Source organism: uncultured Dubosiella sp., assembly GCF_964018005.1.
GTDB classification, from domain to species: domain Bacteria; phylum Bacillota_I; class Bacilli_A; order Erysipelotrichales; family Erysipelotrichaceae; genus Dubosiella; species Dubosiella muris.
Map to the genome: position 1 here is coordinate 1 of NZ_CAXHOA010000006.1, position 103526 is coordinate 103526.

The 103526-nt window shown below is 51.3% G+C and carries 121 protein-coding genes, 4 tRNA genes and 1 other annotated feature; of the genes, 19 read left to right on the forward strand and 106 right to left on the reverse strand.

Translation table 11 applies throughout. From position 1 onward, the window contains the following. Window positions 1-58: 58 nt before the first annotated feature. The gene (locus ABNS49_RS05315; protein WP_135981367.1) at window positions 59-967 is read right to left on the reverse strand and encodes a transcriptional regulator; all 909 of its coding nucleotides are present in this window, start codon (window positions 965-967) and stop codon (window positions 59-61) included. A gap of 744 nt (window positions 968-1711) precedes the next feature. On the opposite strand from ABNS49_RS05315, the gene ABNS49_RS05320 reads away from it, so the two are divergent. The 3 genes from ABNS49_RS05320 (at window position 1712) to ABNS49_RS05330 (ending at window position 3084) form a co-directional block, all read left to right on the forward strand. Then, on the forward strand, window positions 1712-1891 hold the full coding sequence (locus ABNS49_RS05320; RefSeq protein WP_168353671.1) for a hypothetical protein: 180 nt from the start codon (window positions 1712-1714) through the stop codon (window positions 1889-1891). A 395-nt stretch (window positions 1892-2286) separates the two neighbouring features. Then, on the forward strand, window positions 2287-2763 hold the full coding sequence (locus tag ABNS49_RS05325; protein WP_289108309.1) for a hypothetical protein: 477 nt from the start codon (window positions 2287-2289) through the stop codon (window positions 2761-2763). Between the two features lie 72 nt (window positions 2764-2835). Beyond that, a complete protein-coding gene (locus tag ABNS49_RS05330; protein ID WP_135980734.1) occupies window positions 2836-3084 on the forward strand; it encodes a hypothetical protein in 249 nt (82 codons plus the stop codon). A gap of 134 nt (window positions 3085-3218) precedes the next feature. On the opposite strand, the gene ABNS49_RS05335 is transcribed toward ABNS49_RS05330, so the two are convergent. The 12 genes from ABNS49_RS05335 to ABNS49_RS05390 form a co-directional block, all read right to left on the reverse strand. After that, window positions 3219-4241 (reverse strand): Gfo/Idh/MocA family oxidoreductase, encoded by a 1023-nt coding sequence (locus tag ABNS49_RS05335; RefSeq protein WP_135980733.1) that lies wholly within the window; start codon window positions 4239-4241, stop codon window positions 3219-3221. Beyond that, on the reverse strand, window positions 4238-5644 hold the full coding sequence (locus ABNS49_RS05340) for a HAMP domain-containing sensor histidine kinase (protein WP_289197274.1): 1407 nt from the start codon (window positions 5642-5644) through the stop codon (window positions 4238-4240). Before ABNS49_RS05340 ends, ABNS49_RS05335 begins: the two co-directional genes overlap by 4 nt. A 3-nt stretch (window positions 5645-5647) precedes the next feature. Beyond that, window positions 5648-6307 carry a response regulator transcription factor gene (locus ABNS49_RS05345; RefSeq protein WP_135980731.1) on the reverse strand — a complete coding sequence of 220 codons (660 nt, stop codon included), beginning with the start codon at window positions 6305-6307 and terminating at the stop codon, window positions 5648-5650. Between the two features lie 14 nt (window positions 6308-6321). Next, a complete protein-coding gene (gene glmM, locus ABNS49_RS05350) occupies window positions 6322-7656 on the reverse strand; it encodes a phosphoglucosamine mutase (RefSeq protein WP_135980730.1) in 1335 nt (444 codons plus the stop codon). Window positions 7657-7660: 4 nt separating this feature from the next. Next, entirely contained in the window at window positions 7661-8440 is a 780-nt protein-coding gene (locus tag ABNS49_RS05355; protein WP_135980729.1) for a CdaR family protein, read from the reverse strand. Beyond that, the gene (cdaA, locus tag ABNS49_RS05360; RefSeq protein WP_135980728.1) at window positions 8430-9359 is read right to left on the reverse strand and encodes a diadenylate cyclase CdaA; all 930 of its coding nucleotides are present in this window, start codon (window positions 9357-9359) and stop codon (window positions 8430-8432) included. Before cdaA ends, ABNS49_RS05355 begins: the two co-directional genes overlap by 11 nt. 32 nt (window positions 9360-9391) lie before the next feature. Then, on the reverse strand, window positions 9392-10159 hold the full coding sequence (locus ABNS49_RS05365; protein WP_135980727.1) for an HAD-IIB family hydrolase: 768 nt from the start codon (window positions 10157-10159) through the stop codon (window positions 9392-9394). Between the two features lie 54 nt (window positions 10160-10213). Further along, window positions 10214-11773, reverse strand: a complete 1560-nt coding sequence (locus ABNS49_RS05370; protein WP_135980726.1) for a gamma-glutamyltransferase family protein — start codon at window positions 11771-11773, stop codon at window positions 10214-10216. 69 nt (window positions 11774-11842) lie between these two features. Beyond that, window positions 11843-12415 (reverse strand): TVP38/TMEM64 family protein, encoded by a 573-nt coding sequence (locus ABNS49_RS05375; RefSeq protein WP_135980725.1) that lies wholly within the window; start codon window positions 12413-12415, stop codon window positions 11843-11845. 124 nt (window positions 12416-12539) lie between these two features. Further along, window positions 12540-12704 (reverse strand): rubredoxin, encoded by a 165-nt coding sequence (locus ABNS49_RS05380; RefSeq protein WP_135980724.1) that lies wholly within the window; start codon window positions 12702-12704, stop codon window positions 12540-12542. A 68-nt stretch (window positions 12705-12772) separates the two neighbouring features. After that, on the reverse strand, window positions 12773-13699 hold the full coding sequence (locus ABNS49_RS05385; RefSeq protein WP_135980723.1) for a 3-hydroxyacyl-CoA dehydrogenase: 927 nt from the start codon (window positions 13697-13699) through the stop codon (window positions 12773-12775). 62 nt (window positions 13700-13761) lie between these two features. Continuing rightward, window positions 13762-14865, reverse strand: coding sequence for an amidohydrolase (locus ABNS49_RS05390; RefSeq protein WP_135980722.1), 1104 nt, complete (start codon window positions 14863-14865; stop codon window positions 13762-13764). 369 nt (window positions 14866-15234) lie between these two features. Between ABNS49_RS05390 and lysA the strand changes: the two genes are divergently transcribed. Genes lysA through dapD form a run of 5 tightly spaced genes read left to right on the forward strand, consistent with a single transcriptional unit; the run spans window position 15235 to window position 19586 of the window. After that, window positions 15235-16518, forward strand: a complete 1284-nt coding sequence (gene lysA, locus ABNS49_RS05395) for a diaminopimelate decarboxylase (RefSeq protein ID WP_135980721.1) — start codon at window positions 15235-15237, stop codon at window positions 16516-16518. Further along, entirely contained in the window at window positions 16515-17309 is a 795-nt protein-coding gene (dapF, locus tag ABNS49_RS05400; RefSeq protein WP_135980720.1) for a diaminopimelate epimerase, read from the forward strand. Before lysA ends, dapF begins: the two co-directional genes overlap by 4 nt. Next, window positions 17302-18186, forward strand: a complete 885-nt coding sequence (dapA, locus tag ABNS49_RS05405) for a 4-hydroxy-tetrahydrodipicolinate synthase (protein WP_135980738.1) — start codon at window positions 17302-17304, stop codon at window positions 18184-18186. Before dapF ends, dapA begins: the two co-directional genes overlap by 8 nt. Further along, window positions 18183-18893 (forward strand): 4-hydroxy-tetrahydrodipicolinate reductase, encoded by a 711-nt coding sequence (dapB, locus tag ABNS49_RS05410; protein WP_135980719.1) that lies wholly within the window; start codon window positions 18183-18185, stop codon window positions 18891-18893. The genes dapA and dapB overlap by 4 nt, the downstream gene beginning before the upstream one ends. Window positions 18894-18902: 9 nt before the next feature. Further along, window positions 18903-19586, forward strand: a complete 684-nt coding sequence (dapD, locus tag ABNS49_RS05415; protein ID WP_135980718.1) for a 2,3,4,5-tetrahydropyridine-2,6-dicarboxylate N-acetyltransferase — start codon at window positions 18903-18905, stop codon at window positions 19584-19586. A 41-nt stretch (window positions 19587-19627) separates the two neighbouring features. Here dapD and ABNS49_RS05420 read toward each other — a convergent pair whose 3' ends face one another. The 28 genes from ABNS49_RS05420 to ABNS49_RS05555 all read right to left on the reverse strand — a co-directional run bounded on the left by ABNS49_RS05420 (window position 19628) and on the right by ABNS49_RS05555 (window position 47856). Next, entirely contained in the window at window positions 19628-20305 is a 678-nt protein-coding gene (locus tag ABNS49_RS05420) for a LytTR family DNA-binding domain-containing protein (RefSeq protein WP_135980717.1), read from the reverse strand. A gap of 89 nt (window positions 20306-20394) precedes the next feature. After that, window positions 20395-21123, reverse strand: coding sequence for a hypothetical protein (locus tag ABNS49_RS05425; protein ID WP_135980716.1), 729 nt, complete (start codon window positions 21121-21123; stop codon window positions 20395-20397). Beyond that, window positions 21110-21577, reverse strand: a complete 468-nt coding sequence (locus tag ABNS49_RS05430) for a response regulator transcription factor (RefSeq protein WP_277820830.1) — start codon at window positions 21575-21577, stop codon at window positions 21110-21112. Before ABNS49_RS05430 ends, ABNS49_RS05425 begins: the two co-directional genes overlap by 14 nt. A gap of 275 nt (window positions 21578-21852) precedes the next feature. Beyond that, window positions 21853-23118, reverse strand: a complete 1266-nt coding sequence (locus ABNS49_RS05435; protein ID WP_135980715.1) for a UDP-N-acetylglucosamine 1-carboxyvinyltransferase — start codon at window positions 23116-23118, stop codon at window positions 21853-21855. Between the two features lie 79 nt (window positions 23119-23197). Further along, the gene (locus tag ABNS49_RS05440) at window positions 23198-25075 is read right to left on the reverse strand and encodes a S9 family peptidase (RefSeq protein ID WP_168353618.1); all 1878 of its coding nucleotides are present in this window, start codon (window positions 25073-25075) and stop codon (window positions 23198-23200) included. A gap of 54 nt (window positions 25076-25129) precedes the next feature. Then, the gene (gene fba, locus ABNS49_RS05445; RefSeq protein WP_135980713.1) at window positions 25130-25999 is read right to left on the reverse strand and encodes a class II fructose-1,6-bisphosphate aldolase; all 870 of its coding nucleotides are present in this window, start codon (window positions 25997-25999) and stop codon (window positions 25130-25132) included. A 109-nt stretch (window positions 26000-26108) separates the two neighbouring features. Further along, window positions 26109-27005, reverse strand: a complete 897-nt coding sequence (locus ABNS49_RS05450; protein WP_135980712.1) for an ATP-binding protein — start codon at window positions 27003-27005, stop codon at window positions 26109-26111. Window positions 27006-27008: 3 nt separating this feature from the next. Beyond that, entirely contained in the window at window positions 27009-28166 is a 1158-nt protein-coding gene (locus ABNS49_RS05455) for a DnaD domain protein (RefSeq protein WP_135980711.1), read from the reverse strand. Beyond that, the gene (coaE, locus tag ABNS49_RS05460) at window positions 28147-28761 is read right to left on the reverse strand and encodes a dephospho-CoA kinase (RefSeq protein WP_168353617.1); all 615 of its coding nucleotides are present in this window, start codon (window positions 28759-28761) and stop codon (window positions 28147-28149) included. Before coaE ends, ABNS49_RS05455 begins: the two co-directional genes overlap by 20 nt. Further along, window positions 28734-29561 carry a bifunctional DNA-formamidopyrimidine glycosylase/DNA-(apurinic or apyrimidinic site) lyase gene (mutM, locus tag ABNS49_RS05465; RefSeq protein ID WP_135980709.1) on the reverse strand — a complete coding sequence of 276 codons (828 nt, stop codon included), beginning with the start codon at window positions 29559-29561 and terminating at the stop codon, window positions 28734-28736. Before mutM ends, coaE begins: the two co-directional genes overlap by 28 nt. Next, window positions 29561-32131, reverse strand: a complete 2571-nt coding sequence (gene polA, locus ABNS49_RS05470) for a DNA polymerase I (RefSeq protein ID WP_135980708.1) — start codon at window positions 32129-32131, stop codon at window positions 29561-29563. The genes mutM and polA overlap by 1 nt, the downstream gene beginning before the upstream one ends. Window positions 32132-32184: 53 nt before the next feature. Continuing rightward, window positions 32185-32751, reverse strand: coding sequence for a rod shape-determining protein MreD (gene mreD / locus ABNS49_RS05475; RefSeq protein WP_288343396.1), 567 nt, complete (start codon window positions 32749-32751; stop codon window positions 32185-32187). Continuing rightward, window positions 32748-33581 (reverse strand): rod shape-determining protein MreC, encoded by an 834-nt coding sequence (gene mreC / locus ABNS49_RS05480; protein ID WP_277820829.1) that lies wholly within the window; start codon window positions 33579-33581, stop codon window positions 32748-32750. The genes mreD and mreC overlap by 4 nt, the downstream gene beginning before the upstream one ends. A gap of 50 nt (window positions 33582-33631) precedes the next feature. Next, window positions 33632-34306, reverse strand: a complete 675-nt coding sequence (radC, locus tag ABNS49_RS05485; protein WP_135980706.1) for a DNA repair protein RadC — start codon at window positions 34304-34306, stop codon at window positions 33632-33634. Between the two features lie 34 nt (window positions 34307-34340). After that, window positions 34341-35705, reverse strand: coding sequence for an MATE family efflux transporter (locus tag ABNS49_RS05490; RefSeq protein WP_135980705.1), 1365 nt, complete (start codon window positions 35703-35705; stop codon window positions 34341-34343). Window positions 35706-35792: 87 nt separating this feature from the next. Next, on the reverse strand, window positions 35793-37172 hold the full coding sequence (locus tag ABNS49_RS05495) for an aminopeptidase (protein WP_135980704.1): 1380 nt from the start codon (window positions 37170-37172) through the stop codon (window positions 35793-35795). Then, window positions 37169-37942 carry a glutamate racemase gene (gene murI, locus ABNS49_RS05500; protein WP_135980703.1) on the reverse strand — a complete coding sequence of 258 codons (774 nt, stop codon included), beginning with the start codon at window positions 37940-37942 and terminating at the stop codon, window positions 37169-37171. The genes ABNS49_RS05495 and murI overlap by 4 nt, the downstream gene beginning before the upstream one ends. Window positions 37943-38237: 295 nt before the next feature. Continuing rightward, window positions 38238-38561: a phosphoribosyl-ATP diphosphatase gene (gene hisE, locus ABNS49_RS05505; RefSeq protein ID WP_135980736.1), complete on the reverse strand. Its 324-nt coding sequence runs from the start codon at window positions 38559-38561 to the stop codon at window positions 38238-38240. A 24-nt stretch (window positions 38562-38585) separates the two neighbouring features. Next, window positions 38586-38906, reverse strand: coding sequence for a phosphoribosyl-AMP cyclohydrolase (gene hisI, locus ABNS49_RS05510; protein ID WP_135980702.1), 321 nt, complete (start codon window positions 38904-38906; stop codon window positions 38586-38588). Continuing rightward, on the reverse strand, window positions 38903-39664 hold the full coding sequence (gene hisF / locus ABNS49_RS05515) for an imidazole glycerol phosphate synthase subunit HisF (RefSeq protein ID WP_135980701.1): 762 nt from the start codon (window positions 39662-39664) through the stop codon (window positions 38903-38905). The genes hisI and hisF overlap by 4 nt, the downstream gene beginning before the upstream one ends. Next, a complete protein-coding gene (hisA, locus tag ABNS49_RS05520) occupies window positions 39658-40386 on the reverse strand; it encodes a 1-(5-phosphoribosyl)-5-[(5-phosphoribosylamino)methylideneamino]imidazole-4-carboxamide isomerase (protein ID WP_135980700.1) in 729 nt (242 codons plus the stop codon). The genes hisF and hisA overlap by 7 nt, the downstream gene beginning before the upstream one ends. Beyond that, entirely contained in the window at window positions 40383-40991 is a 609-nt protein-coding gene (gene hisH, locus ABNS49_RS05525; RefSeq protein ID WP_135980699.1) for an imidazole glycerol phosphate synthase subunit HisH, read from the reverse strand. Before hisH ends, hisA begins: the two co-directional genes overlap by 4 nt. Next, on the reverse strand, window positions 40988-41569 hold the full coding sequence (gene hisB / locus ABNS49_RS05530) for an imidazoleglycerol-phosphate dehydratase HisB (RefSeq protein WP_135980698.1): 582 nt from the start codon (window positions 41567-41569) through the stop codon (window positions 40988-40990). Before hisB ends, hisH begins: the two co-directional genes overlap by 4 nt. Beyond that, on the reverse strand, window positions 41556-42596 hold the full coding sequence (gene hisC, locus ABNS49_RS05535; protein WP_135980697.1) for a histidinol-phosphate transaminase: 1041 nt from the start codon (window positions 42594-42596) through the stop codon (window positions 41556-41558). The genes hisB and hisC overlap by 14 nt, the downstream gene beginning before the upstream one ends. Further along, entirely contained in the window at window positions 42583-43875 is a 1293-nt protein-coding gene (hisD, locus tag ABNS49_RS05540; RefSeq protein WP_135980696.1) for a histidinol dehydrogenase, read from the reverse strand. The genes hisC and hisD overlap by 14 nt, the downstream gene beginning before the upstream one ends. Beyond that, the gene (gene hisG, locus ABNS49_RS05545; RefSeq protein ID WP_135980695.1) at window positions 43856-44503 is read right to left on the reverse strand and encodes an ATP phosphoribosyltransferase; all 648 of its coding nucleotides are present in this window, start codon (window positions 44501-44503) and stop codon (window positions 43856-43858) included. Before hisG ends, hisD begins: the two co-directional genes overlap by 20 nt. Continuing rightward, window positions 44500-45618 (reverse strand): ATP phosphoribosyltransferase regulatory subunit, encoded by a 1119-nt coding sequence (gene hisZ / locus ABNS49_RS05550; protein WP_135980694.1) that lies wholly within the window; start codon window positions 45616-45618, stop codon window positions 44500-44502. The genes hisG and hisZ overlap by 4 nt, the downstream gene beginning before the upstream one ends. A 34-nt stretch (window positions 45619-45652) precedes the next feature. After that, window positions 45653-45890 (reverse strand) — a binding site (T-box leader). Between the two features lie 37 nt (window positions 45891-45927). Next, window positions 45928-47856, reverse strand: a complete 1929-nt coding sequence (locus ABNS49_RS05555; protein ID WP_135980693.1) for an aconitate hydratase — start codon at window positions 47854-47856, stop codon at window positions 45928-45930. Between the two features lie 90 nt (window positions 47857-47946). Between ABNS49_RS05555 and ABNS49_RS05560 the strand changes: the two genes are divergently transcribed. Continuing rightward, entirely contained in the window at window positions 47947-49251 is a 1305-nt protein-coding gene (locus ABNS49_RS05560) for a citrate synthase (RefSeq protein WP_135980692.1), read from the forward strand. Then, window positions 49220-50224, forward strand: coding sequence for an isocitrate/isopropylmalate dehydrogenase family protein (locus tag ABNS49_RS05565; protein ID WP_135980691.1), 1005 nt, complete (start codon window positions 49220-49222; stop codon window positions 50222-50224). Before ABNS49_RS05560 ends, ABNS49_RS05565 begins: the two co-directional genes overlap by 32 nt. 45 nt (window positions 50225-50269) lie before the next feature. On the opposite strand, the gene ABNS49_RS05570 is transcribed toward ABNS49_RS05565, so the two are convergent. Beyond that, complete coding sequence (locus ABNS49_RS05570) at window positions 50270-50512, reverse strand: hypothetical protein (protein WP_135980690.1); 243 nt, start codon at window positions 50510-50512, stop codon at window positions 50270-50272. A 179-nt stretch (window positions 50513-50691) separates the two neighbouring features. After that, window positions 50692-52224 (reverse strand): neurofilament protein, encoded by a 1533-nt coding sequence (locus ABNS49_RS05575; protein WP_168353616.1) that lies wholly within the window; start codon window positions 52222-52224, stop codon window positions 50692-50694. 256 nt (window positions 52225-52480) lie between these two features. Here ABNS49_RS05575 and ABNS49_RS05580 point away from each other — a divergent pair, with 256 nt between their 5' ends. The 3 genes from ABNS49_RS05580 (at window position 52481) to hflX (ending at window position 56073) form a co-directional block, all read left to right on the forward strand. After that, window positions 52481-53617 carry a trypsin-like peptidase domain-containing protein gene (locus tag ABNS49_RS05580; RefSeq protein WP_135980688.1) on the forward strand — a complete coding sequence of 379 codons (1137 nt, stop codon included), beginning with the start codon at window positions 52481-52483 and terminating at the stop codon, window positions 53615-53617. A gap of 134 nt (window positions 53618-53751) precedes the next feature. Then, the gene (locus ABNS49_RS05585) at window positions 53752-54726 is read left to right on the forward strand and encodes an L-lactate dehydrogenase (protein ID WP_135980687.1); all 975 of its coding nucleotides are present in this window, start codon (window positions 53752-53754) and stop codon (window positions 54724-54726) included. Window positions 54727-54849: 123 nt separating this feature from the next. Beyond that, a complete protein-coding gene (gene hflX, locus ABNS49_RS05590; protein WP_168353615.1) occupies window positions 54850-56073 on the forward strand; it encodes a GTPase HflX in 1224 nt (407 codons plus the stop codon). A 26-nt stretch (window positions 56074-56099) separates the two neighbouring features. Here hflX and ABNS49_RS05595 read toward each other — a convergent pair whose 3' ends face one another. The 37 genes from ABNS49_RS05595 to ABNS49_RS05775 all read right to left on the reverse strand — a co-directional run bounded on the left by ABNS49_RS05595 (window position 56100) and on the right by ABNS49_RS05775 (window position 88598). Beyond that, window positions 56100-56354, reverse strand: coding sequence for a hypothetical protein (locus tag ABNS49_RS05595; protein ID WP_135980685.1), 255 nt, complete (start codon window positions 56352-56354; stop codon window positions 56100-56102). Then, window positions 56351-57100, reverse strand: a complete 750-nt coding sequence (locus ABNS49_RS05600) for a metallophosphoesterase (RefSeq protein WP_135980684.1) — start codon at window positions 57098-57100, stop codon at window positions 56351-56353. Before ABNS49_RS05600 ends, ABNS49_RS05595 begins: the two co-directional genes overlap by 4 nt. Window positions 57101-57188: 88 nt before the next feature. After that, window positions 57189-58103, reverse strand: a complete 915-nt coding sequence (locus ABNS49_RS05605; RefSeq protein WP_277820828.1) for an ROK family protein — start codon at window positions 58101-58103, stop codon at window positions 57189-57191. A 72-nt stretch (window positions 58104-58175) separates the two neighbouring features. Next, the gene (locus tag ABNS49_RS05610) at window positions 58176-58727 is read right to left on the reverse strand and encodes a chromate transporter (RefSeq protein ID WP_135980683.1); all 552 of its coding nucleotides are present in this window, start codon (window positions 58725-58727) and stop codon (window positions 58176-58178) included. Next, window positions 58721-59263: a chromate transporter gene (locus ABNS49_RS05615; RefSeq protein WP_135980682.1), complete on the reverse strand. Its 543-nt coding sequence runs from the start codon at window positions 59261-59263 to the stop codon at window positions 58721-58723. Before ABNS49_RS05615 ends, ABNS49_RS05610 begins: the two co-directional genes overlap by 7 nt. Window positions 59264-59383: 120 nt before the next feature. Then, entirely contained in the window at window positions 59384-61024 is a 1641-nt protein-coding gene (locus tag ABNS49_RS05620) for a DAK2 domain-containing protein (protein WP_348688024.1), read from the reverse strand. Between the two features lie 9 nt (window positions 61025-61033). Next, window positions 61034-61393, reverse strand: a complete 360-nt coding sequence (locus tag ABNS49_RS05625) for an Asp23/Gls24 family envelope stress response protein (protein WP_135980680.1) — start codon at window positions 61391-61393, stop codon at window positions 61034-61036. Window positions 61394-61451: 58 nt separating this feature from the next. Further along, on the reverse strand, window positions 61452-62525 hold the full coding sequence (locus ABNS49_RS05630) for a hypothetical protein (protein ID WP_135980679.1): 1074 nt from the start codon (window positions 62523-62525) through the stop codon (window positions 61452-61454). Then, window positions 62503-63420, reverse strand: coding sequence for a UDP-N-acetylmuramate dehydrogenase (murB, locus tag ABNS49_RS05635; RefSeq protein ID WP_135980678.1), 918 nt, complete (start codon window positions 63418-63420; stop codon window positions 62503-62505). Before murB ends, ABNS49_RS05630 begins: the two co-directional genes overlap by 23 nt. Continuing rightward, window positions 63417-64508, reverse strand: coding sequence for an undecaprenyldiphospho-muramoylpentapeptide beta-N-acetylglucosaminyltransferase (gene murG / locus ABNS49_RS05640; protein WP_135980677.1), 1092 nt, complete (start codon window positions 64506-64508; stop codon window positions 63417-63419). The genes murB and murG overlap by 4 nt, the downstream gene beginning before the upstream one ends. A 19-nt stretch (window positions 64509-64527) precedes the next feature. Continuing rightward, a complete protein-coding gene (locus ABNS49_RS05645) occupies window positions 64528-65265 on the reverse strand; it encodes a class B sortase (RefSeq protein WP_135980676.1) in 738 nt (245 codons plus the stop codon). A gap of 301 nt (window positions 65266-65566) precedes the next feature. Then, window positions 65567-66286 (reverse strand): hypothetical protein, encoded by a 720-nt coding sequence (locus ABNS49_RS05650; protein ID WP_289197571.1) that lies wholly within the window; start codon window positions 66284-66286, stop codon window positions 65567-65569. Between the two features lie 4 nt (window positions 66287-66290). Then, window positions 66291-66722 carry a hypothetical protein gene (locus ABNS49_RS05655; protein WP_289197570.1) on the reverse strand — a complete coding sequence of 144 codons (432 nt, stop codon included), beginning with the start codon at window positions 66720-66722 and terminating at the stop codon, window positions 66291-66293. Further along, complete coding sequence (locus ABNS49_RS05660) at window positions 66723-67010, reverse strand: holin (protein ID WP_289197569.1); 288 nt, start codon at window positions 67008-67010, stop codon at window positions 66723-66725. A 29-nt stretch (window positions 67011-67039) separates the two neighbouring features. Further along, window positions 67040-67483 (reverse strand): hypothetical protein, encoded by a 444-nt coding sequence (locus ABNS49_RS05665; RefSeq protein WP_348688028.1) that lies wholly within the window; start codon window positions 67481-67483, stop codon window positions 67040-67042. 1 nt (window position 67484) lies between these two features. Next, window positions 67485-68528, reverse strand: coding sequence for a hypothetical protein (locus ABNS49_RS05670; protein ID WP_290155189.1), 1044 nt, complete (start codon window positions 68526-68528; stop codon window positions 67485-67487). Window positions 68529-68728: 200 nt separating this feature from the next. Then, the gene (locus ABNS49_RS05675; protein ID WP_348688030.1) at window positions 68729-69757 is read right to left on the reverse strand and encodes a hypothetical protein; all 1029 of its coding nucleotides are present in this window, start codon (window positions 69755-69757) and stop codon (window positions 68729-68731) included. 20 nt (window positions 69758-69777) lie between these two features. Further along, window positions 69778-69957 carry a hypothetical protein gene (locus ABNS49_RS05680; RefSeq protein ID WP_305084812.1) on the reverse strand — a complete coding sequence of 60 codons (180 nt, stop codon included), beginning with the start codon at window positions 69955-69957 and terminating at the stop codon, window positions 69778-69780. Then, window positions 69950-71206, reverse strand: a complete 1257-nt coding sequence (locus ABNS49_RS05685) for a hypothetical protein (RefSeq protein ID WP_348688032.1) — start codon at window positions 71204-71206, stop codon at window positions 69950-69952. The genes ABNS49_RS05680 and ABNS49_RS05685 overlap by 8 nt, the downstream gene beginning before the upstream one ends. 1 nt (window position 71207) lies before the next feature. Then, entirely contained in the window at window positions 71208-71705 is a 498-nt protein-coding gene (locus ABNS49_RS05690; RefSeq protein WP_290155194.1) for a hypothetical protein, read from the reverse strand. Window position 71706: 1 nt separating this feature from the next. Then, complete coding sequence (locus tag ABNS49_RS05695) at window positions 71707-72105, reverse strand: hypothetical protein (RefSeq protein ID WP_290155196.1); 399 nt, start codon at window positions 72103-72105, stop codon at window positions 71707-71709. Further along, window positions 72098-72301 (reverse strand): hypothetical protein, encoded by a 204-nt coding sequence (locus ABNS49_RS05700; RefSeq protein WP_290155197.1) that lies wholly within the window; start codon window positions 72299-72301, stop codon window positions 72098-72100. The genes ABNS49_RS05695 and ABNS49_RS05700 overlap by 8 nt, the downstream gene beginning before the upstream one ends. A gap of 12 nt (window positions 72302-72313) precedes the next feature. Then, on the reverse strand, window positions 72314-75502 hold the full coding sequence (locus ABNS49_RS05705; RefSeq protein ID WP_348688034.1) for a phage tail protein: 3189 nt from the start codon (window positions 75500-75502) through the stop codon (window positions 72314-72316). A 1-nt stretch (window position 75503) separates the two neighbouring features. Next, complete coding sequence (locus tag ABNS49_RS05710) at window positions 75504-76208, reverse strand: hypothetical protein (RefSeq protein WP_348688036.1); 705 nt, start codon at window positions 76206-76208, stop codon at window positions 75504-75506. A 1-nt stretch (window position 76209) separates the two neighbouring features. Continuing rightward, on the reverse strand, window positions 76210-79998 hold the full coding sequence (locus tag ABNS49_RS05715) for a phage tail tape measure protein (RefSeq protein WP_305152860.1): 3789 nt from the start codon (window positions 79996-79998) through the stop codon (window positions 76210-76212). 277 nt (window positions 79999-80275) lie between these two features. Then, window positions 80276-80581: a hypothetical protein gene (locus tag ABNS49_RS05720; RefSeq protein WP_305084722.1), complete on the reverse strand. Its 306-nt coding sequence runs from the start codon at window positions 80579-80581 to the stop codon at window positions 80276-80278. Between the two features lie 35 nt (window positions 80582-80616). Then, window positions 80617-81225, reverse strand: coding sequence for a hypothetical protein (locus ABNS49_RS05725; RefSeq protein ID WP_348688037.1), 609 nt, complete (start codon window positions 81223-81225; stop codon window positions 80617-80619). Between the two features lie 14 nt (window positions 81226-81239). Further along, complete coding sequence (locus tag ABNS49_RS05730) at window positions 81240-81620, reverse strand: HK97 gp10 family phage protein (RefSeq protein ID WP_290155703.1); 381 nt, start codon at window positions 81618-81620, stop codon at window positions 81240-81242. Continuing rightward, entirely contained in the window at window positions 81617-81943 is a 327-nt protein-coding gene (locus ABNS49_RS05735) for a hypothetical protein (protein WP_305084724.1), read from the reverse strand. The genes ABNS49_RS05730 and ABNS49_RS05735 overlap by 4 nt, the downstream gene beginning before the upstream one ends. After that, window positions 81936-82247, reverse strand: coding sequence for a head-tail adaptor protein (locus ABNS49_RS05740; protein WP_305084725.1), 312 nt, complete (start codon window positions 82245-82247; stop codon window positions 81936-81938). The genes ABNS49_RS05735 and ABNS49_RS05740 overlap by 8 nt, the downstream gene beginning before the upstream one ends. Beyond that, complete coding sequence (locus tag ABNS49_RS05745) at window positions 82247-82531, reverse strand: head-tail connector protein (protein ID WP_305084726.1); 285 nt, start codon at window positions 82529-82531, stop codon at window positions 82247-82249. The genes ABNS49_RS05740 and ABNS49_RS05745 overlap by 1 nt, the downstream gene beginning before the upstream one ends. A gap of 13 nt (window positions 82532-82544) precedes the next feature. After that, window positions 82545-83804 (reverse strand): phage major capsid protein, encoded by a 1260-nt coding sequence (locus tag ABNS49_RS05750; protein ID WP_305084727.1) that lies wholly within the window; start codon window positions 83802-83804, stop codon window positions 82545-82547. Between the two features lie 4 nt (window positions 83805-83808). Then, window positions 83809-84558: a hypothetical protein gene (locus tag ABNS49_RS05755; protein WP_305084728.1), complete on the reverse strand. Its 750-nt coding sequence runs from the start codon at window positions 84556-84558 to the stop codon at window positions 83809-83811. Next, the gene (locus ABNS49_RS05760) at window positions 84551-85750 is read right to left on the reverse strand and encodes a phage portal protein (RefSeq protein ID WP_305084729.1); all 1200 of its coding nucleotides are present in this window, start codon (window positions 85748-85750) and stop codon (window positions 84551-84553) included. The genes ABNS49_RS05755 and ABNS49_RS05760 overlap by 8 nt, the downstream gene beginning before the upstream one ends. Window positions 85751-85800: 50 nt before the next feature. Then, window positions 85801-87552: a terminase TerL endonuclease subunit gene (locus ABNS49_RS05765; protein WP_305084730.1), complete on the reverse strand. Its 1752-nt coding sequence runs from the start codon at window positions 87550-87552 to the stop codon at window positions 85801-85803. Then, on the reverse strand, window positions 87545-88033 hold the full coding sequence (locus ABNS49_RS05770) for a phage terminase small subunit P27 family (RefSeq protein ID WP_290155562.1): 489 nt from the start codon (window positions 88031-88033) through the stop codon (window positions 87545-87547). The genes ABNS49_RS05765 and ABNS49_RS05770 overlap by 8 nt, the downstream gene beginning before the upstream one ends. A gap of 103 nt (window positions 88034-88136) precedes the next feature. Then, window positions 88137-88598 carry an HNH endonuclease signature motif containing protein gene (locus ABNS49_RS05775; RefSeq protein WP_305084731.1) on the reverse strand — a complete coding sequence of 154 codons (462 nt, stop codon included), beginning with the start codon at window positions 88596-88598 and terminating at the stop codon, window positions 88137-88139. A 183-nt stretch (window positions 88599-88781) separates the two neighbouring features. On the opposite strand from ABNS49_RS05775, the gene ABNS49_RS05780 reads away from it, so the two are divergent. Then, window positions 88782-89219: a hypothetical protein gene (locus tag ABNS49_RS05780; RefSeq protein WP_305085547.1), complete on the forward strand. Its 438-nt coding sequence runs from the start codon at window positions 88782-88784 to the stop codon at window positions 89217-89219. 9 nt (window positions 89220-89228) lie between these two features. Here the strand turns inward: ABNS49_RS05780 and ABNS49_RS05785 are convergent, their stop codons facing one another. The 18 genes from ABNS49_RS05785 to ABNS49_RS05870 form a co-directional block, all read right to left on the reverse strand. Then, a complete protein-coding gene (locus ABNS49_RS05785; protein WP_305084732.1) occupies window positions 89229-89453 on the reverse strand; it encodes a hypothetical protein in 225 nt (74 codons plus the stop codon). Window positions 89454-89500: 47 nt separating this feature from the next. Beyond that, complete coding sequence (locus ABNS49_RS05790; protein ID WP_305084733.1) at window positions 89501-89956, reverse strand: hypothetical protein; 456 nt, start codon at window positions 89954-89956, stop codon at window positions 89501-89503. An 18-nt stretch (window positions 89957-89974) separates the two neighbouring features. Then, window positions 89975-90367 (reverse strand): hypothetical protein, encoded by a 393-nt coding sequence (locus ABNS49_RS05795; protein WP_290155420.1) that lies wholly within the window; start codon window positions 90365-90367, stop codon window positions 89975-89977. A 120-nt stretch (window positions 90368-90487) separates the two neighbouring features. Continuing rightward, window positions 90488-90682: a hypothetical protein gene (locus ABNS49_RS05800; protein WP_289197481.1), complete on the reverse strand. Its 195-nt coding sequence runs from the start codon at window positions 90680-90682 to the stop codon at window positions 90488-90490. Window positions 90683-90899: 217 nt separating this feature from the next. Then, window positions 90900-91145 (reverse strand): hypothetical protein, encoded by a 246-nt coding sequence (locus ABNS49_RS05805; RefSeq protein WP_289197480.1) that lies wholly within the window; start codon window positions 91143-91145, stop codon window positions 90900-90902. Beyond that, a complete protein-coding gene (locus ABNS49_RS05810; RefSeq protein WP_289197479.1) occupies window positions 91138-91854 on the reverse strand; it encodes an HNH endonuclease signature motif containing protein in 717 nt (238 codons plus the stop codon). Before ABNS49_RS05810 ends, ABNS49_RS05805 begins: the two co-directional genes overlap by 8 nt. Further along, window positions 91841-92113 carry a hypothetical protein gene (locus ABNS49_RS05815; RefSeq protein WP_289197478.1) on the reverse strand — a complete coding sequence of 91 codons (273 nt, stop codon included), beginning with the start codon at window positions 92111-92113 and terminating at the stop codon, window positions 91841-91843. Before ABNS49_RS05815 ends, ABNS49_RS05810 begins: the two co-directional genes overlap by 14 nt. A gap of 216 nt (window positions 92114-92329) precedes the next feature. Then, window positions 92330-92965, reverse strand: coding sequence for a DUF2786 domain-containing protein (locus ABNS49_RS05820; protein WP_289197477.1), 636 nt, complete (start codon window positions 92963-92965; stop codon window positions 92330-92332). A 227-nt stretch (window positions 92966-93192) separates the two neighbouring features. Next, a complete protein-coding gene (locus ABNS49_RS05825) occupies window positions 93193-93495 on the reverse strand; it encodes a hypothetical protein (RefSeq protein ID WP_289197474.1) in 303 nt (100 codons plus the stop codon). Then, window positions 93482-93799, reverse strand: coding sequence for a hypothetical protein (locus tag ABNS49_RS05830; RefSeq protein ID WP_348688043.1), 318 nt, complete (start codon window positions 93797-93799; stop codon window positions 93482-93484). Before ABNS49_RS05830 ends, ABNS49_RS05825 begins: the two co-directional genes overlap by 14 nt. Beyond that, the gene (locus tag ABNS49_RS05835; protein WP_348688045.1) at window positions 93792-93995 is read right to left on the reverse strand and encodes a hypothetical protein; all 204 of its coding nucleotides are present in this window, start codon (window positions 93993-93995) and stop codon (window positions 93792-93794) included. The genes ABNS49_RS05830 and ABNS49_RS05835 overlap by 8 nt, the downstream gene beginning before the upstream one ends. A 3-nt stretch (window positions 93996-93998) precedes the next feature. Then, window positions 93999-94901 carry a phage replisome organizer N-terminal domain-containing protein gene (locus ABNS49_RS05840; protein ID WP_289182956.1) on the reverse strand — a complete coding sequence of 301 codons (903 nt, stop codon included), beginning with the start codon at window positions 94899-94901 and terminating at the stop codon, window positions 93999-94001. Beyond that, window positions 94898-95209, reverse strand: a complete 312-nt coding sequence (locus ABNS49_RS05845; protein ID WP_289182957.1) for a hypothetical protein — start codon at window positions 95207-95209, stop codon at window positions 94898-94900. The genes ABNS49_RS05840 and ABNS49_RS05845 overlap by 4 nt, the downstream gene beginning before the upstream one ends. Next, window positions 95209-95826 carry an N-6 DNA methylase gene (locus tag ABNS49_RS05850; RefSeq protein WP_289182958.1) on the reverse strand — a complete coding sequence of 206 codons (618 nt, stop codon included), beginning with the start codon at window positions 95824-95826 and terminating at the stop codon, window positions 95209-95211. The genes ABNS49_RS05845 and ABNS49_RS05850 overlap by 1 nt, the downstream gene beginning before the upstream one ends. Before the next feature lie 197 nt (window positions 95827-96023). Continuing rightward, a complete protein-coding gene (locus tag ABNS49_RS05855; RefSeq protein ID WP_289182959.1) occupies window positions 96024-96320 on the reverse strand; it encodes a hypothetical protein in 297 nt (98 codons plus the stop codon). Between the two features lie 9 nt (window positions 96321-96329). Further along, window positions 96330-96515 (reverse strand): hypothetical protein, encoded by a 186-nt coding sequence (locus tag ABNS49_RS05860; RefSeq protein ID WP_289182960.1) that lies wholly within the window; start codon window positions 96513-96515, stop codon window positions 96330-96332. Continuing rightward, entirely contained in the window at window positions 96502-97134 is a 633-nt protein-coding gene (locus ABNS49_RS05865; protein ID WP_289197472.1) for a hypothetical protein, read from the reverse strand. The genes ABNS49_RS05860 and ABNS49_RS05865 overlap by 14 nt, the downstream gene beginning before the upstream one ends. After that, window positions 97131-97367, reverse strand: a complete 237-nt coding sequence (locus tag ABNS49_RS05870; RefSeq protein WP_289197471.1) for a hypothetical protein — start codon at window positions 97365-97367, stop codon at window positions 97131-97133. Before ABNS49_RS05870 ends, ABNS49_RS05865 begins: the two co-directional genes overlap by 4 nt. 162 nt (window positions 97368-97529) lie before the next feature. Between ABNS49_RS05870 and ABNS49_RS05875 the strand changes: the two genes are divergently transcribed. Continuing rightward, window positions 97530-97922 (forward strand): hypothetical protein, encoded by a 393-nt coding sequence (locus tag ABNS49_RS05875; RefSeq protein ID WP_289182961.1) that lies wholly within the window; start codon window positions 97530-97532, stop codon window positions 97920-97922. Window positions 97923-98036: 114 nt separating this feature from the next. Here ABNS49_RS05875 and ABNS49_RS05880 read toward each other — a convergent pair whose 3' ends face one another. Next, entirely contained in the window at window positions 98037-98303 is a 267-nt protein-coding gene (locus tag ABNS49_RS05880; RefSeq protein ID WP_289182962.1) for a hypothetical protein, read from the reverse strand. A 66-nt stretch (window positions 98304-98369) separates the two neighbouring features. Here ABNS49_RS05880 and ABNS49_RS05885 point away from each other — a divergent pair, with 66 nt between their 5' ends. Next, window positions 98370-98939: a hypothetical protein gene (locus tag ABNS49_RS05885; protein WP_289197469.1), complete on the forward strand. Its 570-nt coding sequence runs from the start codon at window positions 98370-98372 to the stop codon at window positions 98937-98939. A 1-nt stretch (window position 98940) separates the two neighbouring features. On the opposite strand, the gene ABNS49_RS05890 is transcribed toward ABNS49_RS05885, so the two are convergent. The 3 genes from ABNS49_RS05890 to ABNS49_RS05900 all read right to left on the reverse strand — a co-directional run bounded on the left by ABNS49_RS05890 (window position 98941) and on the right by ABNS49_RS05900 (window position 99766). Continuing rightward, window positions 98941-99231, reverse strand: a complete 291-nt coding sequence (locus ABNS49_RS05890; protein WP_289197467.1) for a hypothetical protein — start codon at window positions 99229-99231, stop codon at window positions 98941-98943. Window positions 99232-99320: 89 nt separating this feature from the next. After that, complete coding sequence (locus tag ABNS49_RS05895) at window positions 99321-99512, reverse strand: hypothetical protein (protein WP_289197466.1); 192 nt, start codon at window positions 99510-99512, stop codon at window positions 99321-99323. 23 nt (window positions 99513-99535) lie between these two features. Beyond that, the gene (locus ABNS49_RS05900) at window positions 99536-99766 is read right to left on the reverse strand and encodes a hypothetical protein (protein ID WP_290172159.1); all 231 of its coding nucleotides are present in this window, start codon (window positions 99764-99766) and stop codon (window positions 99536-99538) included. Between the two features lie 152 nt (window positions 99767-99918). Here ABNS49_RS05900 and ABNS49_RS05905 point away from each other — a divergent pair, with 152 nt between their 5' ends. From ABNS49_RS05905 to ABNS49_RS05915, 3 genes are all read left to right on the forward strand, one after another. Then, the gene (locus tag ABNS49_RS05905; protein ID WP_305084737.1) at window positions 99919-100332 is read left to right on the forward strand and encodes a helix-turn-helix transcriptional regulator; all 414 of its coding nucleotides are present in this window, start codon (window positions 99919-99921) and stop codon (window positions 100330-100332) included. A gap of 336 nt (window positions 100333-100668) precedes the next feature. Further along, window positions 100669-101655 carry a 3'-5' exonuclease gene (locus ABNS49_RS05910; protein ID WP_348688050.1) on the forward strand — a complete coding sequence of 329 codons (987 nt, stop codon included), beginning with the start codon at window positions 100669-100671 and terminating at the stop codon, window positions 101653-101655. A 147-nt stretch (window positions 101656-101802) separates the two neighbouring features. Continuing rightward, the gene (locus ABNS49_RS05915) at window positions 101803-102972 is read left to right on the forward strand and encodes a tyrosine-type recombinase/integrase (RefSeq protein WP_289197644.1); all 1170 of its coding nucleotides are present in this window, start codon (window positions 101803-101805) and stop codon (window positions 102970-102972) included. Between the two features lie 68 nt (window positions 102973-103040). On the opposite strand, the gene ABNS49_RS05920 is transcribed toward ABNS49_RS05915, so the two are convergent. The 4 genes from ABNS49_RS05920 to ABNS49_RS05935 form a co-directional block, all read right to left on the reverse strand. After that, window positions 103041-103114, reverse strand: a tRNA-Gly gene (locus ABNS49_RS05920). 4 nt (window positions 103115-103118) lie between these two features. Further along, window positions 103119-103194, reverse strand: a tRNA-Asp gene (locus ABNS49_RS05925). A 177-nt stretch (window positions 103195-103371) separates the two neighbouring features. Continuing rightward, a tRNA-Gly gene (locus ABNS49_RS05930) sits at window positions 103372-103445 on the reverse strand. 4 nt (window positions 103446-103449) lie between these two features. Further along, a tRNA-Asp gene (locus ABNS49_RS05935) sits at window positions 103450-103525 on the reverse strand. Window position 103526 lies beyond the last annotated feature (1 nt).

Genomic DNA, 103526 nt, shown 5'->3' on the forward strand with positions numbered 1-103526 from the left:
GGTGGAACCGTCCGTTCCTTGTTTTGATTCCCTTTTTGCTTCATATCTCATCCCTTGTTTAATTTGTTGTCAGCTCAAAATCCTCGGGACCGCTCCCTTCCACAAGCACGTGGAGAGGATGGCTTTTTCCCCATGCCGGATCTTCGTTCGCTTTCTTTTTCCATTGTTCGAAACAGGCGACGAATCCGTCGTGAAGCAGTCCTTCCGCTTTCTTTCGAACCCGAATCGCTTCTTCTTTCGTTTCAAACGAGCCTAAATAATATTTCACTTTCTGAAAATTGATTTGGGCGATCCACTTTCCTTTTTGTTTTCGCACGCCCGTGCATCCGCTCGAGTTGTCTTTCCGTACCGTTTTGGAACGCAGCACCTCGACACAAGTGTGGTCGATATAGTGCATGTACGATCCTGGCCCTTCCTTTTCAGTTTGCAAACAGCCGCAGCTTTGCGTATTTCCGCTTGTCAGCAAATTGGCAGCCACTTCCGTTTCGTTGCCACAATCGCACCGGCAAGTCCAGACGACGCTGCCATGATCGCGACGATCCGTTGGATGGATCGCTGTTAGTTTGCCAAAACGCTTTCCCTTTAAATCGACTTGCGCGCCCTTTCGCTCGCAGCCACAGCTTCGTGTCGGATTTTTTCCAGTCAAGTGATTCGTCGCCACCAAAATGACGTTGCCGCATTCGCATTGGCATTTCCACAAATAGCAAGATCCTTTCTTTTGATCGAGCCGGTTCAGCACGGTCAGCTTGCCGATCTTCTTTCCCTTCAAGTCTTTTGTGTTTTTATACTTTCTTGAACATCCGCAACTCTTCACGAGTTCACGCCGGATCTTGTACCCTTCCAGTAAAATGGTCTTTCCGCAATCGCACCGGCAAGCCCATAGCGTGTTTCCCCGCTTTTTCTCTTCCGTCTTTCGAATGACGGTTAGACTTCCAAAGCGATGGCCGGTCCAATCTTCTTTACGCATTGTCATCACCTCGCCCTTTCAAGCCAGTGATGGAATCTCTGTCGTTTTCGCAGAGTTCTATACTCTGTGAAACTCTTTCTCCATTTCCTTTAGGAAAAACGTTTTTTCCGCTTTTCCAAATGTTTGACTCGAATTTTGACGGCTTAAACTTTTTTAATGATTAATTGTGTTTTTTTGACAGAATTCGTTATTGGCACAAAAAAATAAATCATTCGCTTCATTTTTCCAGAAAACCATGGTTCCATTTTCTTTCCAAACCATTCGTTTTGTGATTTTTTTTTTTGAAAAAGAGAGAAGAAAACAAGCGAGAAAGGAATGCAATCCTTTTTAAAGTTTGTAGATTTTGACTCGAATTTTGACGGCTTATAAATCGAAAAAGAGAAATAATACGGTAAAACAGTCAGTATATCTTGATAATTCACCAAAATTTCTTTCTATTTCTATAACATTTTGTGAGAATCGGGTTTATTTTATGGAAGTTTTTGTGCTAAAATATGTTCGCTTAGTATAGAACTCTGCGAAAAAAAACATTGTGTTGACGCGCAATGTTTTTTTCATGTTTGTCGTGAAGATAATGTATTAGACGTAGTTCTTTCAAGGTGTATTTTGAATTTGATTTTGCAGAATTGAATTGTTATAATCTGGAAGAAACGTTTCAAACCAATTCATCTATTTATTTTTTTATTCCATTTAGATGGTTTTTCAAATAATTTTATCCACCCAACGAAAGGAAACCAACTTTTCATGCCCAACAAAGATTTATGTGAAAAAGATCTTTTGCGTGTTCCGGCTGTATTCGCTTCCTTGGTGAATCTCCTCCTTTTTGACAACAAAAACGTTATTCAGCCCGAACAAATTCGCTATCTTGATTTCTCTGCGCACTTTTTTTCAATCGTCGCCTTCATCCGCTTTATCATGATGTAGGGGCAATCGTTCTTGGTTCGAAACACAACCTCCCTTTTCTTTTTTGTTTCGAAAACCAGACACATTCGGATTGGTTGATGCCGGTTCGGATCTTCTGCTATATGGCAGCCGTGTTTTTGTGGCAGATTCGCCAAATTCGCGCGACGCGCAAAAACAAGGATCCCGACTTTCCATTGGAGTGCCTCATCCCTTGCGTTATTTTTACCCTTCATTACGGTCCTTATGTTTGGAAACCAAAGTCTTTTCGACAGTTGTTTCGATACGACGCCTATCCATACTTGCAACCCTTCCTGAGTGATTATAAAATAAACATAGAAAATATCGCTTGTTGGGATCGTGGAAAGATCGCGTCGATCCATAGCGACTTTCGCTTTGTCGCGGATTACTGTAGACAAATGCGAGAAAGTGGCGGAAAGACATACGACCCGCCCACGGAGTGGTCGATGGAAAACGTAGAAGAAACGCTGATGACGCTGGCCGCCTTTTCGAAAGATGGCGACTTGAAGAAAGCGCTCTACCAATTTATTGAACAGTTTAAATTTTATGAACAGAAAGGAGTTGTTACGATGTCCAGTGTAATCGCCCATATTGAAGAACGCGGAAGAAGAGAAGGCATTTTGGAAGCAAAAAAACAGTTTATGGCGGAAAAGAAGATCTGGGATCTGGAAAAGAAATCCTGGAACCAGGAGAAGAAGTCCTGGAGCCAGGAAAAGAAAGATTTAACGCAGGAAAGCGGCGAAATGCTGTCCACCCTTGTCATTCTCGCCCAGAAAACAATGATCGAGCTTGGATGCAGCGCCCAAAACGCCTGCGCCCAGCTTGGCTATTCCGACAGCATTTGCCAAAAGGTGCTTCCCTTTCTTATCAGCTAATATCTGGAAAAAAGCCCGCTTGGAATAAAACGTGAATCCGTCTTTTGAACAATACAAAAAGGAGTTGTTACGATGTCCAGTGTAATCGCCCATATTGAAAAACGTGGAAGAAGAGAAGCGGAAAAACAGTTTCTGGCGGAAAAGAAATCCTGGAGCCAGGAGAAGAAAGATTTAACGCAGGAAAGCGGCGAAATGCTGTTCACTCTTGTCATTCTCGCCCAGAAAACAATGATCGAGCTTGGATGCAGCGCCCAAAACGCCTGCACCCAGCTTGGCTATTCCGCCAGCATTTGCCAAAAGGTGCTTCCCTTTCTTAATTGATTGCAAAGAAGACGTCCATTGCCGACGCCTTCTCTTTTCTTTTGAAAACAACATAAGAAAAATGGAAGAAGTTGATCTCCTTCCATCGTTGAAAATGCATATTTTTCAGGTTTTCACCAAGAAGTCGTTGGCTTTTACAACTCTTCTTTTGTGTCGAATCGAAGATTTCGCTGCCGCTTGGCTTCATCCAGCAATTCCATGACCTTCAAAGTCTGCGCTTTGTTCGCTTCATAGCTTTGAGTATCGCGCCTGCGAATCATCGCCTCAAAATCGCTCAACTCATAAAACATATGGAATCCCTGGTCGATGCCGATTTCTTTTGTCGTTTCACCGCGCTCTGTCTTTCCAATCGAATCGCCTTTTGGAAGCAGCAAATCGACATGCTCGCATACCCCGCTGCTGGCCCGATCGACCCGAATGGTGCCTTCATCGCCTTGAATGTACACGCTATACGGGGAGGAGCTGTCTTTGGCGCCCGTGCACACCGCCACAAATTCCGGATACTCCAACACGAGAACGCCGCTCGTGTCGATTCCATTGTAGCCAATATTCATAAAATAATGCAGCGAATCCGGACAGCCAAATAATCCAACCATAAAATGCAAATTGTACACGTTGATATCCATGAGCGCACCACCCTCGAACTTCAAGTCGAACGCGTTCGTCACCTGCCTGTTTTTGTATTTGTCATAGCGCGAGGAGTACTGCGAGAAATTGCACTGCACCAGCTTCACGTTGCCAATCGCCGGCAAGTGCGCCTGCACCGCCTTGAAGTTGGGCGTATGCACATTCGTAATCGCCTCCATGAGAAACACGCCATGTTGCTCGGCAAGCGCGAACAGCTCTTCCGCCTGCTCTTTCGTCGCGCAAAACGGCTTTTCAAGCAACACGTGCTTTCCAGCCGCCAGCGCGCGCTTCGCCTGCGAAAAATGAAGCGAGTTCGGACTCGCCACATACACCACGTCCACCGCCGGATCTTGCAGCATTTCATCCAAATCCCAATACGCCTTGTCCGCCTTGTGCTTGGCGGCAAACGCGTTCGCCTTTTCTTCGGTTCGAGAATACACGGCATACAAATTGACGCCATTGACTTGCGCGATCGCGTCAATCATCCGATCCACGATCACACCCGATCCAATCGTCGCGATATTGATCATCCTTTTCTCCCTCTCTTTATCGTCCGCTTATGCGGTTTGTCCCGGTAAATACGGAAACATACGCCATCCTCCGTATTGTAGCCCTTCACCTGGTAGTTGTTGGCCTTCGTCACTTTGGACACGATGGAAAGCCCCAGCCCGAACCGGCCGCCCTCGCCTTTCTCGTATGGCTTGAACAACGTGTCGATCCTGTCTTCCGGCATTTTCGGTCCGTCGTTGTAAATGCGCAAATCGTTTTCACGCACCACGATCTTGATGTACGATTTCGCGTACCGGAACGCGTTCTCCATAATGTTTTCAATCGCGACCCGCCACGCCTCGATCAATCCATCGAAGAACACTTCCTCCACATCGGTTTCCAGACGGATATCCGGATCAATGACTGCGGAATTGAGCACTACTTGCTCCACCACTTCCTTCATATTCGTCACGACCCCTTCGCAATCCGACGTAATCAAATATTCTACGCGGTTCAAATACAGCAAATTGTGCACCTTGTCCTCAAGCCGCTGCGCGTTATCCAAAATCACATCCACGCTGCTTTCCAAATCCCCGTACGGATAAATGCCGTCCTTGATGGATTCCGAATACGACTTGATCGTCGCGATCGGCGTCTTTAAATCATGCGAAATGTTGTGAATCATTTCCTCTTTGGATTTTTCCTGCTTCGTCAGCTCTTCCTTCATCGAAATCAGCTCGTGCGCCACGTCGCCAATCTCGTCTTCCCGGTTGATATTCAGCTCGACATCCTTGCCCTGCTTGATTTGCGAAATATACAGCCGGATCTGGTTGAGCGGATGGATGATCGAAAACGCCCAAAGCATGAGAATCATCAAAATAAGCGAAAACGCCACCACCGTCACATACACCGTCGAGTCAATCAACGAAGAGCGAAACTCGCTAGCGTACGTGTCGTCCATAAAGCTGGCCACCACGACTTTCTCTCCGTTGGAAACGCATTTTTCCATCAAATAATAATACGTGCCGTCATCCACGCGAATAGTGCCATAACTTTCGTTCTGGCTCGTGGAGGCGACAAGCGCCCGGGCATGCGTGATCAAAAAATCGTAAAATTCCATCGTTTTAAACTCATGCGCCGGAATCGTTAAAAACTTGATTTGATCGCCTTCGATCAAGCAGTTGGTCTGAATGGAATCCGTCGACAAATATTGAAAAAGCTGGTTTTCAAAATCCACCGGCTCGTTCGCCTCCAGCGCGCTGATAATTGGCTTCTGTCTGGAATCCATGACGCTGTACATTTGATTGGAAATCGTCACCTCGATGTTTTTATTCATAAAAAACGTGAAGAACAACGCCAGAAAAATGAGCATCAGCAATATGATCATCAGCACCTGCTGCGTCAGCGACAGCTTCTTAAAGTATTTTCCAATCGAATTTGGCATAGCCTATCCCAACCGGTATCCATACCCGTAAATCGTATGGATGTTGAGGTTTGGCAGCTTTTTACGCAAACGACGCAACGTGTCGTCCACGACCCGGTCCGAGCCAAAGTAGTTCTCGTCCCACACGTTTTCCAAAATCTTGTCCCGTGAAAAGGCGATTCCCTTGTTTTTGATGAACATCATCAGCAAGTCGAACTCTTTGGTCGTCAGCTCGATCTCCACGTTGTCCGTGTAAATCTTGCGCTGCACCTCGTCCAGCTCGTATCCATCCACCGAAATCCGGGTGCTGTTGTCCTTATAGGTGCGCTTCATAATGTTGTTCACCCGCAAAACGACTTCCTTTGGCGAAAACGGCTTCGTAATGTAGTCGTCGCAGCCCTTCTCCAACCCGATGATGCGATCAAACTCCTTGTCCCTTGCCGACATGAAAATGACCGGAATATCCGGGGCTTGCAGGCGAATCGACTCAAGAAGGTCGAACCCCGACTTGTCGTCCAGCATGATGTCCAGGATCCAAAGGTGGACATCGTCGTCGCCGACGTGCGCACTCGCCTCTTCATACGTGTAGTATGAATGCACCTCGTACCCGTCTTTTCGCAAATACTGCGCGACCAAATTGTTGATATCCCTTTCATCTTCCACGATATTTACTACTCGTTTCATAGTTCTCTCTCCTGTTAAAATCCTCGTTCCTGAATATAGTTGACGACGCGATCCACATATTCTTTGCACAACGCGTCGGTTTTGGCTTCGACCATGACCCGGATCAGCGGCTCCGTTCCGCTTGGCCGCACCAGGATCCGTCCGTCCCCATTCAAGTCCTCGTTGACGGATTCGATCACCTTTTTCAACTCTTCGTCGTCAAGCACGACTTTCTTGTCCTTGACTTTCACGTTTTCCAGCAGCTGCGGGTAAATAAACAAGCCCTCCGACAGCTCCTGAATCGTTTTTCCCGACTCTTTCATCGTTTCCAGCAGCTTGAGCGCCGTCAGCAACCCGTCACCCGTCACCGCATGCTCATAGAAAATGATGTGGCCGCTTTGCTCGCCACCCAAATAATAGTCGTTTTTCTGCATTTCCTCGAAAACGTACTTGTCGCCCACGTCGGTTTGGGTATAGTCGATCTTCGCCGCGTCCAGCGCCTTGTACAACCCCAGGTTGGCCATCACCGTCGTCACGACCATGTTCCGGTTCAAATGGTTTTTCTCCTTCAAGTGCTTGCCGCAAATGTACAAAATGTAGTCGCCGTTAATCAGCTCGCCATCCGAGTTGACCGCAATCAGCCGGTCAGCGTCCCCGTCAAAGGCAAGACCCAAATCGTAATCGTTTTCCTTCATCATCCGCACAAGCGCTTCCGGATGCGTCGAACCGCACTTCAAGTTGATATTGATCCCGTTTGGCGAATTGCTGATGGCCTCCACCGTCGCGCCCAGCGAGCTAAGCGTTTCAACCGCCGTGCTCGTCGCCGAGCCATTCGCCAAATCCACCGCGATCCGCATGCCGCTCAAATCGACCGGAACGATGCTTTTCAGCCACGACATGTAAATTTCCAAGCCGTCCTGCCAGTCGATATACTCACCGATCGCGTCGCCAGTCGCCAACTCCAAATCGCTCTTTTGATCCATATAGTCCTCGATTTGCAGCAGCACGTCCTCGTCCATCTTCTGGCCGCGGTGGTCAAAGATCTTGATGCCGTTGTCGTAGTACGGATTGTGCGACGCCGAAACCATGATGCCGCAGTCGAAGCGCTCCTTGCCGACCAAATACGAAACAGCCGGTGTCGGACATACGCCCAGCAAATACACCTGCGCGCCCGTGCTGGCCGCGCCCGCCGCCAGCGCCAGTTCGAACATATCGCCCGAAAGACGGGTATCCTTGCCAATCAGGATTTTCGCGTGCTTTCCCTTTCCGTAATACCAGCCCAAATACTGGCCGATCCGCAGCGCCATATCCAGCGTCAAATCTTCATTCGCCTTGCCGCGGACCCCGTCGGTCCCAAAATATTTTCCCATATTACTACTCCTTCTCGTTGGTATTGGTTGTTTTCACCTTGACAGCGACTTCCACCGTCGTCGGATTGATTTCGACATTCACCTTGTCGCCATTCGAATCGTACGCCACCAGTGGCGCGTTCATTGAAAAATCGGTCGTCTTGCCCGTCGTGTCGACAATGGCCTCCACCTTGCGAATCGAATCCAGCTGCTCCTGCGTCGCCTTGACGAGCACCGACGACTGGGCCGGCGTCACGCTGTCGAAATCGCTTTTTTTCTGGCCGACCCCGATCAGCAGCTCCGCGTCCACCGGAAACGACTTCGTCAGCTTACGCACCAAATCCACCTCGACCGTCGCCGGATTGACTTGCACGTCGATTTGCTTGGGCACGTTGGACACTTGCAGCGTCGCGACGTTGTCGCCTTCGCCAAAATTGCGCAAGTCCGCCGTCACCACCGCCGCGTTGCTTTGATTTCGAAACGACTGGATGTCGGCCGGATCGCCCGTTAGCGTCAAATCGACCGTCGAAGGCACGCCCGTGATTTCATAGGTTTCGGTATCCGCCTTGATCTCGACGCCGACGCCCGGCACGTTGAGCGTCGTCAAGTCGTTGTTGAAAAACGTATACCGGATGTCGTCGAAATTGACCGCCACGCAAATGCCCGTCGAAACGAGCAGCGAAACGATGACCGAGCTGCGCTTGTGGTAAATGATCTTGTCGAACAGCTTCGACAGCTTGGAAAACCCCGCCACCGCCAAATGGCTGCATTTGTCGAAAAAGCTTTTCGCCCCGTTACGATCCATGACGTTTTCCTCCTGTATGCGAATACAAATCGACGATTTCCACGGCCTTCACCCGCTCGTCCTCGTTTTTGATCGCCGGCTCGCTTTTGCGCGTCCGGTTCAGCGAAAACGAGCGCGCCGTTTTCAGCACCGGATCGAACAGTGTCGTCTTCGTTTCCGGGACGACGAGCTTGTTCATCAAAAGGCGCTGCAAGCCTTCCGGCTTGTATTGCGTCAGCTGACCGCGCATCGCCACGGAAATATTGCCCGTTTCCTCGCTGACGATAATCGTGATCGAATCCGTGATCTCGCTAATGCCGACCGCCGCCCGGTGCCGGGCGCCGTACTTGCTTGGCAAATCTTTCGTCGTTGGCGGAAAGTACGCCGCCGCGCAAGCGATTTTCACCCCCTGGATGATGACCGCCCCGTCGTGCATCGGCGTCCCGTACTGAAAAATCGTCTTGATCAGCTCGCTCGACACTTCCGAATCCATTTTGATGCCCGTCTCGATGTAGTCTTCCAGCGACTGGGACTGCTGAATCGTGATCAGAGCGCCCGTCTTCAGCTTCGACATCGCCGCGCAAGCGTCCACGAGCTGGTCGATCATGTGCACGTACTCCCCTTCCGATACGTTCATGTTGAAGATCGTCGTCGTCTTGCCCACTTTCTCAAGCATGGAGCGGATCTCGGGCTGAAACAAAATGAGCACCGCGACCACGCCCCAGTTCAAAAAGATGTCGATCAAGTAATTCAATGTATGCAGTCCAAGTACGACCGCGATCACCTTGATCAAAATGATCACGATGATTCCCTTGAAAATCTGAATCGTCCTTGAATTGTTGCGAATGATCCGCAACCCGGAATAAATCAATCCCCACACCACGAGGATATCCAAAATCAATTTGATGATGATCGAAATGTCATTCCATGATCCTTTCATCACACGCCCCCTATTCTGTTTTGAATGAATGGTTAAGCAATCGAATGCAGCAAGCTATGAATCGAGTCCACGACTTCCAGCGCCTGGTTTTGCACTTCTTCCGGCGCCATCGCGATTGCGTAGCTGTTGGCCGCGTTTTCCAGCATCGGGATGTCGTTGTACGAGTCGCCAATCGCGTACACGTCCTGGTCGTCCACCCTGGCAAACTCGATCACGAAATCCAGACCGGTGCTCTTGGACACGCCCTTGGGAACGACGTCCACGACGCAGTTGTTGGCGTACGCCGTCACCGTCGCGCCAAAGAAATGGTTGATTTGCTCCGCCATCTCGTACGCCGCGTCCGCGCTCGACATCGAAACGACAAGCTGGGCGTATTTCCCCATATCCAGCACTTCCTCTTCCGACAAATCCGGCTGCAAATGCGGATACCGGTGATCCGTCACCCCTGGATCGACAACGATTTTGTGGCGATAAAAGCCGTCGTTGACAACATAGCTGGCCACGTTGTCCATTTCCTTCATCGCGTAAATGATATCCACCGCGGTCACATAGTCCAAATAGTTGGCCATCATTTCCTTTCCGGCCGCGTCGAACACCATGCCGCCATTGTTGCTGATGACATAATCGCAAGGCAATCCGAATTTTTTGATTTGTTCGTCGATCGACTGCATCGAACGCCCGGTCACGATCACAAAAAGGTTCCCGTCTTCCTTCCATTGACGGATCGCATCCAAGTCGTCCTGCATGATCCCTTCTCCATAATGCAAAGTTCCATCATAATCGGTTGCTAATAATTTCATGTTGATTTCCTCTCTTGGTTTGTCCCATTTGTTCCATTCTATCACATAATTCACTCAATAGCATCCAATGTTGCTATCGGTCCGCGATTCGCACGCCCCGCAATACACCCCGTTTTCCAGCCGCCACAAAATCTGCCCGCGCCCAAACACGCCGCACTCAGGCTCCACCACGATCTCGTGCCCCTTGGCCCGAAGCGCCGCCACGACCTTTGCGTCAAACGCCGGTTCCACCGCCACTTCCATGCCTTGCTTCCACATCCACCGCGGCGCATCGAGCGCCTCCTGGGGATGCATCGAGAAATCAAGCAGGTTCGTCAGCACTTGCACATGGCCCTGCGGCTGCATATAGCCGCCCATGACGCCAAACGCCGCGACCGGCTTTCCCGCTTTGGACAAAAAACCCGGAATGATCGTGTGATACGTCCGCTTGCCCGGCGCAACGACGTTGACATGCCCGCTTTCCAGCGAAAAATCCGCGCCCCGGTTTTGCAATGAAATCCCGTCCACGACGATGCCGCTGCCAAACCCCATGTAGTTGGATTGAATCATCGACACCATGTTGCCTTCCCGATCGGCCGCACACAAATACACCGTGCCCGAATGCGCCGGGTCGCTCACCCCAAACGCCTCTGAAAGCAAGTCGTCTGTTTGCACCTTCATCGCCAAAGGGTCGCTGACGTACGCCTTGGAATGGACAAACGCCTGCTTGATGGCCTCGATGTGCAAATGGATGGCGTCGGCATCCCGCGTCGCGCACGAAAAGGAGCGCAGCGTGTTGAGCGCCATCAGCGCCGTGATTCCCTGCCCGTTGGGCGGCAGCTCCCATACGTCATAGCCGCGATAGCGCACCGAGAGCGGATCCACCCACAACGTTTCATGGGCTGCCAAGTCCGAGGCCCGCAAAAAACCACCATGCCGCACGCTTTCCTCTTCAAGCCGCTTCGCCAGCGTCCCCGTGTAAAACGCCGCCCCTCGCGTTTGGGCGATCGCCTCCAGCGCCGAAGCGATGGAGGGCAGCTTCACCCACTGTCCCGCCTTGACTTCATAGCCAAACGTTTCAAAATAGCCGTCGTACTGGGCGTCGTTTCGCCAGTCCCGCCTGGCTTTGGCAAGCGCCAAATTCCACATCCGGGCGGTTTGCGCGCCAATCGGATACCCGTCTTTCGCGTATTCGATGGCCGGGGCCAGCACCTGGGCGAACGGAAGCCGGCCAAACCGCTCGCTCATCGCTACCCAGCCCGCCACTGCTCCAGGCACCGTGACAGGCGTCCATCCTGAAACCGGCATCGTTTGGATGGGGCCGTGTTTGTCTTGAATCGCCTCTTGGGAAAGCAGGCCGGGCGACTTGCCCGACGAATTCATGCCATGCAGCCGTCCCTCGCGCCAAATCAGGGCGAAATTGTCGGAGCCAAGTCCGTTGGCTGTCGGCTCCACCACGCAAAGCGTCGAAGCCATCGCGATGGCCGCGTCGATGGCGTTTCCTCCTTCCTGCAAGATCCGGATCCCGGCCGACGACGCCAGCGCGTTGCCGGTAATCGCCATTCCGTTTCGCGCGAACACGCACAACCGCTTTGACGGATAGCGGCTTTCGATATAGTTGTTTTCCTCGTTCATAGTCTATCCCTTTCCTTTTTTTCCATTATAGCGAAAACGGTTGCGCGTTGGCGAAAAAAAAGGCCCGGCCTAGCCGAGCATGGAAAGAAGCGCCGTCAGCGACGTGCTGTACACAAGAAGCGCCAGCGGCTTTCCAAGAACGATAATGGTCGTGAATTTTGTCAGCGACATATTCGTCAGCCCCGCGATCATGCAAAGCACGTCGTCAGGCGCGCACGGCAGAAAGATCGCCGCCGCGAAAAACCAGTCGAATTTTTTCCCCTTGTCCAGCCATGCCACGTATTTATTGTATTGGGCCTCGCTGACAAATTTGAGAATAAACGACTTGCCATAGCGTCTCGCCAGCAAAAACGCGATAATCGAGCCAATGACGAGCCCGGCGTAGTTGTATAAAAATCCAAGCGCCGGTCCAAACGCGATGACGCCGATCGCGCAGCTGATGCCGCCGGGGATGATCGGAATCACCACTTGAACGATTTGAATGAAGATAAAGATCAGCGGCGCCAGCCAGCCTGTCGAGGCCAGAAGATTTTGCAGCGCCGCAGGATTTGTAAAATAGCCTTGCGTGTAAAAATACACGAGCAGGACCACGATTCCGATCGTTCCGATCCATGTTGAAGTTTCCGCGATTTTTTTTGTCATCTGTATCACCTGGTTTTATCTTAGGCTAAAAAAAATAAAGGTTGCCTGTCATGAATCTTAACAATTTCTAACGTTTTTGAAAGAAAAAGAAAAAGCCGAATCAGGCTTTCTCTCCATCGCGTTCTTATTCTTCGACCAGCGAAAACTGGCTCTTGTCTACTAAACAGATCGGACAAACGAAGTCCGCTGGCACATCCGCCCAAGTCGTTCCTGGAGCGATATTACCTTCCGGATATCCTGCTGCTTCGTCATAGATCCATCCGCAAACATCACAAATATATTTTGCCATTGTAGAACATCTCCTTTATGGTTTTTAGTATGCCACACTTGCCTTCTTACATAAAACAGGATGCCCAATCATTCGTATTTGTAAAAGCCTTCCCCGGCCTGGACACCCGTCTTGCCCTCGTCGATTTTTTCCTTGAGCATCGCTGCGATCTTTTCCGTTCCCGGAATGGCCTTGGTAATGTTGTAGGCGGTATCCAGACCGACCACATCCAAAATCCGGAACGGGCCGTACGGCGCGCCGGTTCCAAGCACCCACGTCTTGTCGATCGTTTCCGCGTCCGCCACGTCGTTCACAAGCAAAGACTGGGCCGCCATCAAAAACGGCACGAGCATCGAATTCAAAATATAGCCCGGCTGCTCCTTTTTGAGTTCAAGCGGGATCATTCCAATCGAACGGGCGAAGTCCGACACTTGCGCGAACACCGCCGGATCCGTTTTCGCGTGCCCCATGACTTCCGCGGTGTTGTTTTGCCAAATCGAGTTGGCAAAATGCAAAGCCAAATACCGGCTCGGATCGCGCATGCCCTCGGCAAACGCGCTGGGAAGCATCGTCGACGAATTCGTCGCCACGATCGCGTCCTCCTTCAAAAAAAGCTGGAGGCTTTCGTAAAACGCCTGCTTGGAGCGCGGATCTTCCGCCACGGATTCTACGATCAAATCGGCGTCCCGCACGGCGCGCTCCAAATCCAGCTCGAAACGAATGCTTTCGGCCGCCTTTTGAACGCGCGCCTGCAAAGCGTCGATCTCTTCCGTCCGCAAATCGCGCAAGCCATCCACCAGCCCGCGCGGATACGCGGATTCGCTGCCGCAAAGCGGACGCAGCGCCTCCAGCGTGGAAAGATAAACCGCCTGCAGCCGTTCGAATTTGGGCCGCGCCCGCTCAATCGAGGCCGGGCTGCGAAGCCATACCGTCACGTCTTTTCCTTTGAACGCGCTTTGAAACGCGATCTGGCTGCCGAGAACCCCTCCGCCAGCCACCACAACTTTTTGAATCATTCTCTTTTTCTCCTTCTTTTCATCTATTTGTATTATAGACGAAATCGAAGCGCTTTCATAATTTAAAGCCGGAGTTCTTTCACGATTTTCGTATACAAGTCGATGCCTTTCAGCAGGATTTTCTCGTCGAAATCAAAGCAGGCGTTGTGCAGCGGAATGCCCGTCCCCGTTCCTAAAAAGAAGAAGACGCCCGGCACTTCCTGCTGATAGTAGGCAAAATCCTCGCTAATCATTTCCGGTTCGGGAAGCAAATGGACCGAACGCTCGATGTCTATGACCTGCTTGACCAGATCCGGGTCGTTCATGACGGCCGGGTAGCCAAGGGAAAACTCGAGCTCGATCTTGACCTGGCATTTGCGTTCGATATACGCGGCGATATGGTGCATGTTTTTTCGCAAATCCCAGTAAATATCGTCCTGGAACGCGCGTAGCGTGCCTTCCAGACGCGCGCGGGACGCCACGACGTTGCGCACGTTTCCGCTCTCCATCTTTCCAAAGCGCAGCAGGCGGTAAATGTCGGGATGATACATCTTTTCCATTTCATAGCACTTCAGCAAATATCTCGCGCCGGCCTCCATGGCGTCCAGCCCGTCTTTGTATTTGGCGACATGGCTCGATTTTCCTTCGATCGTGACATTCACCTCACTGGATCTGGCCATGAGCTCGTTGACGCGCGTCGCCACTTGCCCTTCCGGGATCATCGGCCACAAATGGGTCCCGAACACGCACGCGACCCGGTACCGCTCCAAAAGGCCGCTTTCGCAAAGCAGATTCGCGCCGCCCGGACTTTCCTCGCCCGGCTGAAAAATCAGCAGGACATTGTAGTCCAGATCCTCGAAAAAAGTATCCAGTTGGCAAGCGAAGCCAAGCAGCATCGCCATGTGGCCGTCATGTCCGCACGCGTGCATGCGGCCCTCGAACCGGCTCTTGAATTCGACATCCGTCTTTTCCTCGACCGGCAGCGCGTCCATGTCGGAGCGAAACGCGATCGTCTTTTCCTTTTTGGCGTCGAAAAAAGCGACCACGCTTGATTCAATCGGATGCTCGATTTGGCAGTGCAGGCCGCGCAGCTGCCTGGTGACGTATTTGCACGTGAGCGGCAAATCCAGCTCCAGTTCCGGGATCCGGTGAAGATCCCGCCGATATTTTTTCACAGTTTCCAGCATTTGTTTTTTCCTTTCGCAATTTCACGGTTCCATACTATCACATTCTTTTTGCCAGTTTCTATCCGGACCCAAACATTTTCAATTCTTTTCTGAAAATATGCGCTTGGATTTCATACGGCGGTGTGCTAAAATCATACCAATGATAGAGGCGCAAAAAAGACTCCATCCCCTTGAGCAGGCGTGCGTTTGAAAGGCGATGGGAGCGATTTTGCCGAACTGCGAAGCCAGGCGTGGCGGCGCGGTGGGCCAGCGGAAAACATCCGCTGGACTGTCTACCCCGGTAGGAGTGCTATCTTATTGTCATAGTCATTTACTTTATGCCAGTAGGATTCGCGCCTGCTGGCTTTTTCGAAGGAGAAAGAGAACGATATGGAAGAAATCAAAAACAACGCCTTGTACATCGGCGGCGTCCGCGCCCAGGATCTCGCCGATCAATACGGCACCCCCCTTTACGTCTATGACCAGGGCGTCCTTGAAAACAAACTGGAGCAATTCATCCGCTCCTTTCGCTCCGACCGGTTCAAAACGACGATCGTCTACGCCTCCAAGGCGTTTCTTTGCACCGCGATGGCGCGTCTGGCCGACCGCTACGGCATTGACCTCGACGTCGTCTCGGGCGAGGAGCTCTACGTCGCCAGACAAGCCGGCTTTCCAATGGAGCGGATCGTGTTTCATGGCAACAACAAAACCCTGGACGAGCTGAAAGCTGCCCTCGAGTATGGCGTTGGGACGATTATCGTCGACAACGCGCAGGAAGCCAGACGTCTGGCGTCGCTGCCGGTTTCCAAGCCGACGACCGTGCTGCTTCGCGTCAACCCCGGCGTGGAAGCCCACACGCATGAATACATCGTCACGGCGCATGTCGACTCCAAATTCGGCGTGCTCAAAGACGAGACGGACGCGATCGCGGCCATTATCGACTGCGTCGAAGCGAATCCGAACTTGCGCTTCCAGGGCTTTCACGCCCACATTGGTTCGCAAATTTTCGACCGCAACGCATTCAAAGCCGAAATCGAGACGATGGGCCGCTTTCTAGCCGGCATGAAACAAAAAACAGGTCGCGTCTTCCCGATTCTTGATTTGGGCGGCGGATTCGCAGCCACGTACACAAGTGAGGACGCCCCGATTCCCGTAAAGGAAGTCGGCCCGTTCATTTTGGAACAGTGCGCGGCCATCGACGACGAATACGATCTCGGGCTGGAGCGCATCCTCATCGAGCCGGGTCGAAGCATTGTCGCGGAAGCGGGCTACACGCTGTATCGGGCCGGCTACACGAAAACGACGCCCCACAAACGCTATGTCTTTGTGGATGGCGGCATGAGCGACAACATCCGTCCCGCTTTGTATCAAGCCAAGTACCGCGCCGAGGCGGCGGAAAAAATGAACGAGGAAAAAACTGAAACCTACTGCATCGCGGGCAAATGCTGCGAGTCGGGCGACATCGTCATCGAAAACGCCGCGCTGCCACCCATCGAAACCGACGATATTTTGGTTGTGTATACGACGGGCGCCTACGGCTATTCGATGGCATCCAACTACAACTTGCTGCGAATCCCCGCTGTCGTGTTCGTCAAAGACGGCCGCTCGTCGCTTGTCGTGCGCCGGCAGACGCTGGAGGATCTTGTCGCCAGGGATGCGGGGGACGCGTTATGAAAATCCCGTTTTCCAAATACCACGGCTGTGGCAACGACTTCGTTCTCGTGCGAGAAGCCGATGTAATCGGGGCCGACGCGTCCGCGCTGGCCGTGGCGATGTGCGACAGGCACTGCGGCGTGGGGGCCGATGGCTTGATTGTCGTCAGGACCGATCCGCTGGAGATGATCTACTACAACCAGGATGGCTCGCGCGCCCCGATGTGCGGCAACGGCATCCGCTGTTTTTCTCTTTTTTGCAAAGACGATGGCATCGTCGAGACCGACCGGTTCGACGTGGTCACGCTGGCGGGCACGAAAACAGTCGACGCCTTGCCGAATGGCCGGTTTCGGGTCGACATGCAAAAGCCGCAGTTTGAAATCGCGTTGTGCGGCATCGAGGCGCCCATCTGGGATGTCGAAGTGCTTGGCTTGCGGCTGTACACATTGTTCATGTCCACGATCCACACGGTCGTTTTCGTCGAGGACGCGTTCATGGATATCGAATCCATCGGGCGGGCGTTGTGTGAGCATCCCCTGTTCCACGCGCAAACCAACGTGAACTTCGTCCAGATCGTCGACGACAAAACGATCAAGGTGCAAACGTACGAGCGGGGCTGCGGAGTCACGCTGGCGTGCGGCACGGGTGTTTGCGCCAGCGCGTATGTGGCGCACCGCGAAAAAGGGTGCGCGCCTTCCCTTCACGTGTTGATGAAAAAAGGCGCTCTGGATATCCAGATCCTTGCCGACGACACGATCGTCATGCAAGGCCCGGCGAAAAAAATCGCCAAAGGAGAGTATTATGATGACTGAAATGATCAAAGGTTCGATCGTCGCGCTCGTGACGCCGTTCCACGAAGACGGAAGCGTGAATTTTGAGAAGCTCAAAGAGCTGGTGGAGTGGCATGTCGCCAACCAGACCGACGGAATCCTCGTTTTGGGGACGACGGGCGAAAGCTCGACGATGACGCACGAAGAAGACGACAGCGTCGTGCAGTGCGTTATTGAAACGGTCGCCAAACGCGTGCCGGTCATTGTCGGCGCCGGCAGCAACAACACGAACACCATGCTCAAAAAAAGCATCGACTATGAAAAGATGGGCGCGGATCAGCTGCTGCTCATTTCCCCCTACTACAATAAAACAAACGAGGAAGGCATGATTCAGCACTTCAAAACCGTGGCCGACGCCGTCCACATTCCGATCATCCTCTACAACATTCCCGGCCGGACCGGCTGCTCGATTTCCGAACACGCCGTGGCGGTTCTCAGCCAGCACCCCAACATCAAAGGCATCAAGGAAGCGAGCGGAAACCTGTCCTACGCGATGAACATTTCCAAATACCTCCATGACGATTTCGTCATGTATTCGGGCAACGACGACATCATCGTTCCGATGATGTCCCTTGGCTCCAGCGGCGTCATTTCCGTTCTCGCCAACGTGTTGCCAAACGAAACGCACGAAATGGTCCACGCCTATTTGGACGGCGACGCGAAAAAGGCGCTTGCGATCCAGCACCAGTATTTGGATTTGATTCACGCCTTGTTCGTGGAAGTCAATCCGATTCCGGTCAAAGAGGCGATGAACCAGATGGGCATGCAAATCGGCGGCTATCGCCTGCCTTTGACCCAAATGAGCGAAGCGCACAAAGAGCTCATGAAGCAGCGGCTCGAGGAGGCCGGTTTGCTATGAAGGCGCTCGTCGTCGGCAAAGGACGGATGGGACAGCTGCTGAGCGCGCACGCCGATTCGTTCGGCATGCATAGCCTTGGCTGCTGCGACGTTCTCGATCCCGCCCTTCTTTTGGACCACAAAGAGGAAATCGACGTGATTCTCGATTTTTCCCATCCGGACAATCTGGACTGGATCCTCGATGAAATCGAAGGGACGAACATCGCGCTCGTGGAAGGAACGACCGCGCTTTCCGAGGCCCAAAAACAGCGTCTTGCGCAGCAGGCCGCACGCCAGCCGGTTTTTTATTCCGCCAATTACTCGTATGGCGTCGCGGTGTTCCAAAAGCTTTTGAAAACGATCACCCCACTTTTAAAAGACGGGTTCGACATGGAGTTGGTCGAAACGCACCACAATCAAAAAGCGGACGCGCCAAGCGGCACGGCTCTCGCTTTACTTGAGGCGATGGATCCAGACGGCGAGTTTGAGCGCGTGTACGCCCGGGAAGGCGTCGTGGGCAAACGCGGCAAGGAAATCGGCGTCCACGCTTTGCGGGGCGGCACGATTGCCGGCATTCACGAAGTCGACTTTTTTGGCGAGGACGAAACCATCGAGATCAAACACACCGCGACAAGCCGGATGATCTTTGTGAACGGCGCTTTGAAAGCCGCCCGGTTTTTGACGGACCAACAGCCCGGCTTGTACACGATGGACGATTTATTGCGGTAGGAGGACAACATGGACGCACAGGAAATTATCAAATTCATTCAAACTTCAAAAAAGAAAACACCCGTCAAATTGTATATCAAATGCGACAAGGACATCGTGTTCCCCAACACGAAGCGCTTTGGCGACATCGTCATTGGCGACTGGGAAGACATCGAGCCGGTTTTGCGCTCGCACCTGCTTTCCGTGGAAGACTACTACATCGAAACCGTGGCGCGCAACTCCGCGGTGCCCATGCTGGATACGAAAAACATCAAGGCCCGCATCGAGCCTGGGGCGCTGATCCGCGACCAGGTGACGATTGGCGACAACGCGGTCATCATGATGGGCGCCATCCTGAATATCGGAGCGATCGTGGGCGAAGGCACGATGATCGACATGGGCGCGATTTTGGGCGGACGCGCGACGGTGGGCCGCCATTGCCATATTGGCGCGGGCGCGGTGCTGGCTGGCGTCATCGAGCCGGCGAGCGCGACACCAGTTATCGTGGAGGACAACGTCCTGATCGGGGCCAACGCCGTTCTCATTGAAGGCGTGCGCGTTGGAAAAAATTCCGTGGTCGCCGCGGGCGCGGTTGTTGTGGAGGACGTGCCGGAAAACGTGGTCGTCGCGGGCTGTCCGGCGAAGATCATTAAGAAAAAAGACGAGAAAGCCACCGCGAAAACCGAATTGGTCGACGCGTTGCGCACCTTATAAGAAAAAGGCGCAGGATGAAAATCCCGTGCCTTTTTCTTTGCCTACCCTTTGTCTTTGCGGGCGTGCAGGATTTTTTTCTTTTGCGCTCTGGAAAGCGGGATCCTCGCCGCGTTCACAAGCTCCACCTCGTCCTTGTGCCACGAGGCGATGTGCTTGGCGTTCACCAAATACGACACGTGGACCCGCAAAAACCCGTAGGGCGCGAATTCGGATTCCAGATCCGACATGTTGATGCGTTTTTGAAACTCCCCTTTTGTCGTGTGGAAAATGACCATTTTCTCCTCTTTTTCCAAATAGTAAATCGTTTCGTATGGCAAGTTGACGTGCACCCCGTTATACGCCAGGGCGTACACTTCGCTTTGACGGCTTTGTTTTTGGATGGTCGAAGACAAATCCTCCAAATCCTTGACGAGAGTTTCCTTGCGCACGTAAAGCATCCGCTCCCGGCCGTCGCTGCCGCGCACGGCGTCGGGATCCTCGCACACATACACAAACAACGCGTTTGGGTTGTCGTGCACAAACACGCTTTCCAGACGCGGTGTTTTGAACATTTCGTCAAACACGAAAATTTGATAGTCCTCCTCCTTCATCGCTTTCGCCAGCTCGCTCGCCTTCCAGAAATGGCGGAACATCCAGTCCGTATGCCGAAAAATCTTTCCAAACTGAAAGATGATTTCCTTTGATTCTTTTTCATATTCTAAAATCGCTACTCGTATCATATCGTTGTTCCCAGTACCTGCTTTTCATTTTTTCTTTTATTATACGGCTTCAAAAAAATGTACGCAAGGAACAAAAGAAAGCGTATTCATCATTCACGCGCGCGCCATGCCCGTTTGGCGCCCGCCACGCCCAAAACAAGCGCAAGCAGGCTGACAAGAGCGCGCGTCGTCGCCAGATCGCATACGAACTTTCCCATCGAATACGTGACGTACTTCCCGATTTCCATATTCAGCGCCCGGTACGGCGTCAAAAACAACACCTTGTTGAACAGACCGGTCGCGCCCGTAGGCGCGATAAACGCCGGAATGAACAAGCAGCCCGCCAGCACAAGTAAAGTCACATACGGATTTTCCACCCGGACCGACAGCCACAATGTAAAGGCGATCAGCGCGCAAAGCACAAGCGTCGCGAGGCCAAAGGCGCAAAGGGCAAGCCGGGCGAACGTCCAGTCGTACGGAATGACGCTTGAGGCGATCTGGATCGGAAGCTGCGCGCTTGTGTAATGCGCTGTAAGCGAGGAAGGTTTGTTTACGGAAAGGATCTCCGTGTTGTTTTTATCGAGCACTTGCGCCCACAAACCGTATGTTTCGATTTGATTTTTCCCGGCCGGCGTCAAAACGATTTCGCTGTCTTTGGTTTCCAGAAAGAGCGCGAAATTTTCGGTAAAGCGCGCCGGCCACGAAGCGAGGCTCATGCCTTCGGACGAGGGAATGGCGAACACGAAGTAAAACAAAAAAACGCCGGCCAGTCCTATCACGACGGGAAACAAGAGCAGCCAGCGCCAGCCTTTCCGCTTTTTTTCTTTACGGCATCGCATCCGGATCCACCAGTTTGTAGCCTAATCCCTTTTTCGTGACGATCCAGCGGGGCGCGGACGGATCGTCTTCCAGTTTCTGGCGCAAATGGCGAATGTGCACCATGATCGTGTTGTCGCAGCCGGCGCTCTCCTCTTTCCAGACGCGTTCGAAAATTTGTTCCCGGCTCAGGATTTGATTGGGATGGCTGGCGAGCAGCGCCAAAATTTGAAACTCGACACTTGTGAGTTCGACGGGCCGTCCGTCTTTTTCGACGCGGCATTCGTCCAAAAATAAAACGAGGGCTCCGACCTGCACGCGCCTTATCGTGGTTTGTGGCAAACCGGCGCGCCGCAGCTGCGCCTTGACGCGGCACACGAGCTCGCGGGGACTGAACGGCTTGGTGATGTAGTCGTCGGCACCGAGGGCGAAGCCAATCAGCTTGTCGACTTCCTTGCCGCGGGCCGACAAAAACAAGATCGGGCACGATCAGAGCGGGCGCGCATTCCCGGCACAACGCGACGGCCTCCTGTCCGCTTGAAGCGGTGTCAACATGCCGGTATCCTGCCTGTTTCAGGCTGTATTCAATCAAATCGCAAATATCTTGCGCGTCGTCGACAACGAGAATCGCAGGTTCCTGTTCCATAAGATCTTCCTCCTTTTCTTCCATCGTCGCAAAGAAATCTTTTGTTTTGGGGTTGAAAATTCGAAAGATTTTCGAAAAAAAAACCGCCCGAAGACGGTTGTGATTGCTATTCAACGATTTCGCGCCAGAACACCGCACCCAACGAGCGCAGCTTTTCATCCAAATGGTCGTATCCCCGGTCGATGTGGTACACGTCGTGGATCTCGGTGATACCATCGGCCATGAGTCCGGCTACGACAAGCGCCGCGCCGCAACGCAGGTCGGTCGCGACCACGCTGGTGCCCGACAGGCGGGTCGGTCCGTTAATGAAGCCGTTTGGAATGCGGACGTCGATGTCGGCGCCCATTTTATTCAATTCGTTGCAGTGCTTGAAACGCTCCGTGTAAATGGTTTCCGTCACAATCGACTGCCCTTTGGCTTGCGTCAGCAGCGTCGTGAACGGTTGCTGGACATCGGTCGCGAAGCCCGGGTACGGCTTGGTCAGGATCTCGGTTGGTCGCAGTTCCTTGTCGGAGCCAAAGATTTCGACGAAATCCGGTCCGACTTTCATTTGAATGCCGATTTCCTCGAGCTTCATCAAAATGGCTTCGATGTGCTGCGGGATGATGTTTTCGATAACCATGTCGTCCGCCATCGCCGCGGCCATGATGATGTACGTCGCCGCTTCGATCCGGTCCGGGATGATTTCGTGCGAGCAGCCTTTCAGCTCCTGCACCCCGTCGATGACGAGCGTGCTCGTTCCCATGCCATGGATCTTGGCGCCCATTTTGTTGAGCAGCGTCGCGATGTCGATAATTTCCGGCTCGCGCGCCGCGTTTTCAATGACCGTGCGTCCTTTGGCGTACACGGCCGCCATCATGATGTTGATCGTCGCGCCGACGCTGGAAATGTCCAGGAAGATCCGGCTGCCGACAAGCTCGTCCGCGTGCAGGATATAGCATCCGTGCTCGTACGTGATCGTCGCGCCCAGCGCTTCGAATCCTTTCAAATGCAAGTCGATTGGCCGCGGCCCCAAATAGCACCCGCCCGGCATCTTGATTTGGGCGTGCCCGTATTTTCCAAGCAGCGCGCCCATGAAATAATAGCTGGCTCGCAGCTTGGATACCGCGTTGGAAACCATCGGAATGTTTTCCATATTCGTTGGATCTATATATAATGTTTCTTCATCAATTTGTTTCACTTCCACATTGAGTTCCCGCAGCAGCACCGTCAAAGAGCGAACGTCGGAAATGTTCGGCACCCCGTAAATGGTAACCGGCGCGTTCCCGAGAACACAGGCTGGAATGAGAGCCACAGTCGAGTTCTTCGAACCACTGATGCGAACTGTCCCGTGTAAACGATGACCACCTTCGATTTTGATCACTTCTTCCATCGTTTTTCCTCCTAATTCCAAACCATTATAAACTATAAGCCCGTTTCCCGCTACTTAAAAAATGTCATTCTTTGCCAGATCACTTTAAATGATCATTCATCCAGTTCGTGATTTCCGTTAACCGCCGTACACGGTGCTGCGGTTTTCCTGAACGCGACAAGTCGTGGTTTTCCCCATGGAACACGCACATGCGCGCCTCGATGTCGCGATCCAGCAGCGCGTTGAGCATTTGAACGCCTTCCGACAGCGGACAGCGGTAGTCCTCGTCCGAATGGATGAACAGCGTTGGCGTCGTCACGTTTTTGGCGTATTTCAACGGCGAGTGGAACCACAGCTTTTCCACGTCGCCATCCATTGTCGCGCCTTGCTGGTCGGCCGTGAAATACGGACCAATGTCGCTCGTTTGCGAAAACGAGATCCAGTTGGAAATGCTGCGCTGGGATGCCGCCGCCCGGAAACGGTTGGTGTGCCCGATGATCCAGTTCGTCATAAAGCCGCCATAGCTGCCGCCCGTCACGCCAAGCCGGCTGGCGTCCAGCTGGGGAATGTCGGTGAGAACCTGATCGACAAAACGCATCAAATCGTCGTAGTCGATCGTGCCGTATTTGCCGCGAATGTCGGCGAACTCGTTGCTGGCGCCATCCGAACCGTGCGGGTTGGCGTAAAACACGAAATACCCCTCGGAAGCCCACAGCTGCATTTCATGGTAAAACACCGTGCCATACACCGTTTTCGGTCCGCCGTGGATATCCAAAATACCCGGATACGTCTTGTTTGGATCGAAGTCTTTTGGATACAGCACATACCCGGTCATCCGGCCGCCATCAAAGCCAGCGTATTCCACCGGCTGCGGCACAGCCACCCAGCGTTCGGCCTCGTCGTTAAACGTCGTGCAAGCGCGCAACCCGCCATCGCGCACCGCGTACAATTCTTGCAGACTTGCCGTTTTGGCGCCAATGAGCAGCAGCTCGCCATCGACAAACGTAAACGCCTGGATCGTTCCCTCCATGACGAAGATCCGCTCAAAACGGTCCGTAAAGCGATACAATTCGACGTGATCCTCGACCGTCGTCGTGAAATACAGCGCGTTTTCATGAACGAGCAAGGCGTTTCCGCCTACGCACGCGCAATCCGTTCCCACCGTGTTACCAACGCAAAGTCCCCATTCGCCCAGCTTTTGCAGCGGCTGGTCTTTTCCGACCCGGTAAAGATCGGGATTCTCGTTCAATCCAAACCGGACGCAATCGCTGCCAAACACATACACGCCATCTTTTGCCGGAGCGAAGTCCTGAATGGACAGCGTTTCGGCTTCAATCAAAGTCGTCCATGCGCTTTGGCTTGGATCCACCTGAAACAAGGCGGGCATAAGCGAGCTCTTTCGCTTCCATTCCTCTCCAACCACATAGATTTGATCGTTGGCGACCTTGACCATCGCCGCGTCGAAGAGCGGGCTGGTCAACGACGTCAGCTCGCCTTCCTTCCACAAATAAAGATGGGCGCGTTTTTTATTCGTGATGCCCGCGCCATTGACATAAAACGGAATCTCGTCGAACACCTCATAATCGGTTTCGTTGGATTGCCCGTCTTCGCGAATAAGCAAAACGAGCGTTCCATCGCCCAGACAGCCCGCGATTTGCGCGTTGTCAAAGTCAAGCGTCGCGATTTCTTGCGCTTCGCCGCCTTGAAGGGACAACTCATAAATAGACGTTTTTCCTTCCCGCTTTTTCCGGTTGCCGCAAAAGACGATCGTGTCGTCGTCAAGAAAAGCGAAATTGGATTCCTGGCCAAACGAAGTCAGTGGCCGGACCGTTCCGTTTTTCCATTGGTATAAAACCTGGTCGTACGTGTTGTCGGTTTCGTTGGCGACAGCTTTCACAAAGATCGCCGTCTGGTCCCGGCTTTTTAAATTGCCTAAAAACGAATACGTGTATAAATCGTCAATTGTCGTTGGTTTCATATTTTCCTCCTGTAAAAAAAAGGTGGTCGCCCACCTTTTCATCCGTTGTTTGATTTACGCTTTGTCTGCCGAACCGAAGAAGTTGACTACGTAGTCTTCTACAAGACCCTGGATCGCGTCAGCGCCTGGTTTAAGCAGTTTACGAGGATCGTATCCTTTTGGTTTGTCGATGCCGCCGTCTTCGATGTATTTCTTCGTCGCGTCAGCGAATACGATCTGGCATTCGGTGTTGACGTTGACTTTCGAAACACCCAACGTGATGGCTTTTTTCACCATTTCCTGCGGGATACCGCTTCCGCCGTGGAGAACGAGTGGTTTTCCGTCTGTCTTGTTTTGGATCTCTTCCAAAACCTCGAAGTTCAAACCTTTCCAGTCCGCTGGATATTTTCCATGGATGTTACCGATGCCGGCAGCCAGGAAGTCCACGCCAAGACCGGCGATTTCCGCGCATTCTTCAGGGGAAGCCACTTCGCCATTCGAGATGACACCGTCTTCTTCACCGCCGATACCGCCGACTTCGCACTCGATCGAGATGCCTTTGGAATGAGCGAGCTCGATCAGTTCTTTCGATTTTTCAATGTTCTCTTCGATTGGGAAATGCGAACCGTCGAACATAACCGAAGTGAATCCGGCTTCGATGGCTTTTTTCGCGCCTTCGTATGTACCATGATCAAGATGGATCGCAACCGGAACGGTGATGCCGTAGAAGTCCATGATGTTTTTCACCATGTCAACCGCGTTTTTGTAACCGCACATATATTTTGCGGCACCTTCCGAAACACCCAAGATCACTGGAGATTTTTTTGCTTCGCAGCCAAGCAGGATCGCCTTGATCCACTCCATGTTATTGATGTTGAATTGAGCGATCGCGTAATGCCCTTCGTGAGCCTTGTTGATCATTTCAGTAGCCGATACTAACATTATACTATTTCCTCCTTTAGTAAATTCTTTATCGTCATCAATATTTTACTCCATTCCAAATCATTTGAAAAGAAGAAAATGAAAACGCTCATTTTTTTCAGAAACAAGACGTTTACCGTCTGGAAGGTCCGTACAGTCCGCAAGGAACCGCCAGCGAGCGGATCCGCTCCAGGATCCGCATCGAAGCCACTTCGGCGCTTTCCTCCCGCACTTTCGCGTACTGCTTTTTCAATTCCTCAAGCGTGTAATTCGACGTGAAATACGTCTTGAGCCGGTTGTTCATCCGATACTCCAAAATCGGAAATAGGATCTCGTCCCGCGTCCAGGCACTAATGCTTTCCGAACCGATATCGTCTAAAAACAACACGTCGCAAAACTTCATCCGCGACAGCATCGTCACGCGAAACCGGCTGTCCGTCATGTTTTGCTTAAGCGACTGGATGCACTGCGGCATGTTCACAAAGCACACTGTCTGCCCGGCTTTGGCGTAGTGGTTGGCAGCCACGCGCGACAAATACGTTTTTCCCGTTCCGGGCTGGCCGTATAAATACATGCCTTTCTCCGTTTCGTAATCGGTCATCGCCACAAACACTTCCGTGTATTCGTTTGATTCCTGTCCAAGATGGATGGAGTTTTCATCAAGAAGAAGATCGGCGTAGGAGCCATCGAAAATTTTATAGTTGCGCCGGTGCGCGAGCTGCTTTTCCTCATCCTGCTCGTAGCGGCACGCCTTGTACACGTCCGTCAAATATCCTTCGGCATCCACGTCAAGCATTTGCAGCCGCCCCTTCAAAGGCTGGCGGCAATACCGCAGCCCCAGACACCCCTGGCATTTCGCCACCCGTTCGACCCACGATAAAAACTGGGAGGAATGCTTTTCCAGCACTTCCATCGGCAGATGGTTTCGACGCATGAAGTCGACGACAAGCTTGTTTTCCTTTAGCTTCTGGATTTGCTCAAAGCGGCGCGCCTGCTGCGCCGGATCCAGTTTGATTTGAAAATCTTTCATCGCTTATTTCCCCGCTGCTTTCTTTTGGCGAGCCAGCGCTTTGGCTAATAGCTCCTCGCTCACCGGCGTGTTCGGCTTGTAGTCGTACCACTCCGGCAGACCCGTGCTCACGCCCGGCGTCTTGGCCGCGTTCATGCCGCTGCGCTCGGCCTCGATTTGTTTTTGGGCTTGCTCCCTCGTCGTGATTTTGAGCCGGTTCCAGGCCGCCGCCACCTTTTCCACATAGGCGCGCTGGAATTTTTGTCCGGTCACGTCAAGCAAATATTCCACAAGCAAGTTGACGACCTCATTGGAGAATCCGTATTTTTCACTCAAATCGCGGATAAGACTCTCGTCGGCGCGGGCCATCGGCGCGCTTTGGCGCATTTGAAAGAAATGCATCGGATCCATCTGATACGGATCCTCCGGCGCCGCCACCGGTTTTTTCAACGTCGCGTGGACAAGACGTTCCAGCTTTTCCGGAGAAAACGCGTGGGTGTATGGATTGCACGCCCGGTTCACGTACTTTTTCATCTCTTCGGCGCCAATGCCGTAAATCGAAGCGAGCGAGGCAATCAAGTCGAGGTTTTTGCGCGTCCTAAACCGCGGCGGAAACACCCGGTCCATTTGCACGAAAAACGTTTCGAAGTCAAACGAGCGCTCAAAGCCTCCCGTCTTCTCGCCAGGACGCAGGCTCGCCATGATCGCCTCCTGGTCGTCGTTCCAGTTTTGAAGCCGCGCGCTGTCGAACGGCTTGGTAATTTCGACCATCCCCTGCGTGTCGATGTTTCTGGAAGCAAAATGCAGTTTCAAGGCGTCGTAAGACTTCGAGCCCATTTGGGCGACAAAAAGCCGGCCAAACGTGTTGTCTTTTAAAAAGTCGTACGCTTCCAGCGGCGGAAACAACACGACCAAATACTCGCGCGACGCCGCTTTCTGATACGTTTTCAGCAGCCGGAACTCCTCGAGCGTCTGCCGGGCGGATTCCAGCCGTTTTTCACTGAAGCCGCACAAGCGAAGCATTTCCTCCATGTCGAGCGTTTTTCCCCGCATCGCCCGCAGCAAATGGTACAACGTAAACGAGCGGTCGGTAATCAAGGGACGGTACAGCAGCGTCAGCACATCTTCCCAGTCTTGCGCGAACGTTCCTTGCGTGTCGATTTCAATTTTCCCTTTTTTCACTTGCCTCCAACCTTTCCATCAGCGCCGCCACTTTCGTCTGGAGCGCTTGACGCGATGCCGAATTGTCAATGACGACCGTGCTTCCCGCTTTTTTCTTTCGCGCATCCCACTGGCTGGCGATGCGCGCCTTCGCGTCCTCCCTGGAAAAATGCCGTTGCTCCATCAGACGCTGCAACGCGACGTCTTCATCGCACGTGACGCACCAAATCGTCTTGAACCGGCATTCGGCGCCGATCTCAAACAAAACCGGCATTTCCACAAACACGACCGGCGCTTGCTGCTCCAAGATCCACGCCTGCACCCGCTCGAAAATGCGCGGATGGAGAATGCCTTCGACCGCGGCCTTTTTGCTTGCGTCGCCAAAAATCGCCTTCGCCATCGCCGGCTTGTCGATTTGTCCCTGGTCGTCCACTTTGACAAAAGGAAGCGCGCGCAGCGCGTCGTAAGCCCGACTGCCTGGCAAAAGCAGCTCGGCGTTCACCCGGTCGCAGTCGATGACCGGATAGCGCGAAGCCAAAATTTTGGCGACCGTGCTTTTCCCCGAGCCGATCGTTCCGGTAATCGCGATTATTTTCTGACCTGGCAACGCGGGCAAAAATACGTGCTCCGCCCTTTCCATTTGATTTTCTCGATTGGATCCTGGCATTGCGAACACTCCTCTCCTTCCCGCCTATGCGCTTTTAATTCCAGTTGAAACCGGCCCGTCACGCCCAAAGAGGACGTGTAGGAGCGAATCGTCGTGCCGCCCGCCTTGATGGCCCCGTTTAAAATTCGTTTCGTTTGCGCCACGATCGCCTCGCAGTCCGCCTCGTTCAAGTGCCCGGCGACGCTGCGCGGATCAATCCGGGCCGCGAACAAAATCTCGTCGGCGTAAATGTTGCCGATCCCGGCAATGACCGACTGATCGAGCAAAACGCTTTTGATGTCGCGCCGGCATCCCCGCGTCTTTTCGTACAAATGACGTCCTGTCGCGTCCTGAAAATCGACGCCGACGCGCGCGAAACACGGCAGACTGGCGATGGAGCCTGTTTTGGGATACAAATACATGCGCCCGAACTTGCGCGTGTCGTGATAGCACAAATACCGGCCGTCGCTCAACGTGAAAATCGCGTGAATGTGCTTGTCCTTCGGGTTTGGATAGGCGTCAAAAAGATAAAACTTTCCTTCCATGCGCAAATGCACGATCCAGTCGTAATCCTGCGTTTCAAAACCAAGGTATTTTCCGAGCCGGAAAAACCGCTCGATGCGCTGGTTCACAAGCGCGGCCTCGAACTGGCGGGCGTCCATGTTGTCGGCCAGCTTGTCGTGAAACAGTTCCGCCTTGACAATTCTCGCCTGCCCGATTTGGGTTTCAAGCGTCGAGAGGACGGTTTGAACTTCTGGTGCTTCCGGCATTATTTGGCCTCGTACCAGTTTTGGCCATATTCGATCGACGCCTTAAGCGGCACGTTAAGCGCCATCGCCTCGTCCATCGTCGTACGAACCAGTTCAAGAATCGCGTCCACTTCGTCGTCGGGCACGAGAAAAATAAGCTCGTCGTGGATCTGGAGAAGCATTTTCGCCTCAAAGCCCTGCTTCGCCAGCGCCGCGCTCGTCTTGATCATCGCGATTTTGATCAAATCCGCCGCGCTGCCTTGAATTGGCGCGTTCATCGCCGCCCGCTTTCCAAACTCGCGCGTCATGTAGTTTTTGTCGTTGATTTCCGGAATCATCCGCCGGCGGTGCATCATCGTTTCCACAAAGCCGTGTTCCTCGCAAAAGGCAATCGTCTTGTCCATGTACTGGCGAATGTTCGGATACGACGCGAAGTAGGCCGCCATAAACGCGCGCGCCTCGTCGCGGGAAATGCGCAGCGTCTGCGCCAGACCAAACTCGGTTTGGCCGTATATGATACCGAAGTTGACCGTTTTGGCTACCCGGCGCATGTGGTCGTCCACCTCGTCAGGCGCGACGCCAAACAACTGCGACGCGGTTTTCGTGTGAATGTCCACACCTTCCTGAAACGCCTCGATCATATTGTATTCGTCGGCCATGTGCGCCAGCATCCGCAGCTCGATTTGCGAATAGTCGGCCGACACGAGCTTGTAGCCCGACGGCGCGACGAACACTTTCCGGATCTCCTTGCCTTCCTCGTCTTTGACAGAAATGTTTTGCAGGTTCGGATCGGAAGAGGACAAGCGCCCCGTCTGGGTCATCGTCTGGTTAAACGTCGTGTAAATTTTTCCGCCATGGATGTAGCGCGCCAGCCCCAGGATGTACGTCGACATGATTTTCGAGTATTTTTTGTATTCGAGAATGTCGTCGATAATCGGATGCGCGTCCCGCAGCTTTTCCAAAACGTCGGCGGCCGTCGAGCGCTTCTTGCCTGTCTTTAAGTGCAGCTCGTCAAACAACACCCCCGCCAGCTGCTTCGGCGAGTCGATGTTGAACGCATGCCCCGCGTAGCCGTAGATCCGCTCCATCAGTCCATCCATCTTGTCCTGGTATTCGTGGCGCAGCGCCTCGAGCTTTTCCTCGTCCACATGGATGCCGGTGCGCTCCATGTCGTACAAAATAGGAATGAGCGGCAGTTCGATGTTTTGATACAAATCCTGCATGTCCTCGATCGCGAGCTGGTCGAGAATCGCGAGTTTTTTTTGCTCGATCTGCATCGCGAGCGCGGCGATCTCCGGCACCATCCGCTCTTGCGTGAAGCCGCCAAGGCTCTTTTTTCCTAAGTCGCGCCAAGGCTCGGGAAGCTGCACTTGCAGCGCCTCAAGCAAGTAGTCCATGTTCGTCGCCTGCGAAAACAGCAGGAAGCTGGCGATATGGTAGTCCTCGGCAAACGTCGGCACCGGAAAGCCGTACCGGTCCAGCAAATGCATCATCGCTTTCGCGTTCCACGTTTCCAGCTGTTTGTTTTCCTGAAGCGCTTTTAAAAACGCCGCGTCCCTGGACGCGTTTTCCAGTGGCAAATAGTACGCTTTTTGACGCTGCGGAAACAAAAAGCCATACAACGTCTGCTCTAAAAACGGCTCGTCGCTCGCGACGGCGAAAAACAGCAGGCTGTCCGGGTCCGCGAACGGAATCGCGTCCAGAGAAGCCACCGTTTCCACCTCGTATTGGCGCGCCGGCTGGGGTTTCTCCTCGCTCATCAGCGAGCGCATTTCGTATTTTTGATAAAAATCGGCGGCGCTGTGGGATTCCACCGTGAGATCCGCGAGCGAAAACGGCAAATCCATCTGGGTGTAAATGGTCGCCAGCTCTTTCGATAAAAAAGCCATCTCCTTGCCGTTTTCCAGTTTTTCCTTCATCTTTCCTTTGACTTCGTCCAAATGCTCGTACACGCCTTCCACGGTGCCGAACTGGTGAAGCAGCTTGAGGGCGGTTTTTTCGCCGACGCCTTTGACTCCGGGAATGTTGTCGGAAGGATCGCCCATCAGCCCTTTGAAGTCGATGATTTGCGCCGGACTCAAGTCGTAAGCCTCCCGCAGCGCCTCTTCGTCCATTAAATCCATTTCGCTCAATCCCTTTTTCATGAGCAGCACTTTCGTGGTCGGGTCGATGAGCTGCAGCAAATCCCGGTCGCTTGTCAAAATGGTCGTATCCATGTCCGCACTGCCTTTGGCCGCCGAGCCGATGATGTCGTCGGCTTCGAAACCTTCCTGCTCGTAGCGGGTCACGTGGATCTCGTCCAAATATTCACGCACGAGCGGCATTTGCGCGATCAAGTCCTCGTCCAGCTCCTTGCGCGTCCCTTTGTACGCTTCGTATTCTTTATGGCGAAACGTCGGCTTTCCGGCGTCCCAGGCGACAAGAACCGCGTCTGGCTGAATGATTTGCATCGCCTTTTGCATCATGACGATAAAACCAAAGACGGCGTTGGTCGGAATGCCCGAGGAAGTCGACATTCGATTCGTGTACGCCGTGGCGTAATACGCCCGGAACAGCATCGAGTTCCCGTCGATCAATAGTAGTTTTTTCACGTTTGATCCTCCTTCGATCATTTTCTCTATTGTAGCACAAATCCCGGAAACGCTTATTTCCGGGAAAATTTTGCTCGTTTGATTTTTTGGCGCACTTTCTTTTGCTCGCGCAAATCGCGAATCTTGAAAAAGCGCGACATCACTTGCCCGGCGTACATCAAAAACAAGATCGTCGCCGCGTCCAAAACCAGCGTCGCCGCCTCGACGCGCAGCATCCACGTCAAAAAGCGAGGATAACCGCTTGAAAACAGGCGCAGCGTCACGTAAGGAAGCAAGTCGAACAAAAACGCGAACGCCCAATAAATCCAAAACTTCCGCGGCTCGGTGCGCATCCACGGCCGCAGACAGCCGATCAAGTACGCGCCAAGGGCGAAAAGAACCATATAGATCAAAAACGTGTTCGCGAACAAGGCGTCGAACAGCGCGCCAATCAAGGCGCCAATGAGCACCCGGTTCAGCCATTCCTTATCGTGCAAATAAATGAGCGTTCCAATGAACGTGAAATGCGGAATGACGCTGTACGCCGTATACGTGAAGTCGATAGGAAATCCGAACGTGATCAAGGAGTCGATCAATCCAAGACCGAGAAATCCAATGACGATGATTTGCGTTTTTTTCATGATTTCTTGTTCCCGATCACAGTCACGTAATTGAAGCTTTGCATGTTGGAAACCGGCTTGACGTAAATCGTGGAAATGATCGCGTCGTCGTTCATCACCGTGTCCGTCACCGTGCCGATAAACACGCCGCCCGGGTAGTTGCCGCCCTTGCCGCTCGTCGCGACTTGCGCGCCATTGGTCACCGTAGCGTCATGATCGAACAAATTGACAGTGTACGCTTTTTTCGCGCTGTCGTACGACTGCATCACGCCCTCGATCGTTGTTCCGTCGTCAAGCGGGATCTCGATCGCGATGTCGTTGTGCAGCTTGGGCGACGTCAGCAGACGCACCGTGCTGGTCGCAGTTTCGACATGCTCCACAAGGCCGACGACGCCTTGCGAAGTCGCCACGAGCATGTTTTCCTTCACGCCTTCGTTTTTTCCGGCGGAAATCGTGAAGAGCTGGTTCCAGTTTTGGATGGAGCGCTCAAGCACGACGCAGTGGATGCGGGTCGCGTCCGGCAAATCGTTTTGCATGTCGAGCATTTCCTCCAGCTCCTGGTTTTTATTTTTTTCGTCCTGGTACATCGTCTGGTAGCTGCGCTGGATCGCGAGCTCCTCGTTGAGATAGACGTTGTCGTCATAAACGTGCCAAAGGTTGGCCACATCGGAGATCGCGCTGCCCAGCGAAGTCATCGGGTAGTCGATCAATCCGTATTTGATGTATGTCCACGCGCTGTATCCCGGGTTTGTCATCGTATTTTGGCGCAAGCCAAGCATCAGGCAACCAAAAACGATTAAAAACGCGTTCGCGCTCACCAATATTCTTTGAAGTCGATTCAACTTTTTCATTTCTTCCCCCAAATCATTTGGCTTTATTATAACGAGTTCCTTCCAGAGATTCAACGAAGAGCGTCGTGTTGTTTGAAAGAGTAATACCGGTCTTTTCCAACGATGATGTGGTCCATGATTTGAATGCCCATCGTGTCCGCGACCTCCAAAAGGCGCGTCGTCGTCTTGCGGTCGTCCTCCGAAGGGGTGACATCGTTGGATGGATGATTGTGCACGAGCAAAATCGCGTGCGCGTTTTGCAAAAAAGCCTCCTTGAATATTTCTCTGGGATGGACAAGCGAGGCGTTCAGGGAGCCTTTGAAAAGCGTTTTGTGCGTGATGATCTTTCCTTTCGTATCCAAATAAACGCAAACAAAGTGCTCCTGCTTTAAAACGCCGTACTCCATCTCGAACCAGACCGCCACGTCGGCGGGGCTCTCGATGGAAAACATGTAGGAGCGCGCTTTCATCGCCCGTTTGCTCAACTCCAGAGCCGCCACGATTTGCAGCCCTTTCGCCTCGCGGATCCCGTCAATTTGCATGAGCTCTTCCAGCGTCATGTCGGTCAGCCGGCTGAATCCTTTCGACTGGCGGACCAGATCGTGGGCGATTTGATCCACGGTCCGCTGCTTGTTGCCGCTCGATAAAATCAAAGCGGCGAGTTCGGCGTCGCTTAGCGTGCCGATGCCGTCGCGCAGGGCTTTTTCCCTGGGACGCTGCATGTGTTCCATTTCTTTTATTCTCATACCTTTATATACGACAAAAAAGAGAAAAAGTGCCCTAAATCGTTCGATTTTTTTCTTTTTTTTGCAATTCGCGCCCTATGGTCGCCAGCATCGTCCCATAGCAAGCGATGCCGCCCGCGAAATTCGAGATCGCCTCCGCCACAAACACGCCGTCGACCCCCAGCCAAAAAGGAAGCAAAAACGTCAAGGGAACGACCACGATGACTTTGCGGAAAATCGAAAAGAAAATGGCCTGCTTTGACTTCCCCAGCCCAATCGCCACGGACTGGCCGCTCATTTGAAAAGCCATCATGAAAAAGCCAAAAAAATACAGCCGGCTCGCCCTGACTCCATGCGCCAGCACTTGCGGATCGTCGGTAAAGATTCGAAACAAGCCGTGCGCGCCAACGACAATCAAAAGCCAAAATACAAACATGGATCCCAACGTGAACAAGGTGACGCTGCGAATGCCTTGCAGCACTCTTCGATAGCACCCCGCCCCGTAGTTGAATCCAAGAACCGGCTGGCTGGCGTTGGCGAACCCTTGCCCGGGCAGCGAGGCGAGCTCTCGCAGCGAGTTGATGACGGTCATCACGGCGATGTACAAGTCGCCTCCCCACCGCAAGAGCACGTTGTTGCACACGATTGTGACGATGGAGTTGGTCATCGACATCATGAATCCGGCCAGTCCCAAGGATGTAATTTGGCCCACGATCGAAAAATCGACCGAAAGGCGGTTCCATTCCAGCCGGACGATGGAGCGAGACGACGTCAAAAAGCGCAAAGTCCACGCCATGGAAACCGCCTGCGAAACAATCGTCGCGATCGCGGCGCCCGCCACGCCCAGCCCGCAGCCGAAAATGAGAATCGGATCCAGCACAATGTTGAGAATGGCGCCAATCACGACGGTCATCATCCCGGTTTTTGCGAAGCCCTGGGCGTTGATAAAGGCGTTCATGCCCAGCGCGATCAAGACAAACGGCGTGCCCAGCAAGTAAATGGATAAATACGTTTGGGCGTAGGCGATCGTCGAGGAGCTCGCCCCAAATCCAATCAAGAGCGGCTTGCAAAACAACAGCCCGCCTCCCATCAGCAAGACGGAAAGAAAAACCAAATAAACTAGCGCGTTGGCTAAAATACGGCGCGCCAAATCGAGGTCCTTTTTTCCGCGGGCGATGGAAACAAGCGGCGAGCCGCCCATCCCGACTAAATTGGCGAACGCGATCCCGATCGTGATGGCGGGCAGGCACACGCCCAACGCGGACATGGCCTCGGTCGCGTGTCGGCCAAGACGGCCGATATAAATCCGGTCCACCATGTTATAAAGCAAATTGATGAACTGGGCGAGAATCATCGGCCCGGCCAGGGCGACGATGTGCCGGGAAACGCTTCCCCGGGAAAAATCGTTGGTGTTTGTCATGATCGCATCCTTCTTTCTTGTTTGATTATACTGCGGTTTGAGGCGCTCACAAAAAAAGAAGCGAATTTGCGCTCGCTTCCTTCTCTTTTATTTGCAGTGTTTGATAAACGCTTTGTACGCTTTTTTCGCTTCAAACACATCGGCCTTGCTCGACAGCTCGAATGGCGAATGCATGCTTTGCAGCGCGACGCCCGAGTCGATGACCTGCATGCCGTAGTTCGCTAAAATATAGGCGATCGTTCCGCCGCCGCCCTGGTCGACTTTGCCAAGCTCGCTCGTTTGCCAAACGACATGAGCGTCTTCGAAAATCTTTCTCAGCTTCGCGATGAATTCCGGATTCGCGTCGTTGGAACCTCCTTTGCCGCGGGAGCCCGTGTACTTGGCAAACGACAAGCCGTGTCCGAATTTCGCCATGTTGTCGTGCGGGCTCGAAACGGATGGATAGTTCGGATCGTGGGCCGCGCACACGTCGTTGCTTAAGGCGTACGAGTTTTGGAGGGCGCGGCGGACTTTCAAATCCGAATACTCGCCCATGGCTTCCAAAATTTCCGCGATCATGTTTTCAAAAAATCTGGACTGCATGCCGGTCGCGCCGACGCTGCCGATTTCCTCCTTGTCGACGAACAAACCCGCCGCGCTGCGATCCAGCGTGTCCTGCTCAAGCATCGCGATCAGCGACGTGTAGGCGCAAACCCGGTCGTCCTGTCCGTACCCAAGCACCATTGAGCGATCCAGTCCGGCGGAATGCGCTTTTCCATGCGGCACGATTTCCAGTTCGGCGGATACGAAATCCTCCTCGTCGATGCCATACATTTGGTTCAGCAGCGCGAGAACGTTTTTCTTGACCGCGTCTTTTTCCTCGTCGCTTTCCGGAATGGAACCGACGATCACATCCAAATTGTCGCCTTCCACAAATTCCGAGGCGTTGTTTTTCATTTGGTCCTTCGCCAGATGCGGCAAAAGATCGGTAATACACAGCACCGGATCCTCGGCGTGGTCGCCAATCGACACGTCGATTGTCGTGCCGTCTTTCAGGCACACGACGCCATAAAGCGCCAGCGGCAGCGCGAGCCACTGGTATTTTTTGATTCCGCCATAATAGTGGGTGTCAAAGAAGGCGAGTCCGTCGGCTTCGTACAGCGGGTGCTGCTTCAAATCCAGGCGCGGCGAGTCGATGTGGGCCCCGACAATGTTCAAGCCCTTTTCAAGCGGCTCATTGCCAATGTGGACGAGCGCCACGGACTTGTTCATCATATTGAAGTACACTTTGTCCTGCGGTTTGAGCGTTTCATGATGAAGGATCACGTCCTCCATGTTTTTGTATCCAAAGCCTTTGGCCAGTTCGATAATCATTTTTGTGCAAAGGCGTTCCGTCTTGCCTTTTGAAATAAAGTCAATATACGCGTCATTGAAATCCATGACTTCCTGTTTTTCCTTTTCGGAATACGTTTTCCATGCGTTTGTCATTCAATACTATCCTCCATGCGGTTGAATAATCGTTTCGAAAGCCCGATTTTTTCCGGCAGCGTGTTCATCCAGGCAATCGTTCCGGCCTCGCCGCGGTTGAGAAGCCCGCGTTGTTCCAAAAGCGCCTTGACATGCCGGGCCGTGCCCTCGTTGCCGTCGATCAGCTCGATGGAATCTTGAAGACGTTGCGCGAGTTTCTTTTTGAAAAACACGAAATGGGTGCATCCGAGCACGATGGAGTCGACATCCGGCGCCTGGGCCAAATACGCGTTCATCGCGGCCTGGGCGCGCACGTCGTTGTCCAGATCGTCTTCTTCGACGATGCGGACGAGCTGCGGACAGGCGACTTTGTGGATTTCGTGCTTTTCATCAAACCGGTGCATGAGCGCTGCGAATTTCTCCTCTTTCAACGTGAAATCCGTCGCCCATACCGCCACGCGCTGCGGCTGCGGCCGATCGCACGCCACTTTCAGCGCCGGTTCCATGCCGATGATATCCACATCGTACGTGTCGCGCAGCTGGTTGACGCAGGCGCTTGTCGCGGTATTGCACGCCACGACAATCATTTTCGCGCCGCGGCGAATCAGCTCGTCGCAAATCGCGAGGCATCGCTGGGTGATTTCCTCCTTCGTTTTTGTTCCATACGGGTTGTATTGCGAGTCGCCGAAATAAATCAGGTTCTCGCCCGGAAGCAAGGTGTGGATCGCGCTCAATACGCTGATCCCGCCAAGCCCGGAATCAAATACGCCAATCGGACTTTTCGAATCCATATTCAAACCTCCATATGGGACTATTATAGCACAATCGAAACCGAGCGGAAGCGCGAGTCCAAACACAAAAAGAAACGCCTAACTCGAATGGCGTTTCTTTCAATAAATCCTACAGCTAAAATCGTTCTTTTTTTAGGGATTGGAAAGCACGTCGACTATGACTACCTAGGAAAGCATAGCTTAGTCTGCAGGAAACAAATGGTCTTCTTTTTCTAGTTTCATTATAGCCCACTTTTCAAAGAAAATCTTTTTTCGGCTTCTTTGGTTCGTTTCGTGGCTTTTGCGGTTTTTCCCCTCACAAATTTTCGATTGGTTTGCGTTCCGCTTTCAAATTGTGGGTCTTTTTGTCCCTTTCCTCCATCACGGCGTGGATATCATCCAGCGTGATGCCAAGCTCCGCCATCAAAACGAGTAAATGGTAAATCAAGTCCCCGTATTCGTTGATGACCTCCTCTTTGTCGTGCTTGCAGCTGGCGATGATGACTTCCGTGCTCTCCTCGCCCACTTTCTTCAAAATCTTTTCCAGTCCTTTTTCAAACAAGTACGTCGTGTAGCTGCCTTGCTCCGGATTGGCTTTCCGGTCCAAAATCGTTTCAAACACGCGCTCGTAAACATTCATGCTCATCGTTTTATTTCTCCTTGCCTACTCTTCATCCAATTCCCGATAAAAACAAGACCGGTGCCCGGTATGGCACGCCGCGCCCACTTGCTCGACTTCCAGCAGCAGCGTGTCCTCGTCGCAATCCACATGAATCGCCTTGACATGCTGATAGTGGCCGCTTGTCTCGCCCTTGGTCCACAACTCGTTTCGCGAACGCGACCAGTACGTCGCCAACCCCGTCTTTCGCGTCTTTGCCAGACTTTCCTCGTTCATGTAAGCCAGCATCAGCACTTCCTTGCTGTGGACATCCTGAACGATCACCGGAACCAGGCCGTTTCCCTTTTTAAAATCCACTGTGATCATGGCCGAACCAACACTCCTTTTTTCTCCAAATACGCCTTCACGTCTTGCACCGTCAGCTCGTCGTAGTGGAACAAGCTGGCCGCCAGCGCCGCATCCGCTCCATCCTGCTCGAACACGTCGAAAAAATGCGCCAGGCTGCCGCAGCCACCCGAAGCGATGACCGGCACGTTGACCGCCTCGCGAACCGCTTTGCACAAGGCCAGGTCGAATCCTTCCTTCGTGCCGTCGGCGTCCATGCTCGTCAGCAAAATTTCGCCCGCGCCCAGACGCACGCCTTCTTTGACCCATTCCAGCACGTCCTTGCCGGTGTCGATGCGTCCGCCATGGACGACCACGTTCCAGCCCGAGCGATCCGGCCGCATTTTCGCGTCGACCGCCAGCACGATGCACTGGTTGCCAAACATTTCGGCGCCCTGGCGAATAAGATCCGGGTTGGAAACGGCGGCCGAATTGAGCGACACCTTGTCCGCGCCCGCCAGTAAAATCGTCCGGATGTCCTCGATCGTTCGAATCCCGCCGCCGACCGTAAAGGGAATGTAAATTTCCCGCGCCACGGATTCGACCATCGCCTTCATCGTTTTGCGGCCTTCATGCGTCGCGGTGATGTCCAGAAAGACGAGCTCGTCGGCGCCTTGCTCGTAATATTTCTTGGCGTACTCTACCGGATCGCCAAGCTCCTTCAAGCCGACAAAGTTGACGCCTTTCACGACTTTGCCATCCTTCACGTCAAGACATGGAATGATTCGTTTCGTCAGCATGCCGCATCTCCCGCGCACGCATCCAGCGCCTCCTTCAAGTCCAGCGTGCCCGCGTACAAGCTTTTTCCCGCGATCGCGCCATCGACATCCAGCCGCCGGAGCGCCTCGATATCCCCGATATCCTTGACGCCGCCGGACGCGACGATATCCAGACTGACATGCCGTTTTAATTGTTCAAGCATGTCCAAATTCGGTCCCGCCAGCGTTCCGTCTTTGGAAATGTCGGTAAACACGATCGTTTGCACGCCAAGCTGTTCCATTTCGATCGCGAAATCCAAATAATCCACGTCGCTTTGATCCAGCCAGCCCGAAGCGCACACTTTTCCGTCTTTGCAGTCGACGCCCACCACGATCCGTTCGCCGTAGCGTGCCAGCGCCTCCTTCAAAAACGCCGGATCCTTCAGCGCGGCCGTTCCTAAAATCACCCGGTCCACGCCAAGATTCAAATACGCCTCCACATCTTCCATCGTTCGGATACCGCCGCCGACTTCCACGCGCAGCTTCGTTTCGCGAACGATCGCCTCGATTAAATCGCCGTGGATCCGCTCGCCTTTTTTCGCGCCGTTCAAATCCACGACGTGCAAATACCGGGCGCCTGCCCGGGCGAACGCTTGCGCGATTTGCAGCGCGTCCTCGCCCACTTGTTCCTCTTTGGCATAGTCGCCTTGATACAGCCGGACCGGTTTGCCGTCCAGCAAATCAATCGCTGGTATCACTTTCATAAAATCCCCCTTCCAAACGCGTCCAAAATCGACAAGCCGACTTTTCCGCTCTTTTCCGGATGAAACTGGGTGCCGACGACATTTCCTTTTTTGACGACGCCGGGCACGAGATAGCTTCCGTACCGCGAATACGCCATCAAATCCTCTGGATCCAGCCCAACTCCGTAATAGGAATGATCATAGTAGACATACGAAGGCTCGACGGGCGCAAAGCCGCCGGTTTCGTTCCATTCCAAGGCGTTCCAGCCAATGTGGGGCACGCGCACATCCGTTTTCGACATGAACACGACTTTTCCATTCAAAAAACCAAAACACGGCACGCCGCCATTTTCCTCGCTGGACTCAAACAACGCCTGCATACCAAGACAAATGCCTAAAATCGGGATTTGTTTTTGTTGGACCTGCGTCTTGATCCACGCCGCCAGTCCGCTTCGGTTGAGCGTGTCCATGCAGTCCTTGATCGCGCCGACTCCCGGCAAAATGAGCCGGTCGCATCGCTCTAAAACCGCCTTGTCGTTGGAAACGATCGCTTCCAGCCCTAAGTGGTCGCACGCGTTTTTGACGCTGTGCAAATTGCCCATGCCATAGTCGATGATGCCAATCATTCCAGCACCCCCTTGCTCGACACGACCCGGTCGCTCTCGACGCGCACCGCCTCCTTGAGCGCCCGCCCAAACGCCTTGAATACCGCCTCAACTTTGTGATGGTCGTTCGTTCCGTACAACACGTTGATATGCAGCGTCATGCCGCAGTTCATGCAAACCGCCCGGAAAAACTCTTCCGTCATTTCCGTCGAGTACTCGCCGATTTTTTCCCGGTTCAGCTCGCAATGGTACACCAAATACGGCCGGCCGCTTAAATCCAGCGTCACGTTGCACAAGGTTTCGTCCATCGGCAGCATAAACGTGCCATACCGGTGAATTCCCCGCTTGTCGCCAAGCGCCTCGCGAATGAGCGTGCCCAGCACGATCCCGCAATCCTCGATCGTGTGATGGTCGCACACCTCCAAATCGCCTTTGGCGCGCATTGTCAAATCAAATCCGGAATGAAACGCGAACAAATCCAGCATATGGTCGAAAAAACCGATTCCCGTCCGGATCTCGCTGCGTCCTTCGCCTTCCAGACAAAGCGCGCCGCGCACTTCCGTTTCTTTCGTGATGCGTTCCAGCTCAAACATCCGCATCGCTCTCATCCACCTTTCTTATGATTTCCAGCACCTGGTCGTTTTCCGCCACGCTGCCAATCGTGATCCGGCAATACGGCTTGCCGGCGTATTCGCGTACGACGATGTTGCGCGCCTTGAAAGCGGCCAGCAAATCGTCTAACCCCTCGCCTTCCACAAGCACGAAATTGGCGTGGGAAGGATACAGCGTGAACCGGCGCAGCGAAGGCGCCAGCTCGGCAAACCGCTCCCGCTGCCGGCAAATTTGCTCGACGCGCCCCGCAAACGTGGCGGCGTGCCGCAAAAGGATCTCGCCAATCGTCTGCGTCGTTCGGGACACGTTGTAAGGCACATTCAACGCGCCAAGCTTTTGTATGTTTTCCGCCCGGCTCAGCAAAAAGCCCAGCCGGATGCCCGCGGCGCCATACGCTTTGGACAAGGTGCGCGTCACGAACAAGTTCGGATACTGGTCAAGCAAGCCGACAACGCTTTCATCGGCGAACTCCATATACGCCTCGTCGATGACGACCGGCACGTGCCGTATCGTTTGAAGCAGCTTCTCAATGTCCGCGCCAGACACAAGATTGCCTGTCGGATTGTTGGGGTTGGAAAACAAAACCATGTCCGCGTCCTTGGCGAACGCGACAAACGCGTCCATGTCCAGCGGTTTTCCCGCCGCGATCGGATATTTTTTGATCGTTCCCCCGTACATCGACACATAGTAGTCATACATCCCGAAATCGGGCGCGAGGGTCGCCAGTGTTTTCCCTTCCGCCATCGCGCAGCCAATGAGCAGGCCAAGCATCTGGTCGCTGCCATTTCCGCAAAGCACCATGTCCGGCTCGACACCGACGACTTGGGCGTACGCCTCCTTGAGCGAGCGGTACGAGTCGTCCGGGTAGCGATGAAACAACGTAGTGTCCAGAGACGCCTTAATTTCCGTCAAAATTTGCTCGTCGAAATTGGTCGGCGACTCGTTGGCGTTCAGCAAAACTCCTTCCTGCACGTGCGCCTCGTAGGCGGACACCGCCTTGTTACGCGCACTCATCGTTCAGCCTCACTAAAATCGCGTTGGCGTGGGCGTCCAGTTTTTCCTCTTGCGCCATTTTCACGATCATCTCGCCATACGTCTGAAGCGCCTCTTTGGAGTAGTGGAGATAGCTCGACTTTTTTATAAAGCTGTCCACGCCCAGCGCGCTGGAAAAACGCGCCGTTCCGCTCGTTGGCAAAACGTGGTTCGTGCCGCCAAAGTAGTCGCCTACGCTTTCGCACGTGTAGTAGCCTAAGAAGACGCTGCCCGCGTGCTTCACAAGACCTAGCGCGCTCATCGGATCGGCAATCATCAGTTCCAAATGTTCAGGGGCGATCATGTTGGATATTTCGATGGCTTCCTCAATGGTATCGCAAACAATCGAATGTCCGTGGTCCGCCAGCGACTTTTCCACGATTTCCCGCTTTGGAAGCACGGCGCTTTGCGCTTTGAGCTCGGCGTTGACGAGGTCGACAAGCTTGGCGTCCGTCGAAATCAGGATCGAGCACGCCATCGGATCGTGTTCGGCTTGCGACAGCAAATCGGCCGCCACGTATTTTGGGTTCGCGCCCTGGTCGGCGACGACTAGAATCTCGCTTGGTCCGGCAATCATGTCAATGTCGACTTTGCCAAACACGAGCTTTTTCGCCGCCGCCACGAAAATGTTTCCCGGCCCGACGATTTTATCCACCGGCCGGATCGTTGGCGTGCCATAGGCTAGCGCGGCGATGGCCTGGGCGCCTCCCACCTTGTAGATTTCCTGAATGCCAGCCAGTTTGGCCGCGTACGCGATGTTGGGATGGATCGTTCCGTTGGGTCCGGGCGGCGTGACCATCACGATGCGCTTGACGCCGGCGACATGCGCCGGAATGGCGTTCATCAAGACGCTACTTGGATACTGGGCGCGTCCGCCAGGCACATAAATGCCGACGGAATCCAGCGGAATGACACGTTGTCCTAAATAAATGTTCATTTCCTTTTGGAGCAGGAAGGCGTTTTGTTTTTGGGCCTGATGGTAAAACTCGATGTTTTCCTTCGCCCGGCGCATCGCTTCCATAAACGCCGGATCGCATTGCCGGATGGCTTCGTCGAGCTCCTGCTCGCTGACTTGCAGATTTTTCAAGTCGATGCCGTCGAACTGGCGCGTCAGCTCAAACAGCGCCGCGTCCTTGTCGTTTCGGACCTGGTCGATGATCCGGGTCGCCGCCATTAAAATATCGGCGGAAATTTCCTGGCTGCGTTCGCTGACGTATTTCATCAAAGTTTGCGAGTCGTTTTTATTGAGTGCTTTGAGCATTGTTTTTCACCACACTTTCCAGATCTGCGATCAGATCGAGTATTTCTTTTCTTTTCAGCCGAAACGACGCCTTGTTGACAATCAGACGGGCGCTGATCGGGCAAACGGTATCCAGAACGATCAATCCGTTTTCACGCAGCGTCGTACCCGTTTCCATGATGTCGACGATGCCGTCGCACAAGCCAAGCAATGGGGACAATTCGACGGATCCGTCGATTTTGATGATTTCGACATCCATGCCGCGCCCCAAAAAGTAATTTTGCGCGACTTTTGGATATTTCGTTCCGATTTTGACGTGTCCGACTTTGTTGAACAAGTCGTTTTCCGGCAGGGAGGCGACGATAAACTTGCATTTTCCAATGTCTAGATCGAGCAGCTCGTAATAGTCCGAACCACCTTCCAGAAGCGTGTCCTTGCCGACCACGCCGACATCCGCCACGCCGTGCTCGACGTACGTGATGCAGTCGTTGGCTTTGACGAGAAAATATTCCAAATCTTTTTTCGTGTCCGCGAACACGAGAGCGCGGCCCTTGTTTTTGAGCGCCTCGGTTCCGTATCCGCATTGATCCAGCATCTCGACCGTGTTCTTTTCCAGTCTTCCTTTTGTCAGTGCCATGGATAATGTCATGCTTCGACCTCCTTGATTATGATTTCATCCGTAAATCCGGGAACGAGTTCCACGATTTGCTCGCGGCGCAAATCCCGCGCCAGCTGCATCGCTTCCACTTTTTGGCGAGGACCGTAAATCAGGCGCACCTTCGCCCGTTTTTCGGGCGCTTCGATGTGGTCGATCAGCGCGTCGAGCTTGAACGAGAAACCGCAAGCCGGCAAGTCGTTTCCAAACACCTTCAGCAGCTGGTCGTAGCGACCGCCGCTGAGCACGCTTGTGCCCGCGCCTTCGATAAATCCTTCGAAAATGATGCCGGTGTAATAGTCGAGATGGGCGATTTTTCCTAAATCGAACTGGACGTGCCGGCCATAGCCCAAAGCGGTCAACTCATCCGCCAGCCCTTTGAGCTCGATGACGATTTCCCGCAGCGCCGGCGTAAACGCGCATCCGTACGCTTCATCCAGCATGTCTTGTCCACCGCTGAGCAGCGGAAGGCGCAAAAAGAACGCCGTGATCGTGTCGTTTAAATCGAGCGCCTGCAAATAGTCCTTGAGCTCGACCATGCTTTTGCGATCAATCAAATCCGCCAGCTTCGTTCTTTGCTCCTCCGAAAGCCGCGCGCTGCGGCACGCCTCGTCGAAAAAGCGAACCGTTCCGATTTCCAAAATGTGCGAAGGCAAGTCAAGCGCCTGCAACCCGTCCAGCGCGCACGTAAGCACTTCCAAGTCGGAATGGGAATCCAAACCAATCAATTCGACGCCGCAGTCGGTCGCCTCGCTTTGTTTGCCGGCCAAAGACGGGCGCACTTTGTACACGTTGGCGCAATAATGCAGACGGAACGGCCCCATCTCGTCTTGAAAGCGCGTCGTCACCGCTCTGGCGATCGGGACGGTCATATCCATGCGCAGCGCCAAAATATCTTGCGAGCGATCGAAAAACTTGTACATTTCCTGGTCGTTGAGTGTGTTGAACGCGTTGGAATACGTCTGGTAATACTCCAAAACCGGGGTGACGATTTCCTCGTAGCCATACGACGCAAACACTTCGTTCAAAATCGCTTTCACTTTGTTTTTTTTCGTGCACTCTTCCAGGATCGAGTCTCGAAACCCGGCGGGAAGTTTGATTTGATTCATCTTATCTCTCCTTTTTTACAAAAAAAGCTTTCATCCAAAGGACGAAAGCTAAACTTACGTGGTTCCACCTTACTTCGCGTCGATTTCACAATCGGCGCCTTCGCGGGTATTGATCATACGCCAGGCCGGATAACGACTGCCAGTCGACATTCCCTACTTCGTTCAAGAATGTAGCTCGAGGATGTGTTTCGGATCGTTCCGCTCTTCTTTTCCACCAACCAAGAAGTCTCTATCAACATCCGGAATCGTACTCTTCCTGTCATCGCTGATTCAATATATAGCTTAGATTAAGCTGTTCGTCTTTAATTGTCAAGAATTTGTCTTTTGTGCGTTTCGAATATAGTTCAAGGCCCCGCCCGCCTTCAGGATCGCGAAATCCGCCGGGCTGATTTGCGCCCTCACCGGGATGCGACGCGCCTTCGTTTTATTGTATATCGCGTAGTCTGCGCCCGTTTCCAAACCATGCACGTCTTCAAAAACAAGCTCGTCCAAATCGTCAATCGCGTCGTAGTCCGCCTTGTCGGCAAACACAAACGGAATGATACCAAAATTAATAAGATTGGCGAGATGGATCCGGGCGAAGCTCTTGGCGACGACGGCCTTGACGCCTAAATACATGGGCGCCAGCGCCGCATGCTCCCGGGAAGAGCCCTGGCCATAGTTTTCTCCAGCCACAATGACGCCTCCGCCATGCTCGGCGCAAACTTTGTAAAAGTCCTTTTTGTTGTTTTCAAACACGAAAGTGGAAAGCTTTTCAATGTTGGAGCGGTACGGCAGCACTTTCGCGCCCGCCGGCGCGATGTGGTCGGTCGTAATGTTGTCTTCAAGTTTGATAACGACCCGCTTGGCGAAGGAAGTCGGCAGGCTTTCGTTGATCGGAAGCGGTTTGATGTTCGGGCCAAACTGCACTTCGACTTGCTCTGGCTGCTTCGATGGCGCGTAAATGAGCGAGTCGTCCACATACGATGGCTCGGGCGCGAACGTGTCTTCGTAATCCAGCGTCGTCGGATCGGTGAACACGCCCGTGATCGCGCTGGCAGCCGCCGTTTCAGGCGACACAAGATACACCTCGGCCGACAATGTTCCGCTTCGGCCGTAAAAGTTCCGGTTGAACGTGCGCAAGGACACGCCTTCGCTTTTTGGCGACTGTCCCATGCCGATGCAAGGACCGCATGTGCACTCCAAAATGCGGGCGCCCGCGTCCACAAACGTGGCGAACGCGCCGTTTTGAATGAGCTTGCGCATCACCTGGCGGGAACCCGGACTAATGACAAGCGACACGTTTTCCGCGATTTTTCTTCCTTTCAAGATCGCGGCGACTTTCATGAGATCCTCGTAGCCGGAATTCGTACACGATCCAATCGCGACCTGGTCGACTTTTTTGCCCTGCAGCGCTTCGACAGCCTGAATGTTATCCGGAGAATTCGGACAAGCCGCCGCGGGCTTTAACGCGGACAGGTCGATTTCGATGGTCGCGTCGTAAACCGCCCCCTCGTCGGCTTCCAGCGGAACATAGTCCTGCTCTCTTTGCTGCCGCTTCAAAAATTCGCGCGTGATCTCGTCGCTTGGAAACACGGACGTGGTCGCTCCCAGCTCGGCGCCCATGTTCGTGATGGTCGCCCGCTGGTAGACGCTAAGCGTCTTCACCCCCGGACCGGTGTATTCGTAAATGCGGCCGACACCGCCTTTCACGCTTTGAAGACGAAGCAGTTCAAGAATGATGTCTTTCGCGCTCACGCCATGACCGAGTTCCCCGGTTAAACGCACTTCCACGATTTTCGGATACGGGATCCGGTACGGAATTCCCGCCATCGCTTTGGCGACATCCAGTCCCCCGGCCCCGATGGCGATCATCGCCATCGCGCCGCCGGTCGGCGTATGGGAATCCGAGCCAATCAGCGTCTTTCCCGGCTTGGCGAACCGTTCCAAATGAAGCTGGTGGCAAATGCCGTTGCCCGCTTTGGAAAAATAGACGCCATGTTTGGCGGCGACCGACTGCAAATACGCGTGGTCGTCCGCGTTCATATATCCGCTTTGCAGCGTGTTGTGGTCAACGTAACTGACGGACAGCTCGGTTTTGACTTGATCGACGCCCATCGCCTCGAGCTGCATGTAGGCCATCGTTCCGGTCGCGTCCTGCGTCAGTGTTTGATCCATTTTGATTTCGACTTGTTCTCCTGCCTGCGCGCGCCCGCTCACCAGGTGCGCGTCCAGGATCTTTTGAGCTAAAGTTTTCATTGTTCCACCTCTTGTTCCCGATTATAACAAACTTTGAAAGAATTTGAAAATTTTTATGATATAATATGAAAACATATGAAAGGAATATGTATGAACACATTGAAAAGAATCTATCGCGAGAACATGGAAGCCAATCAAATCGACCCTTCCTTGTACGCGCGATACCGAGTCAAACAAGGATTACGCAATGAAAACGGAACCGGCGTCAAAGTCGGCCTGACGAAGATTTGCGACGTGGTGGGCTACCAGATGATCCACGGCCACAAGCACAACATCGACGGCCAGCTCATCTACCGAGGCTACTCCGTGCGGGATCTTGTCAAAATGCAGTCAAAAAAGCCGGTGCAAGGCTACGAGACGGTCGCTTTCCTTTTGATTTTCGGAAAGCTTCCCACCGACCAGGAACTCGCCTTGTTTCGCCAGGCGCTTCACGATGCCGTCAACGCCGACTTTATCCAGGTCGAATACGAGACAAGCAACTTGCTGAACGCCCTGCAAATCGAAATTTTAAAACTGTATGGCAGCGACCCGAATCCGGACCGCGATTCTCTGGAGGAGCGGATGAGCAAAGGCATCTCGATTTTGGGAAGCATTCCCCTGTTTGTGTTTTCCAACTACCACCACAAGCGTTTCGACGCCTATCCTCTTAGCGACAAGGGACTGGCGGAAAACATCCTGGCTCTGGCCAGACAAAGCGACGCCTACACGATTCAGGAGGCGCGCGTCATGGACACGCTGCTCATGCTCCACGCCGACCATGGCGGCGGCAACAATTCCACGTTCGCCAACGTCGTCATCACAAGCACCGGCACCGACATCTACTCGTGCATGAGCGCGGCGATCGGCTCCCTGAAAGGGCCTCGCCATGGCGGGGCGGCCGAAAAGATGAGCGGCCAGTGCGAGATGATCCTGGAGCTTTGCCAAAACGGCTGGGACGACCAAATGCTCGAGGAAATCGCCTACAAGCTGCTGGCCAAGGAGCTGTACGACAAATCGGGGCTGATTTACGGCATCGGCCACGCGATCTACACAAAAAGCGATCCCCGCGCCGTCCTGATCAAGGAGGAATGCCGCAAACTGGCGTATGAGCAAGGCTACGAGGAGGAATTTGAGATTTTCAGCCATTTCGAACAAGCCGCCAAAAAGGCGATGAAGCGCTGCAAAGGCATCGAGTGCTGCGCGAACGTCGATTTTTATTCCGGCTTCGCGTACCGGATGCTCCATATCGAGCCAAGCTTGTTCACCTCCCTGTTCGCGATCGCGCGGACCGCGGGCTGGATTGCCCACCATTTGGAAAACCGCCAGTCCAACCGGAAGCTTATTCGACCGGCGAATATTTATGTAGGAGAAAGGAAAGAATGGAATGAATCAGACGATTACTGTATTTCGCGGTGACGGCATCGGGCCGGAAATCACCGACGTGGTGCTGGATATTCTTCAAACGGCCAAGGCGCCGCTGGAGTTTGAAATTTTCGACGTAGGAGCGGCCGTCTATGAAAAGACGGGCGCCTTTATTCCCGAGGAGGGCTTGAAAAGCTTCGAGAAAAACCGGATTTTGCTGAAGTCGCCCATCACGACCCCGATCGGAACCGGTTTTAAATCTTTGAACGTCACCCTCCGGCAAAAATACGATTTGTGGGCGAACATCCGTCCAGCCAAAACCAACCCGGCGCTGCCTTGCCGTTTTGAGCACGTCGACGTCGTGACGGTGCGTGAAAACACGGAAGACTTGTACATTGGCGAGGAAATCGAAGTCGACGCCGACACGGTGCACGCCATCAAGCGAATCACCCGCAAGGCGAGCGAGCGGATCCTTCGCAAAGCGTTCGAATTCGCCAGGGAAAACGGCCGGAAAAAAGTGACATGTGTCCACAAGGCGAATATTTTGAAAAAAAGCGACGGAATGTTTTTGGGTTTGTTCAATGACATCGCCAAAGACTATCCGGAAATCGAAGCCGACTCCATGATCGTCGACGCCACGTGCATGAATCTTGTCATGCATCCGGAACGCTTTGACGTGATGGTCATGCCAAACCTGTATGGCGATATCGTTTCCGATTTGACTTCCGGCTTGATTGGCGGTCTTGGCTTGCTGCCAAGTTGCAACCGCGGCGAGGACTTCGCAATGTACGAGGCCGTCCACGGAAGCGCGCCGGATATCGCCGGAAAAAACATCGCCAATCCGACCGCGCTGCTGTTGTCGGCGTGCATGATGCTCGACGATTTGGGCTGCAAGGCGTGCGCGCAAACCATTCGGAACGCGCTGGACCAGGTGTTCGCGCAAGGCGAGGTGTTGACGCCGGATCTTGGCGGAAACGCGACGACTACCGAATTCGTCGCCGCGATCAAGGAAAATCTAAACCGCTAAAAGAAAAAGCATAACGACTCGATTTGAAATCAAGCGTTATGCTTTTTACATGCTTTCAAACAATGTTTGACGGTTTTTCAATGTGACGATATACGTTCCGTCTTTCGGATACTGGTTTTTGTCCTTTTGATCCGACAAGATTTCCAGCTCGCATGGATAGCCCGCTGCTTCCAGCACTTCCAAAAGCTTATCCTTGCCGAATTTTTTTGTGATGGCGCGCCCGCACGCGCAGTTGCCATATTGATCCAGGCAATGTAGAACCCATTCAGGAATTTTTGTTGCGCTCATGGTACCTCCTAAATCCAATTATTCTCTATCATATTCGCATTTAAGAAAAAAGCAAGAAAAAAATACACAATTCGCCGTGCGGAAGCGATTTCTTTGTGTTTTCGCGTCTTTGCCCTCCATTGTATGCCTTTCCACAAAAAAAAGGCTTCCGTTTTCGAAAGCCTCTTGTTCCGTCCAAATTAGTTGTGCAGAATATCCAAAATTGCCTGGTAGTAGTCGTAGCGTCCGTCGACCCATTGCAGCGCTTCGTGCGCGATCGCGCGCGCCTTATCGCGGTCGATTCCGCGATACACGTTCGCGAACCGGAAATAAATCATGTCTTTGATGTTGTTTTCACGAATGATGTAATGGTAGTTGGCGTCGCCAAGACCAAAATCGCCATGCAAAATCAATAAATCCGCCACATCCATCATCGCTCTTGTTCCCAGCTGCTGATGCAGTTCCTCGAACTGGGAAAGCACCGAGTAAATGAATCCTTCATAGTATTTCACGTCGTTGTACTGCCACGACTTCAAGATGTCATAAGCCACATCCATGAATTTCACGACAAGCGCTTTGACGTCGGCGCCGGTCATTTCGTTGATTTGCGCCAGATCATGCACGTTTTCCTGCTGCGCGATCATGAGCACTTCGCGAACCGTGTCGAACAGCGTGTTGTACACGTTCGTGTTGGCCAGCGCGTCCTCGCCCAGTTCCATCGCGCACGCTTCCTGAATGCGGTCGCCCAATGGAAGCAGGTTCGCCGCGTCCCAGTCAATCGTGTCCGAAACTTTAGCCACGAGCACCGGAATCAAATCCACATCGTATCCATCTTCCTCGAAAGTGAACGATTTGGCTTTCGTCGCTTCCTGCGCCAGATCCTTTGCGATTTGCTCCGGATCGTTGTTGGCGATGAGCAGTTTCTTGTAGTCGTCGTATGTTTTTTCGATTCCCAGCTCGTTCGCCATTTCGATGATCGTATCGAGATTGAACGCGTTGTACGCCGCCGCTTTTTCCTCAGCGCTCGCTTTTGGCTCTTCCGCTGGTTTTTTTGGCTCTTCGACCGGTGCCGTTACGGCTTTGACTTCTTCGATCGTCACTTCATCCAGACTTGGCGCGTCCACGGCCGCCTCTTTGGCTTTTTCCGCTTTCTCGTCCTGCTCTTTCACGACCGTCTTTTTCGCGGCCGTCTTCTTTGCCGGCGCTTTCTTTTCTTCCTTTACAGGCTCTTCCGCCTTTTTCGCGGTGGTTTTCTTCGCCGTCGTCTTTTTCGCGGCCGTCTTCTTCGCCGGCGCTTTCTTTTCTTCCTTTACAGGCTCTTCCGCTTTTTTCGCGGTGGTTTTCTTCGCCGTCGTCTTTTTCGCGGCCGGTTTTTTCTCTACCGTTTTCTCCGCTGTTCCAGCTGGAGCCGCCGCAACTGCTGGTTGGCTTGCCGCTGTGTCAGCGGTGTCGGCTTTGACTGCTGGGATTGTTTTTCCTGCCGCATCATCAGCCGCAGCTGCTGCCACAACCGGCTTCTCAACTGGCGCTTCAGCTGTTTTACGAACTGTCTTTTTCGTTGTTGCTTTATTTTTAGTCGTCGCTGTTGCTTTTTTAACAGTTTTCTTTGCCGGCGACTTCGTCTTTTTTGCTGCCAAGTCATCTGCTGCTGTTTCCTCTTTCTTCACAGCATTTTTATCTGCTGTTTCAGGCTTTTTTGTAGTACGAATTGCTGCTTTTTTTTCTTCAGCCATGTTAAACCTCCTAATAAAGTGCTTATAATTCAAACAAATTATATCATCTTTTTATAAGCAAGTCGAGAACCCCTGTCACGATGATGACCGCAGGAATCCACTCTATTGCCCGGATTTTTTCGAAGCCGTCCGCGGCTTTCCACTTTGGGATTGCGCCCTTTTCAAAAAACGGGAAAACGTGAACCTCTTTCGAATGAGTGGAAGCCTAGGAAACAGTATGATAATATGAAATTATTGCAAAGGAGGATCCATTCCTATGAAACAAACCAATTCAAAGCCTCCCGCTTTCCAAAGAAAAAACCATACAGCCCGCTGGGTGACCCTGGCGATTTGCGTGGTTTTGTTTTCCGGAATCGCCGGGATCGGAGGCGGATACGCGGCGTATCGGCTCGCCGCCCAAAACGACAGGCAGTCGTCGCTCACGATTAACCAGGACGCCAGCAGCCAGCACGGTTCCGGCTCGATCGAGGCGGTCGATGTCAGCAACGTGGTGGATGTGTGCCGTCCAACCGTCGTGGAAATCACGACAGAAACCGCGACCAGCGGCAACAACCCGTTCGCCCAATACGTTGAACAAGGCGCCGGCAGCGGCGTCATCATGTCGGCGGATGGCTACATCATCACGAACAACCACGTCATCGCCAACACGTCCAGCATCAAAGTCAAAACCGTGGAAGGCGCCGAATACGACGCCAAGCTGATCGGCACCGACCCGCAAACCGATTTGGCGGTCATTAAAATCGACGCCGACCAGCTCCCGGCCGCGACGTTTGGCAATTCGAACGACTTGAAAGTCGGGGATATCGCCATCGCCATCGGCAATCCGCTCGGATCGCTGGGTGGCACGGTCACAACCGGAATCATTTCCGCGCTCGACCGGGAAATCACGATCGAAAACGAAACGATGACCCTTCTTCAGACGGATGCGGCCATCAACCCAGGCAACTCGGGCGGCGGCTTGTTTGATGCCGCCGGCAACCTCATCGGCATCGTGAACGCCAAGCAAAGCGCCGCCGGCATCGAGGGTCTTGGCTTCGCCATTCCGATTAGCGACGCCATCGAGATTCTTGACGAGCTCATTCAAAACGGTTCGGTCACGACGCGTCCGGCCCTCAACGTCAGCTTGTACGACCATACGGCGTCGTTTGGCAATTCCGACTATCCGGATGGCGTGTACATCGTGCAAGTCATCGAAGGCGGCGCGGCCGACCAGGCGGGTCTGAAAGTCAACGACCGCATCGTTTCGTTCGACGGGCAAACCGTCCAGTCCGCTTCGGAAGTCAAGCAGCTGCTGCGCCGCCACAAAATCGGTGACGTCGTTCCGATGGAAATCGAGCGCGACGGACGCACGCACGAGGTGAAAATCAAGCTCAGCCAGCAAACCGCGCAATAATTTTATCTTGAAATGTTCTATGATTTTTCGGTCATAGAGCATTTTTTTATGACTTTCTCCGAAAATGTAAGCGATTCATTTACGAATGAAATCGAAACGATTATAATAAGCCATATAAGGAGGAGATATTTGTCATGAAATCAGAAAAAATCATGAAAAGAAAAATCATGCTGGTCGGTACCGGATTTGTCGGCATGTCATTCGCCTACTCGCTGCTGAATGAACGTGGAATTGACGAACTGGTCCTTGTCGACGTCAACGAAGACAAGGCGCGCGGCGAGATGATGGACTTGAACGACGGACTTGTCTACGCGGACTCGAAACTGAAGATCACGGCTGGATCGTACGCGGACGCCAAAGACACCAACATCGTCGTTCTCACGGCTGGAGCTGCTCAAAAGCCGGGACAATCGCGTCTTGAACTCGTACGAATCAACGCGAACATTACGAAAGGGGTTTGTACGGCCCTGAAAGAAAACGGATTCAACGGAATCCTGATCGTCGCCAACAACCCTGTCGACATTATGACGTATGTGGCCTGGAAAACAAGCGGCCTTCCAAAAAATCATGTCATCGGTTCGGGAACCGTGCTGGATACGGCTCGTCTTCGCCACGCGCTGTCGCAATTCCTTGGATTTGCCGACAGCAACATCCACGCCTACATCATGGGCGAGCACGGCGATTCGAGTTTTGTCCCATGGATCCATACGTACATCGGCTGCAAATCGCTGCTCGAGTACTTGGATGAGCACAACATTTCGCTCAAAGAACTACAGGAAATCTATATCGACGTGCGCGACAAGGCGTATAAGATCATCGACCTGAAAAAAGCGACCTACTACGGAATCGGTTTGGCGCTTCGCCGGATCGTGACGGCCGTTTTGAACAACGAGCGCTGCATCCTTCCGGTTTCCAGCTATCAGGAAGGCGAATATGGACGTTCCGGCTATTTCATTGGAACACCTAGCGTCGTCGGATCGAACGGCGTGCAGCAAATCATGTGCCTGCCGCTCAACGAAAATGACCAAATGCGCTTTAACAACTCGTTTGACACGCTGGAAAAAACGATCAAAGACAATCTGGGCGACATCATCGACTTGGACGACTAGTCTCCCATCCACTTTCTATAAAAAAGATATCGCTACAACACCGAAGCCGTCTGCGAGCAGACGGCTTTTTTCATGCCAACGCGGTTGGATTGGCGTATAATGAACCAAAAAGGAGGTCTTTCGATGAACGCCATACTGATTTTTTGCCAGGAGGAAACCCCGGAACAAAAAAAGGAAATGCGCGACTTGCTCGACAGCGCCGGCATCGGCATCGCGCGCGTCTTTGAGCAAAACGTAAAAGCGGTTTCCCGCTCCACCTACATTGGAAAGGGAAAATGCGAGGAAATCGAACGATTCCTCCAAGTCGATCCTTCCGCGAACGTCGTCGTGTTTTCCAGCGACTTAAGCGTCATGCAGGCCCGGGAGCTTGAGCGCCGCTTCGACCGCCGCGTGCTGGACCGCACCGATTTGATTCTTCATATCTTTCTGGAGCAGGCGCAAAGCGCGGCCGCCCGCCTTCAAATCGAATCCGCCCTGCTGCGCCGGCAGCTCAACCGGCTCATCGGCACCAACGTCCATCTCACCCGTCAGCGCGGCGGCGTCACGAACCGGGGCGCGGGCGAAAAGCAGCTTCAGCTCGACAAGCGGCTCATCAAAACCCGAATCGCCCAAATCGAAAAAGAGCTTGCCCGGCTTCAAAAACAGCGCGACACCCAGCGGGCGAGCCGGTTGCGCGCCAGCGTTCCCCTCGTCGCTTTGGCTGGCTACACCAACGCCGGAAAATCCACGGTGATGAACGGATTCCTTCGCCGTTTCCACGCCAAAGACGCCAAGCAGGTGCTTCAGGAAAATCGGTTGTTCGCCACGCTGGACACGTCGGTGCGGCTCATCGAGCAGCCGTATGGCCAGTCTTTTTTGCTCGTGGACACCGTTGGTTTTTTGCACGATCTTCCGCACGAGCTTGTGCGCGCCTTCCATTCCACGCTCGAAGACATTCAGCTAGCCACTTGCGTACTGCACGTCGTCGACGCGTCCAAACCCAACTATCTGGACGACATCGAGGCAACCGAAACCACGCTGGAAGCCATTGACGCCGCGTCCATCGACCGGCTCGTCGTCTTCAACCAGTGCGACAAAACCGAGATCGTGCATCCTGCCGTCCACGCAAGCCAAGTGTATATTAGCGCGCTCGATCCGGGCGACATCGACTTTCTTGCCGGGCAAGTCAACGAGCGGCTGTTTGGCGAATGGGTCGAACGGGAAACGAAGATCCCTTATTCTGACTTTTCGCGATACGACACGTTGCGGCAAACGGCCCGCATTTTAAAAACCGAGGAGCAGGAAGACGGTGTGCTCGTTCGTTATCAAATCCGTCACCGGCTGGAAAAAAACATACAAAAAGGATGAGCCTTTTTACAAAGGTCCATCCCTTTTTATTTCCAGCGCTTTAGGACTAGCGCGCAAATTCCCATCAAACCCAAAATGAAAAGCAGCTTCCAAAAAAACACAGGAAAGAGAATCCATCCGCCAAGCAAAACAGCCGCTCCCGCAACAAGCAGGGAACTTCCGGATATTTCTTCCTTCCGGCTTTCGCCTGGCGGCTCATTTTGCTTCGTGTCCTGGCGCGCCCGCGTTTTCATCCAGCCGTAAAAGCCAAACGCTTCGCGCTCCCGCTCTTTGTCGTTCATCGGCCTGCCGGCTTGAGCAGCGGCAAATACTTTTCAAGCTCTTCGAGCAGCACGACATGGTTGAACAGCGTGATGCATGGCTTTTTTTGATCGTAATGAATGAAATCTCCATGATAATGTCCGCAAAACCAAACATCGTACGTCAGCTTCTGATTGATCGTTTCCAGCAAGTCGTGAATATCGACATAGTCTTGCCCGTAAGGACTCAACGTCACTTCGTACTTATCCGAAAACGGATGCGACGCGTACACGTCGTGGGAGAGGACATAATCCACCTTCCAGCCGCGGCGCTCCAAATTGCGCAGCGCGTTATTTGCTTCCGCCTTGGTCGGGATCTCGTCCTTCCACCAGTTTACGTGTTCGGTTCGATAATGCAAATCGTGTGAGTACGCCCCGCCAAACGTGAAAAAAGAATGCCCGTCGATCTCGTACACTTCCCCGCGCATCAAATGATAAATATTCGAGCGGATCTGCCGCGCCTTTCCGCCTTTGTAGTCCACGACCGGATACGTTTTGAGCACGTCGAAATTCTCGTAGTTGCCATCGACAAACAACGTATTCCAAGGAAGCGACTCCAGCCAGTTCAGCCAAAACCGGTCGCCGCTTCCGCCATCCCAAATACAGCCAAAATCGCCGCAGATGATGACATAATCATCCGGGGTCAAATGGTTTCCCGCTTCAAACTCCCTTGGGTTGATTTTATGGATATCCTGCTCGCGATGGATATCCCCGGTAATATAGATCATAAAACATCTCCTTAACGGTATGGTATTTATAATACTATCACCATCCATTGAAAATGAAAAGACCGGTTTCCCGGTCTTTTGTCTCCTTTTACGCGGCTTCCGCTTTCGAGAACGCCAAATAGGCGGCTCCAAGCAGCCCGCTATCCTCGTTCAATGTCGAATTGCGGACGTTCACATACGGCTTCACAACGTCGAACACCTGCTCCTTGACAAGCTCTTCGACCTCTTCGGTAAATCCGTCGATCTTCAGCGCGACACTGCCGCCCAAAATCACGATTTCCGGATCCGTGATCGCGATCAGCGTGGCGATAAAGTTGGCGAGGTATTGTTTGGCGTCGTCCATGATCGCCTTCGCCGTCTCGTTGCCGGCAACCGCCAAATCGTTGACTTCGCCCGCGTGCTTGACATCCAGTCCTACATTGCGCGCCCGGGTCGTGATCGCCGTTCCCGACGAGATGGCCTCGATGCCGCCCGGATACAAGTTGCCGTGCTGCGGCCCGTTGTTCCACATGCACGCGTTCGCCACTTCGTGACCAAAACCATGTGCGCCAATATAAATTTCCTTGTCAATGATCTGTCCCGATCCCAAGCCTGTCGAAACCGTCAAAAACTGCACGAACCGGTAGTCCTTCCCTTCGCCGACAACCGCTTCGGCCAAAGCAGCCAAATTGGCGTCGTTTTCCAAATACGAAGGAATGCCTGTCAACTCGGCGATTCGCTTCGCCACCGGAAAATGATGCCACTTTCCATTCAGGTTTGGCGTTTCCATCACCATTCCGTTCATGAGATCCAGCGGTCCCGGACACGACACACCGATGCCCGTAACTTCTTTGCCATCCGCTTCGAATCCTTTGACAACCGCAGCCAGCTGTCCCAATGTTTCATCCGGTTCTTCGATGTTCGTTGGAAACTGGACCCGCTCGATCACGTTCATATTCTCGTCAACGAGCGCCACTCTCGAATTGGTTCCGCCAATATCTACTCCCACAGCATATTTCATCATTACAATCTCCTTTTTTGTATAAATCTTCCACGTTTATTATACCCGATATTTTGTGAAAGCGTTTCATATTTTTCATAAAATCGACCATTGGCTTAAAACCACGCACAGCGCCCAGTTCACCAGCCCGGCCCCCAGCAAAATCAAAACCGGATTCCATTTCGTCTTTAAAAAGCAAAACAAGCTGGCGCCAAACAGCGCGATCCACAAAACCGGTTTTCCAAACGCCTGCATCGACGGGGCGATCATCGTCAAACCCGCCACCGCGATCAAGCCGACAACCGCCGGGCGCAACCACCGCAAAATGGCGTCCAGCCAATCCAGCTGGGCGTACCGCTGATATAAAACCGCCAAGGCGCCGACAATCAGACACGACGGGAAAATGCATCCGAGCGTCGCGACGATGCCGCCTAAAAAACCGCCCACCTTCAAACCGACGAACGTCGCGGCGTTGATCGCGATCGGCCCGGGCGTCATTTGCGAAATCGTCACCAGACTTGAAAACTCCTGCGTCGTGATCCAGTGCAGCTCGTTGACGATCAACGACTGGATGAGCGGCAGACACGCGTAGCCGCCGCCAAAGCTCATAATTCCAATCTTAAAAAAAGTCCAAAACAAAATCAGCATTGTTTTCTCCTTTCAAGCAGGCCGCATAAGATCCACAACAGCAAAACGAGTGGAATCGACACGTTTAAAAAACCAGTCAAAGCGATGGTGATTCCCGCCACGATGTAGGGAAACGGCTTTTTCTGAAACCCTTTCTGCATGTCGTACACCACGCTGACAATCAACGCGCACACCGCGATTTCCATCCCTTTCATCGCGTACTCGAACGAAGCGGGCAAATGGATGAGCTGGCTTCCGTACCAGATGGCGACCATGATGAGAAAGGGCGGCAAAATCGTCGCGAGAACCGCACAAATCATCCCGCCGATGCCAGCCATCTTGTATCCGATGGCGATCGCCCCGTTGACCGCGATCGGTCCTGGCGCGCTTTGCGCGATCGCGATGAGATCAAGCATCTCGTCTTTGCTGATCCACTTCTTTTTTTCCACGAATTCCTTTTGCATCAAAGACACGATGACGTATCCGCCGCCAAACGTGAACGCGCTTAAATAAAACATGACCCAAAACAACTGTCCGTATTTCCTGATTTTTTCCATGAACGACTCCTTTACAGATTCATTATAAAAAGAATGCCTCAAATCGCAAGCGCGCCTCTTTTCGGAACGAAAAAAAAAGACATCGGCTCGATTGCGAGCGATGTCTTGCGTTTCGATCGTTTATTCCACGCCAATGATGAAGGAGTACACCGGCTGCTGTCCGTTCGTGATTTCCACTTCGGCGTCGCTGTGCTCCTCGATGTAGTCCGCCAGCTCCTGCGCTTGCTCACCCGTCGCGTCCTCGCCATAAATCAGTGTGACGAGCTCGCTGTCCTTGTCGAGCATTTTATCCAGCAGTTCCTTGGTCGCTTCCATGCAGTCGTCCTGGCATGCGACAATCGCCTTGCCGAACATTCCCATGTACTGGCCTTTTTTGATTTCCATGCCTTCGTACGTCGTGTCGCGTACCGCGTATGTCACTTCGCCGGACTTGACGTTGGCCAGGGCGTCGTTCATCTCGTCGAGATTGGCGGTCACGTCCACATCCGGGTTGAACATGATGCACGCGGACAGTCCTTGCGGAATCGTCTTGCTTGGAATGACGTGCACGTCCACGTCCTCGCATACGGTTTGCGCCTGCTGCGCGGCGAGAATGATGTTCGAGTTGTTTGGCAAAATAAAGATATGGTCGCAATTCAGCTGATTGATCGCGGACACGAAATCTTCCGTGCTCGGGTTCATCGTCTGTCCGCCACCGACCACGATGTCGGCGCGCAGCTCTTTGAACATGTCTTTGATGCCATCGCCCGCCGCGACGGTAATGATGCCGTATTTTTTATGCGGAGCGCGTTTTGCCTCGTGTTTTTCTTCCTCTTCTTTCTCAAGGATAGTGTCATGCTGATCCTGCATGTTTTCCACTTTCAGCTTCATGAAACGTCCCTGACGGCGTCCCATTTTAATGGCCGTTTGCGGTTCGAGGGTGTGGACATGCACTTTGACCAGATCCTCGTCCTGCACGCAGACAATCGAGTTTCCAATCGTCGACAGTTCCTCCTTGAACGAGTTTTCCGAGAAATGGCGCATGCCGTTCTCGTTCAAATGCAAAATGAATTCCGTGCAGAAACCATATTCTTCCTCGCCGCCCTGCACTTTCGTCTGGGCGCCTTGCTGGGCGTTTTGGTCCCCGCCTTCTTTTTCAATGACTTTCCCTTTCATCGCGGAAAGGAAGCCTTCCAAAATGACGAGCAGTCCCTTGCCACCCGAATCGACAACGCCGACTTCCGCCAAAACAGGCAGCAGCTGCGGCGTGGTATCCAGGGATTCCTTCGCCTCCTTGACCATGCGTTCCATCACTTTGACGCAATCCGTCACCTCGTCGGTCATCGTGTAGGCGTATGTGTAGTCCGCCGCCTCGCGGATGACCGTCAAAATCGTTCCTTCGACCGGTCGCATAACGGCGCGGTACGCCACCCGGCTTCCATTGACGAGCGCGTGCGCGAGCTGCGCGGCGTCGATCCGGTCAAGATCTTTGACCGCCTGGTAAAAGCCGCGGAAGATTTGCGAGGTGATGACTCCCGAGTTTCCGCGGGCCCCCATCAGCAAACCTCTGGAAAGCGTCTTGGCGATGTTTCCTACCGAGTCCGAAGGATCCTCCAGAGCCGCCTGCACGCCATTGGACACCGTCAAGTACATATTCGTTCCCGTGTCGCCATCCGGCACCGGGAACACGTTCAACGCGTCGATCTGCGCGCAGTGGTTTCCGAGATTGTTCATTCCCGAAAGAAGCATTTCTTTAAATAATTGTCCATCAATCCATTCCATTGAATTCACCTACTTCGACAATCTAACCCCTTGAACGCACACGTTGATCGCCTGGCATTTCACTTCCAACGTTTTCTCAAGGACATATTTGACACGTTTTTGCGCTTCGTAGATCACTTCTCCCAGTTTGATGCCTTGCAGCGCAATGATATAAAGATCGAGAACCAGTCCTTCATCGTTTTGACGAACGACGATTCCTCTCGAATAGTTTTCCAACTTCAACAACTCGGCCAATCCGTCTTTCAGCAGCTTTTGCGACGCCATGCCGACGACGCCGTAGCACTCGGTAATCGTTCCGCCGGCCAGCGAAGCGATCGCCTCCAATGAAATCTGGATGTTTCCGTATTCGGTTGATTTATAAATAGGCATAAAGAACCTCCTGTTTCATACCTTTCATTATACTATACACAGTTTATGTTGACAAACATTACTCTGTCGCAACGAATCCCGCTTCCTCGTCCCAGTAATAATACGCGCCCGTCGACGGATCCTGGTACAAATTTTGGCTGGCTGAATACAACATGCCGCTATCCGGCATCAGCACCCAGTCTTCCGTTTCCTCCTCGACACCCGCTTCTTCAGGCGGCTGCGCGTTGTCCTCGGATGGCTGTTCCCCGTTTTCTTCGGAGTGTTGTTGTTCCCCGGACTCGGATTGGGCTTTTTTCTCCGCTTCCTCCTGGGCTTTTTTTTCGGCCTCGGCTCGCTTGCGCTCCTCTTCCTCTTGTTTTTTGCGCTCCGCCTCCTCTTTTCGTTTGGCTTCGCGCTCTTCCAGCGACATATTCAAATACGCGCAGTCGAGCTTGTTGATCGTCGAGTTTTGCGCGTCGAGCACCAAACATACCGACTGCCCGCGCAGCTGGGACAACATATCCTCATAGCGCGACATCATCATCAAGTCCGCTACCGACGTATACACCACGTTGCCGTCCTGCATCGTCATCTTGATCATGTTCGCGTCGTAGCTGGAAGCGTACGGAACCATTTCCGCGATTTTTTCCACGACGCCGCGCGTCAAAAGCTTCGGATATTTGGCGAACTCCTTCCAGATGTTTTCGAGCTGCTGATCGGTAAAGTCGCTCATCAGCGGAAAATGGATGATGTTTTTCAAATACTTCTGATCCAGCTCGATTGTTTCCCCTTCGTTGGTGAGGACGTAGTTCTTTCCGTTTTTGACAAAATAGCCAATGACCGTTTTCTCCTTGACGTCCAGCAAAATACGGTCTTTGTTTTTGGTGACCTTCGCGCTTTCGATAAGCGGATCCGCCCGCAAATTGCGCTCCACCAAAAAGGAAGGCGTCAGCAGCGAGCGGGACGCGCTGTTGACTTTGGCGATATCGAAAATCTGGGAATCGCTGTAGTAGTAGTTTCCTGTGCATGCCATCACTTTCATCCGGGCGTCGAATGAATAGTAGTAAATGAGAAACGTCGCCAGCGCCATCACGATCGCGCTTAAGACGTACGTCAGTTTAAGGGACAGCTTAAACTTTCTTTTTCTTCTCATCCCAGTTCAAGTACTCCACTTCCGTGATCAAGTCGATCGCGTATTTTTCTTTGGCGCTTTTTTGGATTCGCGAAATCAGAGCATGCACATCTTCCGCTTTCGCGCCGCCTTCGTTGACGATAAAATTGCTATGTTTTTCAGAAATCCGGGCCCCGCCGATTTGCAGTCCCCGCAGCCCGAGATCGTCAATGATCTTCCAGGCCGGCCGCTCATCCGGATTGCGGAAGACGCTGCCCGCGCACGGCTTGTCCAGCGGCTGGCTGCTGACGCGCCGCTCATGGCGCGAGCGCATAAGCTGGCGGATTTGCTCCTGGTCCGCTTTTTCCAGCTTGAGCCGCGCCGCCACGATCGTCAAATCGCGGTGGTTTTGAAACAGCGAATGACGATAACGGTAATCCAGAGACGATTTTGGCAGCCAGATCAGATTTTCGTCCTGAATGACGCAAACCGATTCCACGATGCCGGCAAGATCCGACTGGTAGGCGCCCGCATTCATAAAGAGACCGCCGCCAAGCGAGCCGGGAATGCCGGAGGCGAACTCCAATCCCGTAAACGAGCGCTTCAGGGCTTCGATTGCCAAATTGATAATGGAGCACCCCGCTTGCGCGACGAGCGTCCCGTCCGGCTCAAAATAGTAGTTGTTGAGCGTTTTATCCAAATTGATGATGGCGCCATGAAAATCGTCGTCGTGAAACAGCAGGTTCGACCCTCTTCCCAGCACGTAATACGGCACGTTTTCGGCTTTGAGCATTTTCAAAATTTGCACCAGCGCGATCTCGGTGTGCGGATAAATGTAATAGTCGACTTTTCCGCCGATCCGATACGTCGTATGGCGGCTCATCGGCTCGTGCACGAGCACTTCTCCATAGCATTGCAGCCGCTCCAGCAAACTCATGGTCGTTTCCTCCGTTCCATTAACGCGTCAGTCAACTCGACTAGATCGTACGCCGCGTTTCCTTTTCCGAGCGCCAGCGCATTGCGGCGCACCGATTCCATCGTTTCCGGCTGCTCGAACAAGCTTGCGATGGCTTGCGACAGCGTCCGGGCGTTTAAGTCTTTTTCCTCGATCATGAAAGCCGCCTGGCAGTCCACCAGCATCCGGGCGTTGTAGTATTGGTGGTTGTTGGCCACATACGGACTTGGAATGAGAATGGCCGGAATGCCTAAGGCGGTCAGTTCGGCAATCGTTGTCGCGCCGGCACGGCAAATCAAGCCGTCGATCCGGCCATAAATCTTCAGCGTGTCCACATACGGAACGACGTGGATGTTTTTTTGTCCTTTGAACAAATCCAGATCCTGGCTGTTGTCCTTGCCGCAAACGTACAGGATTTGCAGGCGAGGATCGAGATCGGCGAGCGCGTCTTTCATCAATTCGTTGACGGAAGAGGAGCCTAGCGAGCCCATCATGACCAAAATCGTCTTTTTGCCGTCTTTCAATCCCAGCGAGTGGAAATACCCCTCATCCACGACGGCTTCCGCGGCGATCGTCGCCCGCGGGTTTCCCAGCTTGCGGATTTTTTCCTTGGGAAACACTTCGTCGCACTTGTCATAGCAAGTGACGATGGCGTCCGCCTTGTTCATGACGAGCTTGTTCGATTTTCCGACAATCGAGTTTTGCTCGTGAATGACGGTCGGGATTTTCATCGCCTGGGCCGCCATCATGACTGGCGCGCTGACATAGCCGCCAAATCCTATCACAAGATCCGCGCCAAACCGCTTCAGTTCGGCTTTCGCCTTGCCGACGCACGCCAGCGTCTGCATCACGGCTTTTAGCCGGTCCGCAGCCGATCCCGCCAATCCGGACGTGTGAAGCGCAAAAAAAGGATATCCATTGGCTGGAATGAGATCGGCTTCCATGCGATCGTCGTTTCCAATAAAAAGGATCTCCGTGTCCGGATGCATTTGTTTCACTTTCGAGGCGAACGCGAGAGCCGGATAAATGTGCCCTCCGGTGCCTCCGGTTACGATACATATTTTTTTCATAAATTGTTCCTGTTCTCCGTTATTCCACCACGACTGGCTCGCTCGTCGGTTCCATCACGCCGACAAGGACAAGACGGTTGATCGAGTCGAACCCGTAATCGAGATCGCATGTGGAAAGCGTGACAAGCGTCTTGCCCTCCGTTTCCACATCGCGGGTGTACAGCGCCTCCGCTTTGATTTTGGCGACGTGTTCCGCGATCGCGTTTCGATCGTCGTATTTTAAATAAAACGAGCTGCCCTCCTCGGTTTTCGCGAACGCCACAATCGGGCACCGGTAATTGCCTTGCGGCGTCAAAATGTAAAAGTCGCGATGGGTGTCAAAAAACGCCTGGTCCTCAAAACGGTCCAGCGAAGTGAACATCCCGCCACCATCGACCGAGTGGCCGTAAATCAAGTTGTTTTCCTGTGAAAAATCAGACGCGGTTTCGGCGTCTAAAAAAATCGCCCCGCGAATGTTGTTTTCCTTCATCGCGGTGTGGTCGAGGTAAAACTCGTTGTCCGCTCCCTGCACGATTGGAAAGGATACGTGATCGCAGCCGGGCACATACACCCAGCCTATGATGTCCGGATTTTTTTGGCGCAAAGCCTCCCAATCCGGCGCGAAGCCTTCCTCTTGTTCCTGCACGATGCCGGCGAGCTCCTCCTGCTCCCGGCTCACCTGCTGCGAGCCTTGATAAATTGTATACAGTTGATAGGCGCTGTACGCAAACACGCTCAAGGCGGCGACCAGCGCGATTCGATAGATCCATTTTTTCATACAAAATCATTGTAGCACACCATCCCCGAAAAGAAACAGCCCAAATGGCGTTGTCTTTCCCTACAGCAAAAAACCGCATCTCTGCGGTTTTCAACTCAACTAGATGGAGCAGATGACGGGAATTGATGTATAAATTACTATTTTTTTCGAATCCTTTATTTATAAGGCTTTTCAAGCGTCGAATCAGCTTGTAAAAGCCTTTTTTTATTAAAAACTCAAAAAAACTACACGCAAACTACACGCAAATACCTGAGGGACACGCAATTAAAGCCACAAAAAAATGAGGGCCGAAGCCCTCAAATTACTTAAACGTCGCCCACGGGTCTTTGCCGTGGATCTCGGATCCGGATACAGCCACGCAGCCATAGCCACCGGATGCCCGCACGTAGCGCACCCAGCGATGCCCTTTGTAGGCGCATTTGGCGATGTATTTGACGCTCTGTCCCCTATTGTAGGTGACGTTCGGGATGACCTTACCGTCTGGGTTGTCCTCGTGAATCCGGATCTTATCATGCGTAAAAGTGGCAGTTCCGGTTTCCGGGATCCACTTTAAAGTGGTCGTGTTCGGCTCTTTGCCTGTCGACGTGTTGACATAGCACTTCGGCCGCAGCACACCGAGGACGCCAGAAACGGAAATAGAAGCCTGATTGAAAGCACCGTTTGGACCGCCTTGATTTTGTCCAAGGAAGGTTGCTCGTGTTTTGTTCGCATTATCCCATTTCCGGAAAATAGCAATGTGGGAAGCCGGACACTCCGGGGCACCTTTTTTCCAGATGAACACATCGCCGTCTTGCGCCTGGGCCATTGGCACCTCTACAAAGTCATTCAGCATTCCATTTGTTTTTCGATAAGTCCAAAGGTTGTGGACGTATCCATCTCCGCCGCAGTGGCGTACCTGTCCGCCCCAGTAGGTTTTATTGATGTACATTACGCCATCCCAACATTGCGCCCCGTAGTATCCATCTACGTCGAATGCCTTTCCGTTTACGGCTAAATAAATCTCATGTGGTGTTTTTGTCATTTTTTCATTCCTCCTTTTTCTTATTAGGCAAAGCCAGCACTTCTTTCAGCAGGTCCTTTGTGATATGATTTCCGCCCTCGTCAAAGTATCGGTCAAACTCCGACTTGAGCAGCCCTTTCATCTCGATCGGACAATAGCCCAGGTGCTTATAATACTGCGCTTTGTCGGCCAACTTGAGCATCCTATTAGCAAGATCCGACTTGACCAGGCTGTCAACACTGCCGCGGATCGCGACGACTTCTTCTTTCAAGTCATCCACATCTTTGCGGATCATGTCTCTTTCGACCTTTGCTGTCTCTGGAGATAGATCAATCATTTCCTTGGCGTGATCGTAGGCTTTTTTTCTAAATTCACGGTAGGAGAAGAAGGCGCCTATCAAGACGCCTGCGATCCCCACCACGGTCGGAAGGCCATACGCACTGATGAGCGACTCCATCTATTCATCCTCGCCGTCAAATAAATCATTATCGTCAAAAACAAGTTCTTTTTTGACATCTTCCCCATCTTTATCCGGCGGCGTGTCATCCACTTCCGGCAGGCCGGCCATCGACGTAATGATCGAAAAGAAAGCACTGCCCAGCGCGATCGACATGAGGTTGAGCCAGTCAACCTCCATGATCCCGATCAGTCCGGTACCAAGCACCGCAAGGATCGCCTGCGCTGCTGTTTTGATCGCCCGCACAGTCGCACGATCCCACCATTCCCAACTTCTAAGATTTTTCATAAAATTTATTCCTCTCTTTCTATTTATGCTTACTGCTCTTCTTCAGCAGCCGCTTCCACTACTTCCCAGTACGCCGGATAGTCTTCCGGACTCCATACGCACACCTGCCCTTCCTGCGCCGTGCATGTATAGACTTTGCCTTTGTGCTTTACGGTGTCTCCTGCGTAGTACCACTTACCCGCCTCGTACTCCGGAATAGCATTGATGTCGACGCTTGGGTCATCGGGCTGATCTGGATCGACGACAATCGTGTCTTTCTCTTCTAGCACCCGGACTCTTTTTTCCAGATCGGTGAGCTTTTGGATCACGTCCACGCTTTGCTGTGGCTGCGCACCCGTCCTTGCGCTTTCGATCAATTCGCCGCGCTGCTCGTCTGTCAGGTCGCCCTGGATCCAGATCGTGTCGATTTTGGTAAGCATGGCGGTCAGGTCATACTTCCCGCTTGCAATTACTCTTTTGATAATTTCGTACATTTTACTCTCCTCCTACGGCAGCTGCTTCGAGTGCTGCCAGTCTTTTCTTGATGTCAATGATGTCGGCTGCATAGTCCGACTTGGTCAGGATCTCGTATTCAATTTCAGCCTCCACGGGTGAGTCATGGGTCACGATCGTGTACGGGGCTTTGGTCTGGACGATGATATCAGCGAGTGGGGTGGTGATTGGGGTTTCTAGTTCGCAATAGATCGTGAGTGGATTGGATTGCAGCCACGCCCTAAGTTCATCGACTGCCGTTACTCCTTCCACCCTCACTCGGACGATGGAAGCCGGGTTTATATCTATGGAAACCCCGTTTGCCGTCAAGCCGGCCCACAAATAGTCTGGTGTAGCCGCTTGGAGACGATTACAAAATACGTTAGATACAATAGCGCCAAATCCGTCTTTTCGCGGTTTGATCGTCCTAGAAGTATCGTTATATCCAAAATAAGGATTCGGTGTATTCTGGATTGAATAGAGTTCGTCGTTTGATCCATCCAAAACAAGTTTTTTAACTCGCCGAATCAGCTTCCCGTCTTTCACTTCATCGCATACGCCATTTGGCAGTGAGTACAATTCCAAATCAACATCCACTTCCTCATAGTATGGCGGTTCCCAATCTGTGATTGGCTCGGTCGAAATCATGATTTGATCCGTGTATGTGGTCCCGGCTTGGCTATCTCCAACACCTAGGCGAAAAGATAGGTACCTTGTTAATGGATTCAGTTCTCGTCCAGATGATAGAGGATTTACATATCCAAGACTTTTTAAATTCTTATCCCATTGCTGGATATAGGATTTGTTGAAGACTCCGTTCATGGACTTGAAATAAATCTTCTTTCGAGGAGCGACAAAAAGCGCTCCATAATAGTACTGATATGGGATGCCCACGCTTTGAACGTATCCACAGAAAGCATCATTCCCCGTTGAATTCAACGTTAAAAATCCATCAGAGTAATTCCCGCTGCAATCATTAAAAATCAATCCTATTTGAGTCAGCTCCCCGAAGTTCTTCCCAAAACTCGCAACCTTTGAAATCCTCACCGTCTCAACCTCTACGGGGTTGTCAGGACTTACGCCCCCCCCCCGAAATATTTTGAATACAACGTCCCTTTATCGCTCTCACTCGGACCCCGTTGTCCGAGCAGACACCCTGATACCCATTCCCTTTAGACACCAACCCCTCAAAAGCAAAGTCCTTGAGATCCTTTGCTTCGATCAGTGTCTTCGTGTCACTATCTACATCAATTTTGTGCATTGTTTACTGCCTCACTTTCTAGCGCTGCCACGCGCGATATTAAATCAGCAATCTGTGCGTCGTTATTGCTGCTTGTCAAAATCTCCCATTCAATTTCTGGATCGACTGGCGAATCGGTGTAAGCCGTCGTGTATGGATGATAGGACGGCAGAATCGGGATGGAGACGTCTTCGATGGTTGAAGTTTCAAGAGGGTATACATATACCAATGGATTTTGTGAAAGCCAAGATCGCCATACTAACACATCTAAAGCCTCGCCTCCTATAAAATAAGAAATAGTTTTGGCTCCTCCCAGCACTGTCACACCCTTTGCTGTATTTCCCCCATATTCAAAAATTCCTCGATTACAGTACACGAGATTTCTTGTGTTTTTATTCAGCGCATCAGAAACCACGATGGCGTACCCAGTTCCATCTGATCGAGCAGTCCAAACTTCGTCAGCAGATCCATCAAACGTCTTGATTCCTACTCGTCGAATGACTTTTCCATCTTTGTATTCGTCATGGGTACCATCCGGCAAAGACCAAAGAGTTAGACTTTTTTTCATTTCATTTTGCTTTGGCGGCTCATACTCTCCACTTGTCCCCTTCCGTCGCATCATCGGGTAAAACAGGAGATTGTTACACGTGATTCCTTTTCGGACCAAGATTGAAATTGAGGTCTTTCTGGGCGTGCAGTCTATCGCCAAATCTGGACCGGTTTGATACGATTCAGAAACCCAAGCGCCAGTTTCTTTTGAATACAAGCCAATGCATAAACTATAACTTCCTGCGCCGCCACCCTCTGGGCATCCAGATACGACATACTCGCCTTTCAGGCTTTGGCTCGTTGCCTCAAGCGAATAAGTCGCTTGACCTGTACTCGTCCCATTCACTTTCACGCATTTCAACTCACCATTTTCATACACCGGCTGAAAGGAGATCCCGTTGTATTCGAGTGGCGTTAGAGCGCATAGCTTGATCTCGTTTTTTCCAGTGCTGACAATAGATCGAATATCGACTCCTTTGATCGCCACCGGATTATCAAGTGAGGGAGTCACCCCCCCCCGAGATTTTGGACACTTTTGCCCTTGATCGACCGGATCCGGATTCCTTTATCCGATGCGATCCCGGCATACGATGGACCGGTAGCCACCAGTCCGCCATACGCCACTTCTTTTAAGTCCTGGATTTCGGCAAGAGCTTTTGTCCTGCCGTCCACGTCAATTTTATGCATCTTCTACACTCTTCCTTTCTAGCGCTTCAATTCTTTTTCTAAGCTCCTGCACTTCCAGCGCACACGATCCGGCTGGCAGGGCTTCCCAAGTGATTTCTGGATCAAGGTCACTATCCGTCCAAGCATTTGTACGCGGCGCCAAGGAGGGAAGAATCGGGAGATTCACCGCTTCGATTTGTTCCCCCGCAAGTGGATAGAGCACTTCGACCGGATTGGTCGCAAGCCAGGCTTTAAATTTCTCTACCGTGTCAATGGTGCTCTGATCAGCAAACTTGATTCGAATGATTCCTTTTCTTGTCGTGATTCCGTTTATAAGTTGAGTCCAACTTTCTCCAGCAGAAATCTGCTTGAAGTGTGAGCTAAAAAGGTTAGGCAGCTCTTCAGCTGTTGTTTCACCAATTGCTGAAAGATTTTTATACTCAAAAGCATATTGCTTTCCCGACATTGGCATTTTTACCCAAGGCTCTTGACCGTTTAGAGTCAGCAACCCTACCCGGCGAATGATTTTTCCGTCTTTATATTCATCCTGTGTGCCATCCGGCAGCGAATATAGATAGTGCTGCGTATCGGCGTACACAATGTCAGATACGGCGCTCGATCCAAATCGGTAGGCCCGAAAACTTTGGATCGGAATTGGATATTCCGGCTGTGGTCCAGGCTTGCCGCCCGTAAAAGGCTCCCATGTGCCGTCGCCGGATTGATAAAACATCGGGATGTAAATGTCTGCCGGATTCCAAAAAGCAGACCGCCCATAAAAACCAAAAGAGATTTTAAACGTTGGATCAGCAAGATCTTCTTCAGTAATTACACACGTGTTTCTGTTATTTGTATTGATTTCTCGGCCTGTATTCACACCATTTTTGTAAATCGTCATATACGCATACGGCGTCCTTCCGTTTTGAGCAGACATGATTTTTCCTGGTTTTACTAAAGCCATACTTTCTTCGTGCGTCATTGTGACAGCATGATTGAAATAGTTTGCCGTAAGCATCCCTTCGATTTGGAAACGTCCATTACCTAAGTTTTTTAAAGCAACTCCATCTCGGGAAACATCTTGGATACGACTCGCATCAAAAAGCTGTTTCCCCGTACTCACTGCCTGCACGCTTTTGCCTTTAATACTCTTGATCCGGATGCCCGCGTCGGATGTCGGGCCCGAAAAAGTTGGGCCGGTTTGGTAAGGTCCAGGATACACATCGCCCTGCTCGAGCACGACACGGTCATTGCCATTGATTCCAAATTCAATCATGCTAAAGCACCCCCAAACCTAGAGGACGGTAAAAATTTACCCCCCCCCCGAGTGCCGCTTCCAGAGCCTGGATACGGGCAAGCGCATCTTCAGGTGCCGGTGCTCCGTAATAGATTTTTGCGTAAAAGTTGGCACTTTGCGGAGTCGCATGCATGATGGAAAATCCGCTGTTTGTTGACCCAAAAGAACCTTTCAACTCACAGGAAATTGCTATATCATCCCCAACCTCAAATCCTAGATCTTCAATAGTAAATCGAATACCGGATGAAGAATTTTGTGCTCCATTTGAAACCAAAGTTTTATAGTGTAAACCGCTTTTGGTAAACTCTCTAAAATTTACAGAATTGAGATTCATCACATCCCAGTTTCTTGTAGAAGGAGCGCTATCGAAGCAAAAGGAGCTCTCACGCAGTCGATTCCTTCCTCCGATCCGGATACCATCCAAGTCTTTCTTTTCTGCCATCTCATGCGATTTGCCTAAAAAATCAAATAAAATCACGCTATCCCTCCTCGTTCATCGCGTCGACCAAGCTCGTCGGCTGATCTGCCTGCGCTTTAGCATACGGTACCCGTGTGTCGCCATCCTCGATCGCCGCGCGCCATTGCTTCAGAGCAGTGACATCCGGTACCACGTTCGAAGCATTTACCAGTTTTGCGTCGATTTCCTCATTTACCTCATCCACGTGATCTTTGATGGCTTGCGCCTGTCCGGATAAAGTTTGCAAGCTCTGAATCTTTTGATTTGCCGTAGCGATCGACTGCTGCAAAGACGCGGCCTGCGCTACGCCCTGCTCCACGACATCATTGAGCTTGCGCGCCAGCGCCACCAAAGATCCACGCACTTCTTCGCCAAGCTCTGCAGTTTGGAAATCCATGATTTCCTTTTCGATGTTAGGCATCCGGATCACCGTCGATCAGCTCTTGACCCCGCGCCAAAATTGATTCCGCTAAAGCAATGTCTTCAGGATCGGTCAAAATATAGCTGCGGCGGATATTGTTCGAGACTACTTTATTCCCTTCGATTTCGGAATGGATCGTGCCGATCCGCATCCCATTCGAATCGCGAAATACGCTTACCATTTGTACATTTTTCATCTTGCTACCTCCTTAAAATAAGATTTCTTCCTGCAAAAAATCGGCTTCCAAATCCTCAAGAAAGCTCGCGTCGTAATCGCCTATCTCTTCGGCCGGACTTTCGGATTGATCCGCATAGAGACGATAAGCAGAGTATCCTTTTTGACGCGCCTTCAGCTCCCAGCTGAAAAAAGTGCCTGGTATTCCTTCGGCGACAAAATGCGTGCTTTGCACATCGGTCAAATATACTTGATCCTGACCAATCGCCTGCAAAAAAACGTGGATGTCATCCGCGTCGATCGACTCCGCAAATACAGGATCCATAAAAACAACCGCTTTGCCATCATTTCCAATTTTGCCCCGGCCAATGTCACCAAAGAAAGGTGTGGCCGTTTCATACGCGAATTGCGCGATCTGTCCGAACTGGTCGGTATCCACCACGCGAGATTTGCTGCCGACTACAAGGAAATCGCCTTGCGCAAAAGTCTTTTCGCCTGAAAGACTAATAAGCTTTGATTGTATCGTTGCAGCATAGGATGAAACGTCAAAAAGATAAGTCCCTGACCCATTAGTCCCAGCCGCATTGACCACATAAAATTGAGCAGGCTTCCCTTCGACATTTGAATTGTAAGATCCTCCGACAGAAACCATCCGATCAGTTCCATCGGCAAGTTTGCTTTTAAAAAAAAGGCGCCCCCATGCTAAAAGCGCGACATCAAGCCCTCTTGGCTGCGAAGTCCCAAAACCATGTTTTCCCATATAAATAGATGTCCCACCTGAACCAAGCCGATCGCTTTCGTACCACGTTTCATCCTTATCTTTATAGAAAAAGCACCCTTCCTCAATCTCGAAATCCCCGACTTTGCCGTGCTTTGCTTGAAAGGATCCGTCGGTATTTATTTTGAAATGCTCGTTTGCTGTGACGGCACCGTTGAAATTGATTTTCGGTGCCTGGATGGTCGCTTGTTCGGCAGACATATTGATCTTCGCAATGATTTCATCCGCTCCAACTTTTTTTCCGACTTCCAATTTGATTTGATTGGATTCCGATTTGATTTCCGACCATTCCGTGCTGAAGTGGCGCCAAAAGCTATTCAAGGTTGGCGTCGTATAGGCGTTTGTGCCATCGGATTTCGCAATCTTCTGACGCTCCCATAAATAGTAAGAGACTGTCGCGTTGGCAGGGTAGTCCGGCATCGACGTCGACCATCCAGACGTCGGGGCGGTCGTTGAAGAAGTCGATCTGGCATATTCCGAAACTAGCCCCGAAAAAGAAATACCATCTGCACCTTTTTGACCATACATTCCGATCAGGCGAATCGGATCATCCACCGACATCGTCGCGTCGGGAAAAATGCGCTCAAAGCCCCAAAGATAGGGTGTCGAGGCGGTCGGCGTCTTGGCGCCCTGTGTAAAGCTTTCCTTCGCCGGCGTTGTCAAGGTCGCCGTCAAGCATGTATATAGCTTTCGTGTTCCGAGAATCCCTGAAACTTGATTGACTGTGTCTTTTGATACTTTCAAGCTGATTGAGTTTTCCGTTTCCGACATCTTCTGGTCGACGACATTGCGCGAGTACGTCTGCGACGCTGGCAAGTAATCGAGCAGCTTGTCATCCATCATTCGATCTGCGTACGTCTTGGCTGCGGTAATCTCGCCTTTAATTTCTCCAGGATCGACACTAAAATCCGTCGTCCGGGTATAATCGCTCAGCTTTCTGTCCATGCTTTCTCCGGCAGCCTCTAAAATTCCATCACGATACGCAATGTCGATCCGATCGCCTCGGATCGTGCCAGCTGTGATAAAGTCGGCATTAAAATGCCCGTCAATCGTCCACGCCGACACGTATGGACCAGCAAATCCGGACCTCGAAAAGCCGATGCCGCCCGGGTTGATCCGGAGGATATACTTCGCCTTTGTCTTATCCGGAGAGTCCATATAATAGGATTCGTTTTCCGTATGCACCGCGTACCCAAGATCCGCCCACTGCTGCAGGATCTTCGTCGCGTTTTCGATTGCCTTTTGTCTAGCCTCCGAAATCTTACTCGGCATCGACGCCAGCGCTTCTTCCATCGCGATTTGTGATCGGGATTGCGTCGACGTATAGGACTTTGCGCCAGATCCGAGCGTATACACATTTTTTTCGGGCGCAAGTAAGTACACCGTCATCGACGTCAGTGGGAAGACTAAATCAACGCCGTGCGGTGCCGAGCATATCCGGATCCGGTCCAAAAAGCGAAAATCATCGACATCGAAGCATATCCGGATCCGGTCCAAAAAGCGAAAATCATCGACATCGAAGCCAGCTGTCGAAAGGTCGATCGCGGTCGCCGTGATCGTCTTCGTCTCGTATTTTGCGACATCCAAATATTCTTGCGCCTTCGATTTAAGGATGGCGGGTACGTGCACATCGTCCCACTCCACCACTTTCACGATCTTTCCAGATTCAGCGGCCGCCGCATCGTCGATCAAGTAGTCAACGCCACCATTGACCGACGCGATCGTGATCCGCTGCTCCAGCGCTTCCGGCCAATCCGGCGACTTCTCCTCGTCCTCGAGCCGAGCGCCCAAAGGAATGAGCACCGTCGCCACGTCGCCATAAGACGATTCCTTCAGCAGGTTCATCAAATTCTCGCCAAAGGCGATTTCCTGACTTGACAGGCGCGGATAATCCGCGAGGTAATCCAGATACAGGCCATCCGATTCATGCCGGATCCGTAAGATCCCGCCCAGCCGATCGACCAGCTTGCTTTTGATCACAGACAGCGTGTTTTCATAGTTTGTGTACCGGTATAGCGAATCATTCGGATCTGTAACCGTCACCACGCCGCGCTTGATCTTTTTAAAATCGTCGACCTGGCTGTTATGGATCTCCAGCAAATTAGACAAAAAGTCGATGACCGAAATGTCATGGTACTCGGCTGGTCTCTGGATCGAGTCCGCCAAAAAGGCAAGCACTCCCTCGCACTCGATCGTACGCTGCAGATGGAAATCCTCGGCTGGGGACTGCATCCGGCCCGACCAGATCCACCGCTCTGCCCCGTCCTCGAGCACCTGCACGACGCGGATCACGCTCGCCGGCGTCACCGCGTCGTAAAGCGGATGCTCCGGGTACATTCCAAAAGAAAAGGAGCCGGCCGAGTTTTCCGCAAGCTCCAGTTTTGGGTCAATCAAAAAAGTCGAAGAGTCCTGTAAGACGTCTTCATCCAAATAAACCTTATACACCTTACAGACTCTCCTCTCTAAATTCAATGGACACGATGCCTGTGTCCGTAAAAGCAAATAGCGTAGGCTCGCGGCTGACCTTTACGCCGGTGAGCTGCCGCCAGACATTGGCAGCCAGCGAAAAAGACTTGCCAGCCACCACCAAAGTCATCGCCTTCGAAACCTTGATCTTCGGCGTCACCGGTACCGGCGATCCAATCACCGTGATCACCTTCGACTCCGGGATCGACAAATTTTTGTAGTTCCGAATCACACCGGTCCGGAAAGAAAAAGAATCCCACCGCCAGTCATCCAGTGTCGACAAAACCGCGTATTTATACGGCTCGACCGACGCTGTGATTTCAAATTTTGTCAGCCACACCATGTCTTTGGATGACGCAACCGAAATCCGGCCGATCCAGTACCAGGCTGGATCGGTATCTAAGATGATTTGCATGCGTCGGCCATGACAATGATTCCGGATTTCCGAATCGAGGCCATGCCATGAAGAGTAGCGATTTCGATCTTGAATAAAAGTCATCTTGATCGTCCGGTTTTTAAATGTCGGCTCCCCATACACTGCCTCCGTCAAGTCCAAAGGCGTGCGACGGCCGGGGATCTCGATGATATGTGTGATCGTTTCCGGTTCGGAAATCTCGATCGACATCAAGGAAAGTCCCCAGTCATCAAATGTATGCTTGTCACCAATGCGCACTCCTGTGCTCATATCATCGCCTCCTTGATCTTTTATCCAGCTCCGCGTCGATTAGCGGCGCGATCGTCTTGGCCACCGGGCGTCCGTCGATCTCCGTGACGTGCGTGATCGTCGTGCCGGCAAGACCATCCACCACAGCTCGCGCCAGGCGATCGTAGTCGATCGGGGCCGATTGCTGCGCCGGCGTCGGCTGGCTCGGTCCCGCAAAAGCAAGCAAATTGCGCTGAAATGCGTGATCCATCCCGTCGCGGATCATTCCTCGCAGAGAATTGACACCGACGACTGCTTCGGCGCCAGATTCTCCGCCGCCAAGCAGTTGACCGCCAAGCATGCCAAAGATCGTCGCGCCATTTAAGATCATCCCGGCCTCCATCGCCTTTCGGTACCAGGATACCGAGTAATGCGGTACTGATCCGGATTCCGGATCAAAATAGCCGTACTGGTAAAAGTGCGGTACTGGGATATGCGGTGCGTAAAACCTAGCTGACGAGTAGGCGTTGACCATTTGCCGCACTCCGTTTCGGACCGCGGAAGTCGCGCTGGACATAGACCTGGAGATACTCGACTGCATCGACGAGAAAGCTCGCGTCGCGCTGCTGCCAATCGAAGACATCGACGTCGACATGGATGACTTGATCGAGCTGAAAGCCGATCGTACAGCGCTTTGGATGGACCTTGTCTGCGAGTTGATCGTATTCGATACGGATCGCCACGCGGATGTCGTACTGGAATTGACACCGGACCAGGATCCAGAAATCGTATTCTTGACGCCGTCAAAAGCGGATCCGGCCAGTCCTTTCACGTTGTTCCAGGTTCCGGAAAGGGAACCTTTTATTCCCTCCCAGATCGAGGAGGTCGTCGACTTCGCCTGCTCCCACTTTTCAGAGATCGAGTTTTTGATGTTGTCGAACGTCCTTGCACCCGTACTTTTCAAATTCTCCCAAGTCGATGACAGTGAACCTTTCACACCTTCCCAGATCGACGCTGTGGTCGATTTCACGCTATTCCACTTCTCGGAAATCGAGTTTTTGATATTTTCAAACGCGGATCCACAAGTCGCTTTTAAATTTTCCCATGTTCCGGAAAGAGAGTTTTTGATCATATCCCAAACCGAGAAAGTATTCGACCGCATTCCCTCGTTTGTTTGAGCCAGCTTTTCTTTCGCGCCGTCCCACGTTGAATTGAAATTTTGTGCTGCCGATTGATTTTGGTTTTGAAAGTCGATCCCAAACCAGCCAAGCACAGTTGATGCGGCATCCTGGATTCCTTGCCAGATGCCACCAAAAAAGTCGCCAATTCCTTGCCATAGACCATTCCACCATTCGGCCAGCCCATCGAAGCAGGCTTTGAAGTCACCATTAAAAAACTCGATGACTGGATCCACGATTCCCCGGACACCGTCCCAGATGCCACCAAAGAAGTCGCTAATCCCCTGCCATACACCGGACCACCACTCGGCCAAGCCATCGAAACAAGCGTGGAAATCGCCATTGAAAAAGTCGATCGCCGGCTGCGCAAAAGCAAGGATTCCAGTCCAGATTTGCGAAAAGAAATCCGATATACCTTGCCATAGTGGTGTCCACCATTCACTGATCATGGCAAACCCGGTCTGAAAATCAGAATTAAAAAACTCCAAAATCGGTGATACAAAATCAATGATTCCCTGCCATACGCCGGAAAAGAAATCACCGATTCCTTGCCAAAGTCCATTCCACCATTCCACTAAACCATCAAATACTGTATGGAAATCCGTTCCAAACCATCCGAAAAAGACATCAAGCACACCCGTCAAAATGTCGAGCGCGTTTTGCACTGTCTCCCCAACGCCATTCCAAAAAGCCTCGAAAACTGATTTGATTCCATCCCAGAACCCTGACCAGTTTCCAGAAAGCAGTTCAGAAAAAGCGTCGATCAGCCCCATGATCATATCGAGGGCCGTCGTGATGACATTTCCGATTTGTGCCCATACGCCTTCGAAGATTGGTGCCAGAAAGTCGCAAAGTTCTTGCCATACTGCCTTTATGACTTCGGATATATCGGAAAATTGGAACCCAAGCTCATTCAGTTTGTCGACGATTTTTTGGAAAAACTCATGAAATTTCGAAACAATTTCATTCCATACGCCAATAATCTTGGCCCGAAACTCTTCATTCGTATTCCATAAAGTCGCAAAGGCAGCCACAAGCCCAGCGATTGCCCCGACAGCCAATCCGATCGGGCTGACCAAAGTGCTGAAGCCGGCCTTGAGAACATTTGTGACGCCACCCATATTTTTAAAAAAACCAATGAGCTTCCCGCCGACGGTTGCCGCTGAATTAAAATACTGAATCAGCGATGAGACTCCGGTCGCCATCTTTCCAACGCCGATCAGCGTCGGGCCGATGGCAGCCACGAGAAGTCCGAGTTGGACAATATGCCCTTTTTGCGCGTCGTCCAATCCCTTAAACCATTGTGCTAGCTTTTTACACGATTCGGCCATCTTATCCAGCATCGGTGCCACAGCGGATTGAATCGCGGCACCTAAATCAGCACCGGCAATTTTCAAATTGTTTAATGCTACATTGATCTTGTCCGCCGGATCGAGCATATCGCTGAACGTTTGGTCGACGATTCCGCCCGACTTTTCGACCGCAGCGGTCATTTCCTCGACGGAAAAACGACCTCCTTTGATTGCGTCGGCGAGATCTGGTCCCGCTTTCGCTCCAAAGGCTTCGATGGCCAAAGAGGTCGCATCCGCGATCGAAGGTGCTGATTCAATGGCTTTCAAGGTCTTTTGAAACTCGTCTTTCGCGTTTTTCCCTTCTTTGCCCCAGTTGGAAATCGCTTTTTTCATGCCAGAAAATGCAATCTCGGTATTTACGCCCGCTTTTTCCCACTGCGCAAAAAGCGCGATCGACTCCTCCATCTCAAACCCGAGCGCGCGCATAGGAGCGCCATATTTCGTCAAAGAGTCCGCCAGTTTATCGACTGAAAGTCCCGATGCCTGCGATGCGGACGTCAAAGCGTCAAGCACACTGGCATATTGACTCGATTCGACACCGGCGTCGCCCATCGCTCGCGATACAAGCGCAATCGCCGAGCTGACATCCGTCCCGTTGACCTGCGCAAACTTTAGAAATTGTCCGGAGCAGTCTTCGAGCTGCTTTCCCGTAAATCCGAATCTTGTATTTAGGTCAGCAATCGCAGTGCCAACAGCGGACGACTCCGCTGGAAAGTCTCCATATACATTATCGAAACTTTTTTGGAGGTCTTTTAAGGCGTCGCCGGTCGCTCCCGTCCCTGCAGCAATCGCATCATACGCGTCATCAAGCTCGCTCCATGCCGCCGTAGCGGCCACCCCAATTCCAGTGATTCCCGCCGTGACTGGCATGAACTTTTTCCCGAGTGACTCCGTCTTTTCACCAAACTCACCGATCTTGATCCCCATCGCCTGCGTTTCGGCAGAAAAGTTAGTTTGCTGCTTTTTCAGCCTCTCCAAAGTTTTTTCGGTCGCCGCGATCTTCGCCTCGAGTTCGATATATTCTTGTCCGTCAATATCTTTGCCGGATTCAATATATTGCTTCTGCGCTTCCTTCAAGAGTTTAAGTTCATCCTCAGTAGACGAAATCGTTTTTGAAAGAAGACGTTGCTTCTGGTCTAAAAGGTCCACGTTTTTCGTATCGAAGCGCAAAGCGCCATTGACGTCCTTCAAAGATGCCTGAAGCTCTTTCGATTTCGTTTTCGGTTTATCAAGGGCGTCGACCAGCTTTGTGGAATTCCCATTGATTTCCAGTGTGATTCCCTGAATTGCTTTTCCGGCCATCGTTACCCTCCTATTTTTTTCCTTAGCTTCATCAGACCGGCTCGATCCGGCTCGGTCTGCTCAAACATCCATGCCTTCTTGAGATATTCCTGCCCTTCACTCGTCTGATTCAGCGCGTAGATATAGGCGTCACGCCGAAAAGCCAAGTAATCCCCCAGCGGTAAAAGATCGACGTCGAAAATAGAGATCCGACACCACTCCGCGACAAGATGTTCCCAAAAAGACTCCTCTAAATACTCATGCCCTAGTACCTCATTCGATGGATAATAGGGCAGCCTCAGTTTTTTTCTTCTTTCACTCCCGTGGCAAAAGCCACATACGTCTGGACAAAGTCAGTCATATCCGCCATCGTCCAATCGTCGGCGATCATTTTCGGCGTGAATTTTTCGCCTTCCAAGTTGGTATTGAGAATCTCAGCGCACAATTTCACGCTTTCCTCGATTTCATTTCCTTCTAAATTTTCTTGGGACTGAAAAAGTTTCTTATACTTGCCAACCGGGGTTTCCGGGAGCGTGATTTTCGTCCCATCGGCCATCTCGATGCGCAACGTCTTCTTTTTTCGATTTTTAAAGCTGAATTCCATGTCTTTTTCTCCTTTCAAGTACTAAAAAAGAGGGATCATTGTCCCTCTTGTCCGGTCGATGACTTCGGATCCGCAAAAGCAATCTGAATCAGGACACCGTCCCGGCTATTGATTTTTTTCGGGTTGGCCGTGAAAGTCGGATTCACGATCGTCTCGTTTTCCTGGCTGAAAGCAAGGCTCAATTCGGCTGTATTCTTGCCACAGATCGCTACATAGATGTCGCCGTCCAGCTTGTCTTCGTGGTGGAAAATCAAAATGTATTCATTGCCGTCAGCATTGCCCACGCCGCCAATCGAAACCACTGTCAAGCCGCCATCCGTCTGCCGCGTGTCGGCTGTCTCGATGACATACGACAGTAGCTTTGGCCCGACCGTGATGATACCAAGCGCCAAAGCGGCACTCTCGGCTTGCAGCACCGTTTTTTTGACATCCCCAAGATCGCTCGACGCGGTATAGTTCGTTGTCGTGTACGTCAGCGTGGCGCCGTTTTTCGTGGATCCGAGCTTTTGATCCTCGGCGCAAACTTTCCTAATTAGTGCGTCAAAGTCATCGAGACTTCCCGCGTCCTTGACATTCATCAAGTAAGCGGTCCCCGATCCAAGGACGATCGACTCAGGCTTCGTAGTAGTTGTTGTTTCTGGCATTGTTTTCTTCCTTTCTACTTTTTAAAGTTTTTCTCAAATTCATTCACAATTTCTTGTGCCGCGTATTCCTGACCCTTCGCAAAGTGAGGATGCGCAGGTACCCGGCCCCCATCTTTCGTCTGGTGGCCATTCTCCAAAAAATGCGCCCGCCGATAATGCGGCGCGTCCGCATAAACCGTATACTGCGAGCGGTGGTGATCCTTTTCCGTCTGCTTTTTCTTAATCGACTTTTTGTACTCTCCGGTGCGCACCGGCGCGTTTTCTTTGACGATCTTCGTCGCTTTCGTCGCGACCGCCTTTACGGTGTCATCGCTGGCCCGCTCCGCATCCTTGACCATTTGGTCTAAGATCTTTTGCACCTCGCCACTGAAATTATCAATCGTGCACTGACTCATCGCATTTTCTCCTGATAATCAAAATAGTAGGCCGTCATGTAATACTGGTCATCGCGCAGCCATACGCGATCCGATTTGCTCCACGGGATCCCGCGCCAGTTTAGCTCGGCCTCCAGCTTCGCTTCCAAAAAGCAATCTGCACCATACGAATAAACTTCAATACGAATCGAATGGCTTTTGATCAAGTTCTCAAAATCCGACCCGCGCACGTCCTCGTCGTCGAAATAGACAGCGAAGTCCTCACTCGGTACTTTTAAAAACCTCGTTTTCTTGTACGTCTCGTTTTCGACGAATCCGGCCGCTTCCAGAATCTGCCTAACCATACGACTCACCTACTAACTTGATCGTCTCGTGCGCTTCGAAATAATCGTCGTACGAAACAAGATTAAAAGAGAGGCCACGATATACGATTCGATAGCTTCCTGGATCCGGGCAAAGATCAAAAAGGCCAGGATCGTACCGGATCTCGAAAGTCAGACGATTATGGATTTTCTCGGCCCCGTTCGAATAGCTTTCTGCCCCGCCGGTTCGATTGATCGACGCCAGTTTCTTTTTGTACGGTTCCCAGACTTCGGACGCTTCGTCGCGATGCTGGATCTCAATGAGCTTGTCAAATCTCGCTTTCATCATTTCCTCCATTCGCACCTCAGCTGCGTCATCAGGCTTTGCGCCATCCTAGTCATCTGACCGGATCCTTTTCCTTCCAGGCTGCGATTGTCATACAAAAATCCAAGAGCGAGGAGCACCAGCTCCTTCGCCCGTGGATCATCAATGCCGTACGCCCCGATTGCGCCGCGCACGTACTTTTCCGCCGTTGCGATGGTTCGCTCGATCGTGCGTAAAGTGACCGGATCCGGCTCTTCAAAAAAGCCCAGGTACTCCCAGGCTTCCTGATTCGTGATCGTAGCCATGCTCGATCACATCCTAAGCGGTTGCTTTTGGCGTCGCGATGTACCCTTTGACGATCGCATTTGCGTCGATCAGCTTGTAGTCGGCACGCATGATGCCGCGGATCATCGTCAGGTTTTGCGCAAAAGCGTTGATTCCGCCAATCGCCGCGACATTGGATGCGGCCAGCACGAGCTGCTGCCGGTCATACTTGCGGATCGCCTCTTTCATATCGCCAATGATCATCGGGATCTTGCCGCCAGCCGTTGTTGTTGCTTTTTGAGACGCAAAGTACGCGTTTGGCTTGACAGACACCGGGATTGTCCGGAAGCCAATCGTGAGCTGCATCTTGCCCGGCTCGTTCGGGACCGGATTGAGCAGCGGGCGATCATTTTTGTCCTTCAGCGTGTCTAAATACTGCAACCCGTCGTCATTCGTATGAATCTTCATGGATCCGGCGTAGGCCTGCCCCAGCGTCACATTCACCGCTTTTTTGAGGCCATCCAATCCGTCGATCGCATCCCATCCGGAACCCATTTCGGCAGCCCCCAAAAGTCCCAAGATCTCCGCGTTGTCCGTCGCCGTCTCGGCTTCCGCCAGCCATTTGTAGACGACATTCAAGATGTTCGCGTCGCTGTCCGCGATCAGATTGTTCGGCACCGGCATGAATCCTGCGTAATCCTGGATGCCGAAGCTTTTCTGCTCAAATTTTGGCGACGCGACCATATTTGATTTTTTCGATGTGTCCGTCGAATCATCTTCAGCGAGCATCCCGTCCTCCGTCAGCTTTTGGAAAGCGGCCGGGCTTCCTTTCGTCTGGTAGACGCGTGTGCCTTTTTTTGTCGATACCGTTTCGACGCTGATTTCATCCAAAAAAGAGCAGTTTGCGCGCTTATACTGATTGATCTGGGTCTGCGCATCGACTGGCACGACATAGCCGCCATCCGCGTCGACTGTCTCACTCAAATCCTTATCGGCCTTTCCCGATGGTTGGATGAGTTCCTTCACCTGCTTGACGACCAGCGCGCCGACTTCCTCCGCCGTTTTGGCTTTTTTATCTTCAGCGACCGTCTTTACGGTATCAATGCTGTCCGGCATTGGCATCGGATTTTGCGCAGCTTTCAAAACCGCCATTTCCTTTTCAGTTTCGTAGGCTTCCTTTTTCATGTCGTACTTCTTTTTCAGCTCTTTGTACTCGTCCATCAGGGTTTTTGCCTTTTCCGGATCCTCGCACGCTTTGATCTCGGCAAACTTGCTTTGCATCGACGCAAAGATTTCTTTCAATTCACGATTCATTTTCCTATTCCTCCTCGGCCGCTTCTTCGGCCATCAAAAAAAGTTCCATTTCGACCAGTTCCTTTTCATCGAATCGAGCTTCCTTTTTCTCTTCATCATTAAAATCAGACGGTTTCTTTTCCGGAAGATCCGGATTATACCTCTTAGCTTTTGACACGCCTGCTCGAGGCTGTGCCGGGATACCGACAAAACTGATTTCAAAAACGTCTTTCACACCGTCAATCGTCATCTGACACGTTTTCCCGTCATACGAATGTCCGGCCCAGTGCCGACAGTACGCCACCATATTGTCAGCGCCACAGATCGAGCATACAAGCTTTTTCGGACGGCATGATGTGCTCACCTCTTTTTTGATTCCCGCTCTGATTTCAGCAATCAAATCTTTTGTACTCTCATTGTTGAGCATGTACGCCTTGAGTACGAGCTGCATCTCCGGCGTCCCATCTTCCAAAGATTTGCCGGTCGCGACGGCGGCCGCTTCATAGACACGCGCAATCTGCTCCGATCCTTTTTGTCCGCGTCCGTGCTCCCAGATCATCGGCTTGCCGGCATACAGCTTCGCCATATCTTGGATTGATTCGGCTGTAAAAGGCTCGGAATTGCGATCATCCGGTCGATTGTCGCCGGCAATCACTTTAAACGCGAAGATGTCCTCCGCTTTTAAAGGTTCCAAAGCGTAGCAGTTGATCTTCGCCAGTTCTGCATTATCGACCTCGCCGACGCGCAACTGCGCCGCTTTACAAAATTCATGCATGATTTTCACCTCCTTCTACATATTGAGATCCCGTCAATTCGATCGGGATCGACGCGCCATTTCCAAGCAGCCGGTCGCCACCTTCCACGGCGCCAAGGTCGAGCTTCGCTCTCGCCTCGTTCGGCTTCATCAGGAATCCGTTGACAGCCGTACTTAACGCCTGGACTTTCGAAGCGAAATCCGCGCGCATGATGACGTCGATGTTAAATTTGACGTACTGTCCAGACCGCCGATCCTCGTCCGTCAGCATCTTATAGCAAATCTCCTCCTCATATTGCTTTACGATATAAAGCAAGGTATCGACGTAAAAGGCATTACTTTGAGCTTCGGCCGAAGCGTAGGACGCTTTCGAGTAGTCGCCGATCTGTGTCGGCTTGATGCCAAAGGCGGACGCGATCTGGATGGCCGAATACTGCTTGATCTCTAAATACTGGGAATCAGTCAGCTTCATATTTAGTGGCTGAAGCGACATCCCGATCGGGATCGGAATGATATTTTCGATGCCTTCCCTCGTCAATTCACCTTTCGCGTAAGCCTCGATGTGGCGCAGTAGCTTCTTCTCCGATTCATCGCTAAGATCCCCTGTGTAATTGAGGACCGCCTTTGCCGTGAACCCAGTCGAGTACAATTTGTTCAGTAGCCTCTGCGCCTTTTTGGCGCCGCTGACCGTGTCTCGCAGGCTTTCTCGGACCGGGATGCCTGTGATTCCATCCCGTGTCGTGCCCGATCGGAAATGCATGACCTGGTCACTGCTGAAAAGATACTGACCACCGCCGGATGAATACTGGTAGTACACGTCCGGGACGTCTTTGAGCAGCCTGGCGTTGTCGTACCACACTTGCACCTGATCGGGCGGCAGGATCCAAAGCTGCTGGTCATCGCCCGCCCCTGTGATCAGCACGTAGGCGTTGCCAAAGTGATTTCGATTTTGCTCGATTGTCGCCCAAAAAAGGCTGGCCGGCATATACGGATTGGGGCGAGCATTCAGCGTGTGGTACAGCTTTTTCTGCCGCAACTCGGTCAGGTTTCCTCGATCGTCGCGCTGGATATACTTGAGCGGCAGCTTGCCCAGCGACTCCGCCAAAACTTTGATACAAGTGTAGTAGGTCGCCTCGGACATCGCCGACGCGTCCAAGTTTTTGTCGATTCCCAAAAAGTCGAGCAGCTGCGCCATCTCCACCTCCCGATCCATTCCCGGGCTGACTCCTTTAAAAAAATTCCTGATTCGCTTCCAAACATTCATTACTTCCACCCCATTGCTTCCATATACCGATTAACGTGCTCTTCCGCGTCGATCGGCTTTTCCTCTTTGGCAAGGCGCAGCTTGCACGCCCTGGCGTCGATCGCGGCGTCGACCGCGTCAATACGACGCGTCCTCTTGCCGACCTCCTTGTCGACCTTGATTTCCCCGAAAGAGTTGCCGACGACTGCGGCATTGGCGAAGGACCAAGCCATCAATTCCGACTTTTTGTTGTAGCGATAGTTGCCGGACTTGATGTCAAGCTGCACTTCGACGGTCGCGTCATTCAGGGACTTGGCCGACTGCGTGATCACGATGACCGGCACACCAAAATCTTCCAGGTCCGCCAGGACGCCGTCGGCGTTGTGGTTGTCGATGCCGATCCCTTGCAGTTTGAGATCGTATCGGTCGAGTGCTTCCCGCAGCGTTTTGACGATAAACTTGTAATCGTTTTTGAAGTCGCCGGTGCCGCCAGTCGCGGTGATCAGACCTTGCGATTCCCACACGTCATAAGGCGCTATATCGGACTTGATGTGCTCATCAAGGCGCCCGCGAGGCATGAAAGAATGCGACCAGTTGTGCGAAATATCTTTACGATCCGTTTCGATCTCAAGATGAATCGTCGTAAGGTCGCCGCCGCTTGAAAGATCCAGCCCTGCCCAGCATCTCGCCCCTGCGTAGTCAGCCAAATCTTCTTCACAGGCGCACGCTGCCAGCGCGTCTTTGGCAATATACTGCGTATCCTCGTTGATCGTCCAAAGATTGAGTGTCTTTACGACAAAATCGCGAAGCGTCTGCCCCTGCATATCTTTGGCCGTCCGCGCATCGTCGCGCAAATTTTCGAGACCATCCGGATCGCTGCACAAAAAAGGATTTGCTTTCACCCAGGTTTCCGGGATCCACCAGTCGTCCCCTGGATCGACGCAGTAAATGTCCGCGAAAAAATCATCCGCGATTGCCAAGCCTTCCAAAATCTTTACCGCGTAGTCGTCGATTTCCTTGCAAAAGGAATTGCTGTCCTTTCCGCGCGTCGAGATCATCGACACTAAAGTTTCCGGAAGCCGTTTCGTCCCTTTGTACACCGACTCGTAAACGGCGTTGTCTTTCATCTGATGCAATTCATCCAGGCTCGAGAAGATCGAGCGAAAGCCATCGTCCAACCCGCCTTCTTTCGATAAAGCCTTGATTGTGCATTTTGTCGGCAAACAGCGGATCTCACTCGTGTACTCTTTGACGCTGAAAAGCTCGGAGAGATCGGAATCGGCTTCGATGAATTTGCGCATCTCATTCCACGCGATCTTTGCTTGATCTTTTTTCGTGGCCGCACAAAAGAGCGCACCTTCCTGGTACCCGGAGAAACCGGCCACGTATGGTCCCATGATGCCATTTTGCATGCTCTTACCGTTTTGCCGACCGACCGAATAGTAAGACCGGCGAAAGCGCCGCCTCCCATTCCTTTTTTTCACCCATCCAAAGCGGCAACCGAGGTCGAAAGCCTGGCATCGCAAAAGCTTCAGTGGCTTGGGCTGGTATCCTTCTTTTACGGTAAGCATCCCGGCAAAATCCAGGATCTTTTGCGCCAATTCCGGCTTCCATTCGTACGGAAAATCCGGATCTTTCGACTTTTCAAGGTCGTCGATATGCCTTTTGCATGCCATTTTGTGCAAATGGCCCATCTTCACGTTTTGCAGCGAGCCGATCGTGAGCTGGTCAGCCAGACAGTCGATCGCGTATTGAGTGACAGGATCACGCATCGAACTCCCCTTTCAGCAATTTTGCAAATTTGTTTTCTTTTGGCTGTTCCGGCGCTTGCGGCATGACGATCTTACAGCGGTCCGTGATTGTCAGGCCGAGCCGACTGGCGCATGTCATGACCTGCTTAAAAGCGGCGTTTTGCGAGATCTGCGTGTGCTCAATCGCTTTCCAGCCGATTTCTTTGGCTGCCATTTCTTTCTCGAGGAGCGCCGTGAATTTCGCATATTCTGATCGCGCGATAACGAACATCGCCAAGACCGTGGCATCGAGCTCCGTCCAAATCCCGATCGCGTCGAGCATTTCGGCAATTTCAATAAATTCTTCCTTGCGCTTTTTCGTCCGAAGCATCGGCGGGGGCTCGATTTTTTTGAAAGGCACCTTCAGCTCGCCGGCGCGCCGTTGCTCCTCGATCTCTTTTGTGATGTGGTGAGACTTGCCTTTGGCCAATATCAAGTCCACCGGTTCTTTTCTTCGTGGCATCATCCCACCTCCTTTTGATTTTTCTTTTTTAAACTGGCGAAAACGGATTTTTTTCCACGGTGTTCCCTATTGCCGCCGTTATTTCCCAATGGCAAAAACTTTATTACCCACCCCTCGGGGTGAAGCGTCCGTGCTTCCGGTTGTGGCAATACGTACATAGGCACCGGAGATTTTTTTCGTCGAATCTTTTCTCCCATCCGGAAGTCGACTGAATCGGCTCGATGTGGTCGACTTCCAGCACGACGACGCTGCCATCCTCCCTCTTCGATCCAAGCGGCTTCCCGCACGATGCGCAGCGATAGCCGGCGGCTGCCATTACCCGAGCCGACAGCGCTTTCCATTCTTTCGAGTTGTAAAATGCGCGCTGCTTCGGATCGCGTCGCGCATTGTATCGCCGATCACGTGCCCGCTTCGATTCGATCGCCTTCGCCTTTGCTTTCGCGTCGTGTTCACGCTGGCAGTCTGGACACCGCGCGGCGCCGTATGGGATCAACCGACCACACGATCGGCATGATTTCAGCAGCGTATACTCACCTCCTTTCCACGAAAAAAGCACCCCGACCATTCGAGATGCTTATTTAATATCGAAAAAATAATTCAAAAAGATTGTAATTTCTACTTGCTTTTACATGCGTACTACTGTATAATATAAGTGTAAGGAGGAAAGGTTGATGAAACGAATCGAAATCATCGTAGTCGCGTTAGCCGCCATCATTGAAGCTTTAATTGGCATAGCAAGCATTCTGATGTGGCTGGCGGATCACAATCGAAGGGAATGAAAATTCCCTTCGGTTCCACCCTTTCTCCTTACAAATTCATTTTACTCGGAGGTGGCAAAAATGAAAACCATGAATCTTTTAATCTCTATATCCCTTTTTGTGATTGCGCTTTTCTTGAATATGAAAGCCGCAAGCCCAGCGCTTCGCGTCACGACATACTTGCTTGGCGGAGCATCCATTTTTGCTGGAACCGCAAAATTTCTTACGAGGTATTCGAAATGATTTCCGATGCGAAAAAGCGCGCCGACGCGAAGTATAAGAAGGCAACCCTGATCCAAAAAAAGATCGACCTAAATCGAAACACCGATCAAGATCTTATCGAGTGGCTAGACGGCAAAGTCTTCTCGGCTTACGTAAAGCAGCTCATCCGCGACGACATCGCGCGCCACAAGGAAGCCCAGCAATGAGCTTCCTTTTTAATGGATTGCGTTGAGGTTCTCTATTTCAGCCACCAGACCACCAAATTCCATCCAGCCGGCCGAGGTTGTGATCCGTCCAACCTGGATGATCGCACTGTCCACTCCATAAATGACTTTCATGTTTTCCTCCAAAAGAAAAGCCGCCAGTCCACAGACCGCACGGCTTTTCTTCGCATCCGGGCTCCTTAAAGTATCCGGTGCTTTTTTCATTTTCTGATGCATACACTATATCAAATTTTCCAATGATATTCATTGATATTTATTGATATTCATTGATATTTATTGATATTTGTTGATATTTTCACCCGATTCAGGATGCCAAAGCACTCACTGACGATTCGGCTGACGTGTGCTTCGCTATATCCAAGCTCGGCGGCGATCACCTTCGACGTCTTGAGATCGAGCATTTTCTTCCGAGCGATTTGCGCATAGGAGTCGCGCCGGATATTTGCCCGGATCAAAGATTCGATTTCAGCCTTTAGACGGATCCTCAAATCGTGGCATTCCGCCTGCTCTTTACGAATCTCGTCTTTGTATGTCACATAATATAAAGGGAGAGGCATCGAAGAAGAAGTTTCCGAGGGCACTTTGGCGTAGTCGATCGCCCCGGCCGTCTTAAACCTTGTCTCCAGCTCCGCCAGCTTTTCGTCCAGCTCCAAAGGCCGGTAGTAGCACTCTTTATACCTTTCCCACATTTTTTCAAATGGTGTCTTTTCCTTCTCCATCTATACCCTCTCCTTTACTTATTCTTCCCAGCGGCATCCCGCTTTGATGTCTTCGTATAGCGTCCTCTCGGCCATCTGGATGACCAGGATCGCGTCGACGCTGCCATCGCATTGATCTTGAACCCGAAGCATCGCCCGGAAGCGGCGCGACACCTCCTGAAAGCTTATCAGCGCTGAAGGCGGATCGCTCGGGACCGGCTTGGACTTTACGATAGGCGCAGGTTTGTTCTTGCTGGCTGGATCCATCAAATCACCCTCCGCGCAGTAGAAGACGTTTCCATCCTTGTCCGTCACCTTGATCGGATGCTCCCCACCGCAGTTAGTCCGTAGCACCGCGACTTCGATCGGTTTCTTTACCGGAAGCTCCATGCACCTGGTCATCAAGGCGCGATCTTTTACTTTCCATCTCATGATCCATTCCCCCTAGTCTTATACATCCGATAATAAAGGCGCACATCCCTGCCACAAAAGCAAGGATGATAATACCCACCATATACATGATCATTGCGACGATCGACGCCGCGAAAGTCGTCAGCATTGCGCCTCCTCCATATGCTGTATTGTGCGCCGCAGCTCTTTTTCTTTTTGTTTAATGCAGCGGTTGAGATCGCCGGCGCGCCGAAAATGATGATCCACCACAGCTTGATAGTAGTCTTCCCGGATTCTGGCGATTTCCGCCCTCGCATTTCGCACTGTCGGATGCGTTTCGATTTTTGGATTTTTCATTTTTTGTTTCCATACCCTTCCACATCCATTAAATACTTCTTAAATTCTTGAATATGTACTTTATGTTCCCAAACGTGCATCGGACACATTCTGCATATATTTGCGTATTTTTTACAAATCTCTTTCTTATTGTTTTGACACAAAAAGTATGCGTCCTCATTAAGAATTTCATTTAGAAACGCTTCCAACTTTACCTCATTTACTTTCACGTACTTGCTCATTCCTCGTCTCCCCAGTCCCAGTCCAGCGCTTGCCCACATTGGGGACAGTAAGGAACTGCCCATTCCCAACCATATTCAAATTCATTATTACAATTCGGACAAAGCGCCATATCACATACAAGCTCTCCGTCGACATATCCATCGGCCTGGTAAATTGGCTTTTTTGCAGTAGCTTTTTCAACCAATTCGTCAAGGCTCCCGAAATCTAGATCACCTGCACGGTAGAAATGATGATCAATCACCGCCCGATAATACTCCTTCTGTATCCGGGCGATTTCCGCCCTCGCATTTCGCACTGTCGGATGCGCTTCGATTTTTGGATTTTTCATTTTTCTCTTTCCCTTCTTTTTGATACCTTTTCGCTTTGACTTTGGCCAACGTGATCCCGACCCTTGTAAGATCTGGATCGGAGTAGTACAGGCCGGCGCGGCTCATGTATGGCTTGATTTCCCTTTCAACCAAAGCCAGATTTTCAATCGAGCAGTGCCGCCGGTTTCCGTCCAGGTACACAATGTCATAGCCGACCGGTACCGGTCCATGATGCTTCTCCCATACGATCACGCTCAGCCGCTTCCAGTTGACACGGTGCGCGACCTTCGAAATGTCCTGCACCTTTTTCTCAATGTATCCTTCACCATCCGCTCGCACCGTCCCGACTGGCCATGTATTGTGCGGCCGGAATCCTTTTTTAAAAAGTCCTTTATCCCGACGCCGTAGCGCCGCCGCGCTCTTTGGCGGATAGTATCCGCGAATTTGATCCAGATTATATCCACTTTGGCCGTTCGGGATCTTATATCGTTTCCGGGCCGCTCTCACTTGCTCGTATGTGAACTCGATCCCAAAATACTCGCTCATCTTGGCTGCCGCGTCCCGCGACGGCAGCGAGCGCACGACAGTAGCCAGGTACTCTTTCTGTTCGGCCGTCCAATATCGCCCTTTACCTTTCGGCATAGCTGCCCTCGATTTTCAGCGCATCTGGGATCTCGATGCCTGCTTTCGTTATTCGATCGTACCCGCCATATTCCGCAATCAGCTTTTGACCTTCCAGGGCGACCGATGCGCCTGTGATGATCGTCTTTGCGATGGACTCGATCGACTTCGATCGCTTGCATTCCTGCTCGAGCTCTTCGGCCGTCAGGCTTTCATCCGATAGTCGTTCAAGCTGCTCGAAAAGTATGTTATTCAAATCCGTAAGCTTGTTTTTTGGCATTTTATCTCCTTTTATAAAAGTCGCTATCTGTCAGAAATGAAATTACGTTATTTTTATATGTATCCAAATCTCTTTCATGAAATGGGCAAATTTCACATGGCTCGTCATCATCCAAACAGTGCCCAACATTGCACATCCCGCCCGTCGCATACATAACTTCAACGATTTTCATCAGATTTTCTTGGTTCACTGAAATGTATTCCATGCTCTCTCCTATCAAATTAAGTACTTTAGTCCCGATTCAAGCCCTTCAAAATACGAATAAACATCAATTTCATATCCTTCATTTCGTGGTGCCTGCTGCACTATTGATCGTGCATATGCCTTTACTACTTTCGGCACGCCAACAACGGCAACTTCCCACTTCTTTCCCAAGTCCAATTCTTTCACGGTGCTTTCTAATGATTCGCGCAGTCCCTCGCTGAACCCTGCTAAATAGCTGTATTTCATTTTCTGGTTTGGATATTTCCGCCCACCAAATAGAACGTGATCAAAATATTTGAACATCGCTCCGACTACAGAAATTAAAAGCTCAATATCTTCCACAAATCCATACGCAAAGAATTGCACCCGTTTCCCATTAATTCGTCCGCATCTTGTCGTTTCACACCGAAAATGATTTCCTAAAACCGCGAGCGGAAAGGCATAATATCCATAGCTGTTTTCAGACAAAACGGCTCTTTTAATCTCATTCGAAGTTATTTCGATTTCATTCTCCGCGATTTTATATTTGATTCTCAAATTATCAGCCATTGCAATGGCAACAAGCACTTCATTTTCCGTCGCGCTTTCGTCTCCAGCCACCGCCATTAGTTTTTTTATTCGCTCAATAGCTTCTTTACGTTCCATCATTTTTCCCTTCTAAAAAAGTTTTAGCTGCTCGTACTTTGGCGCCCGCTTCCACTTTGATTCGCTGTAATCCTGCGTATGGAAAGCGTCGATCATGCAAAAGTCGAAGCATGGACACTTTATCTTCCGCTTGCATGACTCTTCTGACCGAAATTCTTCCTTTGCATCGCAATAGCACCCGTGTACATCGGTCACTGTAAGATTGACACAGTACCTGCATTGATTCCTGATCATTCGAGCTTTGCCTCCAATTCGACCAATCGCGTGATTGCCGCCTCGATGACACGAGCCAAAGCCCGCTCTAAAGACTTCACCATTTCTACAGCGCTGGATACGATTCCTGAAATAATTTCTGAAATTTTATTCGCCTTGGTTTTACGTGGCTGCTTCGCCACCCACTCATAAAATTCCCGATTTTTTGGATTCTGCACTCCTACTTTCGCGCGGATCGGCGTGACGATTTGCTTTTTAGTCCAGATTTTCGGTCGCACCGGTATGCAATGCTGGACCGGCATTCGCTTAAAATTTCTCATATTCAAATTCCTTTCCTGTCATCTTTATCCAAGCTGCTTCGATTTGCTTCAGCTTGGACTTCAGCAATTCATTTTCTTCCTCGCATTCATCCAAATTCATTTCTATGGCAAAGCGCTCCATCTGCTCCTGCTCTAAATCAAATTTGAGATCATCGAGGTCTTCCTGATGGCCGAGCTCTCGCTTCAAAACCTCGACAATCCGGTCTTTTTCCAGCTGGTCAGCCATCGAATCGGTCATCCAATGCCGGTCGACTTGGCGCGGGATCTCCTCAATCTCCCAGTACGCCATCCCATGATCAAGCATACCGGTCCGCCTCCTTTTTCTTTTGCGCATACGTAGCAGCGCGCTGCTCGATATCGAAAAGATACGTCCACGGCCACAAGCGCCGATCCCATCCGAGCGCGGCATCGACCGCGTCGCCATACTCGTCAAAAATTCCAATCAGATCTAGACCATCCCATACAGCCCACGATCTTCCTACTGATGTGATTTCCTTCATAGTCTAAAACGGCCACAGCGGATCCGATTCCGACCGCTTTTCAGCCTCTTTCTCCTTTTCTTTTTTTTCACGTGCTTCCACGAGTTCGCGCTGCCTTGCGAGCACTTTTTCAAGCTGTTCGGGCGAAGGCGGTGTGTTCGGCTTGTAGTCGTACCAGTCCGGCAAGCCGGTGTTGACCTCCTTTTTCGACGAGCCGGAAAAAATATCCCGCTTTTCCCAAGTGCGCACCGCCGCCTTCCAGTCCTTCATCTTGTTTTGCCCTATGGTCCATCCTTTGGATTCGTAAAAGTCGACAAAGGCTTCCGGATCCACCTGATTCTTTCGCGATACGCAGTACGCCCGCACTTCATCGACCGTCGGTACGGTAAACCGAGAGGGGCGGTTTTCTTTTTTGCTTTTTTCTTTTTTTCTATCTTTATCTCTATCTCTTCTTTCTATCTCTATCTCTACGTTTCGTTTTTCACACCCATCCGTTACATCGTCGTTACAATGTAACGGATGTTCGTTGCTTTGTAACGGTTGTTCTTGCGCTTCCGTTTCTTTCTTCTTTTTTTCGCGATACTTCTCGACGCGGAGCGTTGCAGAATCCTTGCTGACTGTGTTGGATGTAACGCTTGGAAGCTCGTACTGTCCCTCTTCTTCCGTTTCAATTAGCAGACCTTGTTTCTCTAAAAACCCCACCACACGCGCCACTAGCGTTTCATCCTCGTCGATTTCCAAGGCGAGCTCTTCCGCAAGCGTTTCTTCGACATTTTCAAATTCGATTCGGCCTCCGGTCTTCAACGACGCCAGCTGGATCTTTAAATAGATCAAGACAAGCGCGTCGCCGTCTTCTTCTTTTCGAAGTTTCTTGATGCGCTTATCCTGAAAAAAGTTTTCGTTCAGTTTTAGCCAGTAATACTTCATAATTTCTCGATCTCCTCGCTAATCAGTGGCGGGTTTCCCATCAGACCGGTCAAAAAGTGGATAGACTCTTTGTACATCGTCAAACTTTTTGGAGTCAGCCCTTTCACCCTTTTGCAGACAAGGAATTTTTCAATCAGCTTTTTATTTTCAAATCCTCTGTATACCGTGATTTCCCGCGAAGATTTTGAAATGTCGTAAGGCTCCATCTCCAAAGCCAGCAAGCTGATCAACGTGCTTATATTCATGCCCGGGATCTCCGCCTGGATCCGGCTGGCGATCGCGTTCATCAAGTCCTGCTTTTCGCTCATTAGAAATCACATCCTTTGAGCATATACATCGGCGTATACCAGCACGAATGGAAATCGCCGGTCAATGTATTACCTTGGACCACTTTCGCCTGAATCCCAGCCAAAGAAAGCTGCACGTACGCCATCATGACGCAATGGCGATCCACGTCGATCGCCGTCACGCACATCGTGTCCTGGTACGCGATGTTTTTGCTGTGCAAATATTTCGCCCGCGCGAGGATCATCGACCCTGAACCGCACGCCGGCTCCTCAATCATTTCCATCGCCAAAGGCGGCTGTAAAGACGCCACCACCTCCGAAAGATGGAACGGAGTAAAGAACTGTCCCGTCTTGGCGTTTCCGCCTTGTCGCATATACTCAAAGCCAAGCCAATCCCGGATTTCTTCCTCAAAGAGATCGGTTAAAGCAGCAAAGGCTTTCACAAAGCGGAAGATCTCTTCGCGCGTATATTTTTCAGCAATAGACATGTACGCTTTCTCGACCTCCGAGGAGTAAAGAACCTCGTTATGCAAGGCACAAGCCATCATTTCCACCCAGTCGCGATAAACGACTGTATCACTATATCTGGACGCGTTCTGATCGAGCAGCGTCCGAATCTTCATCATTTTATCTTCCATAGTTTCCCTTCTTTTTTTCTCCAGCCCCGTCAGCGGCCTACCAGATGATCGGTGGGAGTCGATCGAGCAAATTGAATTATAAGTTGCAGTCACACGGCATTTTTATGTTTGAATAGAAAGTTTTGTATTGTGTATTTGCTCTTTTATCTGATAGACCCTTGACGAGGCTGGAAAAGCTCGTCATAATTTGTATGTGTTTAATTTTTTGGGGGTTGATCTTGCCAGAGATCAACCTCTTTTTCAATGCGATGCTGTCGGAGGATGTCCTCGACCGTCAGATTTTGCGAATCAAGGAAATCTCTTGTCAGCACCCGCTTGCGATCGTAGATCAGCTGACCGGCATTGCGGTAGCTGTCCTGGATTGCGTCGAAAATCTCATGTGCCTGCGATGTCCCGCATCCAATCACGCTCCGGATCCCGCTCATAGAGATCTTCGGACGCGCGATGATCTGCAGCTTTTTCATGGCTGGCGTCGGTCGTCTTGTCCTTTCCATAGTCCCTCCCTAATGCGGAGTCTCCAGCGCGAAAGAGATAAGCAGCATCACGATCGTCACGACGACAAATGCCACCCTCACTTCCTTCGTCGCTTCCGCCTCCGCTTTTTCATTCAAAGCGATCCACCGGTCCATAGCTCTTTGCTCGATGCCAGTGTTGATCCGGTTCATAAATTCAAAATCAACCTTTTTCATTTTTGTACTCCCTAAGGTCATCCATATCGGCCTTCAGCTTGCCCATCTTCTTCTCCGCTCTATCAATCAACCGCATCAGACGCTCTATTTTCCGAATCGCTGTGTCGATCGAGGACGTTTCACAAGTCACTTTCACTCGCAATTCATGCTTCGACGATGCGGTTTCTAATGCGGTTCCCTCCACTTCTTCACGTGCGCAATCATGGCACACACAGAAAGGATTGCCGGCGGCATCGCTGAGATATCTCGACTGCTCCGCCTCCTTCCAAATCACCATTTTTCCGCAACTGGCGCATAAAATTGTTTCATAATCCGCTTCACCGAGTGTGCCCATGCCTTCGATGAAAGGTATCGTCGCGATTGCCATTTCGTCGATCCAGACGTACCCCAGCACGATCACACGTTCCCAGCCGTTTAGTTCGGCCACGTTACGCAGCTCCTCTTCCGCCAGCTCCCGCGAATCATGCCACGAGAAGCATGCCGCGTCGCATTCACAAACTTCATTTGTTTCTAGATCACGCTGAAAGACCTTGAACTGATATTCGTGATCTTCCCTGATTTGGCACCAATACAATACTCTGTCGCGGTCCTGATAGACCGCCGCTCCACCGTAAATCATCTTGTCGCCTCCGTCTGGCCGGCGATCAGCTCCGACCACGTCTTGATGTACTCCGCGAAGTGCTCTCGCGCCTCCGCCTCGGTCACAAAATACGATCCCCATCCCCACGTTTCCGTCGCCGGATCGTAGTCGTGCGCCACGATCCACGGTTCAGGCGTCAAAATCGTCTTGTGGAAGATCTTCACTCTTCCACATTCGCCATCATAGCTGGCAATCTCTTTCAAGTTTTTCATTGCTCTTCTCCTTTGGAGTCATTTCAATAACCCTGCTTTTTTTAATTCTCATTTGTGGTTTTTTGATTATGGCCACACACGCTAAAATTAAACTCATTCAGTTTCCTTTCTCTCGGAACGCTCTCCTTTGCTATACTTGAAATATAGAAAGGGGGTGAAAATATGAATCCGGAAAATTTAATTCCGTACGTATCAGTGCCTGATCTGAAGGAAGCCCTTCGACCGCTCATCGAAGTTATGCAAAAACTACATACAGTTATCGAAAAAGTCGCAAAAGATTTAGTAGAAATCATTCGGAAATTGTGCGAAATGGTCGATGAATACTTTGCATCTTTATTCGACAGCTTACGTTGTGAGCTTCCGTGCCAATCAAGGCGGATAATCCCGGAATACCCTAACCCACCGAATCCGCCTCGCCGCAAGATTCGATTTCCTAAGATACTTGAGGACGGCTTTTTCACTAAACCGATGACGCGCGAAGAATTTTGGGCTTTTTGCGCTCATATCATCGAAATAGTTAGTGTACTAACCTGGCTATTAAAATTCTTTAACTAGTAGTCCGGTTAAAATGGCCAGAAACAAAAGGTCATGAAACCAAAGACATCTTTTTAGCCTTTGAACCTCCAATTCAAGGGCTTTTTCCTTTTCACTCGTCATCGCTCTCTCCTTTTATTCCAAAGCATCAGTTTTCAATGCTTCGTAATCCATCACAATTTTCGACTCCGAAATCTGCATGAAGCGCATGAGACGATCCGTCAAAATCACGCCTTTCAGCGACTCGAAACCTTCTTCCGAAATTTGTTCCGTAATTTTTTTCTGAATCTCCTTTGCTTTCGAATACCCGCAAGGCACAAAAGCCTGGATGTCCTTGATATTGCAAAACCCTCGTCGCATCAAGATATAGCGCTTGCGCAGCGTTTCGCTGATTTCCTGCATGAGTTCGCCTCCTTTCTGTTAGTGCCTCACTTTGCTATACTCAATGTATAGAAAGGAGGTGTGATTATGAAAAAGTGTTTTATTGTTTCGCCAATCGGGGATAGAGATAGCACAATTCGCGAACAAGCAGACCACGTACTGAAATATTTAATTGAACCAGTGTGTAAAGAATTAGGACTCGAATCCATACGAGCCGATAAAAAATGCACTCCTGGAAGCATAAGTCAGGCGGTATTCAAAGATCTTGACGATTCAGATATTGTCATTGCGGATCTTACGGGGCTAAACGCGAATGTAATGCTTGAAATTGGCTATCGTCTATCAAACAAAAGGCCCTATGTTCTGATTCGCAATGAAGAAGATGCTGAAAAAATACCATTCGATATTCAAGACTATCGAATATACGTCTACAGCCTTAAACGGGACCGCGAGGAAGAATGTAAAGAAACAATCAAGAATTTTATTAACGACGCCCTCAAAGAGAACGATGAATTTTTCAAGTCGCTTCACATTCGTAAGGCAAACGGTCGAATCGTGCAACTTTGCGATGCAGATGGTGTCACTTTTCCAAAAAGTCAAGTTCCAGATAAATGGCGCAAAACCTTAATGGAAAGAGCTAAAGTAACTGAGTGGTAACTTACTCCCAAGTCAAATTAAGGGATTGTATGTTTAACACTTTTGACTTTATGAGTTCAGTCAAACGGTTTTTCGTCATACCAACGGGATACCAATCTTTTGCTAGTAGGTCTTCTTGGCTGGGTTCCCATAATGGAATAAGTTGATTACGATGCTCAACTGGCGCATAAAGCCATAGTTGGCCTTCGTTATTGGAAGTAATTACTATCAGTCCGGAAAGTATATATGCTTCTCTACTTATGGCCACCCAGCCTTTTTCATTTGCCGCTTTAGTAGCTTCAATGATGTTCATAGTTCATCACTCCTTTACAGGTTCTCTTTTTGCTGATGTCACCACATTTGGTTACAGTTTCTTAAAAGTCTGCAGCTAATGCGGACTTTTTATTTCAAAATTCCTGCTTCTGTTAAGATTTCAGTCATTTTATTTTGCAAATCTTTTGCATACTTATCGCTGAGTTCGTCATTGATTTTTAAAATCTCAGTCGCTGCCATATTGAATCCAACATAAGTAACAAAAACACTGATCATAAAACTCAGTACACAGCAAATTACGATCAAAAGTAAGTTCTCCACTATACTCACCTCCTTTCTATTTTTTAAGTGTCTTTTTTAGACACTAAATCTTCAAAAAAAATATCGCTGATTTCTTTGGATGTTAACGAATACTTTCTCGCAATATCTTCAATTTCTTTCTTATCAAAACATCTACCGTGAGTCTCATTCATTTTGTAAGACAAAGATGCAGGAGAAATATGCAAATATTCTGCTAAAGTATTCCGTGTATCCCCATTTACGAGCATAAGGGCCTTTAATTTATTTGGATCCATCGAATCCTCCTTTCAAGTGTCTTATTAAGACACACAAATCATAACACTCCAATTTCCCCTTGTCTACAAAAAAGTGTCTTTTTATTCACTTTCAGTCACATTTTGTTGATTTATAGGAATCTTTTCTATAAAATTGAATCAGAGGTAAGCAGATGACTACGGGAGATGTAATTAGAAAATTAAGAAAAGAAAAAGGATGGACTCAACAAGAGTTAGGAGATAGATTGGGTGTTCAGAAGTCCGCTATTGCAAAATATGAAAGTGGAAGAGTAAAAAATCTAAAAAGAACCACAATAAAAAAGATGGCCGAAATTTTTAATGTGGATCCAATGGTTTTCATCGACTCGGATGCAATAACTACTATTGACCCTCAATGGGGCGACGATGCAGCCAATCGCGACTATCTTGCTGATAAGCCGGATTTATTGGCGATTTATAACGACCTCGTTAAAAGCGATGAACTCACGATCCTTTTTGACAAAACGAAGGATCTAGAACCAAAGGATATAGAATCTGTGCTGGTTTTTGTGCAGATGTTGAGAAAACAGAGAGGAATGGATGATTAGGGATGATTGAGATGAGATTTAATGACATTTGACGATTATTGTGCAATCCACAATATAAACGTGATTTACTTCAACTTTACATGTCGCATTCGCGGGCTTTGCACCTTTCGGGACGGTGATTACTTGATTGCCATTAATCCACGCTTTGCTTCAGAATCCCAACGGAAAACTTTCGAGCATGAATTAATCCATATACTTGAGTCTCATCTAGGATCTTGCACAAGCGGCGAATGTGAAGCGGCCGTAACTTCTTTGCTCAATGATGAAAAATTCGTTGTGCATAGTTTATGATTCGAATTATGAAGAAAAAAATTTAAGAAAGAAGGAAAATGAAATATGAATACAAGAAAGAATAAATTAGGTGGCCTATTTTGGTTTCTGGTGATTATGGCTATTGGATGTATCACAAGTGGAAACATTGGAGGAGCTCTCGTCTTTGCGGCATTAGCTTTTTGGAGATACCTCATCGTGCAGAAAAAACAAGATCAGGTTTTCCCAATCGAAGAACAACCTATTAATCCATCGCTTCCTGACCTGCCTCAAAATCAAAAGAGAACGACCGCTACTCAACCATCAGGTAGAAAAACGTTAACTACGGATAACAATGTAAAAAGTAAAGATAAGCCAAAATATGCTGGGCCGGAATTGGAAGATATTCCAATTTATAACATTGAGTTATCTCAAGAAAAAAGAAATAGAAAGCAAGGATTTCCAGAATATACTCATTCCGGTATTACTCGTACAGGTCACTTTGATCATTTTGTAGTTGTAGATACCGAAACAACCGGCTTGGCTCCCCACAGAGATAGAATCGTTGAATTATCGGCGATTAAATATAGAGATTGCGAACCTGTCGAAAGATTTCAAACGTTAATCAATCCTAAAAAAGAAATCCCTGAAGAAGCCACGGCGGTTAATCACATTACAAATGAAATGGTAGCTGGCGCTCCTACGATTGCCCAAGTGCTCCCGGCATTCGAAAAATTTATCAATGGACAAATCATTGTAGGGCATAACCTTCAATTTGATTTAAAAATGCTTTATTACAGCGGATCAAACATTATGGAAGCAAAGCATAAATACATAGATACATTGCAGCAATCAAGAAGAATTTTGAAAGCGCCGAAAAGAAATTATCACGGGAATTCATGGGACGATGATTGGGATAGCGATTACGATGTCGAAAACTTTAAGCTTGGAACCTTACTCGACTACTACGGCATCGAAAACGAAGAAGCGCATAGATCTGCGAGCGATGCATTAGCAACCGGTCAGCTCTTTGTTGAACTTTGTAACCAGATTCAAAATAAATACGAAGTATGAGTATTTCATGAGAAAAATGTAATACATAGCAAACCAAAAATCCCCGCCCCTGTTGCAGCAGGAACGAGGATAGCAAGGATGGTAAAACCAACCAAAACCACTTTGATTCTACCATCCTTCTTTTGAAAATGAAAGGATGGTTTTATTATGCCTGTTTATAAGGACAAATCTCGGTCTGGAAAGGTCTCGTATCGGATCGACATCAATTTTACCGATCAAAATGGAAAACGCCGCCATATTTGCCGGCGCGGCTTCGCGAAAAAGAAAGACGCGGAAGCGGAAGAAGCGCGGATCCGGATGACTTTATCAGAGAATCTGCCCGCAGCAATTACTTTAGATGCTCTCGTGGATCAATACACGGCCAGCTATCTTTTGGAAGGCGTCAAAGAATCGACGCTCATGAGCAATCTCACAATGTACAAATGCCATATCAGTCCGATCCTTGGATCGAAGCGGGTCAAAGACATCACGGTATCGGCTGTCACGCAATGGATGACAAACATGCTTGAAAAAGAAAAGCCGGACGGGACGCGCTACGCTGCCAATACGATCAATAATGCGAAAATGGTCCTGTCCAAATACTTGTCCTATGCTGTGAAGCTGGAACTCATTCCGGATAATCCGGCGCAAAAGGTCAAAAAATACCAAGACCCGGACGAAACAGTCAAAAGTGACGAAGCGGAAATAAATTTCTGGACGGAAGACGAGTATTGGCACTTCATCTCCTACGTAGACGATCCGGAGTGGAAAGACATTTTCCTTTTCCTCTGGGAAACCGGGGTGCGGCGCGGCGAACTGATCGCGCTGCGTTGGGAAAACGTCGATTTCGGCGGATCAAAGATTCGGATCGAGGCGACCGCCACAAACAAGACCAAAAAGCGAGGTCAGATCCGAACCTCTCCAAAGACACGGCGATCCATCCGAACGATTGATATGCCAGACTCGCTCCGAAACGCCCTTTTAGAGCGATATAAGCGCCATCAGCGCCGAGACGGGTTCTCCTACGATTTTTACGTTTTTGGCGATATACGGCCCCTCTCTCCCACCACACTCAAGCGTAAGCACGACGAGTATATGGAGAAAGCCGGCGTGAAGCGAATCACTCTCCACGGATTCCGCCATTCCCATGCTAGTTTACTGATAATGCACGGGCTTCCGGACCAGATGATAGCGGACCGTCTGGGCCACACGATCGAGATTCTACATAAGGTGTATGCCCATATCTATGAGCAACAGCGCAACTCGTTCAAAAACGAGCTGAATGCAATCTATAAAAACTACACGCAAACTACACGCACCGCCATTCCGCTGCACTAAGCGGTTCCCTGCAAAACACCTTTACATAAGCAAAAAACCGCATCTCTGCGGTTTTCAACTCAACTAGATGGAGCAGATGACGGGAATTGAACCCGCGTATCAGCCTTGGCAAGGCTGTGTTCTACCATTGAACTACATCTGCAGAATGGCGGTCCAGATGGGACTCGAACCCACGATCTCCTCCGTGACAGGGAGGCATGTTAACCACTACACCACTGGACCAATTTCGATTACTTAGATAATATACCGGATTCTTTTTTCAAATGCAAGCCCTTCTTTAAAAAAAATGAAAATTTGGATTCATTCGATTTTATAAAACCTCCATGTCCGCCATTTCCCGCATTCATCGTCTTTACATAAGCAAAAAACCGCATCTCTGCGGTTTTCAACTCAACTAGATGGAGCAGATGACGGGAATTGAACCCGCGTATCAGCCTTGGCAAGGCTGTGTTCTACCATTGAACTACATCTGCAGAATGGCGGTCCAGATGGGACTCGAACCCACGATCTCCTCCGTGACAGGGAGGCATGTTAACCACTACACCACTGGACCA

What these genes read in the sequence shown, in the direction of transcription:
- ABNS49_RS05745 (WP_305084726.1), bottom strand. Translation starts at nt 82,531, where the DNA reads ATGGCTACGATCACGAATCAGGAAGCCTGGGAGTACCTGGGCTTTTTT.
- ABNS49_RS05330 (WP_135980734.1), top strand. Translation starts at nt 2,836, where the DNA reads ATGTCCAGTGTAATCGCCCATATTGAAAAACGTGGAAGAAGAGAAGCG.
- ABNS49_RS05630 (WP_135980679.1), bottom strand. Translation starts at nt 62,525, where the DNA reads ATGAGAAGAAAAAGAAAGTTTAAGCTGTCCCTTAAACTGACGTACGTC.
- ABNS49_RS05355 (WP_135980729.1), bottom strand. Translation starts at nt 8,440, where the DNA reads ATGGATCGTAACGGGGCGAAAAGCTTTTTCGACAAATGCAGCCATTTG.
- hflX (WP_168353615.1), top strand. Translation starts at nt 54,850, where the DNA reads ATGAACGCCATACTGATTTTTTGCCAGGAGGAAACCCCGGAACAAAAA.
- ABNS49_RS05325 (WP_289108309.1), top strand. Translation starts at nt 2,287, where the DNA reads ATGCGAGAAAGTGGCGGAAAGACATACGACCCGCCCACGGAGTGGTCG.
- lysA (WP_135980721.1), top strand. Translation starts at nt 15,235, where the DNA reads ATGGAAGAAATCAAAAACAACGCCTTGTACATCGGCGGCGTCCGCGCC.
- ABNS49_RS05700 (WP_290155197.1), bottom strand. Translation starts at nt 72,301, where the DNA reads ATGAAAAATGTACAAATGGTAAGCGTATTTCGCGATTCGAATGGGATG.
- ABNS49_RS05830 (WP_348688043.1), bottom strand. Translation starts at nt 93,799, where the DNA reads ATGCTTGATCATGGGATGGCGTACTGGGAGATTGAGGAGATCCCGCGC.
- ABNS49_RS05755 (WP_305084728.1), bottom strand. Translation starts at nt 84,558, where the DNA reads ATGCATGAATTTTGTAAAGCGGCGCAGTTGCGCGTCGGCGAGGTCGAT.
- dapA (WP_135980738.1), top strand. Translation starts at nt 17,302, where the DNA reads ATGACTGAAATGATCAAAGGTTCGATCGTCGCGCTCGTGACGCCGTTC.
- ABNS49_RS05375 (WP_135980725.1), bottom strand. Translation starts at nt 12,415, where the DNA reads ATGACAAAAAAAATCGCGGAAACTTCAACATGGATCGGAACGATCGGA.
- ABNS49_RS05315 (WP_135981367.1), bottom strand. Translation starts at nt 967, where the DNA reads ATGCGTAAAGAAGATTGGACCGGCCATCGCTTTGGAAGTCTAACCGTC.
- ABNS49_RS05860 (WP_289182960.1), bottom strand. Translation starts at nt 96,515, where the DNA reads ATGAAAAAGGTTGATTTTGAATTTATGAACCGGATCAACACTGGCATC.
- ABNS49_RS05810 (WP_289197479.1), bottom strand. Translation starts at nt 91,854, where the DNA reads ATGCCGAAAGGTAAAGGGCGATATTGGACGGCCGAACAGAAAGAGTAC.
- hisI (WP_135980702.1), bottom strand. Translation starts at nt 38,906, where the DNA reads ATGATCACAGTGGATTTTAAAAAGGGAAACGGCCTGGTTCCGGTGATC.
- ABNS49_RS05865 (WP_289197472.1), bottom strand. Translation starts at nt 97,134, where the DNA reads ATGATTTACGGTGGAGCGGCGGTCTATCAGGACCGCGACAGAGTATTG.
- ABNS49_RS05365 (WP_135980727.1), bottom strand. Translation starts at nt 10,159, where the DNA reads ATGAAATTATTAGCAACCGATTATGATGGAACTTTGCATTATGGAGAA.
- murG (WP_135980677.1), bottom strand. Translation starts at nt 64,508, where the DNA reads ATGAAAAAAATATGTATCGTAACCGGAGGCACCGGAGGGCACATTTAT.
- ABNS49_RS05560 (WP_135980692.1), top strand. Translation starts at nt 47,947, where the DNA reads ATGAACACATTGAAAAGAATCTATCGCGAGAACATGGAAGCCAATCAA.
- ABNS49_RS05760 (WP_305084729.1), bottom strand. Translation starts at nt 85,750, where the DNA reads ATGGATCGGGAGGTGGAGATGGCGCAGCTGCTCGACTTTTTGGGAATC.
- ABNS49_RS05870 (WP_289197471.1), bottom strand. Translation starts at nt 97,367, where the DNA reads ATGAAAAACTTGAAAGAGATTGCCAGCTATGATGGCGAATGTGGAAGA.
- ABNS49_RS05715 (WP_305152860.1), bottom strand. Translation starts at nt 79,998, where the DNA reads ATGGCCGGAAAAGCAATTCAGGGAATCACACTGGAAATCAATGGGAAT.
- cdaA (WP_135980728.1), bottom strand. Translation starts at nt 9,359, where the DNA reads ATGAAAGGATCATGGAATGACATTTCGATCATCATCAAATTGATTTTG.
- glmM (WP_135980730.1), bottom strand. Translation starts at nt 7,656, where the DNA reads ATGGGAAAATATTTTGGGACCGACGGGGTCCGCGGCAAGGCGAATGAA.
- ABNS49_RS05800 (WP_289197481.1), bottom strand. Translation starts at nt 90,682, where the DNA reads ATGAAAAATCCAAAAATCGAAACGCATCCGACAGTGCGAAATGCGAGG.
- ABNS49_RS05385 (WP_135980723.1), bottom strand. Translation starts at nt 13,699, where the DNA reads ATGATTCAAAAAGTTGTGGTGGCTGGCGGAGGGGTTCTCGGCAGCCAG.
- ABNS49_RS05710 (WP_348688036.1), bottom strand. Translation starts at nt 76,208, where the DNA reads ATGAGCACAGGAGTGCGCATTGGTGACAAGCATACATTTGATGACTGG.
- ABNS49_RS05815 (WP_289197478.1), bottom strand. Translation starts at nt 92,113, where the DNA reads ATGCCAAAAAACAAGCTTACGGATTTGAATAACATACTTTTCGAGCAG.
- ABNS49_RS05555 (WP_135980693.1), bottom strand. Translation starts at nt 47,856, where the DNA reads ATGAAAACTTTAGCTCAAAAGATCCTGGACGCGCACCTGGTGAGCGGG.
- ABNS49_RS05435 (WP_135980715.1), bottom strand. Translation starts at nt 23,118, where the DNA reads ATGGAAGAAGTGATCAAAATCGAAGGTGGTCATCGTTTACACGGGACA.
- ABNS49_RS05735 (WP_305084724.1), bottom strand. Translation starts at nt 81,943, where the DNA reads ATGGTTAGGCAGATTCTGGAAGCGGCCGGATTCGTCGAAAACGAGACG.
- ABNS49_RS05740 (WP_305084725.1), bottom strand. Translation starts at nt 82,247, where the DNA reads ATGAAAGCGAGATTTGACAAGCTCATTGAGATCCAGCATCGCGACGAA.
- ABNS49_RS05580 (WP_135980688.1), top strand. Translation starts at nt 52,481, where the DNA reads ATGAAACAAACCAATTCAAAGCCTCCCGCTTTCCAAAGAAAAAACCAT.
- ABNS49_RS05390 (WP_135980722.1), bottom strand. Translation starts at nt 14,865, where the DNA reads ATGCTGGAAACTGTGAAAAAATATCGGCGGGATCTTCACCGGATCCCG.
- ABNS49_RS05575 (WP_168353616.1), bottom strand. Translation starts at nt 52,224, where the DNA reads ATGGCTGAAGAAAAAAAAGCAGCAATTCGTACTACAAAAAAGCCTGAA.
- hisB (WP_135980698.1), bottom strand. Translation starts at nt 41,569, where the DNA reads ATGCGGATGTTTGAGCTGGAACGCATCACGAAAGAAACGGAAGTGCGC.
- ABNS49_RS05370 (WP_135980726.1), bottom strand. Translation starts at nt 11,773, where the DNA reads ATGAACGAGGAAAACAACTATATCGAAAGCCGCTATCCGTCAAAGCGG.
- ABNS49_RS05585 (WP_135980687.1), top strand. Translation starts at nt 53,752, where the DNA reads ATGAAATCAGAAAAAATCATGAAAAGAAAAATCATGCTGGTCGGTACC.
- ABNS49_RS05600 (WP_135980684.1), bottom strand. Translation starts at nt 57,100, where the DNA reads ATGATCTATATTACCGGGGATATCCATCGCGAGCAGGATATCCATAAA.
- ABNS49_RS05335 (WP_135980733.1), bottom strand. Translation starts at nt 4,241, where the DNA reads ATGATCAATATCGCGACGATTGGATCGGGTGTGATCGTGGATCGGATG.
- ABNS49_RS05660 (WP_289197569.1), bottom strand. Translation starts at nt 67,010, where the DNA reads ATGAAAAATCTTAGAAGTTGGGAATGGTGGGATCGTGCGACTGTGCGG.
- mreD (WP_288343396.1), bottom strand. Translation starts at nt 32,751, where the DNA reads ATGAAAAAAACGCAAATCATCGTCATTGGATTTCTCGGTCTTGGATTG.
- mutM (WP_135980709.1), bottom strand. Translation starts at nt 29,561, where the DNA reads ATGCCGGAAGCACCAGAAGTTCAAACCGTCCTCTCGACGCTTGAAACC.
- ABNS49_RS05730 (WP_290155703.1), bottom strand. Translation starts at nt 81,620, where the DNA reads ATGAGTCAGTGCACGATTGATAATTTCAGTGGCGAGGTGCAAAAGATC.
- murI (WP_135980703.1), bottom strand. Translation starts at nt 37,942, where the DNA reads ATGGATTCGAAAAGTCCGATTGGCGTATTTGATTCCGGGCTTGGCGGG.
- ABNS49_RS05665 (WP_348688028.1), bottom strand. Translation starts at nt 67,483, where the DNA reads ATGTACGAAATTATCAAAAGAGTAATTGCAAGCGGGAAGTATGACCTG.
- ABNS49_RS05425 (WP_135980716.1), bottom strand. Translation starts at nt 21,123, where the DNA reads ATGCGATGCCGTAAAGAAAAAAAGCGGAAAGGCTGGCGCTGGCTGCTC.
- dapF (WP_135980720.1), top strand. Translation starts at nt 16,515, where the DNA reads ATGAAAATCCCGTTTTCCAAATACCACGGCTGTGGCAACGACTTCGTT.
- ABNS49_RS05595 (WP_135980685.1), bottom strand. Translation starts at nt 56,354, where the DNA reads ATGAACGACAAAGAGCGGGAGCGCGAAGCGTTTGGCTTTTACGGCTGG.
- ABNS49_RS05845 (WP_289182957.1), bottom strand. Translation starts at nt 95,209, where the DNA reads ATGAGCGAAAAGCAGGACTTGATGAACGCGATCGCCAGCCGGATCCAG.
- ABNS49_RS05680 (WP_305084812.1), bottom strand. Translation starts at nt 69,957, where the DNA reads ATGCATAAAATTGACGTGGACGGCAGGACAAAAGCTCTTGCCGAAATC.
- ABNS49_RS05490 (WP_135980705.1), bottom strand. Translation starts at nt 35,705, where the DNA reads ATGACAAACACCAACGATTTTTCCCGGGGAAGCGTTTCCCGGCACATC.
- ABNS49_RS05685 (WP_348688032.1), bottom strand. Translation starts at nt 71,206, where the DNA reads ATGATTGAATTTGGAATCAATGGCAATGACCGTGTCGTGCTCGAGCAG.
- hisD (WP_135980696.1), bottom strand. Translation starts at nt 43,875, where the DNA reads ATGCTCAAAGCACTCAATAAAAACGACTCGCAAACTTTGATGAAATAC.
- ABNS49_RS05785 (WP_305084732.1), bottom strand. Translation starts at nt 89,453, where the DNA reads ATGCATCAGAAAATGAAAAAAGCACCGGATACTTTAAGGAGCCCGGAT.
- ABNS49_RS05695 (WP_290155196.1), bottom strand. Translation starts at nt 72,105, where the DNA reads ATGCCTAACATCGAAAAGGAAATCATGGATTTCCAAACTGCAGAGCTT.
- ABNS49_RS05775 (WP_305084731.1), bottom strand. Translation starts at nt 88,598, where the DNA reads ATGGTCGGGGTGCTTTTTTCGTGGAAAGGAGGTGAGTATACGCTGCTG.
- hisZ (WP_135980694.1), bottom strand. Translation starts at nt 45,618, where the DNA reads ATGAATCAAATCAAACTTCCCGCCGGGTTTCGAGACTCGATCCTGGAA.
- ABNS49_RS05900 (WP_290172159.1), bottom strand. Translation starts at nt 99,766, where the DNA reads ATGGATCCAAATAAATTAAAGGCCCTTATGCTCGTAAATGGGGATACA.
- ABNS49_RS05770 (WP_290155562.1), bottom strand. Translation starts at nt 88,033, where the DNA reads ATGCCACGAAGAAAAGAACCGGTGGACTTGATATTGGCCAAAGGCAAG.
- dapD (WP_135980718.1), top strand. Translation starts at nt 18,903, where the DNA reads ATGGACGCACAGGAAATTATCAAATTCATTCAAACTTCAAAAAAGAAA.
- ABNS49_RS05570 (WP_135980690.1), bottom strand. Translation starts at nt 50,512, where the DNA reads ATGAGCGCAACAAAAATTCCTGAATGGGTTCTACATTGCCTGGATCAA.
- ABNS49_RS05655 (WP_289197570.1), bottom strand. Translation starts at nt 66,722, where the DNA reads ATGGAGTCGCTCATCAGTGCGTATGGCCTTCCGACCGTGGTGGGGATC.
- ABNS49_RS05340 (WP_289197274.1), bottom strand. Translation starts at nt 5,644, where the DNA reads ATGCCAAATTCGATTGGAAAATACTTTAAGAAGCTGTCGCTGACGCAG.
- ABNS49_RS05850 (WP_289182958.1), bottom strand. Translation starts at nt 95,826, where the DNA reads ATGGAAGATAAAATGATGAAGATTCGGACGCTGCTCGATCAGAACGCG.
- ABNS49_RS05650 (WP_289197571.1), bottom strand. Translation starts at nt 66,286, where the DNA reads ATGACAAAAACACCACATGAGATTTATTTAGCCGTAAACGGAAAGGCA.
- ABNS49_RS05820 (WP_289197477.1), bottom strand. Translation starts at nt 92,965, where the DNA reads ATGATGGAACGTAAAGAAGCTATTGAGCGAATAAAAAAACTAATGGCG.
- ABNS49_RS05915 (WP_289197644.1), top strand. Translation starts at nt 101,803, where the DNA reads ATGCCTGTTTATAAGGACAAATCTCGGTCTGGAAAGGTCTCGTATCGG.
- ABNS49_RS05795 (WP_290155420.1), bottom strand. Translation starts at nt 90,367, where the DNA reads ATGAGATGGAAAGTAAAAGATCGCGCCTTGATGACCAGGTGCATGGAG.
- ABNS49_RS05855 (WP_289182959.1), bottom strand. Translation starts at nt 96,320, where the DNA reads ATGGAAAGGACAAGACGACCGACGCCAGCCATGAAAAAGCTGCAGATC.
- mreC (WP_277820829.1), bottom strand. Translation starts at nt 33,581, where the DNA reads ATGAAAAAGTTGAATCGACTTCAAAGAATATTGGTGAGCGCGAACGCG.
- ABNS49_RS05615 (WP_135980682.1), bottom strand. Translation starts at nt 59,263, where the DNA reads ATGGAAAAAATCAGGAAATACGGACAGTTGTTTTGGGTCATGTTTTAT.
- ABNS49_RS05875 (WP_289182961.1), top strand. Translation starts at nt 97,530, where the DNA reads ATGAATCCGGAAAATTTAATTCCGTACGTATCAGTGCCTGATCTGAAG.
- ABNS49_RS05905 (WP_305084737.1), top strand. Translation starts at nt 99,919, where the DNA reads ATGACTACGGGAGATGTAATTAGAAAATTAAGAAAAGAAAAAGGATGG.
- ABNS49_RS05605 (WP_277820828.1), bottom strand. Translation starts at nt 58,103, where the DNA reads ATGATGAAATATGCTGTGGGAGTAGATATTGGCGGAACCAATTCGAGA.
- ABNS49_RS05885 (WP_289197469.1), top strand. Translation starts at nt 98,370, where the DNA reads ATGAAAAAGTGTTTTATTGTTTCGCCAATCGGGGATAGAGATAGCACA.
- hisE (WP_135980736.1), bottom strand. Translation starts at nt 38,561, where the DNA reads ATGAATGTTTACGAGCGCGTGTTTGAAACGATTTTGGACCGGAAAGCC.
- ABNS49_RS05345 (WP_135980731.1), bottom strand. Translation starts at nt 6,307, where the DNA reads ATGAAACGAGTAGTAAATATCGTGGAAGATGAAAGGGATATCAACAAT.
- ABNS49_RS05725 (WP_348688037.1), bottom strand. Translation starts at nt 81,225, where the DNA reads ATGCCAGAAACAACAACTACTACGAAGCCTGAGTCGATCGTCCTTGGA.
- ABNS49_RS05380 (WP_135980724.1), bottom strand. Translation starts at nt 12,704, where the DNA reads ATGGCAAAATATATTTGTGATGTTTGCGGATGGATCTATGACGAAGCA.
- ABNS49_RS05440 (WP_168353618.1), bottom strand. Translation starts at nt 25,075, where the DNA reads ATGAAACCAACGACAATTGACGATTTATACACGTATTCGTTTTTAGGC.
- dapB (WP_135980719.1), top strand. Translation starts at nt 18,183, where the DNA reads ATGAAGGCGCTCGTCGTCGGCAAAGGACGGATGGGACAGCTGCTGAGC.
- hisF (WP_135980701.1), bottom strand. Translation starts at nt 39,664, where the DNA reads ATGCTGACGAAACGAATCATTCCATGTCTTGACGTGAAGGATGGCAAA.
- ABNS49_RS05840 (WP_289182956.1), bottom strand. Translation starts at nt 94,901, where the DNA reads ATGAAGTATTACTGGCTAAAACTGAACGAAAACTTTTTTCAGGATAAG.
- ABNS49_RS05450 (WP_135980712.1), bottom strand. Translation starts at nt 27,005, where the DNA reads ATGAAAGATTTTCAAATCAAACTGGATCCGGCGCAGCAGGCGCGCCGC.
- hisA (WP_135980700.1), bottom strand. Translation starts at nt 40,386, where the DNA reads ATGAAAGTGATACCAGCGATTGATTTGCTGGACGGCAAACCGGTCCGG.
- ABNS49_RS05625 (WP_135980680.1), bottom strand. Translation starts at nt 61,393, where the DNA reads ATGCCTATTTATAAATCAACCGAATACGGAAACATCCAGATTTCATTG.
- ABNS49_RS05910 (WP_348688050.1), top strand. Translation starts at nt 100,669, where the DNA reads ATGAATACAAGAAAGAATAAATTAGGTGGCCTATTTTGGTTTCTGGTG.
- ABNS49_RS05565 (WP_135980691.1), top strand. Translation starts at nt 49,220, where the DNA reads ATGAATCAGACGATTACTGTATTTCGCGGTGACGGCATCGGGCCGGAA.
- ABNS49_RS05420 (WP_135980717.1), bottom strand. Translation starts at nt 20,305, where the DNA reads ATGATACGAGTAGCGATTTTAGAATATGAAAAAGAATCAAAGGAAATC.
- hisH (WP_135980699.1), bottom strand. Translation starts at nt 40,991, where the DNA reads ATGATTGGCATCATCGACTATGGCATGGGCAATTTGCACAGCGTCAAA.
- ABNS49_RS05790 (WP_305084733.1), bottom strand. Translation starts at nt 89,956, where the DNA reads ATGGAGAAGGAAAAGACACCATTTGAAAAAATGTGGGAAAGGTATAAA.
- ABNS49_RS05610 (WP_135980683.1), bottom strand. Translation starts at nt 58,727, where the DNA reads ATGCTGATTTTGTTTTGGACTTTTTTTAAGATTGGAATTATGAGCTTT.
- ABNS49_RS05750 (WP_305084727.1), bottom strand. Translation starts at nt 83,804, where the DNA reads ATGAATCGTGAATTGAAAGAAATCTTTGCGTCGATGCAAAGCAAGTTT.
- ABNS49_RS05720 (WP_305084722.1), bottom strand. Translation starts at nt 80,581, where the DNA reads ATGGAATTCAGCTTTAAAAATCGAAAAAAGAAGACGTTGCGCATCGAG.
- ABNS49_RS05495 (WP_135980704.1), bottom strand. Translation starts at nt 37,172, where the DNA reads ATGACAAACGCATGGAAAACGTATTCCGAAAAGGAAAAACAGGAAGTC.
- ABNS49_RS05320 (WP_168353671.1), top strand. Translation starts at nt 1,712, where the DNA reads ATGCCCAACAAAGATTTATGTGAAAAAGATCTTTTGCGTGTTCCGGCT.
- ABNS49_RS05620 (WP_348688024.1), bottom strand. Translation starts at nt 61,024, where the DNA reads ATGGAATGGATTGATGGACAATTATTTAAAGAAATGCTTCTTTCGGGA.
- hisG (WP_135980695.1), bottom strand. Translation starts at nt 44,503, where the DNA reads ATGACATTATCCATGGCACTGACAAAAGGAAGACTGGAAAAGAACACG.
- ABNS49_RS05890 (WP_289197467.1), bottom strand. Translation starts at nt 99,231, where the DNA reads ATGAACATCATTGAAGCTACTAAAGCGGCAAATGAAAAAGGCTGGGTG.
- ABNS49_RS05880 (WP_289182962.1), bottom strand. Translation starts at nt 98,303, where the DNA reads ATGCAGGAAATCAGCGAAACGCTGCGCAAGCGCTATATCTTGATGCGA.
- ABNS49_RS05835 (WP_348688045.1), bottom strand. Translation starts at nt 93,995, where the DNA reads ATGAAGGAAATCACATCAGTAGGAAGATCGTGGGCTGTATGGGATGGT.
- murB (WP_135980678.1), bottom strand. Translation starts at nt 63,420, where the DNA reads ATGAGTTTGCTGGAGCGGCTGCAATGCTATGGAGAAGTGCTCGTGCAC.
- ABNS49_RS05765 (WP_305084730.1), bottom strand. Translation starts at nt 87,552, where the DNA reads ATGCGTGATCCTGTCACTCAATACGCGATCGACTGTCTGGCTGACCAG.
- ABNS49_RS05825 (WP_289197474.1), bottom strand. Translation starts at nt 93,495, where the DNA reads ATGAGAAATTTTAAGCGAATGCCGGTCCAGCATTGCATACCGGTGCGA.
- ABNS49_RS05645 (WP_135980676.1), bottom strand. Translation starts at nt 65,265, where the DNA reads ATGAAAAAATGGATCTATCGAATCGCGCTGGTCGCCGCCTTGAGCGTG.
- hisC (WP_135980697.1), bottom strand. Translation starts at nt 42,596, where the DNA reads ATGAGTGCGCGTAACAAGGCGGTGTCCGCCTACGAGGCGCACGTGCAG.
- radC (WP_135980706.1), bottom strand. Translation starts at nt 34,306, where the DNA reads ATGAGAATAAAAGAAATGGAACACATGCAGCGTCCCAGGGAAAAAGCC.